The organism is Arthrobacter sp. ov118 (assembly GCF_900116495.1).
In the GTDB taxonomy this organism is placed as follows: Bacteria; Actinomycetota; Actinomycetes; order Actinomycetales; family Micrococcaceae; genus Arthrobacter.
In genome coordinates, this window is sequence record NZ_FPAY01000011.1 from 81,334 (window position 1) to 181,444 (window position 100,111).

The 100,111-nt window shown below is 62.8% G+C and carries 97 protein-coding genes and 3 pseudogenes; 64 read left to right on the forward strand and 36 right to left on the reverse strand.

Annotation, left to right across the window (positions count from 1 at the left end):
- Positions 1-289: pseudogene (locus tag BM372_RS20890) on the reverse strand (hypothetical protein); the annotation flags it as partial.
- A gap of 401 nt (positions 290-690) precedes the next feature.
- On the reverse strand, positions 691-1,296 hold the full coding sequence (locus tag BM372_RS17680; protein WP_256214385.1) for a helicase associated domain-containing protein: 606 nt from the start codon (positions 1,294-1,296) through the stop codon (positions 691-693).
- 43 nt (positions 1,297-1,339) lie between these two features.
- Here BM372_RS17680 and BM372_RS17685 point away from each other — a divergent pair, with 43 nt between their 5' ends.
- Together BM372_RS17685 and BM372_RS17690 are read left to right on the forward strand one after the other, a co-directional pair.
- Positions 1,340-1,540 (forward strand): hypothetical protein, encoded by a 201-nt coding sequence (locus tag BM372_RS17685; protein ID WP_143111503.1) that lies wholly within the window; start codon positions 1,340-1,342, stop codon positions 1,538-1,540.
- A 450-nt stretch (positions 1,541-1,990) separates the two neighbouring features.
- On the forward strand, positions 1,991-3,193 hold the full coding sequence (locus BM372_RS17690; protein WP_090956759.1) for an IS110 family RNA-guided transposase: 1,203 nt from the start codon (positions 1,991-1,993) through the stop codon (positions 3,191-3,193).
- 210 nt (positions 3,194-3,403) lie between these two features.
- On the opposite strand, the gene BM372_RS17695 is transcribed toward BM372_RS17690, so the two are convergent.
- The 3 genes from BM372_RS17695 to BM372_RS17705 form a co-directional block, all read right to left on the reverse strand.
- Positions 3,404-4,042, reverse strand: coding sequence for a GTP cyclohydrolase II (locus BM372_RS17695; RefSeq protein ID WP_090956760.1), 639 nt, complete (start codon positions 4,040-4,042; stop codon positions 3,404-3,406).
- Complete coding sequence (locus tag BM372_RS17700) at positions 4,039-4,515, reverse strand: DUF4231 domain-containing protein (RefSeq protein ID WP_177236058.1); 477 nt, start codon at positions 4,513-4,515, stop codon at positions 4,039-4,041. Before BM372_RS17700 ends, BM372_RS17695 begins: the two co-directional genes overlap by 4 nt.
- Before the next feature lie 172 nt (positions 4,516-4,687).
- The gene (locus BM372_RS17705; RefSeq protein ID WP_177236059.1) at positions 4,688-5,941 is read right to left on the reverse strand and encodes a Shedu immune nuclease family protein; all 1,254 of its coding nucleotides are present in this window, start codon (positions 5,939-5,941) and stop codon (positions 4,688-4,690) included.
- 343 nt (positions 5,942-6,284) lie between these two features.
- Here BM372_RS17705 and dprA point away from each other — a divergent pair, with 343 nt between their 5' ends.
- The 3 genes from dprA (at position 6,285) to BM372_RS20765 (ending at position 9,135) form a co-directional block, all read left to right on the forward strand.
- Positions 6,285-7,199, forward strand: coding sequence for a DNA-processing protein DprA (dprA, locus tag BM372_RS17710; protein ID WP_090956763.1), 915 nt, complete (start codon positions 6,285-6,287; stop codon positions 7,197-7,199).
- 580 nt (positions 7,200-7,779) lie between these two features.
- Positions 7,780-8,805 (forward strand): DUF4192 domain-containing protein, encoded by a 1,026-nt coding sequence (locus tag BM372_RS17715; protein WP_090956764.1) that lies wholly within the window; start codon positions 7,780-7,782, stop codon positions 8,803-8,805.
- A gap of 180 nt (positions 8,806-8,985) precedes the next feature.
- A complete protein-coding gene (locus BM372_RS20765; RefSeq protein WP_177236060.1) occupies positions 8,986-9,135 on the forward strand; it encodes a hypothetical protein in 150 nt (49 codons plus the stop codon).
- A gap of 173 nt (positions 9,136-9,308) precedes the next feature.
- On the opposite strand, the gene BM372_RS17720 is transcribed toward BM372_RS20765, so the two are convergent.
- Positions 9,309-9,968, reverse strand: a complete 660-nt coding sequence (locus tag BM372_RS17720; RefSeq protein ID WP_143111505.1) for a hypothetical protein — start codon at positions 9,966-9,968, stop codon at positions 9,309-9,311.
- A gap of 855 nt (positions 9,969-10,823) precedes the next feature.
- Here BM372_RS17720 and BM372_RS17730 point away from each other — a divergent pair.
- Positions 10,824-12,167: a ParB/RepB/Spo0J family partition protein gene (locus BM372_RS17730; protein ID WP_090956766.1), complete on the forward strand. Its 1,344-nt coding sequence runs from the start codon at positions 10,824-10,826 to the stop codon at positions 12,165-12,167.
- Positions 12,168-12,533: 366 nt separating this feature from the next.
- On the forward strand, positions 12,534-12,692 hold the full coding sequence (locus BM372_RS20770; protein ID WP_177236061.1) for a hypothetical protein: 159 nt from the start codon (positions 12,534-12,536) through the stop codon (positions 12,690-12,692).
- Between the two features lie 25 nt (positions 12,693-12,717).
- On the opposite strand, the gene BM372_RS17740 is transcribed toward BM372_RS20770, so the two are convergent.
- Positions 12,718-12,978, reverse strand: a complete 261-nt coding sequence (locus BM372_RS17740; RefSeq protein ID WP_090956768.1) for a hypothetical protein — start codon at positions 12,976-12,978, stop codon at positions 12,718-12,720.
- 1,353 nt (positions 12,979-14,331) lie between these two features.
- On the opposite strand from BM372_RS17740, the gene BM372_RS17745 reads away from it, so the two are divergent.
- Positions 14,332-14,940, forward strand: a complete 609-nt coding sequence (locus tag BM372_RS17745) for a hypothetical protein (RefSeq protein WP_090956769.1) — start codon at positions 14,332-14,334, stop codon at positions 14,938-14,940.
- 125 nt (positions 14,941-15,065) lie between these two features.
- On the opposite strand, the gene BM372_RS20540 is transcribed toward BM372_RS17745, so the two are convergent.
- A complete protein-coding gene (locus BM372_RS20540) occupies positions 15,066-15,962 on the reverse strand; it encodes a hypothetical protein (protein ID WP_143111506.1) in 897 nt (298 codons plus the stop codon).
- Positions 15,963-16,245: 283 nt separating this feature from the next.
- Positions 16,246-16,605, reverse strand: coding sequence for a hypothetical protein (locus BM372_RS21310; RefSeq protein WP_371261762.1), 360 nt, complete (start codon positions 16,603-16,605; stop codon positions 16,246-16,248).
- Between the two features lie 609 nt (positions 16,606-17,214).
- On the opposite strand from BM372_RS21310, the gene BM372_RS17750 reads away from it, so the two are divergent.
- Complete coding sequence (locus BM372_RS17750; RefSeq protein ID WP_090956770.1) at positions 17,215-17,826, forward strand: recombinase family protein; 612 nt, start codon at positions 17,215-17,217, stop codon at positions 17,824-17,826.
- A 76-nt stretch (positions 17,827-17,902) separates the two neighbouring features.
- Here BM372_RS17750 and BM372_RS17755 read toward each other — a convergent pair whose 3' ends face one another.
- The gene (locus tag BM372_RS17755) at positions 17,903-20,260 is read right to left on the reverse strand and encodes a tetratricopeptide repeat protein (protein WP_090956771.1); all 2,358 of its coding nucleotides are present in this window, start codon (positions 20,258-20,260) and stop codon (positions 17,903-17,905) included.
- Between the two features lie 658 nt (positions 20,261-20,918).
- On the opposite strand from BM372_RS17755, the gene BM372_RS17760 reads away from it, so the two are divergent.
- A complete protein-coding gene (locus tag BM372_RS17760; protein ID WP_143111507.1) occupies positions 20,919-21,677 on the forward strand; it encodes a DUF6308 family protein in 759 nt (252 codons plus the stop codon).
- A gap of 157 nt (positions 21,678-21,834) precedes the next feature.
- Entirely contained in the window at positions 21,835-22,464 is a 630-nt protein-coding gene (locus tag BM372_RS17765) for a hypothetical protein (protein ID WP_090956773.1), read from the forward strand.
- Between the two features lie 129 nt (positions 22,465-22,593).
- Here the strand turns inward: BM372_RS17765 and BM372_RS17770 are convergent, their stop codons facing one another.
- The 4 genes from BM372_RS17770 to BM372_RS17785 form a co-directional block, all read right to left on the reverse strand.
- Positions 22,594-22,896, reverse strand: coding sequence for a DUF4193 domain-containing protein (locus BM372_RS17770; RefSeq protein WP_090956774.1), 303 nt, complete (start codon positions 22,894-22,896; stop codon positions 22,594-22,596).
- A 147-nt stretch (positions 22,897-23,043) separates the two neighbouring features.
- Positions 23,044-24,351, reverse strand: a complete 1,308-nt coding sequence (locus BM372_RS17775) for an ABC transporter permease (RefSeq protein ID WP_090956775.1) — start codon at positions 24,349-24,351, stop codon at positions 23,044-23,046.
- A gap of 4 nt (positions 24,352-24,355) precedes the next feature.
- A complete protein-coding gene (locus BM372_RS17780; protein WP_090956776.1) occupies positions 24,356-25,285 on the reverse strand; it encodes an ABC transporter ATP-binding protein in 930 nt (309 codons plus the stop codon).
- Between the two features lie 160 nt (positions 25,286-25,445).
- Entirely contained in the window at positions 25,446-26,651 is a 1,206-nt protein-coding gene (locus tag BM372_RS17785) for an ROK family transcriptional regulator (protein WP_090956777.1), read from the reverse strand.
- A 124-nt stretch (positions 26,652-26,775) separates the two neighbouring features.
- Between BM372_RS17785 and BM372_RS17790 the strand changes: the two genes are divergently transcribed.
- Genes BM372_RS17790 through BM372_RS17810 form a run of 5 tightly spaced genes read left to right on the forward strand, consistent with a single transcriptional unit; the run spans position 26,776 to position 31,339 of the window.
- Complete coding sequence (locus tag BM372_RS17790; protein WP_090956778.1) at positions 26,776-27,780, forward strand: SIS domain-containing protein; 1,005 nt, start codon at positions 26,776-26,778, stop codon at positions 27,778-27,780.
- Positions 27,770-28,720: an ROK family protein gene (locus tag BM372_RS17795; RefSeq protein WP_177236062.1), complete on the forward strand. Its 951-nt coding sequence runs from the start codon at positions 27,770-27,772 to the stop codon at positions 28,718-28,720. Before BM372_RS17790 ends, BM372_RS17795 begins: the two co-directional genes overlap by 11 nt.
- A complete protein-coding gene (locus BM372_RS17800; protein ID WP_090956780.1) occupies positions 28,717-29,604 on the forward strand; it encodes an amino acid ABC transporter permease in 888 nt (295 codons plus the stop codon). The genes BM372_RS17795 and BM372_RS17800 overlap by 4 nt, the downstream gene beginning before the upstream one ends.
- Entirely contained in the window at positions 29,601-30,374 is a 774-nt protein-coding gene (locus tag BM372_RS17805) for an amino acid ABC transporter ATP-binding protein (protein WP_090956781.1), read from the forward strand. Before BM372_RS17800 ends, BM372_RS17805 begins: the two co-directional genes overlap by 4 nt.
- Positions 30,371-31,339 carry an ABC transporter substrate-binding protein gene (locus BM372_RS17810; protein ID WP_090956782.1) on the forward strand — a complete coding sequence of 323 codons (969 nt, stop codon included), beginning with the start codon at positions 30,371-30,373 and terminating at the stop codon, positions 31,337-31,339. Before BM372_RS17805 ends, BM372_RS17810 begins: the two co-directional genes overlap by 4 nt.
- Before the next feature lie 515 nt (positions 31,340-31,854).
- On the opposite strand, the gene BM372_RS17815 is transcribed toward BM372_RS17810, so the two are convergent.
- On the reverse strand, positions 31,855-33,096 hold the full coding sequence (locus BM372_RS17815) for an ROK family transcriptional regulator (RefSeq protein ID WP_090956783.1): 1,242 nt from the start codon (positions 33,094-33,096) through the stop codon (positions 31,855-31,857).
- A gap of 104 nt (positions 33,097-33,200) precedes the next feature.
- On the opposite strand from BM372_RS17815, the gene BM372_RS20775 reads away from it, so the two are divergent.
- From BM372_RS20775 to BM372_RS17835, 5 genes are read left to right on the forward strand one after another with little or no spacing between them, the layout of a single operon-like run.
- The gene (locus BM372_RS20775) at positions 33,201-34,232 is read left to right on the forward strand and encodes an SIS domain-containing protein (RefSeq protein ID WP_177236063.1); all 1,032 of its coding nucleotides are present in this window, start codon (positions 33,201-33,203) and stop codon (positions 34,230-34,232) included.
- Positions 34,229-35,146: a BadF/BadG/BcrA/BcrD ATPase family protein gene (locus BM372_RS20780; protein ID WP_177236064.1), complete on the forward strand. Its 918-nt coding sequence runs from the start codon at positions 34,229-34,231 to the stop codon at positions 35,144-35,146. The genes BM372_RS20775 and BM372_RS20780 overlap by 4 nt, the downstream gene beginning before the upstream one ends.
- A gap of 39 nt (positions 35,147-35,185) precedes the next feature.
- Positions 35,186-36,130 carry an ABC transporter substrate-binding protein gene (locus BM372_RS17825; protein ID WP_090956784.1) on the forward strand — a complete coding sequence of 315 codons (945 nt, stop codon included), beginning with the start codon at positions 35,186-35,188 and terminating at the stop codon, positions 36,128-36,130.
- A 1-nt stretch (position 36,131) separates the two neighbouring features.
- Entirely contained in the window at positions 36,132-37,106 is a 975-nt protein-coding gene (locus tag BM372_RS17830) for an amino acid ABC transporter permease (protein ID WP_090956785.1), read from the forward strand.
- Positions 37,103-37,906, forward strand: coding sequence for an amino acid ABC transporter ATP-binding protein (locus BM372_RS17835; protein ID WP_305728174.1), 804 nt, complete (start codon positions 37,103-37,105; stop codon positions 37,904-37,906). The genes BM372_RS17830 and BM372_RS17835 overlap by 4 nt, the downstream gene beginning before the upstream one ends.
- A gap of 162 nt (positions 37,907-38,068) precedes the next feature.
- Here the strand turns inward: BM372_RS17835 and BM372_RS17840 are convergent, their stop codons facing one another.
- From BM372_RS17840 to BM372_RS17855, 4 genes are all read right to left on the reverse strand, one after another.
- Positions 38,069-38,500, reverse strand: a complete 432-nt coding sequence (locus tag BM372_RS17840) for a hypothetical protein (RefSeq protein ID WP_090956786.1) — start codon at positions 38,498-38,500, stop codon at positions 38,069-38,071.
- A 2-nt stretch (positions 38,501-38,502) separates the two neighbouring features.
- Positions 38,503-38,760, reverse strand: a complete 258-nt coding sequence (locus BM372_RS17845) for a hypothetical protein (RefSeq protein ID WP_090956787.1) — start codon at positions 38,758-38,760, stop codon at positions 38,503-38,505.
- Positions 38,761-39,148: 388 nt separating this feature from the next.
- Entirely contained in the window at positions 39,149-39,607 is a 459-nt protein-coding gene (locus BM372_RS17850; protein WP_090956788.1) for a DUF4383 domain-containing protein, read from the reverse strand.
- Positions 39,608-39,822: 215 nt separating this feature from the next.
- Positions 39,823-40,275, reverse strand: coding sequence for a hypothetical protein (locus BM372_RS17855; RefSeq protein ID WP_143111508.1), 453 nt, complete (start codon positions 40,273-40,275; stop codon positions 39,823-39,825).
- A gap of 331 nt (positions 40,276-40,606) precedes the next feature.
- Here BM372_RS17855 and BM372_RS21315 point away from each other — a divergent pair.
- The 8 genes and pseudogenes from BM372_RS21315 to BM372_RS17895 all read left to right on the forward strand — a co-directional run bounded on the left by BM372_RS21315 (position 40,607) and on the right by BM372_RS17895 (position 46,861).
- Positions 40,607-42,295, forward strand: a pseudogene (locus tag BM372_RS21315) (Mu transposase C-terminal domain-containing protein).
- Positions 42,289-43,207, forward strand: a pseudogene (locus BM372_RS17865) (TniB family NTP-binding protein). Before BM372_RS21315 ends, BM372_RS17865 begins: the two co-directional pseudogenes overlap by 7 nt.
- A complete protein-coding gene (locus BM372_RS17870) occupies positions 43,204-44,157 on the forward strand; it encodes a TniQ family protein (RefSeq protein ID WP_090956790.1) in 954 nt (317 codons plus the stop codon). Before BM372_RS17865 ends, BM372_RS17870 begins: the two are co-directional and overlap by 4 nt.
- Before the next feature lie 314 nt (positions 44,158-44,471).
- Positions 44,472-44,747 carry a glutaredoxin family protein gene (locus BM372_RS17875; RefSeq protein ID WP_090956791.1) on the forward strand — a complete coding sequence of 92 codons (276 nt, stop codon included), beginning with the start codon at positions 44,472-44,474 and terminating at the stop codon, positions 44,745-44,747.
- A complete protein-coding gene (gene ssb, locus BM372_RS17880) occupies positions 44,744-45,259 on the forward strand; it encodes a single-stranded DNA-binding protein (RefSeq protein ID WP_090956792.1) in 516 nt (171 codons plus the stop codon). Before BM372_RS17875 ends, ssb begins: the two co-directional genes overlap by 4 nt.
- A gap of 293 nt (positions 45,260-45,552) precedes the next feature.
- Positions 45,553-45,810, forward strand: a complete 258-nt coding sequence (locus BM372_RS17885; RefSeq protein WP_177236065.1) for a ParB family protein — start codon at positions 45,553-45,555, stop codon at positions 45,808-45,810.
- A gap of 78 nt (positions 45,811-45,888) precedes the next feature.
- Complete coding sequence (locus BM372_RS17890) at positions 45,889-46,110, forward strand: helix-turn-helix domain-containing protein (protein WP_090956794.1); 222 nt, start codon at positions 45,889-45,891, stop codon at positions 46,108-46,110.
- Positions 46,111-46,156: 46 nt separating this feature from the next.
- On the forward strand, positions 46,157-46,861 hold the full coding sequence (locus BM372_RS17895) for an SOS response-associated peptidase (protein WP_090956795.1): 705 nt from the start codon (positions 46,157-46,159) through the stop codon (positions 46,859-46,861).
- 238 nt (positions 46,862-47,099) lie between these two features.
- On the opposite strand, the gene BM372_RS17900 is transcribed toward BM372_RS17895, so the two are convergent.
- Positions 47,100-47,420, reverse strand: a complete 321-nt coding sequence (locus tag BM372_RS17900) for a hypothetical protein (protein WP_256214390.1) — start codon at positions 47,418-47,420, stop codon at positions 47,100-47,102.
- Positions 47,421-47,627: 207 nt separating this feature from the next.
- Here BM372_RS17900 and mobC point away from each other — a divergent pair, with 207 nt between their 5' ends.
- From mobC to BM372_RS17920, 4 genes are read left to right on the forward strand one after another with little or no spacing between them, the layout of a single operon-like run.
- Entirely contained in the window at positions 47,628-48,023 is a 396-nt protein-coding gene (mobC, locus tag BM372_RS17905; protein ID WP_256214391.1) for a plasmid mobilization protein, read from the forward strand.
- 7 nt (positions 48,024-48,030) lie between these two features.
- Positions 48,031-49,632, forward strand: coding sequence for a relaxase/mobilization nuclease domain-containing protein (locus BM372_RS17910; RefSeq protein ID WP_090956848.1), 1,602 nt, complete (start codon positions 48,031-48,033; stop codon positions 49,630-49,632).
- A gap of 9 nt (positions 49,633-49,641) precedes the next feature.
- On the forward strand, positions 49,642-50,400 hold the full coding sequence (locus BM372_RS17915; RefSeq protein WP_090956796.1) for a hypothetical protein: 759 nt from the start codon (positions 49,642-49,644) through the stop codon (positions 50,398-50,400).
- A gap of 55 nt (positions 50,401-50,455) precedes the next feature.
- Positions 50,456-51,496 (forward strand): PDDEXK nuclease domain-containing protein, encoded by a 1,041-nt coding sequence (locus BM372_RS17920; RefSeq protein ID WP_090956797.1) that lies wholly within the window; start codon positions 50,456-50,458, stop codon positions 51,494-51,496.
- A 138-nt stretch (positions 51,497-51,634) separates the two neighbouring features.
- On the opposite strand, the gene BM372_RS17925 is transcribed toward BM372_RS17920, so the two are convergent.
- On the reverse strand, positions 51,635-51,850 hold the full coding sequence (locus BM372_RS17925; RefSeq protein ID WP_177236066.1) for a hypothetical protein: 216 nt from the start codon (positions 51,848-51,850) through the stop codon (positions 51,635-51,637).
- Positions 51,851-52,788: 938 nt separating this feature from the next.
- Here BM372_RS17925 and BM372_RS17930 point away from each other — a divergent pair.
- From BM372_RS17930 to BM372_RS17965, 8 genes are all read left to right on the forward strand, one after another.
- Positions 52,789-53,685 carry a DNA/RNA non-specific endonuclease gene (locus BM372_RS17930; RefSeq protein ID WP_090956798.1) on the forward strand — a complete coding sequence of 299 codons (897 nt, stop codon included), beginning with the start codon at positions 52,789-52,791 and terminating at the stop codon, positions 53,683-53,685.
- A gap of 910 nt (positions 53,686-54,595) precedes the next feature.
- The gene (locus BM372_RS17935; RefSeq protein WP_090956799.1) at positions 54,596-56,032 is read left to right on the forward strand and encodes a GntP family permease; all 1,437 of its coding nucleotides are present in this window, start codon (positions 54,596-54,598) and stop codon (positions 56,030-56,032) included.
- A gap of 44 nt (positions 56,033-56,076) precedes the next feature.
- Complete coding sequence (locus BM372_RS17940; protein WP_090956800.1) at positions 56,077-57,327, forward strand: CaiB/BaiF CoA transferase family protein; 1,251 nt, start codon at positions 56,077-56,079, stop codon at positions 57,325-57,327.
- The gene (locus BM372_RS17945) at positions 57,324-58,328 is read left to right on the forward strand and encodes a beta/alpha barrel domain-containing protein (RefSeq protein ID WP_090956801.1); all 1,005 of its coding nucleotides are present in this window, start codon (positions 57,324-57,326) and stop codon (positions 58,326-58,328) included. Before BM372_RS17940 ends, BM372_RS17945 begins: the two co-directional genes overlap by 4 nt.
- A gap of 202 nt (positions 58,329-58,530) precedes the next feature.
- Positions 58,531-59,385, forward strand: coding sequence for a transketolase (locus tag BM372_RS17950; RefSeq protein WP_090956802.1), 855 nt, complete (start codon positions 58,531-58,533; stop codon positions 59,383-59,385).
- Positions 59,382-60,413: a transketolase family protein gene (locus BM372_RS17955; RefSeq protein ID WP_090956803.1), complete on the forward strand. Its 1,032-nt coding sequence runs from the start codon at positions 59,382-59,384 to the stop codon at positions 60,411-60,413. Before BM372_RS17950 ends, BM372_RS17955 begins: the two co-directional genes overlap by 4 nt.
- 762 nt (positions 60,414-61,175) lie before the next feature.
- The gene (locus BM372_RS17960) at positions 61,176-62,165 is read left to right on the forward strand and encodes a 2-hydroxyacid dehydrogenase (protein ID WP_090956804.1); all 990 of its coding nucleotides are present in this window, start codon (positions 61,176-61,178) and stop codon (positions 62,163-62,165) included.
- Positions 62,162-63,148 (forward strand): glycerate kinase family protein, encoded by a 987-nt coding sequence (locus BM372_RS17965; RefSeq protein ID WP_090956805.1) that lies wholly within the window; start codon positions 62,162-62,164, stop codon positions 63,146-63,148. The genes BM372_RS17960 and BM372_RS17965 overlap by 4 nt, the downstream gene beginning before the upstream one ends.
- A 37-nt stretch (positions 63,149-63,185) precedes the next feature.
- Here BM372_RS17965 and BM372_RS17970 read toward each other — a convergent pair whose 3' ends face one another.
- Positions 63,186-63,977, reverse strand: coding sequence for an IclR family transcriptional regulator (locus BM372_RS17970; RefSeq protein WP_090956806.1), 792 nt, complete (start codon positions 63,975-63,977; stop codon positions 63,186-63,188).
- A 357-nt stretch (positions 63,978-64,334) separates the two neighbouring features.
- On the opposite strand from BM372_RS17970, the gene BM372_RS17975 reads away from it, so the two are divergent.
- From BM372_RS17975 to BM372_RS18005, 7 genes are all read left to right on the forward strand, one after another.
- On the forward strand, positions 64,335-65,156 hold the full coding sequence (locus BM372_RS17975) for an amino acid ABC transporter ATP-binding protein (RefSeq protein ID WP_090956807.1): 822 nt from the start codon (positions 64,335-64,337) through the stop codon (positions 65,154-65,156).
- A gap of 64 nt (positions 65,157-65,220) precedes the next feature.
- Positions 65,221-66,099 (forward strand): glutamate ABC transporter substrate-binding protein, encoded by an 879-nt coding sequence (locus BM372_RS17980; RefSeq protein WP_090956808.1) that lies wholly within the window; start codon positions 65,221-65,223, stop codon positions 66,097-66,099.
- A gap of 29 nt (positions 66,100-66,128) precedes the next feature.
- Entirely contained in the window at positions 66,129-66,779 is a 651-nt protein-coding gene (locus BM372_RS17985) for an amino acid ABC transporter permease (RefSeq protein WP_090956809.1), read from the forward strand.
- On the forward strand, positions 66,776-67,672 hold the full coding sequence (locus BM372_RS17990) for an amino acid ABC transporter permease (RefSeq protein ID WP_090956810.1): 897 nt from the start codon (positions 66,776-66,778) through the stop codon (positions 67,670-67,672). The genes BM372_RS17985 and BM372_RS17990 overlap by 4 nt, the downstream gene beginning before the upstream one ends.
- A gap of 149 nt (positions 67,673-67,821) precedes the next feature.
- Positions 67,822-68,106, forward strand: coding sequence for a hypothetical protein (locus BM372_RS17995; protein WP_090956811.1), 285 nt, complete (start codon positions 67,822-67,824; stop codon positions 68,104-68,106).
- A 64-nt stretch (positions 68,107-68,170) separates the two neighbouring features.
- Complete coding sequence (locus BM372_RS18000; RefSeq protein WP_090956812.1) at positions 68,171-68,701, forward strand: acyl-CoA thioesterase; 531 nt, start codon at positions 68,171-68,173, stop codon at positions 68,699-68,701.
- Between the two features lie 182 nt (positions 68,702-68,883).
- Entirely contained in the window at positions 68,884-69,318 is a 435-nt protein-coding gene (locus BM372_RS18005) for a universal stress protein (RefSeq protein ID WP_090956813.1), read from the forward strand.
- A gap of 269 nt (positions 69,319-69,587) precedes the next feature.
- Here BM372_RS18005 and BM372_RS20785 read toward each other — a convergent pair whose 3' ends face one another.
- Entirely contained in the window at positions 69,588-69,953 is a 366-nt protein-coding gene (locus tag BM372_RS20785) for a hypothetical protein (protein WP_177236053.1), read from the reverse strand.
- Between BM372_RS20785 and BM372_RS20550 the strand changes: the two genes are divergently transcribed.
- Positions 69,842-70,438 (forward strand): aldo/keto reductase, encoded by a 597-nt coding sequence (locus BM372_RS20550; RefSeq protein ID WP_177236067.1) that lies wholly within the window; start codon positions 69,842-69,844, stop codon positions 70,436-70,438. The genes BM372_RS20785 and BM372_RS20550 overlap by 112 nt on opposite strands.
- Before the next feature lie 302 nt (positions 70,439-70,740).
- On the opposite strand, the gene BM372_RS18010 is transcribed toward BM372_RS20550, so the two are convergent.
- Genes BM372_RS18010 through BM372_RS18020 form a run of 3 tightly spaced genes read right to left on the reverse strand, consistent with a single transcriptional unit; the run spans position 70,741 to position 73,244 of the window.
- Positions 70,741-72,111 (reverse strand): MFS transporter, encoded by a 1,371-nt coding sequence (locus BM372_RS18010; protein WP_090956814.1) that lies wholly within the window; start codon positions 72,109-72,111, stop codon positions 70,741-70,743.
- 44 nt (positions 72,112-72,155) lie between these two features.
- Positions 72,156-72,566, reverse strand: a complete 411-nt coding sequence (locus BM372_RS18015; protein ID WP_090956815.1) for a carboxymuconolactone decarboxylase family protein — start codon at positions 72,564-72,566, stop codon at positions 72,156-72,158.
- Between the two features lie 27 nt (positions 72,567-72,593).
- Complete coding sequence (locus BM372_RS18020) at positions 72,594-73,244, reverse strand: GntR family transcriptional regulator (protein ID WP_218160893.1); 651 nt, start codon at positions 73,242-73,244, stop codon at positions 72,594-72,596.
- A 406-nt stretch (positions 73,245-73,650) separates the two neighbouring features.
- Here BM372_RS18020 and BM372_RS18025 point away from each other — a divergent pair, with 406 nt between their 5' ends.
- The 6 genes from BM372_RS18025 (at position 73,651) to BM372_RS18050 (ending at position 77,904) form a co-directional block, all read left to right on the forward strand.
- Positions 73,651-74,115, forward strand: coding sequence for a nuclear transport factor 2 family protein (locus BM372_RS18025; protein ID WP_090956817.1), 465 nt, complete (start codon positions 73,651-73,653; stop codon positions 74,113-74,115).
- 69 nt (positions 74,116-74,184) lie between these two features.
- Entirely contained in the window at positions 74,185-74,721 is a 537-nt protein-coding gene (locus BM372_RS18030) for a type II 3-dehydroquinate dehydratase (protein ID WP_090956818.1), read from the forward strand.
- A gap of 12 nt (positions 74,722-74,733) precedes the next feature.
- Entirely contained in the window at positions 74,734-75,159 is a 426-nt protein-coding gene (locus BM372_RS18035; protein WP_090956819.1) for a hypothetical protein, read from the forward strand.
- Positions 75,156-76,049 (forward strand): alpha/beta fold hydrolase, encoded by an 894-nt coding sequence (locus BM372_RS18040; protein WP_090956820.1) that lies wholly within the window; start codon positions 75,156-75,158, stop codon positions 76,047-76,049. Before BM372_RS18035 ends, BM372_RS18040 begins: the two co-directional genes overlap by 4 nt.
- Positions 76,046-76,345: a putative quinol monooxygenase gene (locus BM372_RS18045; RefSeq protein ID WP_090956821.1), complete on the forward strand. Its 300-nt coding sequence runs from the start codon at positions 76,046-76,048 to the stop codon at positions 76,343-76,345. The genes BM372_RS18040 and BM372_RS18045 overlap by 4 nt, the downstream gene beginning before the upstream one ends.
- Before the next feature lie 77 nt (positions 76,346-76,422).
- A complete protein-coding gene (locus tag BM372_RS18050) occupies positions 76,423-77,904 on the forward strand; it encodes an NAD-dependent succinate-semialdehyde dehydrogenase (RefSeq protein WP_090956822.1) in 1,482 nt (493 codons plus the stop codon).
- Between the two features lie 1,407 nt (positions 77,905-79,311).
- On the opposite strand, the gene BM372_RS18055 is transcribed toward BM372_RS18050, so the two are convergent.
- The 9 genes from BM372_RS18055 to BM372_RS18095 all read right to left on the reverse strand — a co-directional run bounded on the left by BM372_RS18055 (position 79,312) and on the right by BM372_RS18095 (position 89,454).
- Positions 79,312-80,241 (reverse strand): HpcH/HpaI aldolase/citrate lyase family protein, encoded by a 930-nt coding sequence (locus BM372_RS18055; RefSeq protein ID WP_090956823.1) that lies wholly within the window; start codon positions 80,239-80,241, stop codon positions 79,312-79,314.
- Between the two features lie 255 nt (positions 80,242-80,496).
- On the reverse strand, positions 80,497-81,408 hold the full coding sequence (locus BM372_RS18060; RefSeq protein WP_256214394.1) for a 2-hydroxyacid dehydrogenase: 912 nt from the start codon (positions 81,406-81,408) through the stop codon (positions 80,497-80,499).
- A 47-nt stretch (positions 81,409-81,455) separates the two neighbouring features.
- The gene (locus BM372_RS18065) at positions 81,456-82,349 is read right to left on the reverse strand and encodes an HpcH/HpaI aldolase/citrate lyase family protein (protein WP_090956825.1); all 894 of its coding nucleotides are present in this window, start codon (positions 82,347-82,349) and stop codon (positions 81,456-81,458) included.
- Between the two features lie 706 nt (positions 82,350-83,055).
- Positions 83,056-83,334, reverse strand: coding sequence for a hypothetical protein (locus BM372_RS18070; RefSeq protein WP_090956826.1), 279 nt, complete (start codon positions 83,332-83,334; stop codon positions 83,056-83,058).
- 22 nt (positions 83,335-83,356) lie between these two features.
- Positions 83,357-84,700 carry a TRAP transporter large permease subunit gene (locus BM372_RS18075; protein WP_090956827.1) on the reverse strand — a complete coding sequence of 448 codons (1,344 nt, stop codon included), beginning with the start codon at positions 84,698-84,700 and terminating at the stop codon, positions 83,357-83,359.
- Between the two features lie 51 nt (positions 84,701-84,751).
- Positions 84,752-85,945: a CaiB/BaiF CoA transferase family protein gene (locus tag BM372_RS18080; RefSeq protein ID WP_218160894.1), complete on the reverse strand. Its 1,194-nt coding sequence runs from the start codon at positions 85,943-85,945 to the stop codon at positions 84,752-84,754.
- The gene (locus BM372_RS18085; protein WP_090956828.1) at positions 85,942-86,832 is read right to left on the reverse strand and encodes an HpcH/HpaI aldolase/citrate lyase family protein; all 891 of its coding nucleotides are present in this window, start codon (positions 86,830-86,832) and stop codon (positions 85,942-85,944) included. Before BM372_RS18085 ends, BM372_RS18080 begins: the two co-directional genes overlap by 4 nt.
- Before the next feature lie 568 nt (positions 86,833-87,400).
- Positions 87,401-88,633, reverse strand: a complete 1,233-nt coding sequence (locus tag BM372_RS18090; protein ID WP_090956829.1) for a CoA transferase — start codon at positions 88,631-88,633, stop codon at positions 87,401-87,403.
- Entirely contained in the window at positions 88,630-89,454 is an 825-nt protein-coding gene (locus BM372_RS18095; protein ID WP_090956830.1) for an enoyl-CoA hydratase/isomerase family protein, read from the reverse strand. Before BM372_RS18095 ends, BM372_RS18090 begins: the two co-directional genes overlap by 4 nt.
- 192 nt (positions 89,455-89,646) lie before the next feature.
- Between BM372_RS18095 and BM372_RS18100 the strand changes: the two genes are divergently transcribed.
- Both BM372_RS18100 and BM372_RS18105 read left to right on the forward strand, forming a co-directional pair.
- A complete protein-coding gene (locus BM372_RS18100; protein ID WP_090956831.1) occupies positions 89,647-90,357 on the forward strand; it encodes a GntR family transcriptional regulator in 711 nt (236 codons plus the stop codon).
- A 254-nt stretch (positions 90,358-90,611) separates the two neighbouring features.
- Positions 90,612-91,502, forward strand: coding sequence for an HTD2 family dehydratase (locus BM372_RS18105; RefSeq protein WP_090956832.1), 891 nt, complete (start codon positions 90,612-90,614; stop codon positions 91,500-91,502).
- A 76-nt stretch (positions 91,503-91,578) separates the two neighbouring features.
- On the opposite strand, the gene BM372_RS18110 is transcribed toward BM372_RS18105, so the two are convergent.
- Positions 91,579-92,103, reverse strand: a complete 525-nt coding sequence (locus BM372_RS18110; RefSeq protein ID WP_090956851.1) for a gamma carbonic anhydrase family protein — start codon at positions 92,101-92,103, stop codon at positions 91,579-91,581.
- 497 nt (positions 92,104-92,600) lie between these two features.
- Between BM372_RS18110 and BM372_RS18115 the strand changes: the two genes are divergently transcribed.
- The 7 genes from BM372_RS18115 to BM372_RS18145 all read left to right on the forward strand — a co-directional run bounded on the left by BM372_RS18115 (position 92,601) and on the right by BM372_RS18145 (position 99,171).
- Positions 92,601-93,743, forward strand: coding sequence for an MFS transporter (locus BM372_RS18115; protein WP_177236068.1), 1,143 nt, complete (start codon positions 92,601-92,603; stop codon positions 93,741-93,743).
- A gap of 242 nt (positions 93,744-93,985) precedes the next feature.
- Positions 93,986-94,894, forward strand: a complete 909-nt coding sequence (locus BM372_RS18120) for a LysR family transcriptional regulator (RefSeq protein ID WP_090956834.1) — start codon at positions 93,986-93,988, stop codon at positions 94,892-94,894.
- Between the two features lie 167 nt (positions 94,895-95,061).
- The gene (locus BM372_RS18125) at positions 95,062-95,748 is read left to right on the forward strand and encodes a 4-carboxy-4-hydroxy-2-oxoadipate aldolase/oxaloacetate decarboxylase (protein WP_090956835.1); all 687 of its coding nucleotides are present in this window, start codon (positions 95,062-95,064) and stop codon (positions 95,746-95,748) included.
- Positions 95,749-95,877: 129 nt separating this feature from the next.
- Positions 95,878-97,206 carry an MFS transporter gene (locus BM372_RS18130; RefSeq protein WP_090956836.1) on the forward strand — a complete coding sequence of 443 codons (1,329 nt, stop codon included), beginning with the start codon at positions 95,878-95,880 and terminating at the stop codon, positions 97,204-97,206.
- A 92-nt stretch (positions 97,207-97,298) separates the two neighbouring features.
- Entirely contained in the window at positions 97,299-97,961 is a 663-nt protein-coding gene (locus BM372_RS18135) for an RraA family protein (RefSeq protein WP_090956852.1), read from the forward strand.
- A 104-nt stretch (positions 97,962-98,065) separates the two neighbouring features.
- On the forward strand, positions 98,066-98,506 hold the full coding sequence (locus tag BM372_RS20555; protein ID WP_143111510.1) for a hypothetical protein: 441 nt from the start codon (positions 98,066-98,068) through the stop codon (positions 98,504-98,506).
- Positions 98,503-99,171, forward strand: a complete 669-nt coding sequence (locus tag BM372_RS18145; RefSeq protein WP_090956837.1) for an RraA family protein — start codon at positions 98,503-98,505, stop codon at positions 99,169-99,171. Before BM372_RS20555 ends, BM372_RS18145 begins: the two co-directional genes overlap by 4 nt.
- Positions 99,172-100,111 lie beyond the last annotated feature (940 nt).

The following is a 100,111-nucleotide window of genomic DNA, read 5'->3' on the forward strand; positions in this document are numbered from 1 at the left end:
AACACCAGTAACACCTGGTCGTCGGACAGCTTGAGACGGCCAGAGCAACATCAGTAACACGGGGCGGGCAAGTTGAGAGCATCCTTATGCATTCCTTGCCCGCCCCAACCGTCCGGTTTGCTGCCTGGTACAAAAAGTAACCTAAAATCAACTCGGCCCCGCCAAACCGGTAGACCTCGTAGTCGGCGAGCCTGAGCCGTCGGTCCTCGGAGACCATCTCGCTGTAGAGGGCTGGGCTCGCGGTATCGCCGTTCGCGTAGTGCTGCTTCCCGTCGACCTCGAGGACCACGCGATGTCTGCTGGTGCCGCTCTGGCCAGCAGATCGACGAGCCGACTGGGTCGCGTGGTCGAAGCGCAGGTAGACCTGTGGGATCAGAGCCGGGCCCCACCCCCACCTGATACGTTCACGGCAGACCTGTTGCGACGTTGGCGAGAAACCGCCCAGCTTTGAGCTGGGCGGAGGGCTCCACCTGGCCTCCAAGGGGCACAACCCGCAGAGCGGCACGCTGTACGGATGGTATGTCCGGCCGCGGGTCTTTGTCGGGGGTATGAGGAAGCCTCCGCGCGAATCAAGGACTCAAGCGTGGAGGCTCCCGGCTCTCCAAGCTGGGGGGACTGGAGAGCCTCAAAGAGTCTACCGGCCAGCCGACATTCAGGGGATGCTCCGCCGGCACGGCGCAGAACCTGCGTCTATGGCCGGAGCGGGCGGCCCCGGGTCCTGCCGGTCCGCCAGCCGGGTGCGGCGCCGTCCAGGAGCCTGAGCTTTTGGGCGTCGAGCTCGCCGCGGCGGTGTTTGTACCGCTGGGTGTGGATCCACACCCCAAGGCTGTGTTCGCGTTCCGAGGCGTAGTGGTGGTGGCGGGGCCAGTCGTTGCCTTCGGCGCGGAAGTCCGCCAGCTGGGCGAGTCGGTCATGCCACCTGGCCTCGTCCGCCGCTGCCCTGGGGTTCCCGTCCCACTCCAGGACCCGAGTCAGGCCGTCCCTGTAGGCCGGGGACAAGGTGCCCTCGGCTGCTTCGCGCCGGCGATCGGACAGCCACCGGGCCATCGACCGTTCACCTTTATCCTCCGAGCGGTCACGGGGCAACCGGCCCTCGACCATGATCCAGGCGACGACCTCTTCCATCCGGGCAAGGTCCGCGGGGGAGGGCCCGGTCTGGGTCACCGTGGCAGCCTGGTGGGCGGGCTCGAGTCCGGGGTCCTGGCGGCGGGCGATGACCAGGTGGTAGCCGACGGTAGCGGGTTCGGCGCGCACCAACTCAGCGATGCGTTGCCGGCTCAGTCCGAGCCGGTACATCAATACCCATTCCGCGTCAGGAGCGCGCCGTAACCGCCTGTCCATGATGGAGCCCATCCTGCCATGGCCGCCGCCCCAGGCGGGCGGCGTGGAGGCCAGCCCCGTGGAAGCCCGCCCGGGCTCCCGGGCGGCGGCGGACGGACCGACAGAGCAGGTGCTCGGCCGTCAGCGGCTCCGCCGCCGCCGGCCCGCCGCTGCCGGTCGCTTCCTGAAATACTCCGCAAACCCAGCGCTGCCCCTTTGAAAGAAAACCCCAAGGAGGTCTGCCCGGGGGAGAAACACCTGCAACCGGCAGGACCGTTCGCCCTGGCAGGGCCCTGATTTACGCTGCGCTCCAACCAGTATCGGGCGTCCGCTGGCGCGGCCGGCTGCTGGGGGTCCAGTGCTGTCCGTCGCAGAACTCCGGCCCGCCCTGGCCCTGTCTTACGTCTTCGACGCTTTTTTGGTTGCTGTCCTTATGTTGTTACCGGGATCAGTTCCTCGGCCGTTGTAGGGTCGTGGCTACCCAGGGGAGGAGGGTATGGCTTTGGTTGCTGTGCCGGACATTTTGTGTGACGGCTTCGAAGGATTGGCCGCCCACCACCCCGCGATGACCCGACCGCTGATTGAGAGACGCGACATGATCGCCGGATAAGGACACGACGGCGCGGTTATCTGCTGGGCCCTAACCCATCCAACAGACTGGAGGCTGTTCTTGGTGCACCTATGGGCCGGTATTGACGCCGGCAAAGCCCATCATCACTGCGTTGTGATCGACGCCGACGGAAACCGGCTGCTCTCCCAACGAGTCCCCAACGACGAACCAGCCCTGCTCCAACTCCTCGCCGGCGTGCTCGAGCTCGCAGAGGGTCACGAGGTGGTGTGGGCGACCGATCTAAACCATGGCGGACCGGCGCTGCTGATCGCCCTACTCATCGGTCACGGCCAGAACATCCTCTACCTCCCAGGCCGGACGGTGCACCACGCCTCCAAGATCTACCGGGGCGACGGCAAGACAGATGCCAAAGACGCCGCCGTGATTGCCGATCAGGCCCGGATGCGAACTGACCTGCAACCGTTACGTGCAGGGGATGAGATCAGCACAGGGCTGCGGCTCCTGACCGCCCGGCGTGCCGATAAGTCCGCGGACAGGGTCAGGGCGATCAACCGCCTCCAGGCCCAACTGCTGGAATACTTCCCTGCGCTGGAACGGGCGTTCGACTACAGTCGTTCCAAAGCCGCACTGTTGTTGCTGACCAAACACCGCACTCCGGACGGGATCCGCCGCGCCGGCCAAACCAGGATCCACGCCTGGCTGAAGAAGCACGGCGCCCGGTCCTCCGCAGCAGTTGCCGCAGCCGCCGTAGAGGCGGCAAAATCCCAGCACACCATCGTTCCCGCCCAGCACATAGGGGAAGGGATCGTCGCCGCACTCGCCCGGGAAATCCTGACCCTGAATGAGGAACTCGCCAGACTCGACGCGCTGATCAGCGAGAAAGTCACCGAACACCAGCACACACAGGTGTTGTTGAGCATGCCGGGGTTCGGCCCAGTCCTCGCCGCCGAGTTCCTTGGTGCCACCGGCGGTGACCTCACCGTCTTCCAGTCCGCCGACCGGTTCGCAGGCGTCGTCGGATTGGCACCGGCCCCCAGGGACTCGGGGAGAATCAGCGGCAATCACCACAGGCCCAGACGCTATGACCGACGGCTCCTCCGGGTCTTCTACCTCTCCGGGCTCTCCGCCCTGAAGTCCTGTTCCTCCTCGCGCGGCTATTACGACCGCAAACGTTCGGAAGGGAAATCCCACATCCAGGCGATGCTCTCCTTGGCCCGGCGCCGCCTGAATGTCCTCTGGGCCATGCTCAGGGACGGAACCACGTATACCCCAGTGCCGGTCCCAGCGCGGCTTGCTGCCTGACTGGTGCAGTCCCAACCGGCGAACGCTAAGCGGACATTCCGAGGACTCCAAAGCGATCCTCCGCCGTGCACTTCACCGTTTTGACGAGTGTGGGGCAACGTATGCGGTCAAGACTGCTCGCTGGACCCTCCCGAGGGAACAATCACCTGCAGGGTGGACTTGATGACGGACCCCACAGCTGTGTCCCACTTCGCTAGAAGGGCCGCGTGCCTACGACGCGGCGTCAGCATCGCTCAGGCCAACGAATCCGAACAGGTGACCCATCTTCTGCTGCTTGGTGTGCAGATATGGCCTCGAGTCCTCGGTAGGAGGAATCTCCAACGGAACACGATCGACGTCTAATCCCTCGGCCGCGAGTCCGTCTACCTTCCGCGGATTGTTGGTCAGGAGCTGAACGCGTTGCACTCCGAGCTCCTTGAGCACAAGAGCGACGCGATAATAGTCCCGAGGGTCGACCGGGACTCCGAGTTGCAAGTACGCGTCATGCGTATCCAGTCCGAGCCTGTCGCCGAGTGCGAGCCCGCGGATCTTCGTGAGGAGCCCTGCTCCCCGACCATCGCAGATCATGTAGACAACCAAACCGCCATCGCGGAAGACCTTATTCAGACTGGCGTGAAGTTGTTCATGACAGTCGCAGTCTGTGCTTCGGAAGATTTCGGCGGTGTAGCAAGCGCTCTGAACGCGAACAATGGTTGATCCATCGTTCACCGCGCGGCCGGAGGACCTGGGAACCTCGATGCAGAGGATGTTGTCCTCCTCATGCGGGCCGAACGCATACACGTGGAGCGTGGCAAGCCCGTAGTGACTCTTGAAAGCACATGAAGCGTGTTCAAACTGTGGCGCCATCATTGGCGTCCGATCGACGAAGCGGCTGAGGCGAGCTCATTTCGGCTGGGGATAAGGCCCTCCCATTCCGACTGAAGATCAATCTCGAGTTGAGCGATCGTCCTTCCCAGTTGGGTATCTCGATCGTCACCGTCGTATGGGGCGACTCTGAAGCGGTATCGCTTGCCTTCGGCCTGCACGAGGCGTTCATACCTCCGATACAGGACCCAGCGTTGGTGCGGGCGGTCGAACTGGTTTAGTGCAACCAGGGCCGCGGAGCCCGCCGCAAGGACGCTCGGAACGATTTTTCCCAGCCAAAAGATGTCTCCGGAGGCGAAGATGAGCACGGGAACGAACGCGGTGCTTAGCGTCATGCCAAGAGTAAGTAAGCGAGCTCTGCGCTTATTCTTATCTGCCTTCTCACCGATCGATTTTGCGACCGCATGGCACTCGGCGGCAGCGTCCTCGTGGAGTTTTGATTCATGGTCAGTTGTCACTCGACCAATACTGCCAGTATTCCCCTGCGCCCACGGTAACTGCTCTTGGCGGAGGCGCCACCGGATTCAAACCCCGCGAGGATGGAGCGTATTCGACTGCGCAATACGCTATCCCGCTGCGCACCCTGGATCGCCTGTACGACGTTGGCGACCTGACGTTTGTTCCGGGCCTCTATCTGTGAGCTGTCGATTGGGTGGAGAGATCAAGGACCCATCTTGCTCGAGCGAGTACTTCGTCATAGGTAATGATCTCGGGCATGTTGATGTTGTTTCGGTGCAGCTCGAAAGATCGGACCTTCTCGGTATGAACCTGCCCGTCCCTGGTTAGGCTCTCCAATTTTCCGATGATCAGATAGGAGCGTGGCGAGCCAGAGAAGACTTTTTCCCCGGTCTCGAAGTCATCACCATCCCGCACAGAGAGCCATGAACCGATATCGTCGCGGGCCCTTTGGACAGTGACGAGGGATTGTGCAACTCCGCCAACAACGGCCCTGGATGGCGCCCACGTGCCAGGTCTATATGGGTTGCCTTCAAGGAGATCGTCGTCGTGGAGCTTGATCTCAGCGAATACAAGCGACCGAACAATGCCGGTCGTAGTGAGAAGAGCATCTACACGTTTGCCAACATCGCTGACGCTGTGGCCTGCTACTACGCGCTCGAGGCGCCCCTTATCCCAGGCAGTGAATAGGTGACCTGACAGGCCAACGCCTAGGAGCCAGGGATTAGTTTCAAAGAATCGTTGCCAGACAGCTTCCTTCGTTCCGCCTGCTCGCGCGTCCTCGAAGGCTTGAGGATCGCTGAGCAACTCTTCGAATCGCTCAAGAGTCGTGCGACGCGCAGCAATAGCGACGACATCTGTAGCCGATACATCCCCTTCGATAATCGCTTTGAATTGGTCCGGGTCGAGTTGGTACGCGGCGGATAGTGTTCGGGGATCCGAGAGTGCGGTTGCCAGTGCTGCCTCATCAATACGGATCGTTTCGTCTCCATTAGGGTCGATGCCACGTAAAGCTACGCATAAATCGATCAGCCGCTTCGACGCCTCTTGGTCGAGATTCAGAAGTCGGGTGAGCTGTGCATCTTGGTTGGCTCGGCCAGTCACCTTCTCAAACCGAATTTCGACAACTCGTCCCTGGTCGCGAACAACCCGAGCCTTCACTTGGACGCGACCGCCGGGACTTTCGTGGATCTCCACTTCTTCCCCCTCATCGGCGCAATTGGTCTGTCGGTCTGCATTTTCGGCAATGACTTGCCAGACCGTCCGAGCGGGCTGTCCAACGTCGTTCGAACGTCCAAATTGTAGAGGGAAAGACCTGCCCACAATGGTTCGCCCAAGCGTTCTCAACGTTGCGAAGTCAGCCTCAGTTTCAGGCGTCGGTAACTGCGCAAATCCATCTCCCGCGAAATCCCACTCATCATTGCTCACTGGACCATTCTGCATGGCGCGCCACACAACGTACTCGGTCCTCGCTGCGCTCGGGCAGGAAATGCTTTTTCTGTTTTTTGCTGCTGTCCTGCGGATCGTACGTGCCCGCTCCACCGGCTCAACCGTCCTGCGGACGGCTGCACAGCCGATGACTTGTGTCGGCGCTGCGCTTATTTCCTCCCACAATCCATCCGCTGCTTGCCCTTCGGGTTGCCCCGGCTCCGTCGGGCACAGCTACGCGATGCTCCGCCAGCAGCCAAAAAACAACGGGGGCGAAGGGGAGCTGGCTGGTCACCTGAGCCGCCCCCGCCCACCGAATCCTCAGCAAAGGACACAAGAAGCCATGAACACCGAAGACCGCACTGCACGCGCCGCCTTGACCCGCCTGTTCGAACCCGGCGACATCGTGGGCCGGGCGTTGGTGGCCAGACACGGCGCGCACGCAGCGCTGAGGATTGCCATCGGCGCCCGCCCGGCCCGGCCGTTCTGGGACGTCACGGCCGAGGAGCTGGCCGACGCCCTGAGCCGCTGGGCACCGCGCATCCACGACCTGGCTCCGGAGAAGGACTTTGCCGCCATTGAACCCCTGGGCGGCGGTTTCCTTGTCCCCGGCGACGAGCACTGGCCCGTAGGTCTTGATGACCTTCCCGACGCCCCGTGGGGCCTCTGGTACCGGGGCAACCTCGGGGCCGGGATCCCGGCGCCGTCCCGGTGTGCCGCGGTGACCGGCTCACGTGACAGCACCAGCTACGGCGCTTCCGTCACCGGACAGATCGCATACGGGCTGGCGCAGCGCGGAATCTGCGTCATCTCAGGCCTTGCCTACGGCATCGACGCGCATGCCCACCGCGCCGCGCTTGCCGGAAGCCAAGGCCACGGACCCGCGACCATTGCAGTGCTGGCCGGAGGCCTTGACCGGGACTACCCGTCCGGGAACGCGGACCTCGCGGCCGCGATCCGTGCCAACGGCCTGACAATCTCCGAACTGCCGCCCGGAAGCGCCCCCACCCGGCACAGGTTCCTGCAAAGGAACCGCATCATCGCCGCCCTCGCAGGGGTCACCTGCGTGGTGGAAGCCCGCTGGCGTTCCGGTGCACTGAACACTGCGCGCCACGCCGAAACCATCGCCCGGCACGTCGCCGCCGTTCCGGGCAGCGTCCACAGCGCCAACTCGGCCGGATGCCACCGGCTCCTGAAAGAAGGCGGCGCGGTACTGGTGACCGACGCGGCCGAACTCACCGAACTGCTCGCCAGCTAAACCCGGGAGGGGTGGCCGGTCTCTTCTGGAGGCCGGTCACCGCTGGCGGTCCGCCGCCCGGGGCTGGTTTTGTCGGGTGGTTGCCGGCGGAGGACCGCCGTTCGGCGCGAAGGGACCCGTTCGGCTCACCCAGGGCTTGCGGCAAGCCCTGGGCGCGGACTACCCGGGCGGCCGGTGGGGAGCAGGTGAAATGCATGCTCGCAGGGCTCGCACCGATAGCGGGCGTCCGCTGGCGCGGCCGGCTATTGGGCCCGGCCCCGACGTCGCAGAGCTCCGCCGTACCCGGACCTGTGTGTCTACGACGTCTTTTGGCTGCTGTCCTGACGGATTGTACGTGTCCGCTCCGGCCCGTCTAGCCCCTCCTTCGTCGGGGCCTGCGGCCCGCAGAATCGGCTCCGGCGCTCCTGCGTCGCTGCTTTCCTCCGCAGATTCCACGGTCCTTGCCTGCGGTAGACAGGCCTCCGTCGGCCACAGCTCGCAAGCTTCGCCAGCAGCCAAAAAACAACGGGGGGAGAAGGGGAGCTGGCCGGTCACCTGAGCCGCCCCACCCACCGGAATCCTCAGCAAAGGACTTTCAACCATGAACGACGCAATCCGCATTTCCTCTCCCGCCGACATTCTCGGTTTCATCCCGCACACGCTCGGGTTCGCTCCCCGGGAGTCCTTCGTGTTCCTGACCCTGCGCCAGAACACGATCGGCGCCACCCTGCGCGTCGACGCACCCCTGTTCGGCGATCCCGTCGGTTTCGCACGGTCCATGGTGAACTACCTCGCTGTAGACGAGCAGGCCACCGCGGTCCTGCTGGCCATCTACACGGACGACGCCCCGGCCGCCGCGGCGCCCCGCCCGTTCCACGACCACGTCGAGGCCGTGATTCAGGAACTGGAGACCGCAGGATCCCCACTGAAAGATGCGTGGCTTGTCACCTCCGAGCACTGGCAGAACCTGCTGTGCGACAGCGACGCCGGGTGCTGCCCGCCCGAACCGCTGGAATCAATCACCGACGGACAACTCAACGCAGAACTAATCTTCCGGGGGAGCAGCTACCAAAAGGAACCCGGCACCACCTACGCGCCGTTTACCGGTTCCACGGACACGGCCGAGCAGATCCGCGAGGCCCTGCCCGGAGTATTCGCCGGAGAGCTGCACACCGGCCGGACACTGTGGGCCGATGCCCTGACCCGGGACGGCTGGACGGACCCGGCAACCGCGGTGGAGTTGCTGGCATGCCTACAGCGTCCGGACCTGCGCGACGTGATGTTCTGCAACGTCATCGACCCGGAACGGCCCGACGCGGAGGGAAGCGGGGACCTGCTGATCGGGCAGGGAATCACGCCGGACTGGAACCGGGTCGACCGAGCACAGGATGCGGCGCGGCTCATGATCGACGCGGCACCGGAAGGCTACCGTGCACCCCTGCTGACCCTGATCGGCTGGCTGGCGTACCTCAAAGGCCAGTCCTCCGTGGCCGGAGACCATTTCGCCCTCGCAATCGCGGACTCACCCGGCTACCGGCTCGCTGAACTGATGGAACAGCTCGTCAACCGGGGAACCATCGCCCCCGTCGCGCAAGACGCGAACACCGCCTACAAGAGGAACCGCTAGGAACATAGGGGGCCGGACCGGCAACGGTTCCGGCCCCCGCGCGGTGGCGGCCTCCCCCGCTGGCGCTCCTCCGGCCGCCGATCAACGCGGACGCGGGCGCAGCACCACAAAAGGGCAACGGCCTGCCGCCGGGCTACAGTGAGAAGGCAACGGACCCCACTGACGCCAGGGAGCAGCATCATGAGCCATGACTTCATTCTCACGGACGACGACGCCGCACCCACCGGCGCCACTCACGCCCAGGACATCCTCGAGCTATCCATGCTGACCATGGCCCAGGGCCCCTCCGCCGTCGATATTTCCTGGGAAAAATCCCCGCTGGACCAGTAACTTCCGCAGCGACGACGCTGCCCCACAAGTTTCCTTTTGCTGAGGGAAAAACTGAGGCCGGCCCCCAAACAGGGCCGGCCTCAGCCCTTCAAGAAAGGACCTCGCTGCGCTCGGGCTGTAGTCGGCAGACGTAGCAGCGGGCGGACTTAGTTGTCCCCCGTTGAAGCGGTCATCTATTGCTCATATCGACGCCGCAGGAATTCGTGAGTGTTCTCCTCACGCTCGATCCACCGCGGCAAGAGAAGGTGTGAATTGTGGCGTCGTTCCATCTCATAAAAGGCTTCGGCTACCTCTCGCGTCATCATTTGGAACTCGAGCGCCAACCTCTCCACGTCTTCAACGGTGAACAACATTTCCGATGACGCATTGCGTTGACGGCTGCGGGCACAAACCAAAACTCCGGGAACGTTATCTGGACCACCCCAAGGCCTACCTTGTGCAGGGTTTTCATCGGGTTCACCTACCGCCCACGTACTCCAAATGCCATGGACGACATAGTTTCGCAAGTCCCGCAGGCGTTGTGCTGGTATGAAGGCGCGGAGGAATTTCTCTTGTTGCTCCTTACTCCACCGCGAGTAGTTGACGTTGTGCCACTCCATAGAATCGCGGCACATCTTCACCAGCCAGTCAGTCGACTGCCCTTGAAACATATACCAAACGTCGTCCCCGACAACCTCCGCTAGGATCTCTCGCAATAACTCGTCGAATAGGCCGCTGTGCACAGCCACCTTCCCAATTGCGGGGTACAGAGTGTCATTGTGGCCCCAGCCGTAGTGCGGACGCTCGATATAGGTGTACTCGACCTGCTCAGGGTTTCGTGTATCAGCTGTCATAACGGAAGCCTCGTGCCTCATCTTTGGGAGCTCAAAATCGGGATGTCGAAAAAGGCCGCTGCATGCTCCATGCCCGGCACCATTCCTGACAGCCGGGGTACCAATTCGCCCAGTTGCTAGCCGATTCTACGGCCTCGGCTCAAGACGCGAACGTAGGCGACGCGCCCTAAAGCGCTATCAAAAGGGCCTCGCTTCGCTCGGGCTGTAGAAGCGTTTTTTGTTCTTTTGCTGCTGTCCTGCGGATCGTACGTGCCCGCTCCACCGGCTCAACCGTCCTGCGGACGGCTGCACAGCCGATGACTTGTGTCGGCGCTGCGCTTATTTCCTCCCACAATCCATCCGCTGCTTGCCCTTCGGGTTGCCCCGGCTCCGTCGGGCACAGCTACGCGATGCTCCGCCAGCAGCCAAAAAACAACGGGGGCGAAGGGGAGCTGGCCGGTCACCTAAGCCGCCCCCGCCCATCTGGAAGGAACACAACCATGCGCGAAAAGACGTCCCGCGAGCCCCACTCGAGAGCACCGACCGAGAGAGGGCCGCCCCCTAACCGGACCCGCAGGAGTCCGTTGACAACATCATTGAGATTCCTCCGGATTCTAGGCGTCCGCTCCACCCCGTCTAGCCCCGGTTCCGCAAGCTCCACCGGGGCCTGCGGTGCAGGAAATGTCCCTCCGGCGCTCCTGCGTCGCTGATTCCCTCCACGAATTTCCTCCCCTTGCCCTGCGGGTAGACAGGGCTCCGTCGGCCGCCGAGCAAGCAAGCTTGCCAGCAACCAAAAAACAACGGGGGAGAGGGGAAGCTGGCCGGTCACCTGAGCCGCCCCCGCCCACCGGAATCCTCTGCAAAAGGAGCAACACCATGAACACCACACCCATCCTCGAAATGCTCGACCCGGCCACCCTGACCGTGGACATCAACGTCCGCAAAGACGCCGCCCTGACCCCCGATTTCATTGCCAGCATCAAGGAGCACGGCGTGATGGAACCCGTGATCGCCCACCGCAAGGACGATGGCGTGGTGCATGTCCTGATGGGCCAGCGCCGCACCCGCGCCGCCGTTGAAGCCGGACGCGCCAGCATCCCGGTGATGATCATCGAGTCCCCCGAGGAAGCCGAGCGGATCGTGACGCAGGTCGTGGAGAACATCCAGCGCGCCGAACTGACCGAAGCGGACGAGGCCGACGCCTACCACCAGCTGTCCCTGATCGGCGTGTCAGCCGCCGCGATCGCCAAGAAGACCGGCCGGACGAAAACCACGGTTGAGGGCGCGTTGAAGGCCAAGTCCTCGAACGCCGGAGCCGTCGCCCTGGGCAAGGGATACACGATTGATGAAGCGCTCATCATGGCCGAGTTTGAAGGGGACCAGGACGCGACCGAGGAACTGGAGTCCGTGATCGCGGACGAACCCGATCAGCTCCTGCACGTCGCGCAGATGCTCCGGGACCGCCGTGACCGCGCCGCAGCCCTCGTGACGCTGATCGAAGAACTGGAAGCCCAGGGCAAGACCGTGGTGGAGGACGCCGGACACTACTCAAACGATGAGAACCTGTATGTCTCGGCCGCGAAGCGGGCCGACGGGGAACCGGCCACCGACGAGGACGCCAACGCCTACCTGATCAGCACCGACTACCGGGGCCAGCACAACGCCAAGCCCGTCATCACCGGCTGGGAGGACCTGGGCTTCACCCCGAAGTACGAACGCTACGACGGCGGCACGCAGGCCCAGAAAGGGTCGATGACCGAGGAACAGAAAGCCGAGCGGAAGACCCTGATAGCCAATAACCGCGAGATGGAAAGCGCCACCAAGGTCAGGCGCGAATTTGTGAAGACCCTGCTCTCCCGGAAGACCGGGCCGAAGGGCTGGCAGTACTTCACCGTCCACGCCATCACCCACGACCCCGAAACCGCCAGCGGCTACGACGGCAAGGTCGCCACCGAGATGATCGGAGCCAGGACCGGGGAGGACACCGATCGGTGGGGCTGGAACCCGTTGCGGGACTACACCGCCAAGACCACCGCCCGGCCCGAGTTCTCCCTCATCGCCCTGATCTGCGCAGGATACGAGAAAACCATCCAAAAAGACTCCTGGCGGTCCGCCGAGAAGCGGCACTTCCACTACCTGAACCAGCTCATCGTTTGGGGCTACACGGCAAGCGCCGTTGAGCAGATCATCATCGACAAGCACACCGCCGACACCGAGTAATGTGACGGGGAACCGGGCGGCTGAATCCCCCAATGCAGCCGCCCGGCCACTCACCCCAGCAAGGGCCAGGAACCTCCCGCACGTCGGGCGGTCCGCCGCTCGGGGCGAACCACAGCAGCCACTTACCAGCGACGGACCGCCATTAACCGCGACAACGCGTCCGGCGCACTACCACCTGCGGGACCAAGAATAACGAGGTACCCGTCCCGCGGCAGCAGCACAAACCGTTCAGCTAAGCTGAACCACAGATTTCCTAATGCAGAGGGAATTAAGAAGGGCTGACACCTATGAGGTGTCAGCCCTTCTTGCTTTGGTGATGCCGGGGGCGAGGTCCTGATGCGCTCCAGCGCTGTATAAAGTAGCAGCATGGCAATCACCCTGAACGTCCAAATAGCTATCGATGAAGCGAGAACTGCGATTGAGGAAGCGCGAGCATCTGATTCTGCCGATCCAGCCACTATCGCTGCGCTCGACTCACTCCTAAAAGTGACGGCAGCTCTTCGTTCTGTGGTCGCCCAGAGCTAGCCCATTCAGAATCGCGTGTCGGACGTCAGTCTTCGGCCATAATGGTGCCGTTGTCCTCCATCCAAACGCGCTTTCCGTTGCTGATCGCAGTTGCTGCCCCTGTCAGTTCTGGATCCGTGATGGATGCTCCCTCGTTTGCAGAGGCCCAACGTTCTTGGAGAGCAGCCTTCACCTCATCAACGGGTTTGCCGGAGTAGTCCCTCGAAACGTCGACTAGGACCGCTTGAATGCGGGCGACCATGGCCGCCATGACTGAACCGGCATCGTCATTCCATTGCACGTCCACAAAACCTCCTAGTCTTGCTAAGCCCTCTTGGCCTTAGGTCTCTCCATGCTAGAGGAGTTCCTCGTGAGGAAACCGGGTGCCGACTGGTTAGAGGCGTCGTCGCCGAGAACTGTGGAGGCGGCTTTTCGAGCATAAGGATTGGGGACTTGTACTTTAATGCCGCAGGGTCCGCGGCGCTGGCGCTGATTTTGTCTGCGAGTGACGTCTATCCAAAAGTCGTAGGTCCATTCATTCGGAGGTGCACCCGAAGGCATGTCCCAAGGATCTGGTTCTGCCATGGGCACATAGCCCCAGGTAAAGCGAACCCACCTCGCCGACCAGGGGACCCCTGATTTTGTTTCCCTGAATCTGCGGTCTGCATGCTTACGCGGCATGGTGTGGATGATCCATGTCAACCACTTGAGCCGCGGCGTTAGAAAGATGCCTTGCGTTATTCGCGACCGCCACGTTGGCTGACGCCCTGAAGCGTTCCATAATTTGCCATCAAAAGTGTCTTTCACCCATGCCACGCCGGCACCGTCAGTAAAGCGCAGACGTAGATACTGCGAGGGAAGAGGGTCGCCCTCGTAGACAAGAGACTCCCCAGGAAGAACGCTCAGCCCAAATGGTTGAGAATCCAGCTGAGGAAACTGGACATACTGGTGTTGGACCCGTTGCCTGGGTCGATAGGGATCTGAATGTTCTGCCCAGGCGGTCCGCCCAGCCGTGATTACCGAAACCTGGGTTATAGGCAGTTGAGAATCGTTGCGGACAGTGACATTTGTGGAACGTAGTGACCACGATTCTGCGAAACCTCCACCTGCCGGGCGGGTTCGCTCCGATAGTTCATGGCGCAGAAGACTGATCCTGGAAGCTTGATCCTTGCGCCGATCTGAATCCACGCGGCGTCGATCTCGCTGTCCTTGAACAAACAGCGAAATGGTGACAACGGCCAAGACAATATTCACGGCAAACTGCGCTAAATCTATCCAAGCTTTATCCGGCACTAATGACCTCCCCAGTCCACCGCAGGCGGCGCTGCTCCGATCCATCCTAAGTCCGGGCCCACCGTCTCAGACGGCGGGCCTGTTAGGCAGGGTCGATCAGGGACGTGGTGCCATTCCCCCGGGGGGCTATTTGGCCATCCTGCTGGGTGCATAAAGGCGGGACGCACGACGTGCAAGGCAGATTCTGGTTTCAAGAAGCTGTCTCCAGTATGGGAAGGTTTGCGTGAATGCAGACTACGGACTTCACGGACCTTACGGACAACGTTGCAGGCTACGTCGAGTGTCGAGTGCCATCGCGATGGACAATTCGTTGGAGGTCAGCCGGCCATTGACTACGGGCGGTAAGACCGTCTGAGAAGGAGACATCATGACCAGATCCTTGGAGGCCGACACCCAGAGCGAGGACGATGGTGACGCTTGGCGGAAAAACTGGCTGATCCGCGTTGCCGGCACGATCCTTGCGGTCGCTATTGTTGTTACGCCGACTATGGGACTGGTCCCGATGCTTGAATATGGCGACAGCTACCTCAAGATTCTCTTGGCGGCCGCAGTGGCCGCGGCAGTGTTGGCCGGAACATGGGGCATCTTGATGCACGGGGACCTGAAGCAGCGAAGTGACTTCGCAGTTGCCTTGGCCATTGCCCTCGTGCTGTTGGCACTGGCGGAATTGGCGCAAACGCTCTACGGACCGGAGTGGGTCTGGTCAAAGACGTGCACCAACGCAGCGGCAGCTCAATTCTTTCCCGAGTGCTCCGACGCCGGCGCCGTGTTTCGGTACAACCACAACGCGGCGACTCTCGATCAGATCTACGCGGTGCTTGCCGTCGGCCAAATCGTCCCAATGCTGTCCATCTTCAAAGATGCTGTCTACTGCTGGCTAAAGCCGACTCCCTGGTACGAACTCCACAAGAACACCCCCGATGCGGGGAGCATCAGGCGGGCGAATTTTCGGCGTGGGAGGATCCCAAACAATTAGCCCAAATGCGCCAGGCATCCGGGCTCATCAACCTTTCTTGGCTCCGGCCGGATGGCAGGACGCGCCTAACAGCCGTCCCAGGATCGAGGCACAGTCAAGAAAAGACGGCTAGATGAAGATGCCATTCACGAGTTGCGAACAGGCAGCTTTGAAGGGGGTAATACCCTACGCCACCACGTCACTCGCGTAGAGCGCCCCGATTGCTCGACGGGGCTTTCCGCCTTCTCGGCTGCCGCCGTTGTCAGTGGCATGGGATGTGTCCAAGTGCTTCGCTCCATGGTGAAAAGATCGTGGACGCCGCCGAACCCCATGACTGTGAAAAACGATCCCCCGATGATCAGGAGACTTACGAACACTCCATACCCCTCTGGCAGAGGTGAACTGCTTAGACCACCAACGCTGATCAGGAAGAAAGTTAGAACGGTCAAGGCGTAGAGGCCCATCGAAAATGACATGATTCCGGCGCCCTGCAGAATGCTTAGCTTCAAATCACCGTGTGGATGGTGTACTCCGACGGGAGAGCCTTTGGCATTGAATGAGACCGTCTTTTGCCGAATGATGGTTTCTGCCCTGAGATAGTTGCGTCTGACACGCCGTCGCCAAAGTCGAACAAGTCCTAGGCCGACCATCCCCCCGAGTACCAACAGGAACCCCAGGGCTCCCACGAATGGCAGAAGAGGGTCACCATCGCCAAACTGCCAATAATCGAAGGAACCAGGGTACTTTCCTCCGATCCATGAACCCAAGGAGCCGGCTACCAGGAACCCTGCGGAAAAGACGTACATCGGGAATAGGAAGTGCCATGATGGGTACGTTTCAAGGGCCAGTAGTCGGGCGGATGCGTCGCGGCGTAAGCTTTCAGCTATTTTTCTATCGTGTTCCAAATCAGATGATGAGGCTTGGTTTCCCCAAAAATTTATCTTGGCACGAAGCCGAGTTTTCGACGTCAACTGAGGTAGGGACGCGAGCAGCAGCCCTATTAGGGCGATAGCAGCTTCGACCCAGGGAACGATTTCCGGCATACAACGATTATGTCGCTCTCGCGGGTGCGACTTGGTCCCGTAAGTCGTGTGGCGGCCCGCGGAACCGCAGTGGAACGTGAGCATCAAGTGAGACCGCCTCACCTCAAGCACTCGCAGCAGTCATAAACGACCGTATTGGCAGTGGTGAATGCGGTGCGTATGTGTAGCGGCTATGTCAGGGGCAAGTGCCAGCGCCTGGCAGCTCAAAACTCGGCTCCGTAATCAATCCTGGTCAGAACGCTGGACCAGGCGTTTTTGACCACCCTCTGTGAGCACGTGGGGATTAGGTGTTGACGCCAACCGAAAATAGGGCCAAATACGCCAACTGAAAATGAGGCCACTGACCATTATGGAAGGTGATCACATTGGATGTTTGGGCGCAGATACGCCACCGATACGCGACGGAGAAAATCTCCAAGAGGGAGCTGGCTAAACAGCTCGGGGTTTCCCGGGGGACGGTGGACCGGGCGTTGGAGGCGGAGCGGCCGCCGAAGTATGAGCGGAAGACGGCGGCTATGTCCTGAAAGCCCTTAGTCTTTCCCGTCTTGGCAAGCACGGCCAGGCAAAGAATAAACGGCATCAATCGTTTTGAGCACTCAACGACGGCCAGGCAGAGGGATAGGGACAGTAATTCGTGGGTCATGAGAGCTCCTGCTTGCAGCTTTGAGTAGGTGGTTGCCTAGTGCCGCCGTGAAGCAAGAAGTTCGCTGAAGGTGGCCTCGGGCTCCGATCTCGCTTCGGAAGGGCCCCTTCAGTAGTTACCTTGAGCGTTCAGGTCGGGGGCCTGCCACGATGCTCAGCCCCCTAGGAAGGCCACCAATAAGTAATCTGCTACGGGCCCTAGGTCGGTATGCCCTAACAGTGCTTCGATCCTGCCATAGCGACAGCGGTTCTGTCAGTAACGCCAGGTCAGCGCCCCTGTGTGACTTTCAGAAGCCGCGTCCACACTTCACGCGGAAACCGGTCCGGGTGCGCAGGACTACCGACATCGGATTGTCAGAAGTCATCTGCACGATTCGTCGGCGGTGGCTTCGAATACCTTCCGATCTTGAAGCGTGGCCTCGGGGCCAGATCCGACGAGGTCACCGTTCGCCGCAACCCTGACCACCACTACATTTTGTCACATACAGAGAAATAGCGACCCTTTGCATGACTTAGAATAAATGACGGGTTAAGTGAAACATTTAATTCCAGCCTCGGTTAGAATCACGCTGTCACTTAAACGAACGTATAAATGACAGAGGAGAAAATCATGCTCGTCGGATACATGCGGGTCTCAAAGGCCGACGGCTCCCAGACCACCGACCTGCAGCGCGACGCGCTCGTCGCCGCCGGCACCGATCCGGAGTCCCTGTATGAAGACAAGGCCTCCGGGAAGAAGGAGGGCCGGCCGCAGCTGGCCGCCTGTCTCAAGGCCCTGCGCCACGGCGACACCCTGGTCGTCTGGAAACTCGACCGGCTCGGCCGGGACCTGCGCCACCTGGTCAACATCGTCCATGACCTAACCGAACGCGGCATCGGGCTGAAGGTCCTCACCGGCCAGGGCGCAGCCATCGACACCACCACCGCCTCCGGGAAGCTCGTCTTCGGGATCTTCGCCGCCCTCGTCGAATTCGAACGTGAACTCATCTCCGAACGCACTATCGCGGGCCTCGCCTCCGCCCGCGCCCGCGGCCGCACCGGAGGCAGGCCCTACAAGATGACCCCGGCGAAACTCCGGCTCGCCGCCGCCTCCATGGGCAAGCCCGACACCAAAGTCAGCGATCTCTGCACCGAACTGGGCATCACCCGCCAGACCCTCTACAGGCACGTCTCACCCACCGGGGGGCTGCGCCCCGACGGCGAAAAGCTACTTTCCCGCTAGACACCCAGGTGCTCCATGGACGTTGAACGCCTTTAACCGGGCCGTCCCGCAACCTAGGAATTGCCGCATTGGACCGCTACAAATCGTTCGGATAACCGAGGTCGGCCGCCTGACGGAACAGCTGCTCGGCCTGCCCTGTTTCGCCCCGCTGCGCGAGCAGGACAGCGAGGTTGTAGGTGGCCCTCGCGTCGCCGAGGTCGGCCGCCTGGCGGAAGAGCTGCTCGGCCTGCTCGGTTTCGCCCCGCCCGTAGAGCAGGGCGCCAAGGGCCATCATGGCCTCCGTGTCGCCGAGGCCAGCCGCCTGGCGGAAGAGCTGCTCGGCCTGCCCTGTTTCGCCCCGTCCGTGGAGCAGGATGGCGAGGTTGGTCACGGCGGTGGCGTTGCCGAGGCGGGCCGCATCGCGGTACAGGGCCTCGGCCTGCTCGGTTTCGCCCCGTCCGTGGAGCAGGGCGCCAAGGTTGGTCACGGCGGTGGCGTTGCCGAGGTCGGCCGCCTGACGGAAGAGCTGCTCGGCCTGCTCGGTTTCGCCCCGCCCGTAGAGCAGGGCGCCGACGGCGATCATGGCCTCCGTGTCGCCGAGGCGGGCCGCCTCGCGGTACAGGGCCTCGGCCTGCTCGGTTTCGCCCCGCCTGTAGAGCAGGATGGCGAGGTTGTCCATGCCGCCGGCGTTGCCGAGGCGGGCCGCCTCGCGGAACAGCTGCTCGGCCTGCTCGGTTTCGCCCCGTCCCGCGAGCAGGGCGCCGAGGTTGTCCATGCCGCCGGCGTCGCCGAGGTGGGCCGCCTCGCGCAGCAGCTGCTCGGCCTGTTCGGTTTCGTCCCGTCCCGCGAGCAGGGTGCCGAGGTTGGTCATGGCGCCCGCGTCGCCGAGGCCGGCCGCCCGGCGGTACAGGGCCTCGGCCTGCTCGGTTTCGCCCCGCCGCCCGAGCAGGGCGCCGAGGTTGCTCATGCCGGTTGCGTTGCCGAGGCCGGCCGCCTGGCGGAAGAGCTGCTCGGCCTGCTCCGTTTCGCCCCGCCGCTCGAGCAGGACGCCGAGGTTGGTCATGCCGCCGGCGTTACCGAGGCCGGCCGCCCGGCGGTACAGAGCCTCGGCCTGCCCCGTTTCGCCCCGGCGCCCGAGCAGGATTCCGAGGACTGTCATGCCATCCGAATTTCCGAGGTCGGCCGAGCGCCTGAACAACTGCACCGCGGCTGCCTCCTGGCCGCTTTGGTATGCGGTCGTGCCAGCGGTTACGAGGTTTCCCGGAGGTGCGTCGGCACGCGCGATTTCTTCCCAGGCCTGATCCGGAATCTGGTCTCCCCGAGTGGCGATGTGGTCGAGGAGATAGTCGAACGGACGCCAGCCTCCGTCCGCCGGGGAGAGCAGACGGAACGCACCGGCGCCTGTTTTCCAGTCGGTTGCCCAGCCGATCGCGGTGAGAAGATCCTCCCGGCCGTCGTCCACCTGCCTGGGGGTGAGGTATGCCGGGGCCAGGGATTCGGCAGTCGCCTGCGGAATGACCTCGGCGATGCCGCTCCTACGCCAGTCGACGGCAGCGTGGATGAGGGCCGCACCCAGAGGATGCTGGCTTTGTCCCGACTCCCAACGATCCACGGCGAGGAAGCCGCCGCCGATGTAGACCCCCACACCGTAGCGGGAGATGCCCGCGCCTATCCGCGCGTCCCCGCTCTGTTCCACGAGCCGTTGGCGTTCATCATCATCATCGAGGAGCCGCACCGTACGGAATCTGACCAACAGCTCCCACTGGGTACGGGGCAGGTCGCCGGTGGGCTGAAAGCCCTCGTAGGCGCTCTCCCGCATCGTGGCAACCACGACATTACCGGCCTCGGTCAGCTCGTCGATCCACCTTCCTTTGAGGTTCTCCGGGTTCTCGATGTAGCGTTCCAGATCATTGAGCCAGATCACCGCATCGTGCGGCATATGACCGCCGTTAAACAGGTTCGCAACACCGCCGGCATCCGGGATCACAATCACCCGATTGGCATAGTTGTCGCGTACAACCTGAGCGGCCATGCGGGTCTTTCCGGCCATCGAGGGTCCCAACACCAAGGCAGGCGAACCAGACCCGAGCACGTCCACTAGCTGAGCCTCCGCATCGCGGTGCAGATACGGGATCTCCAGACGCGCGGGGTGAACTCCCAGGCTCTCGAGTGTCGTCCTAGCCACTGTCGGCGGGTGCTTGGTCTTCCTTCCGGTCATGAGTATGGACTTCTCAAGCAGCTCCGCGCGGATATCACGGGCCTTCGCATCGTCTTTCAGGCGCGCCAACAGCACCCCGCCCACGCCGACCAGGACCGCAAGTCCGGCGAGTAGCTCTGACCGACCGTCCTGCCAGCGGGCAACGACCACAGCGAGCACCGCCAGAATAAAACCGAGCAGCAGCAGTACCCACGATTGCTCCCGGCGTGGGCGGGAAGTCCATTTCGACCGGTTCACCCTGTGTCACCCTCCACTGCTGGCAGCAATCTTCGTCGCCTACATACATCAAATATTGGCCTTAGCACAAAGAGCGCGGAAGCCCCGGGCGGACCAGGCCCGGAAGCTACGTGCGCAGCCTCTGCGGCCCGGCGCAAAAGAACCTGCCGTTGTCGAATCCCTCACCGGACACTTTCGGGCCGGTCAACTGACACTTGTCCAAGTCAGCAACCATCGGCCGATGCCGATGCCAAAGACTAAACGGGAGATCACGCGATGGCACGGACACGGACCGGAACCGTCAGATCCCGCTGAAAGTCACAGCCCGGCGTGCAGCCGGCTCTGGACATTCCGTGCAGACGACTTCGGAACATGACAGTAATCCGACCGAAGAGATAGCCTTCCGGCAGCCCAGAACTCATCTGCGTAATCAAAGGAGATCAAGTCTGACCTAGCGTTTTTGACTAATCCGGATTAACGCTCGGGGGAGGGCGGCCCGGTCTCCAGGCGGACGCCGCGGGAGGGGCCGAAGGCTGCTGCTCACGTTTGTTTTTGTCATGGCCGTAGCCGGCGGGCTGTCCCACTTCGAAGCTTATGGACTAGCTTGGGGACGTTGTAGATATCCGACAATGAGTGTCTAGGGTCGGGTGGCGGTGCTTCGTGAGATGGTGGGGCCGTGATGAGCCCAAATTCTCTACTAGATCTTTCCCCAGGTATGCCGGAAGGCATCGGCGCGCTCCCGTTGCCCGACGTCGTGGCCAGAGTCGTGGGCTTCTGCACTCATCCGACGAGCGGGTGGCAGACGTACGACATGCTCAGCCGGGTGGCTCGGAGCCGGGGCCACTTCGACGAGATCGCTCCGTGGTCTCTTTTGTGGGCCGACACGCTGGCTGGGCGGCTTTCTGTCTCGGATGTTGCCAGCTTTACGCACGAGCGTCGGTCGGAGCTGTTGCAGCGACTCCAGGCTCTACCAGCCAAAGACCTCGGCGTCATGGACGATGGTGATGTGGAAACTCTTGCTCGTCTGTGTCGGTTCGGCTTTCCAGGGGTATGGGCTCCCAAAATCACAAAGCTGCTCGCACTGTACAGGCCGGATGCGGTTCCGGTCCTCGACGGATACGTGGCAGTGGCGATGGGATTCACTCGGAATGGATTCAGTTCCGGAAAGGAACCGCGCTGGAAGCGGATTCATCAAACACTGCTGGTAATCCGCAGCATCCTGCGTCATCAGCAGACGGAACTCACCCAGATACGCCACGAAGTTTCGCTTAGGGTACCGGACATTTGGGAAGCAACGGACTTGCGGCTGCTGGACATCATCATCTGGACCTCGCAGGATGATCGCACCTCCCGTCCCGGAAGTCCGTCCAATTACTGGTTAAACCGCCGCCCACAGGAGTATCGAGCGATGCATCTGGAGCCGGTGACGTTGAACTGACGAGTACGAATTCAGTTTGATCGACAAACTTTGCTGCGTTGTTGTGTCCCAAACTTAGGCGCGTGCAGCGCTTGCTCGCTGTGTGTCGGCCGCCCGGATCCGTGCACGAGTCGCCTTACGATTAGGGGTCAACTCGCGCATACACAAATGGGGATCCATGAAGTTCAATCACACAATTCCACTGCTTGCCGCCTCGGCCCTGATGCTCTCCGGCTGCGGAAGCAACGCCCAAGCGGAGCCGGCACCCACGCTCTCTGTAGCCCCGGCCCAGACGTCGACACCGACGCCCTCACCCAGCGCGACCGGGCCGGCCACCAATTCCCGAGGGAACATCCCGAAAAAGATCGGAGAGCTTGCAGCTGCCGGCGGCACCTCGCTGGCCGATGCCTCCCTGAAATTCAAAGTCACTTCTATCGAGCCGATCACGTGTGATGCCCCCTACTCTGAGAAGCCTGTGGGCACTGCCTTAGCGGTGGCCATCGAGGTCGAAACATCTGCTGACTTCGAGGGTGGCCTGACCGTGAACGGCGCGCCTGGCCTGACAAGTTTCGACGCCCACTACTGGAAGGGCTACGCCTCAAACGGAACCCGTATGAACAAGATCGATACCATTTCCGCCCAGAGTTGCTTGGCGGACCAGAGCCGTCTGCTGCCGAGCAGCCTCGGCAAGGGTGAGAAGGCAACCGGCATCGTGGTCCTCGAGGTCACAACGCCCACTGGCAGCATCGCCTACGACGGCGCTGGCATGGTGTCCGGAGGGTGGGAGTGGGGGTACCCGGGTAAGTAGCCGCTATATCCACACGGAGAGTGGGCTCCGGCCGCAGTTCAGAGCGCGGCTGGAGCCCTTGTAGCTGAGCGCGGAGTCCCTAAGCTGGTTCTCCTTACGAGGAGCGCCCACGACGATTAAGGGGGCTGTTTAGCTTTCGCATTCAATGCAGTAGGCGTAGCCGTCTTTCTCCCGGGTGAGCTGGGAGCGGTGCCGGACCAGGAAACAGGAGTAGCAGGTGAATTCGTCTGCTGCCTGCGGGATCACCTGGATGATGAGTTCCTCGCCGGAGAGGTCGGCGCCGGGCAGTTCTACCCCGTCAACGGTGTCGGCTTCGTCGAGTTCGAGCACGACGCTGCGCGCGTCGGGGCTGTTCGCTGACTTCAGGGCTTCGAGGGAGGCGTTGCGGGATTCCGCGACGTCGGGGCGTACTTCGTCGTAGTCGGTTGCCACGGTGTTGTTGCTCTTTTCTTTGGTGCCGCGTCAGGGGATGACGCTTCGGGCGGTCAGTAGAACGCAGGCGCGGGGCATTTTGTGCCCGCACGCGGCGTGCAGGAAACAACCGTACAGCCCGCACTGCACCTGCTCTGGGTGGTTCGTCTATTTTCCGGTGAGGGGGTTGCGTTTGCGGAAGGTCCCGGCGATGGAGAGCTTGGTCGAGTATTGGATGGATCCGTAGCGGAAGAGGTGGACGGCGAGGCGGAGGATGAGGAATCCGATGGTGAACAGTTCGCCAATGACGATGGTCGCCTCGAGTGGTGTGAGGGTGCCGAAGCCGTTGCGGAGCAGCGCGGTCACGGGGGCCGAGAGGGGGAAGTAGGTGAAGATCTGCACGATGGGTGCGTGCGGGTCCGAGATGATCAGGCTCATCGCGTAGAAGGGGACGAAGATCAGGGCCATCAGGGGTCCGAAGATCGTGCCGGCGTCCTTGGCGGTGGGCATGATGGCGCCGATCGCGACGAGGACGCCGGTGAAGACGGTGAACCCGCCGAGGAGCAGCAGCGCCCCGACGATCATGGCCCCGGGTTCGAAGGTCAGGATCGAGAGGTCCAGGTCGGGCATGGCGAGTTTGTCGCGGAAGAAGGCGTACCCGGCGGCGATGGGGGTGAGGAAGACCAGGATCTGCACGGCGCCGACCATGAACAGGGCGATGACCTTGCCGACGATCAGGGTGGTGGGGTTCAGGGTCGTGAGGATCATTTCGGTGACCCGGTTTTCCTTCTCTTCCAGGGTGCTGTTGAGCATCTGGCTGGAGAGCAGGATGAGGCAGACGTAGAAGATCAGCAGGAACATCAGCGGCGGCACGGCGGCGCCAATGCCGCCGGATTCCTTGCCGTCCTTGAAGGTCACGGACACGGTTTTCACCTCGCCGCCGGCCGCGGCCATCAGCTGGGGCGAACCGATCGCGGCCTGCGCCGAGGCGGTGAGGAGCTGTTTGGCGACGGCGTCGTACTTGCCGTTGTCGAAGATCCCCTGATCCGCCCCGTAGACCTTTACCGGCTGTGTGGCCGGCTCGGCGGGGTAGGCGAAGTAGGCGTCCGAGAGCCCGTCTTTGACATCCTGCACCGCCTTGCCCGGGTCCGCGGCCGGCCGGCCGCCCATCGCGGTGGCGATCGCCGGGGTGATGAGTCCGGAGGCGTCGGTGTAGGTGAAGGACACGGCGGCGGTTTTCTGGGCGTCGGCGCTGGCCGCGGTGGAGGAGTTGCTGAGGTAGACGAGCCCGAAGACGATCGCCATCACCACCGGGATCGCCAGGGTCGCGATCCAGAAGCGGCGTTTCTTGACCGTGCGGGTGAATTCAAACCCGATGACGGTGCCGAGGTTGTGACCGGCGAAGGGACGCTTCGGTGTGGGCGGCTGGGTGGCCGGTGCGGGGGAGGGGGCCTGTGTGGATGTTTTCTGGGTCATGGGGTTATGCCTCCGCCAGTTCGTGGGTTTCGCCGTAGACCTTGATGAAGACCTCCTCAAGGGAGGTCCTGGCGGTGGTGAAGGACTTCACGGCGACGCCGTGGGTGATGAGTTCGCGCAGCACGTCCGATTCGTCCGCGCCGGGGCGGGGGGAGAGTTCGGCATGCCCGCCGGCGGCGGTAACGATGTCGTACAGGGCCGATGGTGGCAGGACCCCGGTGTAGGTGAGCCGGTACACGGTGCCGCCGAACTGTTCCTGGACCTGGGCGACGGTGCCGTAGGCGCGGGAGGTGCCGTCCTTGAGGAGGATCACCCGGTCGCAGAGCCGTTCGACTTCTTCCATCTGGTGGGTGACCATGATGACGGTCGCGCCCGCGAGTTTCTGGTCCTCGATGATGTCCATCAGCAGCCGCCGGTTCACCGGGTCGAAGCCCTTGGTCGGTTCGTCCAGGATCAGCAGCTCGGGGCCGTTCATGATGGTCACGCCGAGCTGGATTTTCTGCTGCTGCCCGCCGGAAAGCTTATCCAGCCGCATGTTCGCCTTGTCGGCCAGGCCGACCCGTTCGAGGTAGTCCCGGGACCAGGCTTTCGCCCGGTTCTTGTCCAGGCCCTTGAGCCGGCCAAAGTAGACCATGACGTCGAGGACGGCTTCCTTCTTGTAGAGGCCGCGTTCCTCGGGCAGGTACCCCAGCTTCGCCCCGTCCTGCGGGGCGAAGGGCCGGCCGCCGATGTGCAGGGTCCCGGCGGTCGGCTGGTAGATCCCCAGCAGCGCCCGGAGCGTGGTGGTTTTCCCGGATCCGTTGCTGCCGAGGAACCCGAAGGTTTCCCCGGCCCGGACGTCGAAGGAGAGGTCTTTGATGACAGTGGTGTCCCCGAAGTCCATCCGGAAGTCTTGAATGTGTACCAGCGGCTCGGCCGCGTCCCCCGACGTCATGCCCCCACTGTAACCGGCATGCGTGGCGGCGGGCGTGGCCAGTCAGATTGTGCGACGGCATGTTGGCCGATAAGAAAAAGGCCTCCGGCCTCCTACCCCTGTCCCGGTGCCTGCACAGCGGGAACGTCAATCCCGCTGAAATGGGCGCAGTGTGCAGTCATCAATGTTGGGAAGCCGAGCCCGGCCACTTCGCGGATTGAAGCAACAGGGGAAATGCCAGGGGCTGACCCAGCAGGGCGGTAAGGGTGAGGTCGCGCGCGAGTGCGGCCGCTCCAGCCACTGTGGCGGCGTCCTTCAAGGAGCCCGGTTCGATGCGCACTTTGAGGCCAAGACGCTCTGCTGCTTCACGGACCGATGGGAGCAGGGTCGGATTCTGGCCCATTCCTCCGCCGAGGATGATGGTTTCGGGGTTCGCAATCGCTACCAGGGCGGCGACCAGATACGCGATGCCGTCTACCTGCTCCTGGCGGATGCGCACCGCTGGTTGATGCCCCTTCGTTGCCTGGTTGAGCACGTACTGGACGCTCTCGGCCTTTCCCAGGGCCTCAGGGCCGCACGCTCTGTTGTAGCGCTCGAGCAAACCTGCGGAGTTGAGAGCGGTTTCGGCATTGGGGAAATGTGGATCACTGAGGGGCGACGGCAAATAGCGCAGTTCACCGGCTTCACCGCGGGCACCGCGAACGAGGTGACCGTTCGAAATGATGCCCGCTCCTATGCCAACACCGACCTGAAGGTAGGCGAAGTCGGATGAGGCGCCGGAACCGCCGTGTCGAAGTTCTCCAAGCGCAGCGCAGTTCACGTTGTTCTCCGCGTAAAAGGCCACATTGGTTGGCACGTCGAGCCCTGCCAGGATTTCCCAAAGGTCGGCGGGCATGTCAGGGCGCGTTTCCCCGTTCCAATTACACAGCGCCGGAACCGCACGGGATAAAGCGACGCATACGGTGAGAAGATCCCCTCGCGTGCTTGTCAGCTCGTCGATGAGTGACTTCACGGCACGTCGCGCATCGTCCCCGAAGTCGGCATTTGCAGTGTTGGGGGACCCTGAGACTGCGATGTCGCGCTCGACGATGAGGTGTCCGCTGAGCGAGGTGGCTGCCAGGCGAATATGCGTGGACCCGAAATCTACACCGAGAATCCAGCCCGAGAGCCGTCCGAGGCCGTACACGGAAGCCGAGCGACCCGTGGGGCCCTGCTGGGAACTGATTACCTCGACGAGCCCCATCGACGCCAACTCCTCCATGGCGATCGAGACGGTCTGTTTCGAGAGTCCAGTCTCGGCGCTGACCTGGGGGCGGCTCACCCGTTCTAGCGCAAGCAGGACCGCCAAAGTCTTCTTACCGCTTTCGGTCAGCTTGGGCAGACGCATCGTTCTCTCCTCAGTTGCATATCTCAAACCTATTGCCCCCTTTTAGTTCGTTCAGCTACCATACCAATATCTTTAGTTCGTTCGGTTACCAAACAAACAGTTTTCCCGAGAGGAACAGCAGTCAATGGAATTTCTTCCTAAATTCGCCCATATCCCTTCCACGATTGCCGAAGTCGCCGGGCGCGAACTTGACCCGGGAGTCGTTCATCTGGCGCGGCAGGCGCAACGGGTGCGGATCGTCGCCATGGGCGGCTCATTCAACGCTGCGACAGCAGCTGTGGAGCGGTTCCTTGAACGTGGCATTGACGCGCGGGCCGAGCTGGCGTCTCACCTGCTGCATTCATCGATCGGCACGGTAGCGAAGGACGAGCTTGTTGTTCTCGTTTCCTACAGCGGGACGAGCGTGGAGACGATCCGGGCGGCAGAAGCGCTTCGGGACCAAGGCCATAACGGCCTCGTCTGCATTACCAATGCACCAGCCAGCGAACTCTCGGCGGCGTGTGATGCGGTGATCGATCAGGGTCTGACGGAGGAGACCCACGTGCCTTTCGGGCCGTGGACTACGACGTACCTGGCACTGTTTAGGCTGGCCTGCGCGATGGCGGACCAGCCGTTCCCCGACACAGCCGCCCTTGCGCCGGAGGCGGAGCGCCTCCTGACCGCGGCCGGGGATATCCTGGCTCTCCAGCCGGCAGCTCCCGGATACATCGAGTTTTTCGGTCGTGGAGCATTCGCCGCCACCGCGGTACAGGCAACGCTGATCGCGCGAGAGATCGCGCGCGTCCCGGCTGCATCCTGGGAATCCAGCACCTACCGCCATGGGCCAATCGAGGCTATCAGTCCCACGCAGCTTTCCGTTGTTTTCGCCGCTCGGGACGGCCGGCCTGCCGGCCTCGACTCTTCTTTTGCCAGTGGGTTGCGGGAAATCGTCGACAACGTGATTGTTGTGGGTCCCGGGGACAGTAATGTGCCAGTGCGCGTCACTGACGACTTCACTCCTCTGCTTTCCCTTGTGGTACCGGCGGTTTTGTCGTACGCGTGGGGCATGCAGGCCGGGATCCCGGCCGGCGAGTTCCGCTACACTTCCCACTCCGTCACGGACGAGGACGAGCTCACCCGTGAGGGCTAGCAGCCGGACGGATATTGTTGGCGTCGACATCGGCGGCACCAAGATCGCCGCCGGCTATATCGGCGGGGGCGGACGCCTGGTTCAGACGGGCGTGGAACCCACGACCCCGGGCGATGGAGCAGCCAATGTGGCCGCGGTCCACCGCCTCCTTGCCCACCCGGACCTGGATGGGTCACCGGTTGTAGGTGTCTCGATGGCCACCACCATGGACGAGAACGGGGCACTACGCGACCCGCACAACTGGTTTGGATGGAGGGGCGTCGATCTCGCCGAGCTGCTGCGGACCGATCGGCGGGAGTTCGTTGTCGTCGCCGATGCCGAAGCGGGGGCAGTCGGTGAGGCCATGATAGGCGCAAGCAGCGGGGACCAACGGGCGCTGTATGTGACCGTGGGAACGGGCATCGCTCACTGCTTCGTCGAGGCCGGGCGCCCGTTGTCCGGTGCCCACAAGTCGGCCTACTTCAGTGGCTACACGACGCCGGCCCGTTGTTCCTGGGACGGGTGCGACGCCCCCTACGTTGAGCGCATATCTTCCGGAACCGCCATCGCACGGGACTTTCTCGGCGAAGAGCGCGGGGACACCCGGCTCGTCTTTGACGCGGCACGAACAGGTGACCGGCATGCCCGGCAGATAATCGAGCACGCCGCCTGGCACCTCGGAGTGCTCATCGCCGATCTCATGCTCATCTACGACCCTGACAGCGTCGTCATCGGCGGCGGGCTTGGGACCGGAGCAGACAGCTACCGCCAACGGGTGGCCGAGGTAGCGCGCGGACACCTCACGGTCGAGCATACGAGGGGAATTCCCATCCGCCGGGCCGGCCTCGGAGGTTCGTCATGTTGGGCCGGAGCGATCCTCGTCGCACGCGAACAGTGCACGGACCGTGCCATTTCCGAGGACGCACACACGCTCATCAGCACGCAGGGGAGACTCCCATGACCGGCAGCAGGACGGTCCCTGTCGCCAGCAAGAGGCGTACACCGACCGAAGTCGTCAAGCTCAAGCGCTGGGGCCGGGTCATCGGGGGCGCGGCAGCCGCCGCCCTGGTGGTGGTCATCATCATGATGTTTGCGACCAGCCGGAACGTGGATTGGCCTGTTGTGTTCGACTACATCGGGAACGCCGCTATCCTTTCGGGCGTCGTGGTCACCGTTGAGCTGACCGTCCTGGCGATGGTGCTCGGCACGGTGCTGGGAACTGTCATCGCGATCATGCGGCTCTCGCAGAACCCGGTCCTGCGCTGGATCTCCAGCACCTATGTTTGGTTCGTTCGCAGCATCCCGCAGCTGGTCCAGATCCTGTTCTGGTACAACATCGCGCTGTTCGTACCCACGCTCGGCCTCGGTCCGTGGTTGACACCCACTAACGCGGTCATCACCCCGATTGTGGCAGCCACGCTTGGGCTCGGGCTCAACGAGGCGGCCTACATGTCGGAGGTGGTCCGTGCGGGCATCCTCTCTATCGACAAGGGCCAGCGCGAAGCGGCAGCCTCCCTCGGGTATCGCCCGGCACAGCTCATGCGGCACATCGTGCTCCCACAGGCCATGCGGGTCATCATCCCCCCGTCGAGCAATGAGGTCATCGGCATGCTGAAGGCGACGTCGCTGGTCTCAGTGATCGGTGCAGCTGACCTGCTCACCCGGGCGCAGTCGATCTCCTCGTCGAACTTCAAAATCATCGAGCTGCTGTTCGTGGCGAGCCTGTGGTACATCGTCGCGACGACAGTCGCCAGTATCGGACAGCACTACCTGGAGAAGAAATACTCGTGGAGCTCCCGCCCCATGCGGAGATCGTCGCGGCCGGTCGTAGAGGAGCAGGTATGAGCCAGAGTGAGATCGTCGTGGAGGCGATCGATGTGCAAAAGAAGTATGGCGACCAGACAGTGCTGAAAGGGATCGACTTTGTCGCACGGCGCGGCGAGGTCACCTGCATCCTCGGTGCGTCCGGCGGCGGAAAATCCACCTTCCTCCGCTGCATCAACCACCTGGAGACCATCGACGGAGGTGAGTTGTTCGTCGATGGGCACCTCGTCGGCTATCGGGAGAGCAACGGCAAACTCTACGAGCTAAAGGAGCGGGAGACCGCTGACCGCCGGTCCCGGATCGGGATGGTGTTCCAGCAGTTCAACCTGTTCTCCCATATGAGCATCCAGGACAACCTCGTGCAGCCGCAGGTGCTGGTCAAAAAACGGTCGGCCGCCGAGGCGAAGGAGCGGGCGCAGGTCCTGCTGGAACGTGTCGGGCTCGCGGATAAGGGCAGGGCATACCCGCGGGAACTCTCCGGCGGCCAGCAGCAGCGGGCGGCCATCGCCCGGACCCTTGCAGTGGACCCGCAGCTGATCCTGTTCGACGAACCGACCTCCGCCCTTGACCCGGAGCTGGTCAGCGAGGTGCTCGACGTGATGCGGGACCTCGCCGCCAGCGGCATGACCATGATCGTGGTCACCCACGAGATCGGCTTCGCCCGGGAAGTGGCGGACCAGATCGCGTTCTTCGACGGAGGAAAGCTCCTCGAATCGGCACCACCCCAGCAATTCCTCACTTCACCATCAACCGACCGAGCTAGAAACTTTCTCAGAAGGGTTTTGTCATGAAAACCAAGCAGTGGCGCGTCCTGGCTACACTCTCCTCCGCGGTCATGATCGCAACCGCACTTGCCGCCTGTTCTTCCGCGAGTGGATCGACTACCGCTCCAACGTCCGCCCAGGCCGCGGGCAACTGCACGGTCGCCGGGAAGACAGTCGAGGCTGACCAGAGCCTCAAGTCCCAGGTTCCGGCGTCGACCTCGTCGACCGGCCACCTCAACATCGCGACCTCCGGAGACGGACCGCCGTACACCTACAAGGACAAGGACGGGAATCTCACCGGCCTCGAGATCGACCTCGGGCAGGCCATTGGCTGCACCCTTGGCCTCCAGAGTGGCTTCAAGACCATCGCGTTTGCCGGCATCCTCACCGGCATCCAGGCCGGACGCTACGACATGGGCATGTCGACCATCAGCGACACCTCCCAGCGCGAGAAAGTAATGAACTTCGTCAGCTATCAGACCGAGGGCACCGCACTCATCGTGGGGAAGGGCAACCCCCACAGTGTGAAAACGATCGGCGACACCTGCGGTCTTCGCGTTGCGGTGACCCAGGGCGGTATTACCCAGCAGCTCGTTGAGAAGCAGAATGCCCTGTGCTCTGAGAAGATGACGGTTTCACCGCTGCCTGCTGCAGCGGACGGATACCTCTCGATCCGCAGCGGCCGTGCGGACGTTTTCCTCGACACTTTCGGCACGGCCCTGTACACCAGCAAGAATGGGACCGGCAGTGGGGACGCGCTGGAAGTCGTGGCCGACAAGCGGTATGGCATTGGTTACCAAGCCATCGCCCTGCCGAAGACAGAGGACGGGACCAAGCTGACCCAGGTGGTTGCTGATGCTGTGAACCACCTGATTGAGACCGGCGTGTATGGGGAGCTCTACAAGTCACGCGGTCTGGAACAGAACGAACTGCCCAAAGTACAGATCAATGACGCGGCGAAGTACGAAAACAGCTTCCTGGACCTTAACTAGCCGGCCAATCGGTCAGGGAGCGTCAAGACAATAACGGAGCGGCGCGGCTGCATGATGCCGGCAGGTGGGTTTGCCCCTGACCCACCTGCCGGCCGCCTCGGTGTTCAGGGTCCGTCCGATGGCTTCACATTGTTGAGGAGCCCTCGATGCCCTGGCGCGGGAACCGGTCGCTCACAGGTCGTGGACGACCCTTACCGCGCCGGCAGTGAGCGCCGCGCGGTGAGGACGGCCGGTCGCTCGGCCAAAGAGGTAGACAGGACAGGATGGTGTGAGGTCCGTTTCGTCTTGACACTCCGGCTGCGGATCGCGCTTGCCCTGGCGTCAAAGATAGCGACGCCAGGGGCGCGCTGACGGGGGATGATGCGAAACCTCTCGCCCGTTTCAGGGACGCAGGACCGGGCGGAGGTACTGCCCTTCGGTAGTGTCTGCCGGCTTAGGGATCCAGTAGCCAGGAACCCGGGTCGGATGAGAGACTTCGGGGTCCGTGCCGTGCAGTGGTGCGTGACGCCTGCGGATCATGCAGATCCGCGCGTGGTGAGTACCGTGGTCCGGCCGTCGAGCCTGCGGGTGTGGCGGCTTCCGAGCAGCCCCGACAGAGCGTGGTCGAGGGTGAGTGCCACGGCCCCTTCGACTGTCGCTTGGTCCCCCAGGTCGCTTACGCGAACGCTGATTTCCGGTTTGAAGCGGTGTACGGTCCCGGTTACGCCGGCTGTCAGCAATGGGTTCTGACCCACGCCGCCGCCGAGGACGATCAGGGCGGGGTCGACGACTGCGGTGAGGGTGAGGGCAAGCTGGCCGATGTCGTTGGCATGCTGGGCGAGAGCCGTCACGGCCGGGGGAGTGCCTGTGCGTGCATGTTCGAAGAGTTCAGGCACCGTGGTGGGTGCGGGGCCGAAACTAGGGTCCCAGGCGGAGGTGCATCGGCGAAGGAGTTCGCGCGAGCCGAGGTAGTGTTCGAGCGCGAATTCGTCTCCTTGATCCCGGGCCGGCCAGCCGACGGGGAGCGACGATATTTCTCCGGCTCCACCGTGTGCTCCGCGCAGGACGCGCCGGTCAGCGACGATGCCTGCGCCGATTCCGACTCCTACCTGGAGGAAAACGAAGTCATCATGGTCCTGGGCCGTTCCGCGTTCCATCTCAGCCAGGGCCGCGCAGTTGACGTTGTTTTCCAGAAGCACCGGCACCCCCTCAGGCAGGGAGAGTGCTTCGAGGATCCCGGGCAGGGCATGTCCTTTCTCCGTACTTCCGGCTGCAGACTGTTCCAGGTACTGCGGAATGATGCGGGGGAGCGCGATCCCTACAGCCCGCAGCGGTCCGTTCGTCTGGGATAGCGGGGCTGCAACACGCGCCACCTGGTCGCGCACGGCTTTGAGGATCTGAACCGGTCCGTCGTCGTCATCGCTGTCAAGGCTGAGTGAAGAGGACGCAAGCGACCGTCCGTCCAGGCCCCGCGCCAGAAGTTGCAGCCGGGTGGAACCCAGATCAATGCCGAGCAGCCAGCCGGCGGACTCAGCCAGGCCGTAGACCGTGGCCGACCGTCCGATCGAGCCTTGGCGCGCACGCAGGGGGACGATCAGCCCGACCTTTTCAAGTTCGGCCACCGCCAGACTGACCGTGGGTTTGGTGAGGCCCAGTTCACTGCTGATTTCAGGTCTCGTCGTCTCGCGTTGCGCGTAGACCACGGCGAGGACGGCCCGCTCGGTGTCGGTCAGGGCGGGGGTGTCGGCGGTTTGCTGCACGGGGCTCCACTGTTTCATGTTCGTGAATTTTCCTCCGAGTTTAGTTGGAACCCTTGACGCGGCCCTATTAGTAAGTTTAATAATCTTACTAATCCTTTTCAACTATCTGAGGAACCGACGACATGACGACGACAAACCGATGGCTCACCTTCGAAGCCGGAGTAGCAAGCCAGGCTGCCGGCCTGGGCGAATCCATCCGCCAGATGCGTGAATGGCTGGCCGGGGGAGGGGCCGAGGTTTTCCGGGACAGGAGCGTCATGCTCGCCGGCATCGGCGCCAGCTACGCGGCGGCGGCGACACCGACCTACGTGCTTCGCGAAGCCGGGATCAGGGCCTACCGCTCGGCCTGTTCGGATGTTCCTGACAACGGGCCCGCCCTCGCCGATATCTATGTCGGCATCTCCCAGGGCGGCCGCAGCCGCGAGACCATCCAGGCGCTGCTCACGGTACCGCAGGACCGCCGCGTCGCCGTCGTCAATAACCCCGTCTCACCGCTGGCGGACTCTTCAGGGACGGTCATCAGCGTCGGCGCCCTGCCGGACAGCAGCATGTCATCGGTGGGCTTCACGGCCACCGTGGCGACCTTGGGCCTGCTCGCGGAATGGATCACCACCGACGGGACCGGCCCCTGGTGGGACGGCATCGGCCAGCTCACCGAAGACGTGGTAGCCGACAACGACGAGGCGCTGCGCGCCTTTGCCACCGAGATTGCGCTGCGGGGCAACGTCGATGTTGTGGCCGCGGCCCCCAACCTGACCTCGGCCGAACAGGGAGGCCTTCTCTTCCGCGAGGGACCGGCACTGCCCTCGACCGCCATGGACACCCGTTCCTACCTGCACGGCCCCATGGACTGCGCCGGTCCCACTTCGCACGTCCTCATCGGGAGGCAACGGGAGGGCCTCCTGGCAGAGCAGCTCGCCGAGAAAGACGCACCAATCCTGCTCGTCACGGACCAGGACGTCAGCGCGCCCGCCTCCATCATCCGCATTCCCGAGCTGCCGGCCGCCCCGCGCTCGATCCTGGAAGTGGCACTGCTGCAACGGCTGGTCCAGCACACCGCCGACGCGGCGGGACGCGACATCGAAGCTCGCGCCTTCACCCGCCTGGACACGAAGGTCGACAGCGTGCAGCAGGTCCGCGAAGGCACGCTGTGACAGCCCCCCTGCTGGTCGGCTTCGACGTCGGCGGCTCAAAAATCGCTCTGCGCGCCGTCGATCCCACCAGCTCCCGGACCGTACTCAACCACATCTCTGCCACCGAGCGGTGGCGCGGAGAAGAGTACGGGACAAAGGCCAGGCTGCTGGTGGACATGCTCCTCTCGCAGGGGATCAAGGATATGGGCTCCCTCGCAGTGGGCGCTCACGGCTGTGACACCCAGGAGCAGTGCCGGTTTCTCGAGGGCGCGCTGAAAACTCTTCTGCCGATACCGGTCCGGGTCGTCAACGACGCGCAGCTGCTGTCTTACGCCGCCGGGAAACCGGACGCCATCGGCGTTATTTCCGGTACCGGGTCGATCGCCGTCGGCACCACAGCGGCCGATGACGCCGTCTTCGCCGGAGGACACGGGTGGATGGTGGGTGACGACGGGGGAGCCACCGGTCTGGTCAGGGAAGCCGTAAGGGCGGCACTGATCGCGGCCGATGCGGGCCGAACCGACCACACACTGGAACGGGCGCTGACGCAGGCAGCCGGAGTCTCCCGCATCACTGACCTCAGCAGCCTGATGATGACCCAGCGGCCGGAACAATGGGCACGCCTCGCACCGGTCATTTTCTCGGCCGACGCCGCAGGATCCCCCCTCGCCCGCGCCGTCATCCAGGCCGCGGCAGCGTCCCTGGCAGCCCTGACGGTATCGGTGATCCGCAAAGGAGCCCTCGCCGAGGACGTAGTCCTCGGCGGAAGCGTCATCACTTCCCAGCCCGTATACGCAGCAGAAGTCCGGTCCCATCTCCTGCGGGAACTGCCCGGCGTCCGTATCCACCTGCTCCAAAACGCCCCCGTCGACGGTGCCATCGCCATCGCAGGGGACCTCGTCCCATCCGCTCCCGCTCCGCTGTACCATTCCTGACCAGCGCCCCCGCACTCTCCAAATATCCGAAGGACACTCATGAACATCCGCCAGTCCCGCATCCTCACCGCAGTCGTTGCCACCGGCTTCGCCGCCGCTCTCGCCGGCTGCAGCGCCGCTGCGAGCCCCACCACCGCAACTGCGTCCAACAGCGCGCCCAACGCCCTCGAAGGCGTCAACACCCAGCCCGCCTACAACGAAACCATCGCCAAGACGGTACCGGAGGCATTCAAAAAGCCCGGCGGCCTCACCGTAGGAACAGACGCCACCATGGCACCAAAGGAATTCATCGGCGATGACGGCAGCACCTTCAAAGGCCTGGACATCGACTTCACCTACGCCATCGGCAACGTCCTGGGCATCAAGATGAACTTCGTCAACGCCGGGTTCGACACCCTCCTGCCCGGGGTGCAGAACGGACGCTACGACCTCGTCGCCTCCTCCGCGGCCCCGACCCTCGCGCGCGAAAAAGTCGTCGACTTCGTCAGCGTCGATCGCTCCGGAGAAACACTGCTCGTCAAATCCGAGAAGAAGTCCACCATCACCTCCATCGAATCCCTGTGCGGCATGACCGCCGCGGCCATCAAGGGTTCCCTGCAGGTCGAGGATCTCAGCGAACAGAGCACGAAATGCACGGCCGCCGGGAAGCCGGCCATCAACACCTCCCTCTACCCGGACGCCTCCGCGGCCAACCTTGCCCTCAACAGCGACCGGGCCGACGCTGCCTTCTTCGACACCCCGACATCGGCCTACCAGTCCAAGAACTCCAACGGCAAACTCGCCATGACCGGACCGATCTACCGGGCGGGCCTGGAGGGCATCTTCATGTCCCAGGGCAAGGGACTCGCCCAGCCCGTCGCCAACGCCGTGAACGAGCTCATCAAGACCGGCGTGTACCAGGAACTGCTCAACAAATGGGGCCTGAACGACTCCGCCATCAAGACCGCCTACGTGAACCCCGCGACCAACGGCAAGGCTGAATGACATGAGCCAGGACACCCAGCAGGTGGCCCAGGAAGCCGCCTACGAACCCCTCCGGATCCGTGAACGATTCCGGCCATGGTCATGGGTTTCAACGGCGCTGATCCTCGTCGTCATGGCCGTGCTCCTCCAGGCCCTCCTGACCAACCCCAACTTCCAGTGGGACGTCGTCGCCAAGTACTTCCTGTCCTCCTCCATCCTCAAGGGGCTGGTGCACACCCTGGAACTGACGGCCCTGTCGATGCTGATCGGCGTCAGTCTCGGCACGCTCCTCGCGGTGATGCGAGGGTCCCGCAACACCGCCTTGTCGGGCGCCTCCAGCGCCTACATCTGGTTCTTCCGGGGCACACCCCTGCTCGTGCAGCTCATCTTCTGGTACAACCTCTCCTCGCTGTATCCAAGCCTTGTTCTCGGGATCCCGTTCACGGGCATCGACTTCGGATCCGTTGTCACCAACACCGTCATCTCGCCCTACACGGCTGCCCTGCTGGGACTGGGCCTCAACCAGGCGGCGTACACGGCGGAGATTGTCCGGGCCGGGATTCTTTCCGTGCCCCACGGACAACTCGACGCCGCCGCCTCCTTCGGCATGACCAGGGGCCTGACCTTGCGCAGGGTGGTTCTCCCGCAGGCGATGCGGGTCATCATCCCCCCGGTCGGCAATGAGACCATCGGGATGCTCAAGACAACATCAGTGGTCAGTGTCCTGGCGATGCCCGAACTCCTGTACAGCGCCCAAATCATCTACGCGCGCACCTACGAGATCATCCCGATGCTCATCGTGGCCAGCCTCTGGTACCTGCTCGTCACGACGGTGTTGACGCTGATCCAGATGCAGATCGAGAAGAAATACGCCGTACGCGGGCCCGCCGCGGAAGACGGAACGTTCAAACAGTTCGTCCGGAGGGCCTGGAGAACCCACGCGTCCCGCACCGGGACATCCCTTGCCAAGGCGAATATGACAGGAGCACGTCCATGACGGCACCAGCCAGTCCCCTCAGCCCGACCAGGGCGACAACCACACCCATGGTGGTTGCGCGTGGCGTCCACAAGTCCTTCGGGAAGACGCCGGTACTGCGCGGGCTCGACCTTGACGTAGACGCAGGAGAGGTCGTCTGCCTTCTCGGATCCTCCGGATCCGGCAAAACGACATTCCTGCGCTGCATCAACCACCTCGAGAAAATCAACGCCGGAAGAATCACCGTGGCCGGTGAGATCGTTGGCTACCGTGAAGCAGGCAATCACCTCGTCGAACTCTCCGAAAAGGAAGTAGCCAGACAACGGGCCGGCATGGCCATGGTTTTCCAGCAGTTCAACCTGTTTCCTCACCGCACGGTATTGCAGAACCTCATCGAAGCTCCAGTCCTCGTCAAACACGAGCCGAAGGCCGAGGCGACCGAACGCGCCGTCAGCATGCTTTCCCGCGTCGGTCTGGCAGGTAAGGAGAAGGCCTACCCGGGGCAGCTCTCCGGAGGCCAGCAGCAACGCGTCGCGATAGCCCGGGCCCTCACCATGAGACCGAAACTGATGCTCTTCGATGAACCCACCAGCGCCCTCGATCCCGAACTCGTCGGGGAGGTCCTGGATGTGATGAGGGGCCTGGCGGAATCCGGCATGACGATGATCGTGGTCACCCACGAAATGGCATTCGCACGGGACGTGGCGGACCGCGTCGTCGTCATGGATGGAGGAACCATCGTCGAGCAAGGCGCCCCGTCAACCGTCTTCGACAATCCGCAACACGCCCGCACACGGGCGTTCCTCCGCAAAATGGGGTGAGACCAGACGCAGGGCCGGTGTATGCTGTCATGCCGCGGCGGGCCAGACCCGGGCCAGCCGGGAGCGTCACAAGTCAACGTCTGAGGTGGCAGCTTCCCTCTGGACGGGCGCGGATCCTGAGGGTTTCGGAACGGGCGGGGTTAGCGGCTGCAGCGGAGAGGGTCATTCGGGCAGTTCCATTTGGAAGCCGCAGACGCATCTGAGGACCCGGGTGGAGAGGTACACGTCCAGGGCATCTTCGGTCGCGGTTTCTGTGGTCAGGGGCGCGGACAGCCTGCGGTGCTCGGATCCGGCCTTCTCCATCGGTTGTCCGCAGTGCAGGTAGTGCCCGCCGAGGATCAGCACGTCGCCGGTTTGTTCCAGCCGGGCCAGGACGCCGGCCAGGTCAGCGAGCCAGGCAGTATGTTCACTGAAGCGCCCGCATCGGCCGCAGGTGTGGGAGACCATCACGATATCGGGCGGATAATCCGGCGGATGGGACACCGACCTGATCGTCAGTTGGGCGTCGGTGCCGCAGCGGCCGCACATCACCGGCAGCGCGCCGGGTGGGCGTCCGGTGTCGTCGGGGCGGAAGCCGGGGGTTTCGAGTGGCATGATCAGCCGCGGTGGGGGTAGCTGGCGAGGATGTAGTCTGCTGCCGCTTGTCCTTTCATCCTCAGCCGGCCCCTGCGGATATGGACGCGGCACCGGCGCATGCCTGCGCGGAAGGCGGCATCGCGCCTGGGTGTCTTGCCCTGGAGCAGGCACCAGCTGGTGTACAGGCCGTAGAGGCAGTGCGGACCGAGGGGGCTGTCGGTGTCGGGGGCGGGGGAAGTGGCGTCGTGAAGGAACTGCTGGAAATGCGAGGTGGCCATGGAGCGGCTCTTTCCTCAGGCTGCGTGATGGGCCGCCATGGGGCTATAGCAGCGTCAGCTCCGGGCCGCGCACCAGGCCCGGAGGGGGTCCCTGCGCAAGAAGCCGGCGCAAAGGGGCCGTATTCGACGCTACCCCGCGCGGCCGGGGTTGTATATAGCCCGGCCGGAACTGGTGGACCCGGCGGGGGCCGTACACACACCCGCCAGGACCAGATGAAGTGGCAGGGGGTACCTGACGGGGGCGGTGGGATCCGTCGTCGAAGCGGCGGACGGGCCACAATCATCGGATACAGCGCCTTAAAGGCCTCGCTCGGCGTCAGCCCCCGCGTTCCCGAGCATCCGCCAGGCAGATGCCCCGTCGCGAGTGCCCTTTTGGATGGCCGATGTTTTAGCGGTCGGCGGCCGTGGCTGGCTTGGTATCGCGCGAAAGCAGCAGGGCCAGCGCGATCATCCCGACGCCGAGGACAAAGTGGAGCCAGTTGTCCGCGTTGTTGACTGGCACGAAGTTCGCCGGGGTGTCGTGCCCGACGATGAGCCCGTAGATCCAGAGGACCAGGTAGATAATGCCGCCGTACAGCAGAAAGTTCCTGGCCAGCGGGCGGGTGCGGGCCATCAGGAAGCCGGCAACGCCGAAGAGCAAATGGACGATGTTGTGAAGAACGGAGACCTGGAAGACCCCCAGGAGCAGCGCCCCGGACTCATGGCCTGCGATCACGAGAGCATCGTAATGGCCGGTCACTCCCGGGATGAAGCCAAGGACGCCCACAAGCAGGAAGACTGCCCCTACTGCCAGGGCTGCTTTCTGCACGTTTGTCCGCGGGCCTGTCGTGCGGTTGGTGGTTGTCAAAGTGCACTCTCCTTCGTCGGAAAAGCTTCACCGGTCGCCGCTGCCTGAACCCGCCTCAGCCGCGTATCCAACATAGTAAGCATGATTAGCATTTATGGGAAGCGTCTGCTTCAGCGGTTCCGCGCCCGCATGGGCAGGGAGTCGCTCGCCCTGGTGGCGCGGACCCGTCCGGGGTCCCGGATGGCGAAGGACGACCCAGGTCTTCGGTCGGTCCGCTATTTCCTGTCACCAGCGGACGGGCCGGCCATGTCGGGCCGGTCAGTGCTGAATTTATGCCGCCGCAGCGACGGACCTGGTGGGATTAAGCTGTCCCGCTTAGCGATCACCAGCCCCGCCAAAAGCGCAGCCGCGACATGCGCATGCAGCGTCAGCTCCGTGGAATGGGCCGGAGAGGATGCCGACGAAACCAGCGGAAGCTGACGAAGGAATACGCCATGGCCGTGCTCTGCGGAAGAACCGCCGTCAAAAGCTGCGGAGAACAGTCCGAACGCAAGGTGCAGGACCTGCTGCACCAGACCCGAGAGCAGGAGCACTCCCCACACCGGGAACCTGAGGAAAGCGACCATCGAGGCAAGCATGCTCAACAGGGCAGTCAGCGCCGCAAGAATAGAAACCGCGGGAACCGGACCGCCGGACACCGAATGCGCGGCAACGGCGAGGGCGACCATCAGCGGCCCGGACATCCAGGCAACAACCAGCGAACTGTGACCCTTCCGTTGCTCCACGGAAAATCTCCTCCTGCTCCCAGGCCGCCGCCCCGGCCGGTAGAACCCCTCCTCGCCACTTCTCGTTGTTCCCCAGGGGCAACCTGACGTTAGGTGTACCCGCATGTTATCTGCGCGGCTGTCGCCACATCTACTGTCATTTTCAGAAGCTGACTGCACTGACTTTCCTGTGATTTCGGGGGTAGTGCAGACGACTTGTGAACACTGGCTGCTCGGTACTCCTCTGCACTACAGTCACTTCTGTTTGGTACTCCTGTTCCCAAAGGAGGCAGGAATGGACGCCGATCCGGTTCGCATTGCTGCGCATGGACAGCTGACAATGCCGGATGCCGCGTGGGAACAGGCTCGGAGCCGGGCCGCGGTGATCGGGTCGTTGGCGGCACGGGGCACGGGGCACGATAAGGCTTGCGGACGCTGACAGGGCCGCCGCGGAGCTCGGTGTTTCTCGCCGGCAGGTTTACGTGCTCCTGGGCAGATACCGCCAGGGTCCTGGTCTTGTTACTGATCTTGCGGTGCGCCGTTCAACTGGTGGCAAGGGTGGGAACCGTCTGCCTGAGCCGGTCGAGGAAATCATTCGCGACTTGATCCGCGGTCGGTTTCTTACGCGTCAGAAGCGGAGCGTGGCGGCGATCCACCGCGAGATCGCCTGCGCTTGCGCGGCGCGAGGATTGAAGGCCCCGACCAGGAACACGGTGGCCCGGCGCATCTCGATGCTTAACCCGGTTGAGGTCGGCCGGCGCAGGGAAGGCGCTGACGCTGTGAGGCCGTTGCAGGCCGCCGGCGGTGACGTGCCGGTGATCGGTTCGATCCTGGAGCAGGTACAGATCGACCACACGGTCATTGACGTGGTCATCGTGGATGAGCGCGAGCGTCGATCGATTGGCCGCCCGTATTTGACTGTTGCGATCGATGTGTACAGCCGGACGCTCGTGGGAATGGTCATCACTTTGGAGCCGCCGTCGGCTGTGTCCGTGGGGTTGTGCCTTGCCCACGCAGCCGGTGATAAACGGCCTTGGCTCGAACGGCTCGGCGTGGAGGCGGATTGGCCGATGAGCGGGAAGCCGAAATCGTTGTTCTTGGATAACGGAGCGGAGTTCAAGAGCGAGGCATTGCGGCGCGGGTGCGAGCAGCACGGCATTCGGCTGGCCTATCGGCCGCCGGGACGACCGCACTACGGCGGCATCGTTGAGCGCGTGATCGGCACAACGATGCGCCACATCCACGAGCTTCCCGGAACCACCTTCTCCAATCCGGTGGAGCGTGGCCGGTATGACTCGGAGAAGATGGCCGCGCTGACATTACCTGAGCTGGAGAGATGGTTAGTGCTTGCGGTCGCTGGCTACCACGGCAGCGTGCACAGCACATTAGGGCAGACGCCGGCCGGGCAATGGGCTGCCGGGGTCGCCGCCACCGGCGCACCGTCCGTCAAGGCAAACCAGACGGCGTTCCTGGTGGATTTTCTCCCAGTCTTCCGCCGTACCCTGACCCGCACCGGTTTCGTCATCGACCATGTCCACTACTTCGCGAACGCCTTGAAGCCCTGGATCGCTCGGCGTGACAGCCTGGGGTCATTCATCGTCCGGCGGGATCCGCGCGACATCAGCCGGGTGTGGGTCCTGGAGCCCGAAGGCCATCACTATGTGGAAGTCCCGTATAGGTCGATCTCGAACCCTGCCGTCAGTGTGTGGGAACACCGGCAGGCGCTGGCCCGATTACGCGAACGCGGCGCCGCACAGGTGGATGAGGCGGCGTTGTTTCGGACAATCGAGCAAATGCGCGAAGTCGCTGAGACCGCCGCAAGAACGACCAAGCGCGTCCGGAGGGAAACGGAACGCCGCAAGCATGCCGGGCACGCACACCCAGCCAACCGGGCATTGACGATTCCTGCCCACCGGATGCTGCAACAGCCGCGGGCCCGACAGGGGTTCCCATTCAACCGTTTGAACAGATTGAGGAATGGTGACCGTGGACAACCACCGGCTGCTGGACCTGAAGCATCTGCACCCGGTATCGCGGGAATTGGCACGGCTGCCATCGGCGGAGCGGCTGGACCGGATTCGCGCAGATCGATGGATCGGGTATCCGAAGGCCGTCGACGCCGTGGAACGCCTGGAAATGCTCTTTCACTGGCCGCGGAAACAGCGCATGCCCAACCTGTTGCTGATCGGGCCAACAAACAACGGCAAGTCGATGGTGGTCGAACGGTTCCGCCGGCAGCACCCGCCCATGACGGAGGCAGACCGCGAAAACACTCCGGTCGTGTGCATGCAGATGCCCTCGGAACCATCCGCGCTTCGGTTCTACACGGCACTGCTTGCCGCGCTCGGTGCGCCGTTCCGGGCACGGCAGCGCCTCGCCGACGTCGAGCGGCTGGCACTTTCCCTGCTGCACGAGGTGGGTGTGAGGATGTTGGTGATCGACGAGTTCCACAACGTTCTGGCCGGTCGGGGCGAGACACGGCGTGAGTTCCTGAACCTGCTTCGGTTTCTGGGCAACGAGCTCCACATTCCCCTCGTCGGAGTCGGCACGCGGGAGGCCTATCTTGCCGTGAGGTCAGATGACCAGCTCGAGAACAGGTTCGAACCGTTCGTTTTGCCGCTCTGGGAGGTGGGCGACGAAAACCCGGTCGCTGCTGGCAAGCTTCGCTGCCTCGTTCCCTCTCCACTCACCGTCCTCGATCGATACCGAGGACATGGCCCGGTACCTGCTCGCCCGTAGCGAGGGCACCATCGGAGAGCTCGCCCGACTTCTGACTGCCGCCGCGGTCGCCGCAGTTGAAAGCGGGGAGGAGAGGATCAGCCGCCGGACGCTGGCCATGGCCGATTACACCGGCCCCAGCGAACGGCGCAAGCTGTTTGAGCGGGAACTGCTGTGATCGTTTCGCGCCGCTGGCCATTGCATCCTGCACCACTGCCCGGCGAGTCACTCTCGTCATGGTTGCGGCGAATCGCCGATCGTTACGATGTCAGCCTTTACGTTCTCGTGTCGGACTTGGGTCATGCATTGGACGGGCCGGAAGACCTGGACACCTGCCCGCCCGCTGGATTCGCTCGCGAGCTGGCACGGCGAACCGGTGTCGATGTGCACCGGATTCAGAGGATGAGCCTCGGCGGCTGGGCGCCCTGGCTCCTTGACCAGCTGGAACCGGACCCTGAGGCGTTTACGAGCTACACCCGACAGCTTTCCGTGTTGCTGCCGGCAGGAAGGCGGCGACCGCGGCAGATCCCTGTCTGGCGGGCCTGGCTTCCCTCGAAACAGGCCCTGCGGGCATGCCCGCAATGTATTGCCACGTCCAAACCGCCGCACCCATACCAATTATTGTGGTTGCTTTCACTGACGCTTAGCTGCCCTTTCCATGGATGCCTCCTCGAACCGCGCGCGAAGGCTGCCACTTACTTCTCGGACTGGGAGCGCAAACCACCAGCGCCGAGGCCCGCATCCGCCACGGTCCTGGCCATGGACGGCCGAACCTGGCACGCCATGACAACGGGATCGGTCGACCTGCCCCGACGACAAGTTCACGCCGGAGTCTGGTTTCGCCTGATCCGGACAATCATCGACGAACTCGGAGCAACCATCTCGGAGTGTCGTACCGCCTCCCGCATGATTATGCGCGTCTGGAAAGAAACGGGCTATCCCCTCCGGGCCGGGCCACTGAAATGGCACCCGCACGAAGACTATCCACTCGACGTGCAACTCCGCACTCTCCAAGCAACCGCGACCGCCATCCACCTCCTCGAAAGCAAAACCCTCACTGGCCATGGACCGGACGCAGCACTCTTCCTGCCCTACGCCGCCTCCACCGGGGGACAGGCCGGGCAGTAATAACTTCGCGGGTCGCCGGGCACGGGCTTGCGCCTTGTCCGACGAAGCCATTGCAAATGCCAGAGGCAACAAGACGCCCGCCCAAGGGCCAGTGCAGAGGACTTCTGACATTCAGTGCAGACGACTTCTGAAACTGACATCAACGCCTGTCCGCTGACGGACGCACCGATGCCAGCCGGTACAGAAGTGTGGGCAAAAATCCCTAGAAATAGGGTAAAAACGTCTGTTCGTTCAGTTGAATGGTTGGTAGAATTTAGACAGCAGTACAGAACAGACGAACCTAACTAGAAGTGATACGAAACCGAGGACTGACCATGACTGTCACCATCTACACCAAGCCCGCCGGATGCTTCGGCTGCACCAAGACCAAGCAGAAGTTCACCGACGCCGGCATCGCCTTCACCGAGGTGGACGTCACCACCAACCCGGCCGCCTTCGAGTACATCACCGAAGAGCTCGCATACTCCCAGGTCCCCGTCGTGGTCTACGACAAGGACAACACCGAAGACCACTGGTCCGGTCTGAACCCGGACAAGATCTCCCGGGTCATCGCGATCGAAGCCGCCGCACGGGAAGGCGCCCTCGCATGAGCGGCGCAACAAGCATTACTGTCATCGGCAACCTCACCGCCGACCCAGTGCTGCGGTCCACCGGAACCGGGACGGCCCTCGCCCGCTTCACCATCGCGTCCACCCCCAGGACCCTCGATCCCCGGACCGGCACGTGGGTGAACGGGGAGACTGTCTTCGTGGCCGCCACGGCATGGCGCGCGACCGCGGAACAGGCCGCCGCATCCCTGGCGAAGGGCATGCGCGTGATCGCCACCGGGACCCTGAAACCCCGGACCTATACGACGAACGCGGGGGAGGCGCGCACCGTCGTCGAACTCGAGGTGGAGGACATCGGCCCGTCCCTGCGCCACGCCACCGCGGTGCTCACGCGGACCGGGCCCGGGCCCGAGCAGGACGAGGAGCTCCCGCCGGACAGGTTCAGCCTGTCCCCCCGCCAGTACGGGGACGACGATGTGTGGTTCGGCCTCGCCGCCAACCCGGCCGGCCACATCAATGTCCCGGCCCCCGATACCGAACCGGCAATGCACTGACGCGGCACATGGGCCAACCGCTCAAGAAACTACCGATTTGGGGGACTGATTGGCGAAGACACGGACCGAACGCTACGGAGCACGGCCGGCAGGCTGGTCGGCCTCGTCACCGCGACGACAGTCATCCTCCCTGCGGTGTCCCGGCTCTCGAACAAACGGTCCGGCTGGCTGGACGTCCTGCCGGCACGTGCGGTGCTGCCCGTCTTCCGCGCTGTCCGGCTCGTCCGGCGGAGGCCACGCCGGGACCAGGAAAGGTTCATGAGCCGGGCAGTGTGTAAGGGAAGATCATCGGGATGAAGAAGATAGCGGCGTTCACGCCGTATTTCACTGAAGACGAGGCCGGGCAGGTCCGTGCGGCGTTCCTGGCCGCCGGGCACGTGGAGGGGGACGCGTCCGTGTCCGACTTCATCGTGCGGGCCACGATGCGGGAAGTGAAGCGGTTGCAGCGCCGCCATAACCAGGGCAAGAAGTGGGATCCTGTTCCGGCCGGTGCGCTGCGCCGCGGACAACGCACCAGGGATGAACTGCAGCACCGGAACGAGGGGAACTGAGGATGGCGAAACGGACCGAGGAAACCAATCCGCAGGGGACGACGCCGGACGACGCCGGCTCCCAATCGACTGCCGAGGATGCTGACGCTGGATCAGGTCAAGGAGGTCCTGAACGTCAACAGCCCTCTGGTCTACACGCTGGTGCGCAGCGGGGAACTGCGGGCCGCGCAGTTCGGCGGCCGCGGCGTCTGGCGCGTGCGGGAGGATGACCTGCTGGCCTACATCGAGACCGCCTACGACAAGACGGCCCAGCGGATCGCCGCCGGACAGATCCCGGAGGAAACAACCATCGAGGACTGACCCTTTCGGACCCCCGCTGCGGACCGTGGCGGGGGAGAATGGATGCATGTGCGGCAGGTACGTGATGTCCAAGGCGACCGGGGATCTCCTGGCCCATTTCGAGGCGAAGGAAGTCGAGGGCAGCCCGCCGCCGCCGAGCTGGAATGTGGCGCCCACCCAGGACGTGCCGATCATCGCCGAGCGGCTGGATGAGGACGCGGTGGAGCGCCGGCTGCTGATCGCCCGCTGGGGCCTGGTCCCGTCCTGGGCGAAGGAGGTGAAGATCGGCTCGAAGCTGATCAATGCCCGGAGCGAATCCATCCTGGACAAGCCGGCCTTCCGCAAGGCGGCGGTCAAGCGGCGTGCCCTGATCCCGGCCGAGGGATATTACGAGTGGCAGAAAACCCCGGACGGGAAAAAGATCCCGCATTACCTCCACTCCGAGAAGAACGAGTTGCTGGCCTTCGCCGGGCTGTATGAGTTCTGGCCGGACCCGTCCCTGCCCGTGGATGATCCGCGCCGGTGGCTGCTCAGCTGCACCGTGCTGACCACCACGGCCCACGACTCGCTGGGCCACGTCCATGATCGTGCCCCGGTCATCATCCCGCCGGCAATGTTCCACGCCTGGCTCAACCCCGCCACCACAGACAAGACCGCGGTGCAGGAGATCCTGGACGCCATTCCCGAACCGGTCCTGACGCCCAGGGTGGTCACGGACCGGGTGAACAGCGTCCGCAACAACGGCCCAGAACTCCTTGAGCCAGCCACCTAACCCCCACGGCATGACACGCCCGCCTCAGGGACCAATCAAGCGCTCCAGCCGGCGCGACGGCACCAGTCGAAGACCGGAACGGAGAACGGCCGCCCCCGTAAGGGTGACGGCTGTTCCCGTGGTTTGGAACACCCGCTTGCGTGTGTTCTTTGTCGTCCTTGGCTGAAGAAAGCCGGCCCTCAAGCCTGGTGCGCCGGGCGCATCAGGCTTGGTCCATGGGGAAGGACCCGGCAGCCCGTCAGGGCTGCGTGCTGGCGGTGTCCAGGACATCACCATGCGGAGGAGTGGAGGTCTGCCCGGCGGTCTCGGCCGGCGATGCTTTCCGCCGGCGTGTAACGGCCCCGGGTTCCAGACCGAGCTTCTTCAGCTCGTCCGCGCTCCAGCCGTCTTTGGTGGCCCGGACGTAGGCGCGTTTGTCCTCGCGCTCGGCCTCGGCGAGTTGTTCCTTGAGGTCCGCGACCCGCTGCCGGGCCTTGACCAGGCTGGTGACGGATTCGATGCGCGAGTCGAGCAGCGCGCGGGCTTGGGTACGTGTCTGTTCAATGTCGAGGTTCGCCATGCCCCCACCCTAACCCGACGCATACCAGCCCCCGCGGGAGGCACACCGCACGGACAGCGATCCGGAAGCGCGGCGGAGCAAGCTGGGAACTTAGCCGGGCTAAGTTCGTGTCGCTGCCGGGAACTGCGTTCCGGTCGCGGCAGACTGAAGTCTGTTCCCGGGGTTTCCGGGTCGCTGCGCTGGCAAGGAACGGAAGGGCGGGACAAGGTGAGTGAAGGCAACGGCTTCGCCGGGTGGAAGTCCCGCCGCCGCCGGGCGAACGTTGACGGCGGCAGGATGCACCGCCACGAGGTCAAGGTCAGCCCCGAAGAGGAAGCCCAGCTGCTCGCCCTGGCGGAGAAGCACCGGATCACGATCCCGCGGCTTCTGATCGAGGCGGCCCTAAATGAGGAGAGCGAAAGCCCCTCGGAGCGGCGCGATCAGTTCATGCAGCTGTCCAACTTGCAGCGCCTCATCGGGTCCGTCGCGAACAACATCAACCAGATCGCCAGGCACGCCAACTCCACGGGCGAAGTACCGCCCGAAGCGGCAGCAACGATCGCCCACGCCAAGAGCGTGATTATCCGGATTGACCGGCAGCTCGCCGAGATGGCCGGCCGGTGATCCTGCCGTGATTCCGAACATCACCCAGGGCGACCGCATGGCGGGCCTGCTGGTCTACCTTGCGGGCCCGGGACGGGCCAACGAACACGAGGAACCGCACCTTGTCGCCGGTGACTCGGCACTGATGGCATGGCACGACGACAACGAGCTGAACCGGGACGCGGCCCTGGACGTCGCCAACGCCCTCGACCGGGCCCACCAGTTCTACAAGACCGTGGTCGACGGCGGGCACGTCTTCCACTGCTCCCTGAGCCTGGCCGCGGAAGAAGGGCAGCTCACCGACGGCCAATGGGGCGCAATCGCGACGGACTTCATGAAGGACATGGACTTCACCGGGGACGGCGGGAAGGCCCCGGCCCGGTGGGTCGCCGTCCGCCACGGGCTGAGCAAGAACGGCAACGACCACATCCACATCGTGGCAAGCATGGTCCGCGACGACGGCACCAAATGGAACAGCTGGAAGAGCAAATACAAATCCCAACAGGCCGCCCGGGCACTGGAGAAAAAGTACCTCCTCAACCAGCTCGGGGAACTCCGCGCCGAACGCGGATTCACTCCCGCGGAACAAGCGAAGGCCGTGCGCCAGGGCCTGCCCGAAGTCGAACGCCACAGCCTCGCCCGCAAGGTCCGAACCTGCGCAGCAGCCTCCACGGACGAGGCGGAGTTCGTCCGCCGCGCACGCCAGGAAGGCCTGCTGGTTCGGCCGCGGTACGCTGCCGGCCGCACCGACGTCGTCACCGGATACTCCGTCGCCGAACGCCCCCGAAAGGGTGAACGTGCCGTCTGGTTCGGCGGGAACTCCCTGGGCCGCGACCTCGCCCTGCCCAAACTCCGGACGGGGTGGGAAAGCACCCCGGAGTCAGCGACCGCTGCCGTCGCGGAATGGAACGCCGCCGCACGCAACCGCAGACCGGCAAACCCCGGCCGGGAGAGGCTGCAGCCCTCGGTCGAACTGTGGAACACGTACGCCAACGACATCAGCGCACTGCGCGAGAAACTGGCCGCCACCCCGCACGGTGACCACGCCGCCTGGGCGCAGGCAGCCCGCGAAACATCGGCAGCCTTCGGGGCCTGGTCCAGGCGCATCGAACCCACCCCCGGACCACTGGCAGACGCCGCCCGGGAACTGGCCAAATCAGCCCAGCTCCGGCGCTACCCGACACGGCCCGCGGTGGCTGTGCCGTCGGCACGCGGCGCCGCCATGATCCTGCTGGCCGCGACGTCCAAGAGCGACCGCGCCGCCTATGCCCTGATGTTCCGGCAGCTCGCCCAGACCGCCCGGGCTATCCACGACATGCACAAAGCCACCGATGACCTCCGCCGCGTCCGGGGCCTCGCAGCAGCCGTCACCGCCGCCACCAAAGCCGTGGAAGCCAGCGCCACCGCCCAGACCACCCTGCAGCCTCTGACGATGGAAGCACTGCGGGAACAGCACCCGGGAGCCAGCGAAGAAGCCCTCCGGGCCCGGCTCATCGCCGAACGCTCCCGGGGCGGCTCACCCTTCCCGACCACACTCACCAAAACGGACCGAACACTGCAAGCTGCCGGACCCGTCCGGCCCCAAGAACCCAACCGGGACCACCATCCGAATCCAGGCATCGAGCGATAGGGGAAGAGCATGAGCGAAGCAGACGGAATGGACGACGCAGTAGACGGTGCAATGCGCACGGGGCTGATGGTCGCCGGCCGCATCGGCGAGCAGCTGGCCAGAATGCGCGAAGAAGAGCAGCGCACCATTGCCGCGGCCGAGGAACACCGCGCACGCCAATTGCAGGAACGCTTCCACGTCCAGCGCGCCGCGGCCCGCGCCCAGCTCGCACCGGCCGCCCGGGACGACTGGTGGGACAAAGCCACCCCAGCAATGATCGAACGCGTGCACGAGACAGCCATCGCTTGGAAGGCCTACGACCCCGAAGTCGCCCAGGCCGCAGAGCTAATCCGTGACCAGGTACAGGCCCGTTACGGCATCCACGTGAACAACACAGGCGCCGACGAAGCCTCCGTGTCCGAAGCCCTCGCCCGCGCACAGCAGGCCCGCTCCGTGGCCGAGAATGAATGGACCAAAGCGTCCGCCGCCCGCACCGATGAAGTGGTGGCAGGCGCTGCGGTTGCCGGCGCCAACAGGCAGGACGAGGCTGCTCGACAAGGCCAAGGTGAGCCGGCCTACGATTCGACGGAAAGGCGTCAGCAGCTCGCCGATAGCCTCGAAGGCAAGGGCGACCGTGAAGCGGTCAACTCCCGGCTCCTGGCCGACAAACACCAGGGCACGCCGCCGACCGCGGCCGTAACGCAAAAGCCCTCCTTGGCCGGGACCTCGAAGATGGCCAAGCAGACCGGCAAGGGAAAGACACTGGAACGCGGTGGACTCGAACGCTAAGCCCCGATTGCCAGCAAACAGGGTCAACCCGAGCCTGATCGATAGGATCAAATCCATGACTGACGCCCCCGACCTCGCCCTGCCCACCGGCTACACCGACCTCCTCGGCGAACTCAAGGACCGCGTCCGGGCCGCACGCACGCAGGCACTTCGCACCGTCAACACCCAACTGGTCGAGCTGTACTGGTCCATCGGCCAGAGGGTCCGCATAGAGCAGGGCAGGCAGGGGTGGGGGAGCAGGGTCATAAAACGCCTCTCCGAGGATCTGCGCAAGGAATTCCCGGACATGACGGGCCTGTCGCCCCGCAACATCCAGTACATGACGACTTTTGCCGGCGCATGGGGAGTAGGGCCAATTGCGCAACAGGCTGTTGCGCAATTGGCATGGGGCCACATCACGATCCTTCTGGACAAGCTCTCCAGCCAGGACAGCCGGGAAGCCTACGCCGCCGCAGCAGTCCAATATGGATGGACCCGGAACGTCCTGCTGAACATGATCATGAACAAGACCCTGGAACGGACCGGGACCGCGCCATCAAACTTTACGCAACGGCTTGTTGCGCAGGATTCCGAGCTTGCTCAGCAGATCGCCAAGGACCCCTACAACTTCGAATTCCTCGGCCTCTCGGGAGAGGTCGCGGAACGGGATCTCGAAAACGCCCTCACCAACAGGATCACCGAGACCCTCCGCGAGCTCGGTCCGGGTTTCGCTTTCGTCGGCCGGCAGGTGCATTTTGACGTCGATGGCGACGACTTCTATGTCGACTTGCTCCTATTTCACATCGAGCTAAGCCGGTACGTGGTCATCGAATTGAAGACGGGCAAGTTCCAGCCCGAATACGCCGGCAAACTCAACTTCTATGTTGCCCTCGTCGACGACGTGCTCCGGCGCGACCATCACAATGAAACCATCGGCATCCTTATCTGCGGCACAAAGAACGACCGCAGCGTCAGATACAGTCTCGGACGCTCCACCTCGCCCATGGCCGTCGCTGCCTACACGTATGACAAGCTCCCAGCTGAAGAGCAGCAGGCTCTCCCGGACGAAAACCACCTGGCGGCCGCCCTGGATTGGGCCGAATCCAACGACGGGTAAGCCGGCCGGGGAAAGCCATACTCTGACGCCCGCACTGTCGGCAGTCGTTCTGGATAGGCCAGCAAAGGGCCAGCAGCTCGAACGCGCGGAGGCCCGCGTAGCCGCTGTCGGCTCCTTGCCCGCCCAGTAAGGGCTGGTCTACCGCTCCTTGAGTTCGCGGGTCAGTCCGAAGGGGACAGCATCGCTGAGATCGACCGTGAAGGAGGCGTGGTCGTGTTGGGTGACCAGGATTCCCTGACGCCCCTCGCGCATTGCATGTGTTAGGGCGGCGCCGACGGCTTCGTCAAGCTGACGTTCCATGCTGGCACGGTCCGTTGCGGTGACGACGATGGGGAGGTCAATAGTTGTTTGCATGTGACTCCGACTTTCTCGGGTGTTGATGGTTTGAGGATCTTCGGAGATGCCCTGGCGGTTGACAAAACGCCAACCAACTTAGTTGAAACTCAAGTGCACGATTCTTTCCGCTTCATCAGATGGTGCGGAAGGGCCCTCCCGTTACGGCTCATCCTGGCGATGGGACCAGTGCGATGGCGCTTTTTCTTTGAGTCAGGCGTCACTCTCCGCGGTGACGGGCGGCGTCGTTGCCGTCCTTGGTATTGAATGCCATTCATTTACCTTGAGGCGCAGAAGAGGAAACATCAAATGGAGTATCTTTCGCCCGCTGCGAGTGAGGGGTGGGCCGCCCGCCTTGCTACCAGCGCCGTCGTACACGCGCGCCCGTCGTGGGCTTTGTCGTATGGGGCAACGGACGGATACGGGTCGTCGGTGAGAGCGTGCGCGTGCTCACTCCGGGCAAGTGGACGCCGGGGGCGAAGCTGACGTACCAGGTTGGCGGGGCTTGCATGCGTTCGGACAGGGCATCGTGGGCAGAGCGGGCCGTTGTTCACCGGAACTGTGGACAGGAGGAGCGCCGCGCCTTTCCACGGGGATGCTGCGTCACACTTGGTAGATCTCGGGCGGCACCCCAAACTGTTGTTCGTCGGAGATGTCCGACACCGCTAGCAGTGGAGAAGGTCCGGAACGAACATCGCAGGTGCTACCGGGGCCACGTACGTGCTCGGCGCGGCTGATATCGGTAAGACCATCACGGTCACGGTGACGGGCAGCAAGTCCGGCTACTCTCCGCTAGCCCGCACCAGCGCCAAAACAAGGGTCACGGCCCGCTAGCCCCGCAGGCAGGTACTCTTCCACAGCAGATGGGCAACAGTGGGCCGCCGGCAGGTGACCCTACCGGCTTCAGAGTTTGGGCCAGCACTCATCCGGCTGACGTAGTCCGGTGATAGGGTCCCGTCATGGATGACGAACTGCTGGTAGCACCGCCTCTCGCCGTGAAAGATCTTGCCGGCCGGGCAGGGTTCGATGGGAACTTCCTGGGCCAGCCCGTGCCGCTGCCCGCCCTGCCCGGGGTGGAGACGGTCCTGCTGCCCTACACGCACTTCTCGGTGCTGATGCGCCCGGACAAGCGCCTCGCCGCCGTGACGGGACTGGGCATGGACGGCAGCAAGCTCGTGGACCTGGACCGGGCGGGAATCCCTTGGCGGCTGGATCCCCGGCTGGCCACGGACCTCCAGACGGGGGAGAGTGTGTACGCCCGGAACGACATCGACCGCGGGCATCTGGTCCGTCGGGCCTCCGCGGTCTGGGGTGACACGGTCGCCGAGGCGCAGCTGGCGAACGAAGACACATTCCACTATACGAACGCTGCGCCCCAGGCGGCGAAGTTCAACCAGGGCCTCGAGCTGTGGCTGGGTCTCGAGTCCTACCTTCAGGAACATGCCGCCGAATACCGCAGCAGGATTGTCGTCTTCACCGGCCCGATTTTCAGCGCCATCGATCCGGTGTACCGCGGCGTGGAGATCCCGCTGCGCTTCTTCAAGGTCGCCGTCTTCATCCATCAGGGACAGCTCGCGGCCGTCGGGTACGTGGTGGACCAGACCCCTGAGCTGGCGGAGATACCCGAGGTGCCCAAGCCAGGTGCCATCGAGGATGCCCCTCCGCTGGGCCCGTTTCGGACCTTCCAGGTGCCCATCCGCGACATCGCCGAACTCACCGGCCTGGACTTGGACCAGCTGATTGCCGTGGACCGGATGCCCATCGCCGCGACACTCGGTGCCGCCCGCGTCGGATCCACCTGGCGGAAGCTGGCCGCCGTCGAAGACCTCGACCTCGACTTCGACCTCAAGGACTAACGCGGAGCGCCGCTGCTCGTTTGGCGGCCCGTTCTACGGTGCCTCAAATGTTTCACCTACAGGCGCGGGAGCCAGCTGCGGGCGCCGGACATGAAACGTCTTTGCAGGCGTCACGTACTCGGTCATGACCCCGTTTGGCGTTCACGAACGCAGACTACGGTCCCCACCGCCCAGTTGGGGAACAAAATTCGCACTGCCGTGTGAGCCCGCTTTACTGCCGATAATCCACGCTGTCGCTTGCCGTAGGGACTCGACAGAAGTGTGAGATTTCGATCTAAGAGTTTCTTGAACCATTGTCAGAGAATCAAGAATCGAATCGTATTCTGACAGCCTTTGGCCGCCTGCCTGACGTCAGGTTGGGGTGTACTACAAGCGGACAATCGGTCGCGACGGCCAGCCGACCCTTCCCGGGTGGAGTGGAGACATGGGGCACGACGCCCGCTCAGCTGGAAAGGCGCTTCACCAATTTGACGAGGTCTGGTCCTGTCCCGGCTCCCAACAATTTCCCGGCCCGGCAGGATCCGCTTATACCCGCCACCACATATGGGAACCGTGCTGGCGTACTCCAGTGCCGTGAATTCTTCGCCCAGCTGCTGGCTCAGTCCCATGTCCGGGAAGTCAACGAGGGCGCCGCATTCGCCTGTACCTGAAATGGGCCAAACACTCGGAGGCCCTGATCAGGATCGAAAAGCATCCGGCGGGTCTAGGAACACCTCCGACGTCGGGTACTGGCGTACAGCCGACACCGTTTGCCATTTTTCTTGCCCCCAAGGAGAACGTGAGGATAAATTCCGGACGAGCTCTTTGCATTGTGAGCTTAATCCCATATTATGGGTTGAAGCTGTTCCCCTTCCGGGTGCTACCTGCTCCAAGCCTTCAGAGCTGAAGGCGAAACGATCGGATCCTCTTCATGTCAGACATCGCTGTCTTGATCAACACAGGCGTAGCCGTCCTGGCCGCGGTTGTGCTCATTGTGCGTTTCAGAGTCAACCCCGTCATAGCCTTGGTCCTCGCTTCGGTTTATCTGGGCTTGGCTGTCGGTCTGGGCGTGGAAAAGACCGTCAAAACCATCACGTCGGGTTTCGGTGACATCATGGTGGATGTCGGCCTGCTCATCGCGTTCGGCGTCCTGATGGGCTCCGTCCTTAACCAGAGCGGCGCGATCCGGCGCTTGGTGGAGCACCTGCTCAACACGTTCGGACCCAAGCGACTGCCATACACGATGGGCCTTGCGATCGGCACCGTGCTCCAGTCCATCTTCCTGGACGTGCTCCTCGTCATTTCGGCCCCCCTGGCCCGAAAACTGGCGCCAAGAATCGGCAAATATGGCACCGCCCGGATGGCTACCGCCATGGCGATCGCTCTGGAATGCGGCATTGTATTCACGGTTCCTGGGGTCGCATCACTCGCCTTGGCCGGACTCCTGAAAGTACCGCTGGGGAAAATGCTACTGTTCGGCCTGCTGCTGGTTATCCCGACCATCATCATCTCGATCGCCATCATGACGTTCCTCTTCCGGCGCGGCTTCTGGAACGAGGCAAAGGATGAAGACCACACCTTCGTCGCCGAGGAAGACCAGGAAGGCGAAGAGGACGATCATGAGGCGGGCGCCCCGCCCGTCGGCCATCCGACGGACACTCGAGGCGGCAGCGGCACGGATCTGCAAACTGGAACGGTGTTGTTGACACAACGCGGCAAGAAGCAGTTCCCGTTGCTTCTGCTATTCGCCCCGCTCCTGACGTCGCTCCTGCTCATTGGCGCCGGCGCTGTCCTGCAAATCCTTGAGATCGACCTGCCGTGGCTGCAGCTCCTCGGCGAACCGGTCATCGCACTCCTCATCGGCCTGATCGGCACCTGCCTCGTCACCCGCTCCGCCATCGGGCAGAAGCGCGTCGAGGAGGCCATTGCCGTCGGATTCAAGGAGAGCGGCCAAATCCTCATCCTCACCGGCGTCGGCGGCTGCCTCGCCGCGACCGTCGCTGCAGCCGGCCTTGGCCACATCCTTGGCGGACTCTTCTCCGCAAGCACCGTCGCCCCGCTCCTCGTGGTGTGGGCCATCGCGGCCGTGCTCCACATCGCCGTCGGCTCAGTCACGCTGTCCGCCATCACCGCCGCAGGCCTGCTGGCCCCCATCGCACCCGCCATTGGTCTGGACCCGGTGCTGGTAGCACTGGCCGCCGGCGCCGGATCCCTGTTCATGGTTCACATCACCAGCAACACCTTCTGGCTCCTGCAGTCACTCCTGGGCCAGAGCGTACGGGGTGCGCTGAAATCCGTAACTTTCGGAGTCTCGGTGGCCTCCGTCGTCGCAATCCTGCTGATCATGCCGATGAGCCTGCTGTTCTGACCGGGCAGCTATCCACCGCAACGCCACAAAACGAAGGAACACCAATGACACAGACACGCATCGCACCGCTGGACGGCGTCAGAGTCCTCGAACTAGGAAACTACATAGCTGCACCCACTGCGGGCCGGCTTCTCGCTGACTTCGGTGCCGAAGTGATCAAGGTAGAGCGGCCTGGTACCGGCGACGAGCTGCGCAACTGGAGGCTGCACAAGGGCGACACCTCCATGCTGTACCGCACCATCAACCGCAACAAGAAGTCCGTCGTCTTGGACCTGCGCACCGAGGCCGGCCGGCAGGCGGTCCTGGGACTTGCCGGGAAGTCGGACATCCTCCTGGAAAACTTCCGTCCGGGAACCCTGGAGAAATGGGGGCTGGGCCCCGAGGTCCTTAACGAGGTAAACCCGGAACTTGTCATCACACGCATTTCCGCCTTTGGGCAGACCGGACCGCTGTCCGAGCGTCCGGGCTTTGCCGCAGTCGCCGAAGCTTACGGGGGCTTCCGGAACCTCGTCGGCGATCCCGACCGCGCGCCCGTACGGGTCGGCGTCTCGATCGGCGATTCGATCGCGGGCCTCTACGCAGCCTTCGGCTCCATGATGAGCCTCTACCAACGGGAAGCGCGACGCCGGGACTCCGCTGGTGCCGCTGTGCTCACCGAACGAATCATCGACGTTGCGCTCAACGAAGCCATGTTCTCCATGATGGAATCGCTCATTCCGGACTACCAGGCATATGGTGTGGACCGGCAACGTGTAGGCGGCCGCATGGAAGGAATCGCACCCTCCAACGCCTACATCTGCAAGGACGGAGCCAGCATCGTTGTCGCCGGCAACGGGGACTCCATCTACCAGCGGTACATGCAGACCATCGGGCGCCCGGAGTTGGCCGAAGATCCCGAACTGCAGAGCAATGCCGGCCGCTGGGCACGGCGCGAGGAACTGGACCAGGCCATTGGCGCATGGACCGGGGAACTGGATGCCGCCGACGCCCTTGCCGCCCTGGACGCGGCCGGTGTTCCGGCGGGCCCTATTTACACTGCAGCGGATATCAGTAACGACAGCCAGTACGCGGCCCGCAACATGATCCAGAAATTCGACGTCTCCACCGGCGAAGAAACCCTCTCCGGCGTCGGCTTCCCGGGCATCGTGCCCGTCATCGGCGACCAGTCCCTGCCCATCCGCAACCTCGGGCCGGATCTGGGCGAAAACACAGCGGAAATCCTCTCCGGGCTCTTGGACATGGACCCGACAGAGATCACTGCGGCCGCTGGCCGCGAGGAGGCACTTCAGGCATGAACCACCACGTAAACCCACTCGCCTCAACACTGGGCAACACCATCCTGCGCGACGTCACCCTGCGGGACGGGCTTCAGCTCACCGGAAAGCTCCTGCCCACCGAACAAAAAGTGGACACCGTCCGCGAGCTGCTGCGCCTGGGCGTACCCGCGATCGAACTCGGCTCCATGGCCCGACCCGACCTCGTTCCCACTATGGCCAACACCCTGGAGGTAGTTCAGGCCCTCACCGCCGAGGAACTCGACAAATGTTGGATCTGGGTCGCCACTCCGGGGCACGTGGCCAAAGCAGCGGCCGCCGGGGCGCGGAACTTCCAATACTGCCTCTCCGCCTCAGACTCGCACAACAAGGCAAACATCGGCCGCAGCACGGACGAAAGCCTCGCCGCTCTGCCCGAGGCCGTGAAATACGCCAAAGCCGTCGATGGCCAGATCCAACTTTGCATAGCCACCTCGTTCACGTGCCCCTTTGAAGGAATGGTCCCGGAAGAACGCGTCCTGTCCATCGCCAACGATCCCCGGGCAGAGGGCACCACGGACATAGTCCTCTGTGACACTCTTGGGCAGGCTATTCCCGCCCAGGTGTCCGGGCTGATCAGCCGCATCCGCCAGGAGTCTCCTTCCCGCCGGATCGTGTACCACGGCCATGACACCTGGGGCCTCGGCGTCGCCAACACCCTCGCCGCCATCCAGTCCGGCGCCACCATGGTGGACGGCGCGCTGGGCGGCCTCGGCGGGTGCCCCTTCGCCCCAGGCGCGAGCGGAAACACCTCGAGCGAGGACATCCTGTTCGCAACACGCCCGGAATGGCTGACCACCGAAAGATTCGCAGGACTGGTGGGGCTTTCCGAGAAACTGCTTGCGGAGCTCGGCGAGCCCAACCGTTCAAAGTCCGCTCAAGGGGCACGCTCCAAAGCCGCGGCCTTCGAGTGGGTCATCCCTTCAGACGCCAGCACGCCGTCAAACGACGCTGCATGCGGCACGGTGCCCACGGCCCCGTAGCCGTCATCCGGCAGGAGCCGGAGGGAGCGGCTCCCGGCGACGACCCAAAATGCGCCAACGTCCCAGCGGCTTCCCGCCGCGACGTTCCTGGAGCCAGTCCCGAAGCGACAGTCCAACGCCGGAAGGCCCCAACGCCAGCGCCGCAGAAGAGGCGGCAGGAATGCCCCTGCCCTAGATCGATTTTCTGAACATAGGAGTAACCATGATTACCCGTGAAAGCGTCGTCCACAGCGACGAAGACCTAAAACGGATTGCCGGCACAATCCGCCGCGACATCATTTCGATGCTTGCCGCGGCTAAGAGCGGACACAGTGCCGGACCCTTGGGCATGGCAGAGCTGTTGGCCGTTCTGTATTTCCACAGCATGCTCCACGATCCGCAAAACCCGGACTGGGACAAGAGGGACGTCTTCTACCTCAGCAACGGGCACACGGCACCCGTTCTCTACGCCGCCATGGCACGCGCGGGATACTTTCCCGTCGACGAGCTCCAGACCCTGCGCCAATTCGGCTCCCGGCTCCAGGGCCACCCGGAGCGTCTGGCCCTGCCCGGGCTGGAAAGCACGAGCGGACCCCTCGGCTCGGGACTTTCACAGGCCGCCGGTTATGCGTACGTGCTGCAGGAGATTGACCAGGTAAACCAGCGGTGGGTCTACACAATCATGGGCGACGGCGAGATCAATGAGGGAAATGTGTGGGAGGCCGCAATGTTCGCGGGCAAATACGCCTTGGGCAACCTCATCGCCTTTATTGACCGCAACAACATTCAAATCGACGGTTCCACCGAAGACGTGATGCCCTTGCGCGACCTCCGCGGCAAGTGGGAATCGTTCGACTGGCACGTTCTTGAAATTGACGGAAACAACGTTCGCAGCATCATCGACGCCATCGGGCTTGCCAAGGCTGTTACTGCCAAACCCACCATGATCATCGCAAATACCGTCCCCGGCAAGGGCGTGCCATTCATGGAATACAACCACCGCTGGCACGGCATGCCCCCCACATCGGAGCAGGCCGACATCGCCCTGCTCGCACTCGAAGGAGCCACAGCCCCATGACCGCTTTCCCCCTGGACCCCCGTGCCCTCACCAACGACGTCAGCTCGGAACCCATTCGCGCTGGTTTTGGCCGTGGTCTCCTCGCAGCTGGCGAACTCGATGAGCGCGTGGTCGCACTTTGTGCCGACCTTACCGACAGTACGCAGATGCACCTCTTCAAGGACCGCTTTCCGCGCCGCTTCGTGCAAGTTGGCGTCGCCGAGCAGAACCTGGTCACCGTGGCCAGCGGCATGGCCCGAGCTGGAAAAATCCCCTTCACATCCAGCTACGCAGCCTTCAGCCCGGGCCGCAACTGGGAGCAATTTAAGACAACAGCGGCACTGAATGACCAGCCCGTAACCATCGTCGGCTCACACGCCGGGATCAACGTGGGTCCCGACGGCGCGACCCATCAAATGCTCGAAGACATCGCCTTGATGCGCGTCATCCCCAACACCCGCGTCATTGCCCCCGCAGACAGCATAGAAGCCGAAAAAGCCACACGCGCCCTTGCCTCCGATCCGGGCCCGAGTTACATCCGCCTAGCCCGGGATGCCACGCCGGTTTTCACCACCGCAGATTCGCCGTTCGAAATCGGGAAGGCGTACGTGCTGCGTTCCGGAACGGACATATCGATCATCACCACCGGGACCATGACCTATCAAGGTCTGCTCGCTGCGGAAATCCTCGCCGACCGGGGACTCTCTGCGGAGGTTGTCCACGTTCCAACAATCAAGCCGCTTGACGAAGAAACCATCCTCAACAGCATCCGGAAAACCAGGTACGCTGCCACGATTGAAGAAGCTCAGATCGCCGGCGGACTAGGCTCAGCCGTGGCCGAACTTGCCTCGCTCCGCTGCCCGATTCCCATTGACCGCTTCGGGATGAAAGACCGCTTCGGTGAAAGCGGCACCCCTGCGAAGCTCCTTGAGGTCTTCCGTCTCACCGGTCCCCAGCTCGCAGATGACATCGAGCAGTGCGTCCGGGAGCGGACTGCAGCAGCCTCCCTGGCTGCTCCGACGGAAGTTGCCGACGCTCTCGCCCACTAGGAAACCGGGGAGGGAACGGCTTCGCCGCCGCGCCGGGGCCGAGGCTGTTCCCCGCCATCGTCATGTGGTGCCGGAATTGAACCTTGCTGTGGTTCCAAAAGTCGCGCACGTATTTTCAGATTTCCCGGCGCCGGCGCGCGCACTCGCAACACGCAACCCGAAAGACGGGGGCCCGCGCCGGGAATCATCTCCGAAGACCAATGTTCACATGATCCTGGTCGACGAGAGGCATCAGTGTTGCCGACACCGAGGGTTCCTGCCAGCCAAGGCAGGGACCCTCGATGTCGGTTTACACGCCGCGTCCGTGGTGGCTCCCGCCGGCGCGCTGCCACCCCGTGCTTCCTGGGGGCGAATCACTTCGCGCTGGCGTGAGTTCCGGAGTGAAGCCGGGTCGGTCAAAGCCCTGATTCCGCCGTTCCTCGGACGAGGCCGGGAACCGCGGATGGAGCCGATGCCTGCCCCTGGTCAGCAGAGGGAGCTTTTCCGCCAGTCACTATAAAAGACATCGGGTGCAAGAATGCAGGCCCTCTTCACTATACGGGTTTAATCCCATAATATGAGTGATGATGATCAGCGACGATGCTGTCATACGTCCGTCCGGCACTGTTCGCGCGGAAGACACGGCAGCGCGTTCCTTCTCAAAGTGGGAACGTGCAGCGAATGCGCGGCTTCGGCCGCGGGAGGAACTTCAACCATGAACTGCAATCCAGGGCGCCGCGCGTCAGACTTTGAACGAACCCACCTGAGGGATGGCGCCTGACCGTGGGCAACAGCTTCCTGGTCACGACCGCGATCCCGGAACCCGGGCTCGGGCTGCTTAGCAACGCCGGCAGGGTCACCGTGCTGCCCGAGCCCCCCGACTACGAATCGCTGGCCTCACTGTGCGCATCCGGGGACTTCGATGTCGTCCTCACCCAGCTACGCGACGTGATCGACGCCGATCTGCTGGCCCGTGCCCGCGTCCGAGGGATATCCAACTTCGCCGTCGGCTACAACAACATCGACGTCGGTGCGGCCACCCGGGCCGGCATTCTTGTGGGCAATACGCCCGGTGTCCTCACGGATGCGACGGCGGACATTGCCATGCTGCTCATCCTCGGCACGGCCAGACGCGTCGTGGAGGCGGACAAACTGGTACGCGAGGGCAGATTCCACGGCTGGGAGCCGAACCTCCTGCTCGGCCGCAACGTCTCCGGTGCGGTCCTGGGCCTCGCCGGATTCGGCAGAATAGCCCGCGCCACTGCCAGACGGGCCTTGGGATTCGGCATGGAGGTACTCTTCGCGCCCAGACCACCCGGTGACCGGCCGGTAAGCGAAGGTGAGCTGGGCGAGTTCGCCGGTAAGGTCCGCCAGGTGCCTTGGGAGGAGCTTGTGGAACGCAGCGACTTTTTGTCCCTGCACGTTCCCCTCAACGACCAGACCCGGTACATGGTGGACGCCGGCGTCCTGCGCCGCATGAAGCCTGACGCCATCCTTATCAATACCGCCCGCGGCCCGATTGTGCATGAGGCAGCCCTGGTGGAGGCGCTGCGGAACGGCGTCATCGCGGCAGCCGGCCTGGACGTCTTCGAAGATGAACCGCGGCTGGCCCCCGGCCTGGCCGAACTGCCGAACACCGTGTTGCTGCCGCATGTCGGCAGCGCAACCGTACCCGTCCGAGCCGAGATGGCACGCCTCAGCGCGCTAAATGCGGTGGCCATCGCCGAAGGCAGCGTGCCCCCGCACGCCGTGAACCCGGAGGCCCAAGCATGACCATCCTGGTTGCCCCGGATAGTTTTAAAGGCACATACTCAGCCTTGGAAGTTGCGGTGTCCATAGCTGCAGGCATCGAGGATGGCGGTGGCAGGGCTGTGCCGCTGCCGGTCGCGGACGGTGGTGAGGGCACTTTTGATGCTCTTTGCCGCAGTCTGGATGCGGATGCTGTCACTGTCGAAGCGGTTAATGCCTGGGCCGAGCCCATTTCTGCAATTCTCGGGCTGGCCCCGGACGGAACCGCCGTGATCGAAGTAGCCCAGGCCGGCGGTCTCACAGCGTCGAGAAATTCCCCGCATGACGCAATGTCCGCCAGCACTTACGGGACAGGGATGATGATTGCAGCCGCCATCGGTTTGGGGGCTACGCATGTCATGGTTGCAGCCGGTGGCTCCGCCACTACTGACGGAGGAGCCGGGGCGGTCCGGGCCATCAACGACAGAGGCGGCCCGAGGGGTGCCCGCCTGACTGTCCTCTCCGATGTGACGACAACATTCCTCGATGCCCCCCGGATTTTTGGGCCCCAGAAAGGGGCAGACGCGGCCAGTATCCAGCTGCTCGAGGAACGACTCCAACAGCTGGCGGTCACATATCCCCGCAATCCCGCCGGCGTTCCACGCACCGGAGCAGCCGGCGGGCTCTCCGGCGGCCTGTGGGCGAACTTTGGGGCGGATTTGGTGTCCGGGGCCGACGCGGTTCTGGACGCGGCAAACTTCGACAAGTATCTGGAGTCCGCCGATGCGGTCGTTGTTGGAGAGGGGCGCCTGGATTCTCAGACAGGGAAGGGGAAAATCATCTCGGCCATTCTGCACCGCGTCCGGTTATCCGGCAGAGCCATCCCCGTTCTGGCCATTGTCGGATCAGTAGCCGAGGATCTGGGTGCTTACGCGCAGAATTTCGAGGAAATCCTTGTAGCATCTGACGCTGCGACGATGTACGTCGCCGGTCAGTCGATCGCGGGTTACTCTCAGCTCCTGCCCTAGCCCCGGGATCTGATGGGCGGCGGTTTCCTTGCGGGCATCACGCCTCGCCGGGGAACCGGCCGCCGATCAGTCTTGTCATATGCTCCGCTGCTGTAAGTAGCGGTTCCACCCAGGCCTCGCACGTTTCGCGTGGCATTCGCAAAGTGGGACCGTTAATGGTCACCGCCCCCACCAGACCGGCTGCAGCGTCGAAAACCGGGGCGGAGAGACCGGAGGCGCCGTCTTCACGCTCACCGACAGTGATGGCAAACCCATCCGTCCGGGTGTTCTTTACTGCGGTGACCAGATCCTCAGAACTCGTAATCGTGGATTCCGTGAGTGACTCCAAGGGATCACGCAGGACCTCCTCCATGAGGTCCGAGTCCCAGGCCAGGAGAACCCGCCCCGCCGAACCGGCATGCAGGGGGAGGATCTTACCAAGATGCATCTCGCGGCGAAGAGCATGGCGCGTTTCCGCCATTGCCACGCACACACGCTGGTGCTGCTCTGCCTTATAGAAACACGTGGTTTCTCCCGTGGTATCCCGAAGCGTCTTCAGCACCGGGCTGATGACGTCGATCACTTCCATTCCCCGGGTCGCCGGGGCTGCCCAGTAGGCCAACCGCATTCCGATGCGGTAGGAATCGTCCTCCCGGTCCAGAAAGCCCTGCGACATGAGGTTGGCCACCAGCCGCTGGACCGTTGAGGTGGGCATGCCGGTGGCCTCGCGGATATCGCTCAGGGACAGTACCGGTCGGGCGAGCGAGAAAGCGTCGAGAATGGATGAGATTTTTCCCAGAACGAGCAAGGTGTTGCTGCTGGACTTCGCTGAAGATTCTGCCACGGACATAGCACTCACGCTAGACGGTAGCCCCACCGGGGTCCAATCAACGTTCCGTCTCGTGATATCAAAGGGGGGCGCGTGGCATCCGCGGCCAGACCCCGGCCTTTGCAGGCCATCATGGGTGCCGCAAGCAACTCCCGGATCCGACATCCCGCCGCCTGCGTCCGAAACGCATAGATACTGTCCGCTTGAACGATCAGCCGCTTTCGGTCCGACCCCAGGCCGCTCAGTCGCGTCGTCACAAAGTGTCTTATATCGTGAGCGAAAATTCACATTGTAATTTTCGTCGTTAGGATGTAGCGTACATCACATGAGTCCGAAACCACATTGTGGGTTCGGACTGTGGATCCTAAGAGGAGAGTCATGACACTGTTCAGCAAGGGCGCCGAACGCACCGTTGATACCTTCCCCGCCCCACGCGGGGACGGTGAGACCGCAACGGAGCAGGCCGCGGCCCTCATTCAGTTGCGTGGAGTGAACAAGCATTTTGGACCTCTGCACGTACTCAAGGACATCGATCTCGATGTCGCCGAGGGTGAAGTCGTTGTGGTCATCGGACCCAGCGGATCCGGAAAATCGACACTCTGCCGGGCCATCAACCGCCTCGAAACGGTCGACTCGGGAACCATTGAGCTCGGCGGGGTGCCGTTAGCCGTTGAAGGAAAATCCCTGGCGTCGCACCGCGCCGACGTCGGCATGGTTTTCCAGTCCTTCAACCTCTTCGCGCACATGACCGTGCTCGAGAACGTGACCCTGGGCCCGATACGTGTCCGCAAGGTTCCACCGGCAAAAGCCCGGGCGCAGGCGATGGAACTGCTGGAAAGGGTGGGCGTCGGACAGCAGGCGCCCAAGCTGCCCGCGCAGCTCTCGGGCGGCCAGCAGCAGCGGGTAGCAATCGCCCGTTCCCTGGCGATGCAGCCGCGGGTGCTGCTGTTCGACGAACCGACGTCTGCCCTGGATCCGGAGATGGTCAACGAGGTTCTCGACGTCATGACGGATCTCGCTCAGGAGGGCATGACCATGGTGGTCGTGACCCACGAGATGGGGTTCGCCCGGAAGGCTGCGGACAGGGTGGTGTTCATGGCTGACGGCGCAATCGTCGAGCAGGCCTCACCGGCCGAGTTTTTCGACAATCCCCGGACCAGCCGGGCACAGGACTTCCTGTCAAAAGTTCTCAGCCACTGAACTAAAAATTTCCCTGCCGGTGTACTCCGGCGAACAACGATGTCTCAAGACAATGGAGTTTTTTATGAAGACACAGAGCATTGCTTTCTCCCTCATCCTCCTCGGCTCACTGGCGCTGACGGGTTGCGGCGGTACCGCCCCAGCAGCCGCCCCGAAGGTCGAGAAGCAGACCTTCGAGTCCGGTACGACCATGGACAAACTGGCCACTGCGGGAACCATTCGGATCGGAACCAAGTTCGACCAGCCCGGCTACGGCCTCAAGGGGCTCGATGGCAAGCCGGAGGGTTTCGACGTGGAGATCGGCAAAATCATCGCCGCCAAGCTCGGAATTGCGGCCGACAAGATCGAGTGGGTGGAAACCCCCTCTAAAGTCCGGGAGGAATCAATCATCCAGGGCAAGGTCGATATGATCACCGCCACCTACGTTGTCACTGACGAACGTCGCGAGCGGGTCGGCTTCGGCGGGCCCTACTACATGGCCGGCAGCGACCTCATGGTAAAGGCAGACAACACTGCCATTACCGGGCCCGAATCCTTCAAAAGCGGCGGACTGAAAGTGTGCGCCGGCGTAGGTTCGATCGACGGCGACAAGCTGAAGCCCCACCTTGCCGACCCGACCAACCAGCTGGTCGAATTCGACGTTCTCAGCAAATGCGAAGATGCACTCCGCACGGGTCAGGTTGACGCCATGACGGCGGGAGATTCCATCCTGAACGGTCTCGCTGCAACCAACAAAGACACGTACAAAGTCATTGGCAAGCCGTTCTTCGTCCAGCCCTACGGCGTCGGCATGACGAAGGGTGACACGAAATTCTGTGAGTTTGTGAACAAGACACTCAAGGATGCCGCAGCAGACGGCAGCTATGAGCGCGCTTGGAAGGAAACCGCCGGAAAAGACATCGACAAGGTAGCGCAGCTCCCGGAACCGGCCCCGTGCGCCTGATCCTCCCTCCCAGGTGAAAGGGTCCACCCGTGGACGTAATTCTCGACAATTTCGACCTGTTTTGGCAGGGCTGGCTCCGTACCATTCAGATCTGCTTCTTCGCGTTGCTCGGCGCAGTGCCGTTAGGGATACTTCTCGCGGCGGCCCGCGTCTCGCCCGTTCCTTCCCTCCGCACCTTGGCAGGGGGATGGGTCACTGTACTTATGAGCTGCCCCCTGACCGTGGTGCTCTTCTTCATGGCGTTCGGCCTCCCGGAGATCGGGATCAAGGGATCATACTTTTGGTTCGGAACCATCGGATTGGCGCTCTACTCCGCGTCTTTTGTCTGTGAAGCACTGCGCAGCGGCATCAACGCTGTGCCTACGGGACAGGCAGAAGCAGCAAGGTCGATCGGGCTGTCGTTCATGCCCAGCCTCGGCCTGGTAATCCTGCCCCAAGCACTCCGCTCATCACTTCCACCCCTGACTAATGCCATCATCTACCTCATCAAGAATTCGGCGATCGTCGGTGCCTTCGGTGTGGGACATGACCTGTTCGCCGTCGCTGACACGCTGACCGCGGCCCGCGGACTTGCCGCGCTCCCCGTTCTGGCCGGCGTGATAGCCGGCTACCTGCTGCTCGTGCTGCCCATAGGACGTCTTCTGTCCCTGATTGAAACCAAGGTGGCGATTCTTCGATGAGCTCCGGAACACTTCTTTACGACGCACTGGGCCCCCGGGCCGGCCGTCGGGTTCGCTGGTTCGGCGTGGTCACCGGCGCGGTAACGCTGGGAGTCCTCTTCCTAGTCGGAGAGAAACTCGCAACCGAAGGGCAGCTGAGTGCAGACAAATGGGGTCCGCTGATCGATCCGGCGAACCCCCGCTTCAGCACTCTCTGGTCGTTTTTGGCAGGCGGAATGCTAAACACCCTCATAGTCGCGGTCCTGGCCATAGTTTGCGCCATGGCGTTCGGTACCGCGATGGCGCTGCTACGTGTAACATCACAGCCCTGGTACCGGTGGTTTGTTGTGTCAGTCATTGAACTGCTCAGGGGCATCCCCGTGGTGCTGCTCATTTTCTTCCTTGCGCGTGTCCTCCCGGAAATCGGAATCGAATTTTCGACTCTGACCTTCCTCGTCATGGGACTGGCGCTGTACAACGGCGTAGTCATCGCCGAGATCATTCGTGGTGGCCTGCAGGCGCTCCCGCGCGGACAGAAAGAAGCCGCGCAGTCACTTGGGTTGTCCAGCTGGCATACGCTGCGGCTGGTTCTCCTGCCCCAGGCATTCCGCATGATGCTTCCCGCGCTGATCGGCCAGCTTATCGTTGTCGTCAAAGAGACCTCACTCGGCTTCATCCTCAGCTACGAGGAACTCCTCCGCCGGGGCCAAATAGCGATCCAGTCACTACACAACCCGCTCCAAATGTTCTTCACCATCGCCGTCATCTACATCGTCATCAATCTCGGACTGACGCTGCTGACACGACGGCTGGAACGCGGAGCCCGCAAGAAGGCACCCGGTACACCGGCGGATGACAAAACGCCTGCAGCCCCACTGCCGTCGCCCGCTGCGCTCCCCGAAGTTCGCGTCTAACAAGGCCGACAACACCGCCTGGCCCGCGGATGGGGCCGGCCACAGGGCCCGTCCCATCCTGGGCTATCCATAGCAGGGGCAACAGATCGCTACCGTCATGGCCGCGCAAAGACAACTAACCGACAAGTCAGCAGAAAGAGGTTGATCCCGTGACCGCGCTCCACGCAAGTCTGTCGTCCCAGCAGCTCACCAGACCCACGCAGTACGGCTACCGAAGATCGGTGGTAACCAACTGGTGCGAGCTCATCCCCGGTGACACTGTGCTCCTCACCGGGCCGGATACGGAACAGCGCTATGCGGGCACCGTCGACGCGGTTCTGGACGACGGCTCACTGGCGTGGATCGTTCTCGCGAACGGAGGCGGACGTCGGCTGTTTTTCCACTGCGACGGACATCAGATGCTCGTCGATCCCAAGGGCCAGGAATGCCCCTGAGACTCCGGGCAGTTGATAAGGGAAGCGCCCGGACGGCCAGCAATAAAGAGGGAGGCAACGACTAATGGCTAGCCCCCAAGCAGCAGAACTTTACGAGCGCTGCCCCCGCTCAATCACGGTCGAGCTACGCTTTGATGACGTGAACAGTGCCGGCCATCTCGGAAATGCGGCACTCGTTCGAGTACTTGATGAGGCACGCATCCGGTTCCTCGGCCAGCCGCTTCCCGGACTTGGGGGCCATGCCGACGGGTTACTCGAAATCCTTGATGGCACGGTCGGAAAAGTGATCGGACAGCAGACAATCGAGTATCGGAGGGAGCTGGAGTACTCACGGGCCCCCCTGGTGGCCACCCTGTGGATTACCCATATCGGGACCAGCAGCTTCTCGCTTGCGGCCGCGATCTCCGACACCGGACCCGCACCCGCCGTCCTTGCAGAAGCAACATACATTCTGACTGACCGCTCGAGCGGCCGCCCCTGGCCTATCGTCGGAGTCTTCCGCGACGTGCTCTCTCAGTATTTAGGTGAGCCGCCACAGTTTCGCCTCCGGCCCTCGGCATCATCAGCCCCCTGGCAGGGCAATACCAGCCATTGACCTCCTCGGGCCGCGCACCCTGCCCAACGGTGACCTCGGCCCACAAAATGGACCAAAACAATGCTTCTGCCGGACGGCAATCAGGAAAAACACGACCAAACTGAGCGGCCCGCCGTCCGCATGCAGTCATGCACTCCAAGCACGCATCGGTTGCATCAGCATCTAGAGAAAGACGAGCACCAATGAACGGAACCATTATCGTGGGAGTCGATGGCAGCGCAACCGCCCAAAGGGCGGCCGAAAAGGCACGCGACATCGCTGCAGGACTTGGAGCGACGCTTCACGTCATTACTGCCTTCGATAACGACCAAACGGAAATTGTCGGCAGCGGCAGCGACACAACGATCATTTCCGGCGCAGACCAAGCAGCAGCCGTCGCCCGGAACGCCGCGTCAAAGATCCTTGGCGAGAACCTGCGCGTCGAGCACTTCGCAGTCCGTGGAACACCGGCCCAGGCATTGATCAGCCATGCCGAAACCTACACGGCCCGAATGATCGTTGTGGGCAACAGGCGTATGCAAGGCCTAGGCCGCGTCCTTGGAAGCGTGGCCAACCATGTGGCTCACCATGCCCCGTGCGACGTATACGTAGCAAAAACGGACCGAGCAGAGTCCTAGCCACGGCTGCTGTTCGGAAGTCCCCACTTGCGCCCTGGTCAGCCAGCATAATTTGTCCGCTATATGCCAGGTATCTAGTTAATCAATCCTTCCAAAAGTGATGGCGGAGGCGTCTCGGGCCGGCTGCTCCGGTGCGTGGGACAGGGGGACCGGGGCCTACGGCTCTTGAGTGGCTTCCCCGGTCAGCCGGCGGGCATGAGCGTATCGAAGCTGCCGGAGCAATTCCTCGGGCCGCTGATTCGAGTCCGATTCAGCCCAGGTAGCCATCGCTATGTCGAAGCAGGCGAGGCTGGCCTGGACGAGGATCTGTCCCCGAGGTGCTTGTGGTCGCCTTGCAGTCGCGCGGCGATGGGCTCAAGCAGGTGCGCCCAGAGCAAATGCTTTTCGAGGTTGCGGGCACGGAGTGATGCGGTGCTGGTCAGGACCCGCATGGCTCGCTTGCCACGTTCGCGGTCTCCCGGCTGAGCGAGCAAGGCTTCGTAGGCGAGCCGCAGAGACGTCCATACCGGTTCGTCGGTGGGACGTGCGGCGAGTTCGTCGCGGGACAAATTCCCCTGGCCCGGCGGGGTTTGCCGATGACGGCGTCCACTTTGGCGGGGAAGTACCTGGCCGAGGACACCACCCGCGGAGCTCATGCCGTACACCCGATATCCGCGGAGAGTTCGAATACTCAATCTTCGCCCACGAGGTCGAGCCACTGCTGCCTGTCCTCGAAGAACTGGGCATCGACCTGGCTGCGTACTCGCCGCTCGCGCGGGGTTTCTCAGCGGCGCTGTCCAACCTGCGGATGACATGCGCCATGCACTCGCTTGGGGGAAGCCGGAAACTTCGAAGCGAACGTGGCATTGTCAACGATCTGACCGATTTCGCTGGCAGCAAGGGGGCCACGCTTTCGCAGCTCCCCTTGGCATGGCTGCTCGCCCGCAAGGATTGCATCGTGCCTGTTCCGGACATTGCCGCCGCAGACCTCGTCCTGACCGACGCCGGCCTCGCCCGCATCGATGAGATTGCATCAAACGGCGGCCGGGGCGGGAAGGGCGGTTTGAGTCTTCACCCCGCTCCAAGACCAAGGGCTCAGCGCACGCGTACCCGTAACGTCACTCTGATCGGAGCCCACTAGGACGGCCCGACCGGTACCCACCGGAGCGACATACCGAACCTTAATGACGGCTTGAATGGTATCCACCTGTGGGCATGGAACTCACGCTAGGCTGTGGGCCGCAGCCGGTCCATCGCTGCCCCGCGGGCCGATGAGCTCGTTGTCAAAGAGCAAACACTGGCGGTCCGGGCGCCTGGGGATCGCGTGCGATGGTCGACCGGTTATCTGCAGCAGCATCAGCCCCAAACGGAGTGTAGGGGGCCGGACATTGTCCGGCCCCCTACACTCACCGAACTGCACCCACTGGGACGGTGGGGTAGTGGTTACTCGACTCCGGCGACGTATGCCGGGGACTTGCGCAGTTGCTTTTTCAGGCCGAACGAGAGGATGCCAGCCAGAATGAACGTCGATGAGAGCATCAGCAGACCAGGGGTGTCTGTGCCGAAACTCTCCCGCAAGGCACCGAGGATGTAGGGTCCGACGAAACCTCCGATGTTTCCGATGGAATTCACGAGGGCGAGGGCCACCGCTCCAAGGGCACCCGGGAAATGTTGGGATGGGAAACTGTACAGCAGGGGAACACAAGCCTGGATGCAGGCACCGAAGCAAAGACCGATCAGGGCAATCACCGGGTCACCCACGAGGCTACTCACAAGCATGCCCGCGGCCGAAATGAAGAGCATGATCGTCAGCAGCGGTCCGCGCCGGCCGTGCTTGGCGGTGTAGCGGGAGACAAAGATCAGGGCGATAGTGGCGAGGACCCAGGGTATCGCCGACAGGAGACCCGATTCCACATTGCTGGTTCCGAACTTCAGTTTGATGATCTGCGGCAGCCAGTAGGTGACGGAATAAAAGCCGATCATCATCAGTGTGTAGACCAGGGAGTAGTACCACACCTGCGGATTCTTCAGGACAATTCGCACGGCGGCCAGGCCGTGGACGTCCTGGACGCTGGTGAGGTCCTGGTCCCGCTCCATGGCCATCTTAAGGATGGCTTTTTCCTCAGCGTCAAGCCATTTGGCCTTTGCGGGGGAGTCATGCATCACAAAGAAGCAGGCAATGCCGAGCAAGACGGCCATGCCGCCTTCAATGATGAAGACCCATTGCCAGCCTGTGAAGGCCAGGAAGCCATCCATGGTGAGGATCCACGACGTCAGGACCGCGCCGAAGGCCAACGAGACAGGAATGCCGATCTGGAAGAGGGAGTACGCCTTCGTCAGGTGCCTTGCCGGAATGAACAACCCGAGGTAGAACAGGATGCCGGGGAAGAACCCGGCTTCCGCGACGCCCAGGAAGAACCGCATGATGTACAGGGATTCGGCTCCCGTCACCCAGGCTGTCGCAATGCAAACGGCTCCCCAGGTGACCATGATGCGGGCGATCCAGATCTTGGCCCCGAACCGCTTTAGGGCCAGATTGGAGGGGATTTCGAAGACGACGTAGCCGATGAAGAACAGGCCTGCCGCCAGCCCGAACATCGTGGGTGTCAGGCCAAGGTCGTCAGCCATGGCCGGGCCGGCAACGGAAATATTCGTTCGATCGATAAAGGAAACGAACAACCCCAGGACCGAGATCGGGATGATGTACCGGAGGACCTTGGAGATGACTTGGTTTTCCCGGGGAGAGACCACCGCTTCCGGTGGAACTACCAGGCCAGCGTCGGCAACTCCTGGTTCACGCTTTAGTGAGGACATGGCTTGTGCTTTCTGTGAACTTCGTTGTTCGGGGACAGGTGTCGTTACTTGGTGGAGTCGTGCGCCGAAACGGTAGGTTCGATGCCTTCAGCACCGACCACGTCAGCCCACACCTCGAAGCCGTGCTGGAAGGTGACCACACCTGCTTCCGGCAGCGTAATTTCGATCGCTTCCAGGATCTCCTGCGCGGAGACTCCCAGATCGAGGGCAACCCGGATGTGGGCGGCAATGTGCCCGGGGGATGCTTTTAGAACGGTCAGGCTGGTGATGAAGATGAGTTCCTTCGTCGCTTTACTCAGCAGGCGTTGGTCCGTGTATGCCGCGGCCACGAGGCCGTTGGCTGCCTTGAGTACGTCCATGTCGGCGTTGGCCATCAGCTTGTGGTACGGCAACACGTACCCACGCTTTTCGGCCATACCGTTGACGTAGTCGAGGGCTTCGTTTGTAACAGTCATGATGTCTTTTCCTTTGTCTCTCCGTCGCTAGGACGAGGGGGCTTGGTTGGTGTGTGGGTTCGAAGATTCGAAGATTCGCGGAAGTGCGGCGAAGCTGGCTTGTGCCACGTGATGCACGCCGGCCAGGCGGGCACCTTCCGCATCGCCGGCGATGATGGCGCGGGCGATGGCCCTAATCTCGTTGAGGCTGTGTTCATTGCGCCCCTTGGCCGAAAGTGAGTACCGGCGGAGAAGCTGAATCCGTGCGTGCAGCAGCTGCAGCGTGGCGGTCAGCTCGGGGTTACCCGCGCCGTCAAACAAGGCATCGTAGAAGTCGTCCTTGGCGATGATGACCTCATCCAGGGAGCCGCCGGTCATCGCGAGTTCGATTTCCTTGATGGTTTCGGCGAGCCGGTGCTTCTGCGCAAGGGTTCCGCGCTGGGCAAACAGGCTGCATGCAAGGGACTCCAAGGCCCCACGAATTTCAAAGAGGCTTTGCGCATCGGCATACGTTATTTCAGCCACGACCGCCCCAACATTAGGCCGGACAGTAACGAAGCCCTCGGCCTCAAGCTGCCGGATGGTTTCACGCACCACCGTGCGGCTGACATCGTACGTTTCGCAGATATCACGTTCACTGATTTTTGATCCAGGCGGCAACTTGCCGTCGCTGATGTCCGCGCGGATCCCCGCGGCCACCCTGCTCCTGGTCGGTGCTGCGGATTTGACCGCCGAGGACTGCTGGAGAGACACAGGCGGGGCTCCTTTCCCTGGGCGTTTGATTTCCCCTGCTGCTGACCGGTCATACAAACCGCGCACCGGGGGTAACTTCGATGGCTGAACGGACCGCTCAACAGCTCCTCAGGGAGGAGATATGGATCACAAAGGCCGCGCCGTAGCCCAACGATAATACAATCCTTCCGTGCCCGCAATACCTATGCTCTAGCGTAGAGGGGTGAAACAGAGCCAGCAGGGGCTCCTCTCCACCGTGCCGAAGCAATGGAGGCGTCGCAGATTGTTGACTTGCCTTTCCGGATTGTCATATTGTTGCTTCGGGGCCGCCCGACGTGCCTCACATCACACACCAGGTTCTCAAGGGAGAGATATGACCAACGAAGCTGTTTGCGCTGAAGTAATCGAACGCGTGCTGATCCGCGAGACGCTGGAAAAGTACCTCGGGTCCTTGGATGACAAAGACTGGGAAGGCATCGCCGACTGCTTCACCGAGGACGCCATCTCGCACTACAACAACGAACCTGAGACTCTGCAGGGCGGTGTTGGGGTCGCGACCTGGCTCCACCGCATGGTCGCGTACGATGCCACCGACCATTCGCTGAGCAACGCGCGGATAAAGGTCGACGGCGATACAGCGGAAGCCCACAGCATCGTAATGGCCACTCTGCATCAGGGAACCGAAGGCATCGGCCGCGTACAGGTGCGCGGCATTGACTACAAGGACAAGCTGGTGAAGATCAACGGGGAATGGAAAATCCGCGAACGTCTGCACCGCCCGACGATGCAATACGACGCACTGTCACAGTCCAAAGTGCTTTACTCGGGCAACAAATAAAACTACGGCCGCGGCTTACGTATCCATCCCGGTACGCCGGGCACCAAATTGGCAAACAACGGAGACATCATGGACGAGACACCTACCCAGTACGCTTGGCAGCGGCCGGGCCAGCGGAACCTGCACATCACCCTCATCGACGGGCCGAACATGCCCAATCTCGGAAACCGTAACAAGCGCGTCTACGGACCTATCTCCTCAATCGAAGCCCTGCATGACTACGTCAAGCAGATTGGCGCCAGCCTCGGCGTGACGGTGGAGACCATTGCTTCCAACCATGAGGGAAACATTCTGGATTTCATCCACGAATCGGCAACCCGCACCGATGCGTACATCCTTAATCCCGCGGGCCTGACCAAAACGGGAGAACCCACCCGGCACGCGCTGGAGGAAACTGGAAAACCGTGGGTGGAAACGCACTTCTCCAACATTTCCGCACCGCCGTGGTCCGGCCGCGGGCTCCCCGGTGGTCCCTGGGAATCCAACTTCACCCGGTCTGCGACCGGCATGTCCATGGGCCTTCGGCACCACAGCTACCTTGGGGCCTTCGTGAGCCTCGTGTCCGCCTTGGATGACGCCGACTTCCTTGGCAAGCAGGCAGAGTAGGGTTCGCCACTCATGGCCGCGCACACACGAACACAGAGCGAGGACTCCATCTTTGGCCCGGAGCACGAGACGAAGTGGGTCAACGCAGTAAACGAGGACCCCGAGTTTCAGCTGGCGAGCCGTTGGACTGATGTCGAATTCGAGATCAGGAGCGGGGAGGAAACGAGGACCTTCAAAATCACCGGTGGCCGCCTTGACCGCACCGACCGGTCTGACAGCGACCGTGTCATCGTCCTCGAAGGCACCCAGTCAGCCTGGTCTGACTTTCTGGCACCAGTACCGCTGCCCAAAAACCACCACATCCTCGCGATGGATCGCCACCGCAGCGACTTCTCGATAGCCGATGGCCGCCACTGGTTCATCCAAAACCTGCGCGTCATGGACCTCGCTCTCCAGTTGTTGCGTCCATCGGCACCAGTTAAAGGGAGAGAATCATGACCGATTTTGAACCCATCACCGGCCGCTACATCACCGTCGAGATCGCCGGTGAACCCAACCGGATCTACTTTGAAGAGTCCGGCGAGGGGATACCCGTCGTTTGCCTGCACACCGCCGGCGCCGATTCCCGCCAGTACCGGCATCTGCAAACAGACCCCGAGGTGCTGGCCAGTTACCGCGTCATCGCCTTCGATCTGCCCTGGCACGGGAAATCCCTTCCCCCGGGTAAATGGTGGGAAAGGGAGTACCTTCTTACTGCCGAGTTGTACGTGGAAACGGTGATGGCGCTCATCCACGCCCTGGAACTGGACCAGCCACTTGTTGTGGGCTGTTCCATGGCGGGATCTCTGGTTCTTGAATTGGCGCGGCTCCATGGAGCTGAGCTAGGCGGAGTAGTTGGCTTCTCCGGCGCGGCCAAGGTCAACGGCAGATTCCATGACTGGCCCTTGATGCCAGACATCAACAGCAACCAGGTCGTACCATCCTGGACTTACGGCCTCATGGCTCCACAGAGCCCAACGGAGGCCAAGAAAGAAGTCTGGTGGATGTACAGCCAAGGCGGCCCGGGCATCTACCGGGGCGACACCTACTTCTACAGCGCGCTGGATCTTCGGGGCAAGGAAGAGCAAATCGACACCAGCGTCTGCCCCGTCTATCTATACACGGGGGAGTATGACTACGCCTGCACACCGGAAGAGACGGAAGAGACCGTCTTTGCCGTACCCGGTGCCAAGGGTGGCCGGATGCCTGAAATCGGCCACTTCCCCATTTCCGAGAATTACGCGCTGTGCAGGGAATACCTGTGGCCCGCCCTCAACGAACTCAAATCCAGCCGCGCTGCGCGTACGTCACCGCAGCAGAGCATCGAACATACGGTGAGGACGTCATGAGCGACTACTTCCAGGTTATCGCCCACTATCAGGTCAAGACCGGTGAGATCGAAACAGTAGCCGGTCTTTTAAGGAAACTGGCAGATGCCAGCCGGCAAGAGCCGGGCAACCTTGCCTACGACTACTTCCAGGACTTCTCCGATCCCGCGCACCTGGTCATACTCGAGCGCTACATCAGCGCGGAACACTTCACCGAACACCGCGAGAGCCCTCATTTCCGTTCCCTTGGCCTGGAGCAGATCATCCCACGGCTTGAGTCACGCCAAGTGGAAATGTATTCATCCCCACCTGCCTGACCAAAGAACTCAGTGGATGCAACCGCAGGCGGCCCTGCGGACAGCCGTCCGACCAACACACCTTATCGAGGCAAACCATGGCTATTTCCGCCACACGAGAGAACGACCTTCTCGCTACCGTACCGACAGAATTATTTATTGCAGGACAGTGGCGTGCTGCAACGGACGGGCGCGTGTTCGATATCGATGATCCTTCCACCGGGAAAGTGCTTCTTAGCATCGCAGACGCTGGCCCCGCCGATGGACGGGCAGCCCTCGAAGCCGCCGTCCAAGTCCAGGAGTCGTGGGCAACCGTGCCGCCAAGGGAACGCGGAGAGATCCTTCGCCGCGCTTTCGAGCTGGTAACTGCACGTGCCGATGACTTTGCCCTGCTGATGACCCTTGAAATGGGCAAACCGCTTGAGGAAGCACGCGGTGAGGTCACCTACGGGGCAGAGTTCTTGCGGTGGTTCTCCGAAGAAGCCGTGCGGATCTCAGGACGCTACTCGGTAGCGCCTGACGGCAAGTCCCGGCTCCTTGTGACCAAGAAGCCGGTAGGCCCCTGCCTCTTGATCACCCCGTGGAATTTTCCCCTCGCGATGGCGACACGCAAGATCGCTCCGGCGATCGCCGCAGGATGCACAATGGTCCTGAAACCTGCGAATCTGACCCCGTTGACCTCGATGCTTTTCGCGGCAGTTCTTGAGGAAGCGGGGCTTCCGGCCGGCGTCCTCAACGTCATACCGACCAGTACCGCAGGCGAGGTGACCGGTCCGCTCATTAAGGATGGCCGGCTCCGGAAACTGTCCTTCACAGGTTCCACCCCCGTTGGACGGCAGTTGCTCAAGGATGCTGCGGAAACGGTTCTCCGCACGTCCATGGAGCTCGGGGGAAACGCACCTTTCATCGTGTTCGAAGATGCCGACTTGGATGCCGCAGTCGAGGGGGCGATGGCGGCCAAACTCCGAAACATGGGGGAGGCATGCACCGCCGCGAACCGTTTCATCGTCCACGAGTCGGTGGCCGATGAATTTGCTGCAAAGTTCGCGCAGAAGATGTCCGCACGCGTCATCGGCCGGGGAACCGAAGAGGCCAGCACCATCGGTCCGTTGATCGATAAGAAGAGCCGCGATAAAGTCCACGAACTCGTCACGGGCGCCCTCGCACAGGGAGCAACCGCCCTCACCGGCGGTGACATTGTCGAGGGGCCCGGCTACTTCTACCATCCGACGATTCTCAGCGGTGTACGACCGGAATCGGAAATTCTCCAGCAGGAGATCTTCGGGCCCGTCGCACCGGTCACCCCGTTTGCGACCGAAGACGAAGCGGTAAGGCTAGCCAACAACACCGAATACGGCCTGGCCGCCTATGTATTTACGCGTGATGTTAACCGTTCCATCCGTATTGGTGAGCGTCTTGAATGCGGAATGCTGGGCCTGAACACCGGGGTGATTTCCAACGCCGCCGCCCCGTTCGGCGGTGTGAAGCAGTCCGGCCTCGGACGTGAGGGCGGAACTGAAGGGATCGGCGAGTACCAGTCAATCCAGTACATGGGGATTGCGGACCCCTACGCCACCTGAGAAGGCCCCGGCTCCTAGCTCGCCAATGGTGGCCCGCCGATACTTTCACGGTAGGTGGGCCACCACCAACGGTCCGGAGATAGTTTTTCGCCCATAAGAGGAGATCTGCTGCGCCCTGCAGCGGCGACCATATTGCCCAACCAACTAGCACAGGAGGGTGAAGACGATGGCCACGTCGCAAGGAGTAGGACTTCCAGGCAAAGCCCCCCACGCACCTGCACACCCAGGGACTGTTTCCAACTGGTCTGAGCTCGTGGTGGGGGAGAGGGTACTGCTGGTCGGTGCCGGCAGAGACCGTTTCACGGGAGCCGTTGACGATGTCTCAGCCGACGGCACGGTAATGTGGCTGGTCCTCGAGGACGGGGATGGACGCAGACTGTTCCATCAGGCAGACAGCTACCAAACGATTGTCGACCCGAACAGCAGGTAGAACCACCGCTGTCGTTTGAGGACCTGCCTACTTGCCCGACAGCACGCAACCGGGGTGGAGCACCGGCTCGGCCTTAGCCCCCAATCGTACAAGGGACTCGACCACCATGAAATCATCCAGCGCAGACACCGTCACCGTAAGAATTCTGATTCGGTCCGAAATGGACCCAAGACTCGAACAGGCCGTGGATGCCCTCTCAGGACGGGCCAGGGAACGCAGGTGTGGCATCCTGGTCACGCGCACCGGCCCAAGTACCTTCACCGCAAGCCTGGGTCAGGACATCCCTTATGGGACAACACGCGAAGCAACCACGTGGTGAGGGTGGAACCCTAAACTCTGGCTCGTGCCATGCCCGTTCCTTCGGATTCACGGCCTCACCGCCAGCTCGGCACGCTTTTGCACAGCAGCCTTTCGAGCAGCCGTCCAACTGCAGACTGGCAAGGAGTCCGTGACGACATCGATGTTTATCTTTCTGGACGCTGGCCTCCCGGCGTGGCCCAGAGGAACGTTTGGATGATCCGCGGCCCGAAGGGCCACACATGGCCCGAAGCCTTCCTGGCTGACGTTGACACCGCAATCATTCGAGCTGCGGGCTCCATCACGCATGCCAGATGGTTGCGGCCGATTTTCGCTGCCGTTCTCGACGACTCCTACGCCCGGGGGCAACTGACCACATCGAGTCCGGGGAATAGGTGTGGAAGCGCAGGGCTGCCCGTATCGGCTCGCAACTGGGGTCTACCTCAGCGTCTCGCCAGCTCGCTCAAGCCCTGCAACCTCCTACTTCTCTGGAGTTACACCGTTTAGATTACAGTCCCCCGGCGGATCCTTTTGCTGGCAGGCCGCAAATGAATGCCTTCACGGCTGAAGACCAAAAGGTTTTCCCCAGCCTCCTCGAATCCGTTATCAGCCGCGCGAAGATCCAGCGTCGGTGCGCGAGCAGAGACGAATGCTCTGCTCGCGCATCAGGCCCCTCAGGGCTATTGCTGGTCCGTCGTGACCCGAAGAAGGATTCGTTTGGCTCGTTCAGTGACGGGTCGGTCAACCAATTGTCCAGCTACCTGAACTGCCCTTCCTTCCGCCTCAACGACCGACCGTGCCCAGGAGATCTCCTCTTCGGTTGGCGCGAATGCCGCCCTGACCGTGCTTAACTGTCCCGGATGGATGCACAGCTTTCCACCAAACCCAAAGTTCCGTGAAAGTCGCGCTGACTGGGCTATCTGGGAAGAGTCACTGATTTCCGTTGACGGGGTATCCAGCGGGGCAGCAATGCCAGCTACGCGTGATGCCACGACAATTTGGGATCGAGCATGATCCAGGAAGCGATCACCCCCGTCAGCGTTTACGTCCAAGGCGTAGTCAAGGGCGCCAAACGCCAGCCGCGTTATCCCGGGAATCCTTGCAATGTCTACTGCGTGGTGTATCCCGGTGGCCGATTCGATCAGCGGAACGATGGCCTGATCTGCTGGAAATTGCTTACGGAGCTGGGCCAGAAGTTCTGGATCTTCGGCCTTGGGCAAAATTAGCCCCAGCAGTCCGTGCGCTGCAGATGCGGCGAGGTCGAGCAGCGCCGTGATTTCGTGCTCATGTCTGGCTGAGTTAACGGGATTGACCCGCACCAGAGCGCTCACCCCGCCCCCGGCCATGCCCTCTACGGCTGAGGTGAGGGCCGCAGCCTTATCGTCTGCGGCTACGGCGTCCTCTAGATCAATAATCACCACGTCTGCCCCCGATGCGGCCGCCTTGACGAACCTTTCGGGGCGGTCACCTGGTACGAATAGAGCCGTGACGGCCGCCGCGACAACCTCAGCTCCGGTAGCGGCCAACAAGGGTTCTGCAACTGCCCTAGTGCTTTCTGCGGCGCTGGGCAGTGTGGATGGATCAGATCGGGTTGGTTCCTGTGCTGTCATGCCTTTATCTCCTTTGACTTACTGCGACCGGTTATCGGTTCAGGCCTTCCGGCTTTGTTCTGTATTGGATTGTTGCGTGGCGAGCTAGGAACACCAGCAAAGCGGCTTTTGCCTACTCCGTCTCGCCCGCCGCGCATCAGGTGGCGGTACAAGAAATCGCGATAGGCTTCCCGGTGACCGTCCGCCCGGGCAAGGCGGCCCGAGGCTGTACGGTTCAATCGTTCCGACTCCTCATCGCTCGGATCCTGGGACTATTCAGGAGATGGGCGTCAGCAGCGTCCCGTCAGCAATGAACCGCCTGAGGTTTGCGAGGGTAAGTTCCGCCATTGCATGACGTGTTTCTTGTGTTCCGCTTGCGAGATGGGGCAGCAGGACCACGTTGTTGAGGGCCAGCAACTCTTTAGGTACTTTGGGCTCTTCAGCGAAGACGTCCAGGCCTGCTCCTCCGAGCCTTCCCTCAAGCAGAGCCTGCACGAGCGATGACTCGTCGATTACGGATCCTCGGGCAATATTGATGAGATATCCATTGGGTCCGAGCGCATCGATGACTTCTGCGTCAACGACACCCTCCGTCTGCTGGCCACCGGAGGTTGCGACTATCAGCACGTCCGACATGGCAGCGAGCTTTGCCGGGGAGTCGGCGTGCACATAAGCGACGTCATCCACCCGGCGGCGGTTGTGATAGCTGATAGTGCAATCAAAGGCCTCGAGGCGGCGCGCGATGACCCTTCCGATTCGACCGAGGCCGAGAATGCCTACTCTCTTCCCACTGGCTTTCGTGGTCAGCGGGAAGTGGCCTTTGGTTGCCCAATCTCCGTTGCGCACGTAGCGATCAGCGGCGCTTGTCCGCCGGAGCACGTCAAGATACAGGGCCACTGCAGTGTCAGCGACGCAGTCGTTTAGAACGTCAGGCGTGTTGCTAATGGCGATGCCGCGTTCCCGGGCTTGGGCTACGTCGGTTGTGTCATGCCCAACGCCTAAATGCACAACAGCCTGGAGCCCAGTCAGTTCGCGCATCAGTTCCGTCCCCACACCGAAGCGGCCGGAAGTTACCACAACCTGAAAATTCCCTCCTCGGAGTCGCAGGAACTCCTTTCGCTCCTCGGGGAGATCTGGAAGTCGCACTGCTCGGTACCGGTCTTTGAGGGCATCCTTCAAAGCAGGCATCAGGGGCCCTACCTGAAGGACGGCAATTGTTGGAGTCGAGGCAGGGTTCATGCGGTCGTAGCCGAGGCCAGTCCGAGATCACTGATCAGTGCTTCGAGAGCGAGGATGCGGTGGGCGTCCCGTACGTGGAGGCTTTCGGTCATCTGTCCGTCAACAACGATGACGCTTTCCCCGGCTGTCAGTGCTTGTTGGTAGGCAGCGACGACGGTACGGGCATGTTCTACCTCCGCCCGTGAAGGCCCGAATGCGGCGTTGGCCGGCTCGATCTGTGCTGGGTGGATCACTGTCTTGCCATCAAAGCCCATGTCACGGCCCTGCTGTGCTTCGGCGACAAAGCCCTCATGATCGGTGATGTTGTTGTAGACCCCGTCCAGGATGGTTTTTCCCGCAGCTTTGGTTGCAAGGACGGCGAGGGACAAGGCAGTCAGGATGGGAGCTCGACCCGGTCTGGACACACCGTGAATGTCATTGATGAGGTCATTGGTACCGATCACGAGCGCAGCCAGGCGATCGCTTGCTGAAGCTATTTCTTCCGCTCTCAGAAACGAGCCAGGTGTTTCGATCATCACCCACAGCTTCAGTCCGTCAGGGGCCTGTTGGCGTTCCAGCTCACGAGTCAGCCGCTTGACTTCCTCACCGGTTTCGACTTTGGGGACGAGCACACCATCTGCTCCGGAGACGATTACAGCCGCCAGATCGGCGTCATGCCATTGAGTACCAAGCCCGTTGACCCGGATCACGATCTCCCGTGGTGCATAGGTGCCGGAGGCGACTGCATCGCACACCCGGGAGCGGGAGGCGACTTTGGCATCGTCGCCGACGGCGTCTTCCAGATCGAAGACGAGCACATCGGCCGGCAGGGACTTGGCTTTCTCCATCGCTCGATGGTTGTTGCCGGGAACATAGAGGGCCGAGCGGCGCGGACGTACCTCAGAGGTCATGTCTATCAGGTCACTTTCAATGGAGGAAGGGTAGTTTCGGCCGTGGTCCTGAGAGCATCACCCGGTGGACGCTCACTGGCAGTGTGGCCATGACGAGGGGGAGGCGGCGGGGCAGTTTCGTTGCGATTGTCGGCGGCCCGGGTGGCCGCCATTCCTGCCCCGCCGGGTCTGGGAGGGGAAGTTGCCAGCTGACGGGGTCGCAGCAGTGAAGAGAGCCGCGTTCTAGGCCTGAACACGGTCCTGGCAAATGCGGGGGTCAATTCTCCAGATGTCTATTCCGTCGCCAAGGTGAATGAGCATCCTTCCCTGTCCCCGGGTCAGGTGGATCCATATAGTGCTGCCATCTGCAGTTGCTTCGTCTACGTAGCCGTTGCCCAAGACGGAACTTCCACGACGAAGTTCTACCAGTTCCCGGCGCCACAAGTATTTCCACTGCTTCATCAATAGCGGTTGGCGGCTGTGCCTTTGCTCTTCGACGGTGCGAGACCGCGTTGCCAATTTCCGGTTCGGCGTCGCGGGCCTAGCGTTATGTTCAGGGCCAGTGACGCCGGAGCCCGAGCTCTGAGTTTTATTCATTCTGATCTCCCTCCGCTTCGGGACGGACCCTGAGTGGGTGTCGCAACTCGTTGTTCTAGAACGGGTTGCAACACCCCTCTTGATTTGCCTTTAGCTGCTGCGGGGACAGGTCCGTTGGCCGCGCCTGCTGTTAGTCGTCCTGCTCTTGAATGTTGGTCGTGAAGTACGAGCTCAAGAGGGAGCTGATGCACACCACGGCTGCTGCGCCGAATGCCCAGGGTGCAACGTACTTGTCCACATTGGTAATGAGGCCGCCGGAGCCTATGATCAGGCCGATTCCTTGGCCGGCTACAACGATGATTCCGGCGACGATGACGAGCAGCAGCGATGCGGTGAAGACTGTCTGGATGATCTTGGCCGGCATTGATGTCCGTGCCGGGGCTGGGGGAGCGGTTTGTTTGATGGTCATTTGCTGTTCCTCCTTGGTGTTCTCAGGCGATCGGCAGTGCGCCGGAGCCTATGAGCACGCCGAGTGCGATAAATGGGAGCACGTACAGGGTGACAAGTGGAAGGAAGGTCTTTACGGGGTCGACCTTTGCCTGGCTGGCGGCGATGTAGATGGGGGCGCCTGCGGGGGGAGAAGCTCCTTCGGTGGAAGCGAAAATGAGGATCGCGGCGATGGCTGCGACAGGTGCGATGCCCGCGGCGGTGAGGGCCGTGAACGCGACGCTGCCGAGGGTGGCCGTTGTGGCGGCGGCGGGCAACGGGCCGGCGACAAGGACCATGACGACGCCAACGACGATGAGCAAGACGATCGGGTTGGCGTTGAAGCTACCTAGGATCTTGTTCATCGACTCGGCCAGCCCGAGCTTGGTCAGCACTTCCGAGGCGGCGAAGGCAAAGAGCACCGTGGCGCCGACAGCGACGTAGGACGGGGCGGTGCTGGCGGCCAGCCGGGCAACTTCCTTGGGCTTGTGGGGAAGTTTCTTAATACCCAGGGCTGCGGTGAGGACGAGCATCAGTACCGGTATCCAGACCACGATATTGATGGCTTTCAGGGCCGTGGCACCAACGTGAACGGTGAGGAACTCGTTGACCGGGCCGACGGTGATCAGCAGCGGCACCAGGATTCCGAGGAACACCAGCAGGGTGAGGTAGCCGTTGCGGAAGGCAGTGGAGAACTTGACCAGTTCAGATCGGTCTACTGCGCCGACGCGGTGTCGCCGGATGAAAAAGAAGGTCACGATAAGGCGGTAAACCATGATCCAGGCAGCGGCCAACATCAGGGGGACAAACACGCTCCCGAGGCTGGCGAAGGGTGCGACGGCACTCATGCCGAGCAGAATCAGCAAGGAGGGGCTGGGTGGGATGACGTGGCCGAGGCCGGCGTTGCCGGCGACCATGGTGGCCGCTACGTGACTGGGCCACCCGGATTTCTTCATCCAGGGAACAGTGACGGCGCCGACGGCTGCGGCGTTCGCCGATCCGCCGTGGGAGACGGATCCGAACAGGCCGGAGGCGATGGTGGAAACGTACCCTGCACCGCCGGGGACGCGGCCGAGGACTGAGTTGAGGATGTCGATCTGCCGGTGGATGATTCCGGTGAGTTCGAAGAGCATGCCCATGAACACGAACGCGACGACGGAGAACACAATGGGGTTCATGGCTGCTGCGGTGAAGGATTCCCATGCAACGGCAGGAGCCGCGGCGCCGGCGAAGAGGCACAGCACCACGAAGGAGATCACCATGGATTCACTGACGCTGCGCTTGAAAACCGTGATGAGTAGTACGACCGCTGCCAGGTAGGTGAGGAGGGCAATGATGGAGAGATCCATTAGTTCATCCCTTCCGGGTGTACGGGCGCGGTGGCGTGGACTTTAGTCGATTCAGATGACATGGCGGTCCCTCAGCTCTGCAACGTCGTTGTCGGTGAGGCCGAGCAGTTCCCCGTACACTTCATAGTTGTCCGCGCCGACCGCCCTGCCTAGGTAGCGGATCACGCCGGGTGTTTTGGACATCCGGGCCACTGGCGCCTGGACGCGCATCTCGTCGAGGTCATCGTCCTTGACTGTGACGAACGTGCCGCGGGCTTTGACGTGGGGATCCTGCATCAGCTGCTCGGCGTCATACACGGGACCGGCGGCGACGCCGGCGGCGTCGAATTCGGCGAGGACCTTGTCGAGGGGCCGTTCGCCGATCCAGTCGGCGATCAGACCGTCAACCATGTCGCGGTTGGCGATGCGGCGCAGCGGGTCGGCGTATTCGGGGTCGTCCCGCAGTTCGGTGCGCCCGATGGCGTCGAAGACTTTTAGTGCAATGGACTGTGAGCTGCCTGAGAGCGCGATCCAGCGCCCGTCGGCGGTTTTGTACGTGTTACGCGGGACGCTGATGGACCATTTGTTTCCGACGCGGCTGGAGATCTTTCCCAGCTGGTCGTATACCAAGGTGGCCTGTTCGGCAAAGCGGGCGAGCGGTTCCAGCAGGCTCAGGTCAATGAATTGACCTTCGCCGGTCCGTTCGCGGTGGAGCAGCGCTGCGCTTACTGCAAACGCTCCATGAACGGCGGCGGTGCAGTCGGCGAGCATGAATCCCGGCAGGGTCGGCGGGCCGTCGGCTTCACCGGTGATGTGTGCGAATCCACTCATCGCTTCCATGATGGTGCCGAAGCCTGGCTTGTCGCTGTTCGGGCCGGTGCTGCCGTATCCAGTGACATGGATCATGATGAGTTTGTCGTTCAGGGCGGACAGATCTTCCCACGTCAGGCCCCAGCGCTCCAGCGTGGAGGGTCTGGTGTTGACGATGACCACGTCGACCTCGGCTGCGAGGCGACGGAACAGTTCCTGGGCGGCTTGTTCGCGGAGATTCAGGGAGACGGTGCGCTTATTGCGTCCCAGGCTCTTCCACATCAGGTTAATGTCGTCTTTATTGGCACCCCACTGCCGGATTGGGTCTCCCGTTCCCGGCATTTCGACCTTGATAACGTCGGCCCCATATTCAGCCATGTAGGTAGCAATCATCGGACCGGCAACCAGCGAGGCCGCGTCCAGGACTTTGATGCCTTCGAAGGCCCCGGCGCTCACAGTGCGGCCTCGACGGTCGTGGCGGATGCGACGATCTTGCGTGCCCGGTGCACTACGGGGTAGTCAACCAGCCGGCCGTCGACGACGACGGCTGCAATGCCGTTCTTCTCGGCGGCGGTGAATGCCTTGATGATGTTCATTGCTTGTTCTACTTCCTCCCCGGAGGGGGCGAACCCTTCCTGGGCGATGGGGACTTGCGAGGGGTGGATGAGCATTTTGCCGGCTAGCCCGAGGCTGCGGGCCTGGCGGCACTGTGCCAGAAGGGCGTCGGGGTTTCGGACTCCGAGGAACGGGCCGTCCAGCGGGGGGTTGACTCCTGCGATGCGGCACGCCAGGACGAGCGATGAGCGGGCGAAGAGGAGTTCTTGGGCGTCGGGGGTGTGGTCGATACAGTGGATGCCGACATCCAGCATGTAGTCCACGAATCCGAAGATTGCTGTTTCGATCCGTGCCGACGCCCGGAGGATTTCCACGGCGTTGTAGACACCGGCGGCGGTTTCGATCAGGGGGATGATGCGCGTCTGTCCCTCGGGGACGCCTGCGCTGCGTTCGGCTTCGGCCAGGTAAGACTCGACGAGGCGGACGCTGTCGGCGTCGTCGGTTTTGGGCAGGACGATGCCGTTCAGGTGCGGGTGCATGATCGCCGCGACGTCCTCGGCCGTCCGCCCGGTGGAGACGGAGTTGACGCGGACGAACACCGGGTAGTCGGCGAAGGCATCAGCGGCGATCGATGTGAACGCGTCAGCCCTGGCACTGGTTTTCAGTGCGTCGCTGACGGCGTCCTCGAGGTCGATGACAGCGGCGTCTGCGCCGGTCGCGGCAATTTTCGCGATTTTGGCCGGCTCCGTGGCGGGGCAGAACAACAGTGTTCGCAAGGGGGTGGGCATGGGGGGCCTTTCGAATGTGGGCCGCGGCGGTGCGGTCCTGTGCTGTTGCCGACTCCGGGGTGTGCTCTGTGCCGGCAGAGGGGCTTGCCGCGCGCTGCGGGGGTCGGGCGTGTGTTGCGGGCTCCGGTGCTGGGGGACTGGTCCTTGTGAGTCCGTGTCGGTCCTTGCGCAGCATCGTAAAGGTTGTGGGGGCTGGTGCCGGTTCCCGCCGGATGGGCGAAAAGTCCGGAATGTTAGCGGTCCCGTTCGGGTCTTCCGTAAGGCTGCTTTGCCTAAGGGGACCGTGATGAGATTTCGCTACGCTCGGATATTGGATCCAAAATCCAACATCCAAAAAAGAGATTAGTGCGTTGTGACCCTAAACACAAGTACCTATTTTCGAGTTCATTGGTCGGGGCCCTCGCCTCGCGGACCAGGCCGCGGGCACGATTTTGGGCGCGCAACAGCCACGCTGGGCGCAGGCCCATGGAAGCTGGATGGAGCCTTCGTGCAAGCCCCAGCGGCCCCGCACCACGGCGTGAGCAGGCGGTCCGGTGACCCTTCGGGGCCAGACTCATCGGAGTTCTTGTTAGCTGCTCATGACGGAGGCTTGTGCCGTTGACGTTGAGGGGTTGACGACGCCCGCTTGGGCGAGCTGGGCGATGTCGTCATAGGAGAGGTGGAGGAGCCGGCTGAGGACGTCGCCGGTGTCGTGTCCCAAGGAGGGTGCTGGTACTGGTCCCTGGGTGCCGGTGCTGAAGCTCAGCGGGCTTCGGGGTGCCAGTACGCGGCCGACGCCGTCCTGCTCGATGCTGGCGAACAGCGGGTTGGCTTCCGAGCACCGGGGGTCTTCTGCCACAAGCTGTCGGAAATCCCGGTAAACCCCGTAGAGGGCGCCGGCTTCGGTGAGAGCCGCTTCAGCATCAGCCAGGCTGCGGGCTGCGAACCATGGGGCCAGCAGGTCCGAGATGGCACCCCTGGCGGCGTAGCGCCCGCCATCGGTATCGAGGTCGGCTCCCAGTAATTGGCCGAGTTTGTCCAGGTCGCTGGAGAGCCCAGTCGCGTTTTTGATCGCGTTCCACTGCCGGGGGGTCATGGCCGCAATCATGATTTGCCGTCCGTCGGTGGTGCGGAAGTCACGACCGTAGGCGCCGTAGACGTAGTTACCGTCCGGACCGCGCGAGTGGTCGTTGATTTGAGCGTCGGCCACGTAGCCAAGGTTCGCGACGGTGGCAAGCATGACGTCGGAGAGGGCGAGGCTGACCTTCTGTCCCAGCCCTGTGGCGGCGCGTGACCTTTCGGCGGCCAGGATCGCCACGCTCAGGTACAGGCCTGCGGTGATGTCCCATGCCGGCAGGACATGGTTGACCGGTTCCTCGGTCGTCCCCGTGGCCGTGGGGAACCCGCTGGAGGGGTTGACGGTGTAGTCCACCGCCGGGGAGCCGTCGTGGTTGCCTGTGAGTTCAACAACGATCAGGTCTCCCCGGCCGCGGCGCAGCCGCTCGTAGTCCAGCCAACCGCGTGCCGGGAGGTTGGTGACCAAGATGCCCGCGTCGCGGATGAGGGCAGAAGCAAGGGCCTGGCCTTGCTCGGACTTGAGGTTGAGCGTCACGGATTGCTTGGACTTGTTCAGGCTGGCCCAGTAGATGCTCTGCCCCGAAGGTGCCAAGGGCCACCGGTTGAAGTCGACGTTTCCGGACAGCGGGTCGATGCGGATAACTTCAGCCCCCAGCTGGGCCAGGGTCATTCCGGCGAAGGGCGCCGCGACGAACGCGGAGACCTCGACGATGCGCAGGCCGGTCAGCGGGCCGACGGAGCTCACGCGAGCTCCCCTGCAGCAGCGGCGACCGCGGGGATCGAGGTTCCGGCAAAAACCGGCCGCTCCTTCGCGCGGAAGGCGCGGACGCCTTCGGCGCAGTCGGCCGAACTAAAGGCTGCATCGCTCCAGCTGAACGAGTCTTCCTTCAGCGAATCCCAAGAACGGTTGTGGGAACGGTCAATGAGGTCCTTGGCCGCGGCCAGGCCAAGGGCCGGTCCGGCTGCAATCGTGACGGCCAGCTTGAGGGCCGCTGCACGTGCTGTCCCGTCGGGCACCAGCTCGTCGATCAGGCCGATCTCGGATCCGGTCCGGGCGCTGATGGGTTCGGCGGTGAAGATCATTCTCTTGGCCGGGCCGGGGCCGATGCGGCGGGCCAGGCGGACCGGGCCCCCGCTGCTGGGGAAGACTCCAAGCCGGGTTTCAGGCAGGGCGACCTTGACTGACTCATCGGCGACGATGAGGTCGCAGCACATGGCGATTTCCAGACCGCCGCCGAACGCGAGGCCGTTAAGCGCTGCGATGGTGGGCTTGGGCAGCTGCTCCAGTTTGCTGAACGTCGCGTTCTGCGGGCGGAGCTTTCCTTCCACGACCCGTCCGGGCTGCATGAAGGTATCGAATTCGCTGATGTCCGATCCGGCGCAGAAGGCCCTGTCACCGGCGCCGGTCACCACGAGGACGCGGACCTCGGGGTCGGTGGCCGCGGCGTTCAGATGCTCGTCAAGGGAAGCGGTTAAAGGCAGAGAGACGACGTTGAACGGGGGATTAACGAGTTCGATGACGGCGACACCGTTGTCGACACTGTAGGTGGTTGTTCCGGTAGACATCGAAACACCCTTTCTGAATGGCTGGAGCGGGTAAATGGCCGGCGGCGCATAGGCAGGAAGCGCGTTGACGACTGTGACAAGGGCCCCTTGTGCCTTGGGCCACATCCAGAGTAACCTAATTTTGGATCCAAAATCCATAATCCAAAGAACAAATGTTGGGAGGTGGCCCCGATCGTCCCTTAGACTCAGGAGATGACCCGTCTGGACACAAGGCCCTTGGTAGAGCGCATAACTGATGAGCTGCGCGCTCAGGTCATCGATGGCCGGCTTAAGCCAGGGTCCAGACTTCGCCAGGAGGAGATCGCGGCTGAGCTGGGTATCAGCAGGACTCCGTTGCGGGAGGCTTTCCGCCGGCTGCAGGGGGAGGGATGGTTCCTCAACCATCCCCGGCAGGGCATTGTGGTCAGCTCGCTGTCCATTGAGGAAGTAACGAACATTGCCGTTGCCCGGATGATGCTTGAACCGACCTCGGCGCGGCTTGCTGCTGTCACCCACGATCAGGCCGCGGAAGACCGTATGCGGGCACTGATCGCCGAGCATCCGGTCCCTGAAGACGCGCACGCGTTTTTCGAGATCAACCGGGATTTCCATTTCCAGGTTTCCGGGATCGGCGGCCCTGACTCTGAAAGCACCGATTTGAGCCGGATTATCGCCAGATACTGGGAGCAATTCTCCCGCTACAGGCTGTATTACTGGCGCAGCACTGACCATGTGGCACTGTCCACGCACGCCCACAACCAGATCGCCGACGCCTGGCTTGCCCGGGACGGGGACAAGGTCGAGAAACTCGTGGCGCAGCACATCTGGGTAGCCATCAAGGACCAGATCGCGGTGCTTCACCCGGAAGCCGAGGTCGACGCAGCGCTGCGTACCCTCTGCTCCCGGTACGACATCGAAGTCTGAGCCTTCCCCAAAGCGGCAGGCATCCCCACGCTGGCGCTCCTGACCCTACCCGCGTCATCGCCGATGCCGTTCCTGCGTTCTTGGAACGTGCCCGGGACCGTTCCAGCACCTCCGCCCTTGCGGAACTTGGCCACCGTCCTACCGGCCCTAAACGCCCGTCTTTGTCGCACGCGCCCGACTCACCACGGCCACGGCTTGAGGTTGCTGCGCGGGTACTTCCACCTTTTCCAAGACCACTGACTTGAAGGATCACCATGTCTGTAGAGACACCACCGGCCAACCTGCCAGCACCGTCTGACTTCGGCCTCGCGGAGCAAATCAGCGGCTGGGCGCCGGGCCCGGTAACGGCCGTCGACCCGATTGACCCCCGCCCCGCCGCGGCGCTGGCCGCCACCCTCGGCTTCGACGCGCCGCCGGCAGGCATTCTGCCGCCCCTGTGGCACTGGCTGTACTTCTTGGACTGGCCGCCGGCCAAGGAACTCGGCGAGGACGGTCACCCCGCATCCGGACCCTTCCTTCCGCCCCTCAAGCAGCGCACCCGGATGTTCGCCGGCGGCCGCCTTGAACAGCACCGTCCCCTCGCGACCGGGGTCGAGACTCTACGCACCACCACACTGGTCCGCACCGACATCAAGCAGGGCCGCACCGGCGAGCTCCTCTTCCTGGTCCTCCGGCACGAACTCCGTCAGGAAGGCGTGCTCTGCGTTGTCGAAGAACAGGACATCGTGTACCGGTCAGGCCCCGTCAGCAGACCAGCCCCCACCGGCCGCGGCGCCCAGGCCGTCGCTGAACCCGTCACCCCAGACGCCGTCCTACGCCCCACCGCAACCATGCTCTTCCGTTTCAGCGCTCTCACCGCCAACGCCCACCGCATCCACTACGACGCCGACTACGCCAGGGACGTCGAGGGATACCAAAACCTGGTGATTCACGGACCCCTGCAGATCCTGCTGATGCTGCAGGCAGGCGCCGGGACCCGGACGGGGGAGCAGCTGGCCCGAGCCCGGTACCGGCTCAGCAGCCCGGCACTGCTCGGCGACCAGCTGCTCGTCACGACGAAAGCAGAAGACCACTCCGTCGACGTGGAAATTTCCACCTCCCCCGGAGCGCCCGCCAGCGCCAGCGCCCAGGTCACCTTCGCATGAAGCACTTTCAGACAGAAAAAGCCGGGGACCTGACGGCTGCAGCCGTCCTGTCCCCCAGCCCAAGGACTTTCCGCCCTTATGCCTGCGAGTGAATGTCCCTGTGAACCGCGGCCCGTAGTACATAGCGGGCCGCGGTACCTTTGATCCCCTCAACTTCTTCATCGCTCAGCTTCCGGCGGACCTTGGCAGGGACTCCGGCAACCAAAGACTTGGGCGGCACAATGGTACCCTCCAGCACCACCGCACCGGCAGCAACCAGTGAATTCGCGCCGATCACCGCACCGTTCAGCACGGTGGAGTTCATGCCGATCAGGCAATCATCCTCGACGGTGCAGCCGTGAACGACGGCACCGTGCCCGACACTGACCCGCGAGCCCAGAGTGCACGGGAAGCCGGGGTCGGCGTGCACGACCACGTTGTCCTGCAGGTTAGTCCCCTCACCCACATTGATGGGTGCCGTATCGGCACGGACCGTAACGCCGTAAAAGGCACTCGAACCGGGTCGAAGCTCCGCCTGGCCGATAATCGAGGCGGTTGGGGCAACGAAAGCGTCGTCGGAAACCACGGGAGCATCCCCCGCGAAGGCGTATATAGGAGTCATGCGCCCCACAATAACGGCGCAATCCCCGCACACCAGCAACCTCGTGGTCTGCATCACATCGTTCGAATCCGCCGCGCGACCAAGCTCCTGTCGGCCTCGCTGGCGAGAAGGCCAGGCCCCTAGTTGCTGTGCCTGTGCTGTTCCGCGCTGTAACAATGGCTAAAAGCTTGAACAAACTCTTCATAAGCTGCCCAGAAATATCCGTCGGCTGCGACCCGCTGACCCGAAGTAGAAAGACGAATGTGCCTCGAATAACCAACCACACCGGCAATGGGAAGTCCCTGCGCCCCAGCGATATCGATGATTAGGTCATCCTTCCGGGGTTCCTTAGGAGTCTCTTCAGCAGCGCCGGCTTCGAAAACGCTTCATAGCCAAATGGGCAGGGAATCTGACTTGATCGTCAACTTCGACGCGCATAAGCGTCGCGGCGTTCTGCTATGAGCGCAGCGGACCCGACCGCGTCGCCCCCAGGCCGTCCCGGAAGGCGTGCAACCGCATTGGCAGGCTTTACCACCATAGTTGCGGTGCTGCCTGTCTTCCTCGCCGGTGGACTGGCAATTCAACTGGAGGCGGAGCTTGGTGCCGGAACCGCCATCTTGGGGGCCGCCGTCGCTGTCTACTGGGGCGTCTCGGCGCTGCTGTCAGCGCTGGGCGGCTACCTTGCCCAGCGGTTGGCACCCCGCAGCGGCATGCTACTGTCCGTCGCAATTGGGCTGGTGGCACTGCTGGGTCTGGCCTATGGAACTCCGCACTGGGCATGGCTGTTCGTGTGGCTGGCCATCGGCGGGGCGGCCAACGCTCTGGCCCATCCCGTGTCCAACGGCTTCATTGTCGACCAAGTAGCTGTACAACGCCGGGCCTTTGCCTTTGGCCTTAAGCAGGCTGCCATTCCCGCTGCCACGCTAACTGCAGGGCTGTCCGTTCCCATCCTTGCTCTCACCGTCGGCTGGCAGTGGGCCTACGTCGGTGCGGCGGCCGGTGCCGTTCTCCTCGTCGTAGCACTGGCCCTAATGGTTCCCCACAAGTCCCGCTCTGCTGCACCTGAAACGCGAACCCATCGCGTCGGTGCTCGGCTTCCCCGTCAGCTGAGAACCTTCCTGCTGGCCACCGCTATGGTCAGCGGAATGGGTTCAGCGGCGGGAAATACTTTGGGAGCCTTTACAGTCTCCACAGCAGTGGATAGCGGTTTTGCTCCCGGTGGCGCCGGTCTGCTGCTGGGTCTGGGCAGTCTTGCCGGGTGCCTGGTCCGGCCTTTGGTAGGCCTGGCGGCCGATAAAGGCCTTGGCGGTTCGATGACCACCGTCGCCCTGATGCTGGCTACAGGAGCCGCGGGTATGCTCGCTATGGCCACCGGTGAGCCTACGGCCTTTGCCGCTGGATGCGTGCTCGCGTTCGGCTTTGGCTGGGGGTGGAATGGGCTCATGCACTACGTCATCGCTCACCGCTCCCACCCTTATGCTGCTCAGGCCACAGGGATTTCCCAGAGCGGAACCTACATCGGCAGCACCGTCGGTCCGTTTGCCTTCGGGTTCATTTTCACAAGCCTCGGCTCAACGAACGGCTGGATCCTCGCCGCCGTCATTGCTTCCCTTGGCGCTGTAGGTGCCCTGTTCGCCAGTCGTCTGGAAAAGCAACTGTAGCCTCCGCCCCAAACTGAAGCCGTCACTTCACCGCGCTCATGACTTTAGGCTGCGCCCAGGCTGGCCCTACGGGCACCCTATGCCTATCCCGATGCGGTTTGTGGGAGGGAAGCGCGGCCGTCCACCCCATTTGCGCAACAGGTGCGCGGCAACCCGGCCACGCCGCCGATCTTCCGTTGCACGATCATTAGTGAGAGCAGCAGATTGCCGAAGCTGCCGCGGATAGCAAGGAGAGTTGCCCCATGCCAACACGGATCAGTTTCGCCAATCTGGAAGTCTTTCTGACTGTTGTTCGAAGTCCAACGATCAGTCAGGCCGCCGAGAAACTCAATATCGCCCAGCCGGCGCTCAGCCAGCAGCTTCGATTGCTTGAACGTCGGCTCGGAGTGACGCTTCTCGAACGCGACGCCCGGCCGTACCGCCTCACGGAGGCTGGGCGCCTGCTGAAAGACGAGGCGGAACGGCTGCTGGCCGACTTCTATGAGCTCGTCGAACGGCTGCAGGGGGTATCTACGGGAAAACGTGGCCGACTTCGGATCGGTTTCACCCGTTCGGCTATGTATGGCGTCCTGCCTTCGGCGGTGCGGGCTTTCACAGAATCCCGTGGGGACGTCGAACTTCAGCTCCACGAGATCCTTACAGAGGACCAACCGGAGGCTTTACGGACAAGCGTCATCGACTTGGGGATCGGCCGCGATCCTTCCGCGTCACCGCAGATCGCCCAAGAGGTACTACTCCGGGAGTCACTTGTCGTCGCCGTTCCTCTCGGGCACCCGCTGGTCAAGCAGGGACGTGTGCCCCTCCGTGCCCTCGAAGGGGAAGCATTCATTCTGTTCCCAAAGGGGGAGTCCGCCAACTTTCCTGCGCGGGTCACGGCGCTCTGCCGGGAGGCGGGTTTCGTGCCCAACGTCGTGCATCAAGCGTTCGAGATTGATTCTGCTCTCGGGCTGGTCGCCGCAGGGTTGGGAGTAACGGTCGTTACTGCGGGGCTGGCGGCGCATGGAAGATCAGACGTCCGGTTCCTGCCTCTGGACGGTCTGCCTGTCGGCGCGACGACGGAACTGGTCGCCCTCACGGTCCAAGGCACTCGGCGACCCCTGGTTGAGGCCATGCTCGCACAATTGAGGTCAACGCCCCCACAATCCTCATAAGCGCCAACGTATGAGAACAGTGAAATTCGGTCTTGGACGCAGTGCACTGTGAGGGGACACGATTGTAAGTATCCCGGGAATAGCCCGGTTGGCGCCGGGATCCCAGCGCGCAGATACCGTGCCGGAGCACTCAATTCAGAAGGAGACCAGGCGTTCAGCCGATCCCTATGACAAAGACACAAACCGAGCTTGGTTCGGTGTCAGAAGCCTATGCGGGGGATGTCACCGAAGCACACCTGCGGCGGCTGCTGAAGCTGGGAACCGCCACTGTATATGAGGCGCAGGGTCAGCGGGGGTCCATCGCCGCCGAGATTCGTCCCGTCGACCCAGCCATGAAGCTGATCGGCACAGCGCTGACAGTGGATACGAGCCCAGGGGACAACCTGATGCTCCACCAGGCTGTCCTGATGGCCCAGCCCGGTGACGTCCTTGTCGTTGATGCCAAGGGATTCACTGATGCCGGACCCTGGGGCGACGTCCTGACCCTTGCCGCCCAACGCGCAGGGATCGTCGGACTCATCATCGATGGCTCCGTCAGGGACTCCGAAGCGATCATCAATGCAGGCTTTCCGGTCTTCTCCCGCGGCATCTCTATCCGTGGAACCACCAAAGTCGACCCGGGCCACATCGGCGGCACGATTAACTTCGCTGGAACCCTCGTGAAGCGCGGTGACATCATCATCGGCGACCGTGACGGCCTCGTCGTCGTCAAGTCCGGCGAAGTCCTGGAATCACTGCAGAGTGCGGAGGCACGGGAAGCCAAAGAAGAAGAGTACCGGCGCCGGATTACGGAGGGGGCCTCCACCGCCGAGCTCCTTGGCCTGCTGCCTACCCTGCAACGCTACGGATGGTGACGCTGCACCGCCGCCAGCAGCTGCTCCTGGTCCCAAGCTCCTGTTCAGGGGCGGGACGCTTTTCCAACATTCTCAGGGCAATGACGCCCACCCAAACATAAAGAACAGCCAAAGGAGACTGATCTTCCGATGACCACTTTAAGTTCGTCCACTTCATCGACCCGCCCAACCCGCGTCAGGTGGAAGGGCGGTGCCATTGTTTTCTTTCTGTGCTTCGTCGCCTACCTCGACCGGATTGCTTTCTCAGTATCGGCCAGCCCAATAATGAAGACGCTGGGCATTGACCCGGTCCAGTTTGGCCTGATCACCACTTTGTTTAATATCGGCTACTTCCTGTGCCAAATTCCTGCCGGAATGCTGGTCCAGCGGATTGGTCCCCGCAAGGCAATGGCACTCTCCATCCTGGCCTGGTCTGTCTTCACCGCCTGCACAGGGCTCGCCAACTCACTGGTGATGCTTGCCATGACCCGCTTCCTCTTCGGAGCCGGTGAGGGTCCGGTGTTCACCGCGGCCAACAGCTTTTTCGCTAATTGGTTCCCGCCGCGTGAGCGGGGCCGGGCAAATTCACTGATGAATGCAGGCGCCTTCCTCGCCCCCGCACTGGGCGCCATGCTGCTAGTCCCGGTGATCACAGCCTTCGGCTGGAATGCCATGTTCTTCGCGTGCGCCGCCCTGGGCGTCATGTCCTGCGCTTTGTGGTACTTTTCGGTTTCCGACCGGCCTGGGCAGAGCACGAAAGCGAATGAGGCCGAGCGCGCGTTGATCGCGGCAGATAGTGAAAATACTGGTTCGGTCAACGTGCGTGTCCCGTGGAGCATGTTCCTGCGCCAGCGGTCCTTTTGGACCATCGCACTGGGATTCTTCGGCACATTATGGACCATTCAGTTCTTCATCTACTGGTTGCCCTTTTACCTCGAGGCGGCACGTCACGTTCCCTTTGCACAGGTCGGCGGTTACACCAGCCTCTCATTCGTCTGCATCACCATCAGTGTGCTGGTCGCCGGCGCCCTCAGCGACGCCATTCTCAAGCGCACCGGGTCGCGGTTCATTGCCCGTAACCTGGTCGCCATTGGGGGCCTCGTGCTGGCGGCAGTATGCCTTGTCCTCAGCACCACGACTCAAGATCCTTTGGGAACGGTCCTGTGGTTGAGTGTGGCCCTGGGTGGAGCCGGTTTTGCCCAAACATTGTCATGGACCATGGCCACGGACATCGGCGGACAGTACACGGCAACCGTGGGCAGTTGGATGAACACCTGGGGGTTCGTTGCCGCTGCAATCGTTCCGACGGTGGCGCCACTTGTCGCAAAGCAGTTCGGCTGGACTGAAGTGATCCTTCTCAACGCCGGCGTCATCGTCCTCGGCGTCATCGGCATAGCACTAACGAAGACCAACGAGCGGCTCCTGTCCGGGCAGCAAAGCGCAAGCACCATCGCTCCCGCGCCCACGCCTACACGATAAGGGCCAAGGAGCTGGGCGTGCGGACGGAGCAACTTAGGAACAAAGACACGGCCATGCACACTGTGCGTGGCCAGGAACAAAAGAGGGAAATGATGAGCACCACAATTGCAGCCGCTACCGTCACTCGGCTTGCTGCGTTACCGACCGCCACAATCTCCGACGCCCTGGACTCCCTGGGCCTGCACGGCACTCTCCAGGGGATTGCACCATTGACCTTTGATTTCCGTGCGGTTGGACCCGCCTTCACCGTGCAGTACGAACCGGCCGGAATGGAACGCGGCAGTGTCGGTGACTTCCTTGACGACGTTCCGCCCGGCTCCATCATCCTCATCGACAACCAAGGCCGGACCGACGTTACGGTATGGGGAGGCATCATGACAGAGATCGCAGCCAGCCAAGGGATAGCAGGCACCGTGATCAATGGGGTCTGTCGGGACGTTTCCACGTCTTTGCAACAGGGCTACCCACTCTTCAGCTGCGGTCGTTTCATGCGCACTGGTAAGGACCGCGTTCGGCTCGTATCCGTTGGGTCAGGACTGACGATCAACGACGTGCGGGTCTCACCTGCGGACATCATCTGCGGCGATGCTGATGGAGCCCTCGCAGTGCCATATGCCTTCGCGGAACGCATTGCCGATATCGCAGAACGCATCGAGGAGACTGAGACCAGGATAATCGCCGCGGTCAAGAACGGATCAACCCTGGTTCAAGCGCGACGCGACCTTGGCTACCACGACCTGCAATGGAAGTCCTGAGCACCCGGCGGCCATACGTGCGTGTCCCCTGCTAGAAGCATATTTGCCATCGGCCGCCCTCTGATCTGCTCGATACGCGACCGGACCGACAAGAGAGAGTGCGAATGACCGCATACCGTCAGAACAGCTGGAGCCACCTCATTGGCGCCTTCGTTGAAATCCGGAGAAACAATCAGGTGTTCCGGACAGGATTCGTAGATGATGTGATGCCGGATTCCAGTGCCTTATGGCTGGCCGCCGACCAAAACCACTCCAGGATCCTCTTTGACGCAGCGCAGGGGTTCGAGGTGTGGGTCGAATCCCGGGAGCTCGAAGGACAGGGCCGCTATCGAATGACCGCATGTGCGCTTGATTCCAACGGCGATTATTCGCAGTTGCGGACTAGCAGGAATAGCACGTCGGCCCGGGAAAATCCCTCCGGACTTTTCGCAATCCTTAAGGGCCTGCAACCATCGCACCGAAGGGAAGCGTCTGTGCTGATGTCGAGCAGCTTGGGAACGCTTCCTGCTGACAACGCCGTCAAGGCTGGTGTACTTGAAGCATGACCCTCTCAGACGCCGCCCTGCTTGCCGGGTACGCGGAGCTTGATTCCGCCGCGGTCTCGGATGCTTTGGACGCACTGGAGCTGCCACCGGGCCAAGCCGGTTTCCTGCCGGTCTGGGGCCACCCGAAAATTGTCGGCTTCGCTGTCACCGTCCAGCTTGAGCCGTACGTCCCCGGGCCCTCCGGTGCCCACATCGGATCGGCTGCCGTCGCCGCCGCAACGGATGAGGACGTGATCGTGGTGAACAACGAGGGCCGTACTGATGTCTCATGCTGGGGCGGACTCCTGAGCCTGGGCGCCGCGCTGAATGGCGTCCGCGGTGTGGTGGCCGACGGTGCCTGCCGCGACGTCAACGAAGCCCGCGAGTTGAGCTTCCCCGTTTTTGCCAAGGGACGGATCCCGACAACCGCACGCGGCCGGTTGCAGCAGCGCTCCACCGGGGAGCCTGTCAAACTCGGTGACGTCACCGTCACCCCTGGCGATGTAGTGTTTGCAGACGAGACTGGGGTCGTCGTGGTACCCCGCGAGTGCGCCGAAGAAGTCCTGGGAAAGGCCCAAGCCGTGGCAGAACGGGAAGGCGGCATCGCCGCGGACTTGCGCGCCGGCATCTCACTCCATGAAGCCATGCGCGACGCGCGCCTGGCCGGAACCACTGAACAGCACTGATGAAAACGACAACATCAGACGTCGGGCAAGGCCTGAAAGTTACCCCCGCAGTATCCATCTCCGATGTCTGGATTTCCCTTGGCATCCCAGCAGCCAACAACCCTTTTTGCAGCCGCTCCCCCAGCGGTTTTGAAGAGCCGATATCTGATCTTATGTAAAGCTGGACGGTTGAAGGCTTCAATTCAACCTCTTTTCATGTCCGGTTTCAGTCGTTCTGGCATTCGCAGTTGACCTGTCGTCCTCCGGAATATGCCCGGACGGTTCAGGAGCGCAAGCCGGCCATGCGGAACGCGGCTTCTCAGCCCCTCGTGCCGCCAGAAACCGAAGAAGTGCCCGGGGAAGAAAAACCTGACACTGTCCGCGCTGGTACGCCCTCGCAACGCGGGCCGCTGCATCGAGGAAGAGGAGGACTAACGTGGCGGTACCGGGCGCACTCCCGTCGTGGCACCAGTTCGTGGAACGCAAATACACTGAACCCGACACGATCGCCATGGCTGGTCGTGCGACAGCCCAGGAACTCGCAAACAAAGTGATCTACACGTCGCAAGCGTCTCGCTTGGCACCCATCGAAGCCCGTCTGGACCGCCTCCTGTGAGTCCGCATAGCGAAGGGATCTGCCCTTCCTCTCGGGTTCTATCGGCCTTCTAAAGGGCAGTTTCGCCTGATTCGTGTCATCATCACAACTGAATACAACCCCTGATACAGTTCAGGCGTTCCGCGTTTGAGGTCGGGACGGCTGTAAGTTCGAGGGGGACAAAATCAAATACCGTGCGCGTGCGCTGCTTGCCACCATTCTCAGCATTGCTTTGAACATCGACCTCAGCTTCACCGTTGAAGGCACCCAAGCCGATGTGACGCCGGCGGAACTGTCCGCGGTCTCCCTTGCCTCCCCCAGGACCGTCGGTCCCGGCGAGAAGGTCACCTTCGACTGGACCATCAC

Coding starts and splice junctions, on each gene's coding strand:
- BM372_RS17830 (WP_090956785.1), top strand. CDS start 36,132: ATGAGCCAGGACACCCAGCAGGTGGCCCAGGAAGCCGCCTACGAACCC.
- BM372_RS18015 (WP_090956815.1), bottom strand. CDS start 72,566: ATGACTGTTACAAACGAAGCCCTCGACTACGTCAACGGTATGGCCGAA.
- BM372_RS18060 (WP_256214394.1), bottom strand. CDS start 81,408: ATGCCTGCTTTGAAGGATGCCCTCAAAGACCGGTACCGAGCAGTGCGA.
- BM372_RS17840 (WP_090956786.1), bottom strand. CDS start 38,500: ATGCCACTCGAAACCCCCGGCTTCCGCCCCGACGACACCGGACGCCCA.
- BM372_RS17885 (WP_177236065.1), top strand. CDS start 45,553: ATGAAGAAGATAGCGGCGTTCACGCCGTATTTCACTGAAGACGAGGCC.
- BM372_RS18130 (WP_090956836.1), top strand. CDS start 95,878: ATGACCACTTTAAGTTCGTCCACTTCATCGACCCGCCCAACCCGCGTC.
- BM372_RS18070 (WP_090956826.1), bottom strand. CDS start 83,334: ATGACCATCAAACAAACCGCTCCCCCAGCCCCGGCACGGACATCAATG.
- BM372_RS17940 (WP_090956800.1), top strand. CDS start 56,077: ATGACACAGACACGCATCGCACCGCTGGACGGCGTCAGAGTCCTCGAA.
- ssb (WP_090956792.1), top strand. CDS start 44,744: ATGAGCGGCGCAACAAGCATTACTGTCATCGGCAACCTCACCGCCGAC.
- BM372_RS18100 (WP_090956831.1), top strand. CDS start 89,647: ATGACCCGTCTGGACACAAGGCCCTTGGTAGAGCGCATAACTGATGAG.
- BM372_RS17990 (WP_090956810.1), top strand. CDS start 66,776: ATGAGCTCCGGAACACTTCTTTACGACGCACTGGGCCCCCGGGCCGGC.
- BM372_RS17895 (WP_090956795.1), top strand. CDS start 46,157: ATGTGCGGCAGGTACGTGATGTCCAAGGCGACCGGGGATCTCCTGGCC.
- BM372_RS17955 (WP_090956803.1), top strand. CDS start 59,382: ATGACCGCTTTCCCCCTGGACCCCCGTGCCCTCACCAACGACGTCAGC.
- BM372_RS17930 (WP_090956798.1), top strand. CDS start 52,789: ATGGATGACGAACTGCTGGTAGCACCGCCTCTCGCCGTGAAAGATCTT.
- BM372_RS18000 (WP_090956812.1), top strand. CDS start 68,171: ATGGCTAGCCCCCAAGCAGCAGAACTTTACGAGCGCTGCCCCCGCTCA.
- BM372_RS18055 (WP_090956823.1), bottom strand. CDS start 80,241: ATGACAGCACAGGAACCAACCCGATCTGATCCATCCACACTGCCCAGC.
- BM372_RS17715 (WP_090956764.1), top strand. CDS start 7,780: ATGAACGACGCAATCCGCATTTCCTCTCCCGCCGACATTCTCGGTTTC.
- BM372_RS17785 (WP_090956777.1), bottom strand. CDS start 26,651: ATGCGTCTGCCCAAGCTGACCGAAAGCGGTAAGAAGACTTTGGCGGTC.
- BM372_RS20555 (WP_143111510.1), top strand. CDS start 98,066: ATGACCGCATACCGTCAGAACAGCTGGAGCCACCTCATTGGCGCCTTC.
- BM372_RS17920 (WP_090956797.1), top strand. CDS start 50,456: ATGACTGACGCCCCCGACCTCGCCCTGCCCACCGGCTACACCGACCTC.
- BM372_RS17790 (WP_090956778.1), top strand. CDS start 26,776: ATGGAATTTCTTCCTAAATTCGCCCATATCCCTTCCACGATTGCCGAA.
- BM372_RS18030 (WP_090956818.1), top strand. CDS start 74,185: ATGGACGAGACACCTACCCAGTACGCTTGGCAGCGGCCGGGCCAGCGG.
- BM372_RS18105 (WP_090956832.1), top strand. CDS start 90,612: ATGTCTGTAGAGACACCACCGGCCAACCTGCCAGCACCGTCTGACTTC.
- BM372_RS18145 (WP_090956837.1), top strand. CDS start 98,503: ATGACCCTCTCAGACGCCGCCCTGCTTGCCGGGTACGCGGAGCTTGAT.
- BM372_RS17945 (WP_090956801.1), top strand. CDS start 57,324: ATGAACCACCACGTAAACCCACTCGCCTCAACACTGGGCAACACCATC.
- BM372_RS17800 (WP_090956780.1), top strand. CDS start 28,717: ATGACCGGCAGCAGGACGGTCCCTGTCGCCAGCAAGAGGCGTACACCG.
- BM372_RS17855 (WP_143111508.1), bottom strand. CDS start 40,275: ATGGTCGCCCTCGCCGTTGCCGCGCATTCGGTGTCCGGCGGTCCGGTT.
- BM372_RS17890 (WP_090956794.1), top strand. CDS start 45,889: ATGCTGACGCTGGATCAGGTCAAGGAGGTCCTGAACGTCAACAGCCCT.
- BM372_RS18120 (WP_090956834.1), top strand. CDS start 93,986: ATGCCAACACGGATCAGTTTCGCCAATCTGGAAGTCTTTCTGACTGTT.
- BM372_RS18040 (WP_090956820.1), top strand. CDS start 75,156: ATGACCGATTTTGAACCCATCACCGGCCGCTACATCACCGTCGAGATC.
- BM372_RS17685 (WP_143111503.1), top strand. CDS start 1,340: ATGATGGAGCCCATCCTGCCATGGCCGCCGCCCCAGGCGGGCGGCGTG.
- BM372_RS18125 (WP_090956835.1), top strand. CDS start 95,062: ATGACAAAGACACAAACCGAGCTTGGTTCGGTGTCAGAAGCCTATGCG.
- BM372_RS17925 (WP_177236066.1), bottom strand. CDS start 51,850: ATGCAAACAACTATTGACCTCCCCATCGTCGTCACCGCAACGGACCGT.
- BM372_RS20775 (WP_177236063.1), top strand. CDS start 33,201: ATGACGACGACAAACCGATGGCTCACCTTCGAAGCCGGAGTAGCAAGC.
- BM372_RS17805 (WP_090956781.1), top strand. CDS start 29,601: ATGAGCCAGAGTGAGATCGTCGTGGAGGCGATCGATGTGCAAAAGAAG.
- BM372_RS18025 (WP_090956817.1), top strand. CDS start 73,651: ATGACCAACGAAGCTGTTTGCGCTGAAGTAATCGAACGCGTGCTGATC.
- BM372_RS20765 (WP_177236060.1), top strand. CDS start 8,986: ATGAGCCATGACTTCATTCTCACGGACGACGACGCCGCACCCACCGGC.
- BM372_RS18135 (WP_090956852.1), top strand. CDS start 97,299: ATGAGCACCACAATTGCAGCCGCTACCGTCACTCGGCTTGCTGCGTTA.
- BM372_RS17760 (WP_143111507.1), top strand. CDS start 20,919: ATGAGCCCAAATTCTCTACTAGATCTTTCCCCAGGTATGCCGGAAGGC.
- BM372_RS17765 (WP_090956773.1), top strand. CDS start 21,835: ATGAAGTTCAATCACACAATTCCACTGCTTGCCGCCTCGGCCCTGATG.
- BM372_RS17815 (WP_090956783.1), bottom strand. CDS start 33,096: ATGAAACAGTGGAGCCCCGTGCAGCAAACCGCCGACACCCCCGCCCTG.
- BM372_RS20540 (WP_143111506.1), bottom strand. CDS start 15,962: ATGCCGGAAATCGTTCCCTGGGTCGAAGCTGCTATCGCCCTAATAGGG.
- BM372_RS17845 (WP_090956787.1), bottom strand. CDS start 38,760: ATGGCCACCTCGCATTTCCAGCAGTTCCTTCACGACGCCACTTCCCCC.
- BM372_RS17875 (WP_090956791.1), top strand. CDS start 44,472: ATGACTGTCACCATCTACACCAAGCCCGCCGGATGCTTCGGCTGCACC.
- BM372_RS17775 (WP_090956775.1), bottom strand. CDS start 24,351: ATGACCCAGAAAACATCCACACAGGCCCCCTCCCCCGCACCGGCCACC.
- BM372_RS21310 (WP_371261762.1), bottom strand. CDS start 16,605: ATGACCCACGAATTACTGTCCCTATCCCTCTGCCTGGCCGTCGTTGAG.
- BM372_RS17810 (WP_090956782.1), top strand. CDS start 30,371: ATGAAAACCAAGCAGTGGCGCGTCCTGGCTACACTCTCCTCCGCGGTC.
- BM372_RS17915 (WP_090956796.1), top strand. CDS start 49,642: ATGAGCGAAGCAGACGGAATGGACGACGCAGTAGACGGTGCAATGCGC.
- dprA (WP_090956763.1), top strand. CDS start 6,285: ATGAACACCGAAGACCGCACTGCACGCGCCGCCTTGACCCGCCTGTTC.
- BM372_RS17970 (WP_090956806.1), bottom strand. CDS start 63,977: ATGTCCGTGGCAGAATCTTCAGCGAAGTCCAGCAGCAACACCTTGCTC.
- BM372_RS18035 (WP_090956819.1), top strand. CDS start 74,734: ATGGCCGCGCACACACGAACACAGAGCGAGGACTCCATCTTTGGCCCG.
- BM372_RS17980 (WP_090956808.1), top strand. CDS start 65,221: ATGAAGACACAGAGCATTGCTTTCTCCCTCATCCTCCTCGGCTCACTG.
- BM372_RS17950 (WP_090956802.1), top strand. CDS start 58,531: ATGATTACCCGTGAAAGCGTCGTCCACAGCGACGAAGACCTAAAACGG.
- BM372_RS17730 (WP_090956766.1), top strand. CDS start 10,824: ATGAACACCACACCCATCCTCGAAATGCTCGACCCGGCCACCCTGACC.
- BM372_RS17825 (WP_090956784.1), top strand. CDS start 35,186: ATGAACATCCGCCAGTCCCGCATCCTCACCGCAGTCGTTGCCACCGGC.
- BM372_RS17835 (WP_305728174.1), top strand. CDS start 37,103: ATGACGGCACCAGCCAGTCCCCTCAGCCCGACCAGGGCGACAACCACA.
- BM372_RS17695 (WP_090956760.1), bottom strand. CDS start 4,042: ATGATGGCGCCACAGTTTGAACACGCTTCATGTGCTTTCAAGAGTCAC.
- BM372_RS18085 (WP_090956828.1), bottom strand. CDS start 86,832: ATGCCCACCCCCTTGCGAACACTGTTGTTCTGCCCCGCCACGGAGCCG.
- BM372_RS17750 (WP_090956770.1), top strand. CDS start 17,215: ATGCTCGTCGGATACATGCGGGTCTCAAAGGCCGACGGCTCCCAGACC.
- BM372_RS17900 (WP_256214390.1), bottom strand. CDS start 47,420: ATGGCGAACCTCGACATTGAACAGACACGTACCCAAGCCCGCGCGCTG.
- BM372_RS20785 (WP_177236053.1), bottom strand. CDS start 69,953: ATGAGCTCCGCGGGTGGTGTCCTCGGCCAGGTACTTCCCCGCCAAAGT.
- BM372_RS17965 (WP_090956805.1), top strand. CDS start 62,162: ATGACCATCCTGGTTGCCCCGGATAGTTTTAAAGGCACATACTCAGCC.
- BM372_RS18110 (WP_090956851.1), bottom strand. CDS start 92,103: ATGACTCCTATATACGCCTTCGCGGGGGATGCTCCCGTGGTTTCCGAC.
- BM372_RS17935 (WP_090956799.1), top strand. CDS start 54,596: ATGTCAGACATCGCTGTCTTGATCAACACAGGCGTAGCCGTCCTGGCC.
- BM372_RS18005 (WP_090956813.1), top strand. CDS start 68,884: ATGAACGGAACCATTATCGTGGGAGTCGATGGCAGCGCAACCGCCCAA.
- BM372_RS17680 (WP_256214385.1), bottom strand. CDS start 1,296: ATGTACCGGCTCGGACTGAGCCGGCAACGCATCGCTGAGTTGGTGCGC.
- BM372_RS18050 (WP_090956822.1), top strand. CDS start 76,423: ATGGCTATTTCCGCCACACGAGAGAACGACCTTCTCGCTACCGTACCG.
- BM372_RS18065 (WP_090956825.1), bottom strand. CDS start 82,349: ATGACCTCTGAGGTACGTCCGCGCCGCTCGGCCCTCTATGTTCCCGGC.
- BM372_RS17720 (WP_143111505.1), bottom strand. CDS start 9,968: ATGACAGCTGATACACGAAACCCTGAGCAGGTCGAGTACACCTATATC.
- BM372_RS20770 (WP_177236061.1), top strand. CDS start 12,534: ATGGCAATCACCCTGAACGTCCAAATAGCTATCGATGAAGCGAGAACT.
- BM372_RS18095 (WP_090956830.1), bottom strand. CDS start 89,454: ATGTCTACCGGAACAACCACCTACAGTGTCGACAACGGTGTCGCCGTC.
- BM372_RS17975 (WP_090956807.1), top strand. CDS start 64,335: ATGACACTGTTCAGCAAGGGCGCCGAACGCACCGTTGATACCTTCCCC.
- BM372_RS17745 (WP_090956769.1), top strand. CDS start 14,332: ATGACCAGATCCTTGGAGGCCGACACCCAGAGCGAGGACGATGGTGAC.
- BM372_RS18010 (WP_090956814.1), bottom strand. CDS start 72,111: ATGTCCTCACTAAAGCGTGAACCAGGAGTTGCCGACGCTGGCCTGGTA.
- BM372_RS18075 (WP_090956827.1), bottom strand. CDS start 84,700: ATGGATCTCTCCATCATTGCCCTCCTCACCTACCTGGCAGCGGTCGTA.
- BM372_RS17780 (WP_090956776.1), bottom strand. CDS start 25,285: ATGACGTCGGGGGACGCGGCCGAGCCGCTGGTACACATTCAAGACTTC.
- BM372_RS18045 (WP_090956821.1), top strand. CDS start 76,046: ATGAGCGACTACTTCCAGGTTATCGCCCACTATCAGGTCAAGACCGGT.